The organism is Nocardia sp. NPDC020380, assembly GCF_044386975.1.
Lineage (GTDB): Bacteria > Actinomycetota > Actinomycetes > Mycobacteriales > Mycobacteriaceae > Nocardia.
This window is the reverse complement of record NZ_JBIRVQ010000001.1, coordinates 569605-682616: the sequence shown is the minus strand read 5'-3', so window position 1 is coordinate 682616 and position 113012 is coordinate 569605. Positions and strand designations below refer to the sequence as shown.

Below are 113012 nucleotides of genomic sequence, written 5' to 3'. Positions count from 1 at the left end.
TGGGAACGGGCCTACCCGGCCATGACCGAGGTGTGGCCGCTCTCGCCGCTGCAGTCCGGTCTGCTGTTCCACGCGCTGCTCACCCAGAACACGGTGGACGTCTACACCATTCAGGCCGTGCTCGACCTGAGCGGTGTGGTGGACGCCGAGCGGTTGCACGGGGCCGCGCAGGCCATCGTGGACCGGTACCCGAGCCTGCGGACCGCGTTCGTCACCGACTCCGACGGGCAGGCCCACCAGGTCGTGCTCGACAAGGTCGAGGCCCCGTGGCGGGTCGTCGATCTCACGGATCTGCCGGAGGCCGAACGCAATCCGCGCATGCGGGAACTGGTCGACGAGGATCGGGCGAACCACTTCGATCTCGCGGTCGCGCCGCTCATGCGGTTCAACCTGTTCCGCACTGCCGAGGACAAGTGGCATCTGGTCATCACGACCCACCACATCCTGGTGGACGGCTGGTCCATGCCGCTGCTCATGCGGGATCTGCTGGTGCTGTACGCGGTTCGCGGCGATATGTCCGCGCTGCCGCGCGTCGTCTCCTACCGGAACTACCTGGCCTGGCTGGCCGGGCAGAACCGGGCCGAGTCGCTGCAGGCCTGGACCCGCGCGCTGGCCGGCGTCAACGAGCCGACCCAGCTCGCGCCCGCGCCGCGGCACGACGAGCAGTACGGAATCGGCCGCTACTCACTGGAGATCGACGCCGAGCGCACCCGCCGGCTGACCAAGCGGGCTCAGGAGCTCGGGGTCACGGTGAACACGCTCATGCAGACCGCGTGGGCCATCCTCATCGGACGGCTCACCGGCCGCACCGATGTGGTGTTCGGCGCCACCGTCTCCGGGCGCCCGGCGGACCTGCCCGGCGTGGAATCCATGGTCGGCTTGTTCATCAACACGGTGCCGGTGCGCATCCAGGTCGACGACCGCTCCACCATCGAGGGGCTGCTCGGCAAGGTGCAGGGCGAGCAGGCCGACCTGCTCGACCACCACTACATCGGGCTCACCGAGATCCAGCAGTTGGTCGGCGCCGCGGCCGAATTCGACACCCTGGTGGTGTTCGAGTCGTACCCGGTGGACAAGGACGCCATCGCGGCGGCCAGCTCCATCGACGGTATGGGCGTGACCGGTGTCGGCATCAACGACGACACCCACTACCCGATGACGCTGGTGGTCATGGCCAACGAGACCATCGAGGTCTCCATGCGCTACCTGGACTCCCGCTTCACCGCCGACGAGGTCGTCACCCTCGCCGCGCGCCTGAACCGGGTGCTGGACGCGCTGCTCGGCGAACCCGCCCGCACGGTCGGCGAGATCGACATCCTCGACGAGACCGAACGTGCCCGCATCCTCGCCGAATCCGCGGTCACCACCGTGGATTCCGCCGCGGACGCGGCCCGCGTCGGCAGCCGCACCATGGCCAATGCGCTGGCCGAGGTGGTCGAGGAGGATCCGCAGGCCCCCGCCCTGCTGGCCGACGGCGAGGAACTGGCCTACCACGTCCTGGACCGCCGCAGCTCCCAGCTGGCGCGGTTGCTCATCGACCGCGGTGCGGGCCCCGGTGACGTCGTCGCCGTCGCCCTGCCGCATTCGGTGGACTCGGTCGTGGCGGTCTGGGCCATCCACAAGGCGGGCGCCGCGGCGCTCTACGCCGAGGGCCTGTCCTTCGGCGAGATCCTGGCCGCCGGAGCCAATTTCGGCATCGCCAAGGAACCCGCCGCCAGCTCCGTCCGCTGGCTCGTCCCCTCGGACCCCAAGGTCCAAGCGGATCTGGCCGCGCGCCCGGCGCACCCGGTCACCTACGCCGACCGCCTGCGCCCCCTGACCGAGGCCGACCCGGCCTTCGTCTACCGAGCCGCCGCCGGCACCTGGGCCACCCTCACCCAGGTCGAAGCCCTCGACCGCGCCAACGCCCTCCGCACCACCAACGACATCGACTACGAATCCACCACCTACACAACGGCTTCCACCGGTTCGGCCGCCGTGGACGAGTTCCTCGCCGCCACCACCGCCGGCGCCCTCTCGGTCATCCCGACCGACGCCGTCGCCGAGGACCTGGCCGACGGCGAAGTAACCCACTGGTTCGCCGCCCCCGGCGAATCCACGGACGCCGCAGAGGATGTCCGAGTCGTCAACGGCGAGTAGGTAGCTCCGCGCACACGAAAACGGGCGCTGGAACCCTTCGGTTCCAGCGCCCGTTTTCCTTTCCCCGCAACGGTTTTCGGTCGATTCGTATGTCGCCCCCGACTCCCCGTGGCGCCGCGATGATCAGGTGGTGACGTGGGTGGCTTCGGGGTTGGTGGCGTCTCGGACGACTCGGAGGGAAGCGGTGAGATCTTCGAGTTGGGCGGGGGCCAGGAGACCGGTGAACCAGCGGTCTATGCCTTCGAGGTAGGCGGGGAGGACGCGGGCTACTCGGGTGGCGCCGGCGGCGGTGAGGACGGCGTAGGAGCTGCGGCGGTCGGCGGGGTCGGGTTCGCGGCGGACGAAACCGTTGCGCTCCAGGCGATCCACCAGGCGGGTGACGCCGCTGGTGGAGAGGGCGGTCTGGGTGGCCAGGTCGGTCATGCGGAGTTTGCGGCCGGGGGAGCGGGTCAGGCGGATCAGGGCATTCAGATCGAGACCGGAGAGTCCGTTGGCCTTCCAGATCTCCTCGAGGCGGGCGATGAGGCCGTGGTGGGCCTCGAAGAGCAGGCCGGCGGCGGTGAGGCGGGGGTCGTCGAACAGATGCTTGGGATCCACAGTGACCAGCCTAAACCAGACGATTGCAGTGGGGATAGTTGACACGCGGAACATTTCGCGTAGATTGTTGCTCAAGCAATATTCCGCACTGCAACTAAATGGAGGTTCCGATGTCGACACGGCATTGGGTGGCGAGTTTCCGTGCCCCGCTGGTGAATCCGGCCGAGCAGATCCGGCTCGCCGAACCGCGCGCGTTCACCGGGGAGACGATTCGGCAGGTCGTGCGGCTCGCCGGCGGCGGGGAGCAACTGCGGGTGCGGGTCACCAATCGCTACTCCGACCAGGAGCTGGTGATCGGCGCGGCCCGCATCGCGGTGCGCAAGACGGGGAACGAGATCGTCGCCGAGACGGATACGGTGCTGCGTTTCGGCGGCGCCGAGAGCGTGCGGGTGCCGGCGGGCGGTGACCTGGTCAGCGATCCCATCGAATCGGCCACGGAGACAGGCACGGAACTCGCGGTGAGCCTGTATCTGCCCGAGTCGACCGGCTTCCCGGCCTTCGCGCAGCTGCCGGGTGATTCCGGGTGGATCGTCGCGGGCGATCGGACAGGCGACGCTGCACTGCCCGATGCCGAGGAGACCCTATCGCGGTTCTTCCTCACCGGCATCGACGTCCTTGTCGATACCGAAGTTCCCGTGCTCGTCGCCTTCGGCGATTCCTGGTTCGAAGGCGTCGGCTCCACCCACGGCGCGCATCGCCGATCGGTGGATGTGGTGAACGAGCGACTGACCACCGGATGGGCGGTGAATCAGGGCATCAGCGGAAACCGTTTGCTGACCGATCAGATCGGCGAGCACGGCCTGGCCCGGTTCGAGCGGGACGTGCTGTCGGTACCGGGAGTGGCGGCCGTGTGGGCCAACTTCGGCATCAATGATCTGATCCTGGACGGCACCGCCGCCGTGGCGGCACTGATCGCAGGTTACACCGAATTGGCGCGGCTGGCCCATGACGCGGGACTGCCCATCTACGCCGACACCATCGGACCCTTCGCCGGGGTCATCTACCCCGGGCTGAGCGTCGACACGGGACTGCCCGTGCGGCAGGAAGTCAACGAATGGCTGCGCACCACAGACGTTTTCGACGCGGTCTTCGATATCGCGACCGCGGTGGAGGATCCGGCGCGGCCGGGCTTCATCCGGCCCGAATTCGACAGTGACGGCATGCATCTCAACGACGCCGGCTATCGCGCCATGGCCGCGGCGGTGGATCTCACGGTGCTCTCGCATTTCACCCGGCTCCCCTGAGTCTCACGGCAGGCGCGGCCCGGCGGCCTGCGCCTGCCGGAGCCCGTGCGTCTGCAGATCGTCGGCCACATCCCGGCCCAGCCGCACCCCGCCGATATTCCGGGACAGGTCCATCCCGCCGTCCGCATCGACGGCGAAAGCATCGAAAGACCAGTTCACGCCGAGGAATACCCGGCTGCGACCGTTCTCCTCCATCATCTGCCACAGCCCGCCGGGAAACCGGCGCAGATGCCGGGGACGCTGCACGCCGTGCTGGTCGGTGGTCTCACCGTCCAGCTCCTCGGAGACGAAAGCCATTCCGTCGGTGAGGGTGTCGGGTCCATCGCCGGCACTGTCGTAGAAGTGGCGGATGGTCTGGAAGGCCGCGGCGCCGAGCGCGGCATGCCCGGACGGGTAGGCGGGACTGGGCGGGGTGAAGTTGCCGGCGATCTCATTGCTGCGGGGCGCGCCGTGCGGCTGCCAGAACGGATCGCAGCCCGATTCGAGGCCCTGCCCGGGTGTGGCGCCGGGGCCCATGGCGGGATCGTGTTCGCGGATGCCGAGGATCGGCCGCCAGCGATCGTGCCGGTATTTCTCGTCCCAGCACAGGATTCCGGCATCCGCCATGGCCGTGTTCACCAGCGCGAACAGCCGGGCGTTCTGCTCGATGTCATTGCCGCGGGCCTCGGCGATCTCACGGGCGATGCGGTTGTAGAACCGCGGCGGGCTGCCGATCCGGCGGCTGCCGTCGTACGCCCAATAGATGCCCGCGAGGGTTTCGGCCGGGGTGCGCGACGGATAGGCGGCCGGGATGGTCGCGATCTGCTCGGGCGCAATGCCCTTGGCCCGCGCCTCGCGCAGCGCCGTGAGATAGCGTGCGCCGTTGGTCTTGGGCGGCGGGTCCAGCGTGTAGCGATCGGTCACCGCGAAGCAGTGCGAGCGCGCGCCGTAATCCGGTGCGTAATAACCCTGTTTCGGGTTGACCGGGTCGGGCCGATGGCTGGGCGGGGTGGCGCCCGGCGTATGGCCGGAATCGTCGAGGCCCGGATCACCGCGGCGGGCGGCGAGCACGGCACGGCCGATGGCCTGCCCGTGCGAACCACCGCGGCCGGTGCCCGGACCGTGCAGGCCGGATTCCCGTAGCGCGCGATCCAGTCCCGCGGTCTGCGCCGGGTACAGGGCCGTCAGCGTGCAATGCGCGGCCACCGCGATGGCCGCGGCCGGCGCCGAACCATTGGCCGCCACCGGCGGCGTGGTCAGCCAGGTGCCGTGCGGCGCACCGAAAATACTGAAGATCGCATCGTGCATGGCGAGATGCACGATGGCCAGCGCGCGGGAACTCCCTGCCGGACCGCACGATCCCCGCTCGACGGGATTGAGGTCGGTATGCGCCAGGCGGTCCGATTCCAGCGCCACCGCGTTCCAATACAGGATTTGATCCACTTCCGCTGTCTCCCAGGACTGTTGGAGAAGTTGCGTAATCCAGGGTGACGACGCGGAGTGTGAATTGCGGCAGTAGTCCGGTACCCGACTTTCCTGGCCCGTGCCGGTCCGGTGCGAGTAGCCGTGAATCTTCTTTGTTCTAGGGGGAAATCGCAGGTCAGCGCGGCTTCACGGCGGCGAGCAGCTCCGGTCCGCGGGTCTCCAGGCGGGTGGTGGCCAGGCGGACTCCGACCATTGCAGCAAACCCGCCGAGTAGCAGACCGATCGGTAGTGCGAGCCATTCCACGAAAGCGTTGTGCATGACCGTCCCGATCGCCAGGATCGCCAATACCGGCGCCGAAACCAGCAACTGCCCGAGACCGACCGTGAACTGCAGCAGGATTTTCGCGCAGCCCGGATTACCGGAACCCGCGAACGGGTTACCGCGCTGCTGCGGCAACGGATACGCCGCATGCGTGGACAGGAAGATCGCCGCCGCCGCACCGACACCCAGCAACACCGGCAGCGTCGACAAAGCCCATGGGTACAGCCGCGCCTGCCCGAGCGCACCCGGCAGGATCAGCGCGGCCAGCAATGCCACCGGCGCCACGATGAGCGCCCACGCGATCACCCGGCCACGGACATCCGCGCCCGGCGCGCCCGGGATCACCAGCGTTTGCCAGACCCCGGTGCCATCCAGCCCGTACAGATTGGTCGCGCCCATGGCGGCCAGCCACACCACGAATGCGCCTGCCAGCGGAATGGTTCCGTGCGAACCGTTCTTCAGGGACAGGAAGATCGGCAGCACGAATCCGATGAGCAGCAGCGGCAGCAGGGTTGCGCGGCGGCGGCTGTCCCGCCACCAGGTGCGCAGCTCCTTGGTGACAACCGCGCCCACCGGGGTGGCGGGGATATAGCGTTCCAGCACAACGGCTTTCCCGTCCACGATCTGCCCGGCGGGTGCGGGCGGAAGCGTGAGGCGGCGTTCCAGCAGCAGTGCCCACATCTGCCAGAGCGCCAGCGCCAGCACGATCAGACCGAGCAACGGCAGCAGGGCGAACAGCCACCGGCCCCTGGTCGCCGACTCCACCGCGTACGGGGCCCAACCCGACGGCACGGCGCGCAGCGTGCCCGCGAGGGTGCTGTTCGAACTCTCCAGGGAGGGGCCGAGATTCGTGATGAGCAGGTTCAGCGGGTAGTAGGCGAGGCCGATCAGACCCGCGAAGAGCACGCCCAGGTCCCGGCCGCGGCGGGAGCGCATGGCGGCGCCCAGCCAGCCCATGACGACCCGCGAGAGCAGGACGACGAAGATCAATTGCAGGATCGCGCCGAGCGCCGCAATTGCCATGGCGCCCAGGCCGTACGGGGCCGCGAGCAGTATCAATCCGCCGAAGGCGATGAGGTTCACGATGGCCGACGGGCCCGCGAACGCGGCCGCGGCCAAACCGTACGCCAGCTGCCTCGGAGTCAGCGGCAGCAGCCGGAACTGTTCCGGCTGCAGGGTTTCGTCGTTGCTGCCGGTCAGCACCGGACCGCAGATCCAGCCCAGGGTCCACGCGGCGAACAGGGCCGCCGACACCGTGACGCCGCCGTGCAGGGTGTCGTGCGCGGCCGCGATGAGATAGACCGTCACCACCGCCGCGGCCAGCCCGAATGCGGTGCCCAGCCAGAAGTTGAGCGCCGCCCGGCCTTCCCGCATGGATCGGCGGGTGATCTGCACCCGCATCCGGATCAGGACGCCAACCACGACAGCCCTTCCTCGCCACCCACGTGCCCGCCCACCAGCCGCACGAACGCCTGCTCCAGCGTGCCGTCCCCGCGCACCTCGGCGAGCGTCCCGCCCGCCACCACCTGCCCGCGATTGATGACGGCGACTCGATCACACATGTTCTCCACCAACGCCATCACATGACTGGAGAGCACCACCGAACCGCCCGCGGCCACGAACCGCTGCAGGATGGTGCGAATGGTGCCCGCGGACACCGGATCCACGGCTTCGAAGGGCTCGTCCAGCACCAGCAGTTTCGGCGCGTGCAGCAGTGCGGTGGCCAGGCCGATCTTCTTCCGCATACCGGCCGAATAGTCCACCACCACAGTGTTTTCCGCGTCGGTCAGCTCCAGCACGGTCAGCAGTTCGTCGGCGCGCGCCACCACGGTGGCCTTGTCCATGCCGCGCAGCAGGCCCGTGTAGTTGAGCAGTTCGCGGCCGGTGAGGCGTTCGGGCAGGGACAGGCCGTCCGGCAGCACGCCGACCACGGTCTTGGCACGCACCGGATCGGCCCAGACATCGGTGCCGAAGATGCGGGCCGCACCCTGATCCGGCCGCAGCAGGCCGACCGCCATCGACAGAGTGGTGGTCTTACCCGCGCCGTTCGGCCCCACCAGACCGAAGAACGATCCCGCTGGCACCGCCAGACTCACCCCGTCGACCACCCAGGGCCCGCCGAACTTCTTGTACAACCCCTCCAGGCGAAGTGCCCACACCTCGTCGGAAGCCATTGCCCCTCCTCGCGGCATCACCGTGATGCTCTGACCTCACCATACGGTTCAGGCATGGGTCCCGGTTCGATCACGCGTTCGTGGCGGGAGTCGCCGGGCGCGGATAAGTTGATCTCATGCACGAAGGCATCACCGATGCGCAACTGGCGGAATCACTTTCGGGCGATTTCCGCAGCGAGTACGCCCAGGTCAACGGAACCCGGATCCACTACGTCGCGGGCGGGTCCGGAGAGCCGCTCATCCTGCTCCCCGGCTGGCCCCAAACCTGGTGGCAGGCCCGCAAGATCATGCCCCTGCTGGCCCGCCGCTACCGGGTGATCGTGGCCGAACTCCGCGGCATGGGCGCCTCGGACACCCCCGCGGACGGCTACGACAAGAAGACCATGGCCGAGGACATCGACCAGCTCATCCACCACCTCGGCCACACCTCCGCCTTCGTCGCCGGCCACGACATCGGCTCGATGGTCGCCTTCAGCCTCGCCGCCAACCACCCCGAATCCGTCCGCAAACTGGCCCTCCTCGAGGAACCCCACCCCGACGAGGCCCTCTACGACTTCCGCCTCCTCCCCACCGACGACCAACGCGCCAAACACCGCTGGTGGTTCGCCTTCAACCAGGTAGCCAACGTCCCCGAGGACCTTCTCGAAGGCCGCGGCCGAGTCCTCGTCGATTACCTCTGCCACCGCAACCTCCGCGACCCCGAAGCCATCGACGAGCAGACCCGCGAAATCTACGCCGCCGCCTACTCCCGCCGCGAGGGCATCCGCGCCGCCAACGGCTGGTACCAAGCCTTCGCCCAAGACATCGAAGACGGCAAAAAGTACGCCCCCCTCGAAATGCCCGTAGCCGCCCTCTACTTCACCGGCCACACCGACGTACTCACCAGCCTCGCCACCCGAGCCACCTCGGTAACCCCCTTCGAAATCCCCGACTCCGGCCACTACTTGGCCGAAGAACAACCCAACCTGGTAGCCACCCACCTCACCGACTTCTTCGGCTAGCGACTCATACCTGCGTGGTTCCGTGGTGGACGATCTCCAGGGCCCAGGCTTCGGGGGGTTGGCGGTGGAGGTTCCAGTAGTGCTCGGCGATGAGGGTTGGGTCGGAGTCGGTGCCGGGGACCATGTGGCAGTCGATGGTGACCGTGGCGGTGTGGAGGCCTTGGGGAGCGTAGGCCTCGTGCAGGATGGTGGTGAGGGCTCGGATGTCGGCTTTGCCGAGGGAGAGGCTGGTGTAGCGGGGGTCGGGGGCGGGCATGCCGCCGGTGAGGATGATGGTGCCGGAGCCTCGGGTGAGCATGGCGGGGGTCAGGTGGCGGGTGGTGATCAGGGCGCCCAGGACGTTGACCGACCAGGCTTGGAGATGGGCCTCCGGGGTCAGTTCGCCGGGGTTGTCGCGTTGGATTATGGCGGCGTTGTAGACGAGGGCGTCGGGGACGCCCTGGTCGGCGATGATCGCGTCCAGGGTGGTGGTGAGGGATTTCTCGTCGGTCACGTCCGCCTGATAGCCGCGGGCGGTGGGGCCGGTGCGCTCGGCCAGATCGGTGACTCCCGCGCTGCGGGCGATCAAGGCGACCGGCATTCCGGTGGTGGCGAATCGTTGGGCGATCGCGAGACCCAGACCGGGGCCGGCGCCGACGATAATCAGTCCTGACATGGAATTTTCCTGTCCCGTGGTGGTTTTCAGGTGGTGTCAGGTTAAGGGTTGACATTGGTGTCAACCGCAAGCTCCAGTGACGGAGGTCGCATGCATATCAGCGAACTCGCGGCAGCGACCGGGACGACGCCCCGGCTGCTGCGCTACTACGAGAAGTGCGGACTGCTGTCTCCGGCACGCACCTCGGGTGGATACCGCACCTACGACAGCTCGGATATCCCTCAGGTGCGCAAAATTCGGGCCTTGCTCACCGCCGGCTTCGGAACCTCCGCCATCGCAACCCTGTTGCCCTGCCTCGAAATCGAGGACGCCCAACTCACCGCCACCTGTCTGGACATGGCGACGCACCTCCGGGCCCAGCACGCCGAACTGACCGCGACCATCGAAGCCCTCGACCGCAATCGGCACGCCGTCACCGATCTGCTCCGCACCGTGCCGCTCCGATGAAGCCGCGCCGAGTGTTATCGGGTGCCGACGTCTGCTGCCACCGGTTGTTCTGCGGCGGAGACTGATTCGGGCGCTCTGGCGAACAGTGCGGCCGCGGCGGCGCCCAGCAGCAGGACCGCAGCCGGCAGGATCATGGCCTGGCCGAGCGCGGTGCTGAACCGATCCGCGATCGCAGCGGGCAGGCGCCCACCGCCGGTGGCCGCACCGCCCAGGCCCTGGGCGGCCATGCGGGCCGAAATCACCGCGGCGGCAGCGGCACTGCCGAGCACCGAGCCCAGCTGCCTGGTGGTGTTGTACACGCCGGCGCCCGCGCCCGCCTGAGCCATCGGCAGGTTACGGGTGGCGATCGCGGCGAGCGGCGCCCAAATCGCCGAATTGGCAACGCCCGCAAACACTCCGGCCAGCAGGAATATCGCGATCGGTGAATTCGGCCGCATCGCGGCGGCGATCACGAAAATCGAGGCCGCGAACAGGATGAAACCGATCGTCGGCACTACTCGCGGCGGCAGGCGGTCGGAGAGCTTCCCGATCAGCGGTCCACTCAGAGCGGTGGCCGCCGCCATGGGGGCGAAGACCAGGGCCGATTCGGTCGGCGAATAGTCACGCACGGCCTGCAGGTAGAAGTACCAGGGAGCCATCATGGCGGTGACCGCCACACCCATGGTGGTGACCGCGAGACTGGACAACGCGAAATTGCGGTCGCGGAACAAGCGCAGCGGCACCAGCGGTTCGGCGATATCGCGAGCCTGGCTGACCACGAACACGGCCAGCACCGCCAGCCCGCCGAGGATCAACGCCCAGATCTCACCGTCCCAATGATGGCCGTTGCCTTCCTGTAAACCGAAGACCAGCAAGAACATCCCGATCGCAGACAGCACCACGCCGACCCGATCGAATTGGCGCCCATGCGTTTCCAACGCGGGCACCAGCCGGTACGCCAGCACGAAGGCGATCACGCCGATCGGCACATTGATATAGAAGATCCAGTTCCAGCTCAGCTGGTCGACCAGCACACCGCCGACGATCGGGCCCACCAGCATGGCCAGACCGGCCACCGAACCCCACAGGCCCATGGCCGCGCCGCGGCGCTCGGGCGGGAATGTCCGGGTGATCACCGCCATCGTCTGCGGCGTCATCATGGACGCGCCCAGGCCCTGGACCGTGCGCGCGGCAATGAGCATTTCGATGCTGCCCGACCTGGCGCACCACAGTGAAGCCGCGGTGAAAACGCACAGCCCGGTCAGATAGACCCGCTTGGGTCCCAGGCGATCGCCCAGCCTCCCGGTCACCAGCAGCGGTATCGCGTAGGCGAGCAGGTAGGCGCTGGTCACCCAGATGACCTGCACGATGTCGGTATGCAGGTCCCGCATGATCGCCGGATTGGCCACCGAGACGATGGTCGAATCCAGCAGGATCATGAAGAACCCGACCACCAGCGCACCCAGCGCCGGCCATGGATTACGTTGCGCGGTCACGGATTTCCCCAATCCTCGAAACCGGTGAAGAACCCGGGATCGATGCCCGGGCATACGCCGATGCTAGCATGCTAGCAATACGTCTAGCTAGCATGCTAGCAATGGGGAAGCTATAGGGATCGGGACGCCGCCCGCGCGAAACGACCGGCCATATCCGCGAAGGCCGCTCGGAGTTCCTCGGGACCGACGACCTCGATATCGGCATCGAATTTGGCGAATGCGGCCGCGAGGGCGGGCCAGGACCAGGAGCCCAGCGTCACTCGACTGCGGGTCGGGCCGGCGCTTTCGAGGAGGCCGTCGCCGAGGTAGGGCGAGATGTCGGCGGCGGGGAGATCGATGATTGCTTCGCCGCGGCAAGGCCATTCGGTGGAGGTGTCCGAACCACGGAATCGGCTCAGCAGGAACGACTGCAGATCGGCAGTGGGCAACTCTCTCGGGGTGAATCGCGGCCCGGTCGGCGTGCGCGGGGTGATTCTGTCTGCGCGGAAGACACGCCAGTCGTCGCGGTCGAGATCCCAGGCGACGAGATACCAACGGCTGCGCCAGGTTACGAGATGGTGTGGCTCGACGCGCCGAGGCGGGGTGAGAGGGTCGGCTGGGGCGTAATCGAAGCGGAGCACCTCGCGGGCATGGACGGTGGCGCTCGAGGTTACAAGGGTCGTGGTGTCGATCTGCGGATTCGATTGTCCCACCGGTGTTTCCACGGCCGTGAGGTGAACAGCCTCGATGCGACGGCGGAGCCGGTCGGGCATCACCTGCCGGACGGTATGCAATGCGCGGGCCGCCGACTCCTCTATCCCCGCACCCGCGGTGGTCGCGATCTGGAGGGCAATGGCCAGCGCCACGGCCTGATCGTCGTCGAAGAGCAGCGGTGGCAGTTCCGCCCCCGCCTCGAGGCGATACCCACCATCCGGCCCCTTGTAAGCGGCAATCGGATACCCGAGTTCACGCAACCGATCGACATCCCGGCGCACGGTGCGCGGACTGATCTCGAGCCGTTCGGCCAGCAGCGCACCCGGCCAATCCCGTCGAGCCTGAAGCAGCGACAGCAATGCAAGCAGCCGTGCCGAAGTTTTCTGCACCCGATCGATCCTGCCAGGAGAAGAGGACACACCCTGTCCTCTTCCACTGGAAATCTCGGTGACGGCACAAGGCCGAGCAACGCTACGAACGCAGGAGCGACCATGACCATCGACACCGTCACCCACATCAACCTCCGCGGCAACGCCCGCGCGGCCCTGGAGTTCTACCGATCCGTCTTCGGCGGCGACCTCGCCCTGATCACCTACGCCGACGCGCACAGCGTCGAGCACCCGGCCGAAGCCGACCAGATCATGTGGGGCCAGGTCACCTCCCCTGAGGGCTTCCACATCATGGCCTACGACGTCCCCGCGTCCCGCCCCTGGAACCAGGGCACCGGCTCCTACTTCGTCTCCATCCGCGGAAAGGACGCCGAAGAAATCACCACCTACTGGCAAGCCCTCACCCCCGACTCCACCGTGATCGTCCCCCTGGCCCCGGCTGCCTGGGCCCTCCTCTACGGCATGCTCACCGACCCCTTCGGCGTCACCTGGGTACTCGACGTAGCCGCCTGACCCTCACTCGACTGCGCCGGCGGCGAGGGCGGCGCGCCAGCCGCCGTATTCGCTGATGTCCTTGGCGGTGTCGGCGGCGGCGCCGGTGCAGGCGAAACCGGTGCGCCAGGAGCCGTCTTCGAGTTCGACTGCGCCCAGTTGCATGGGGGTGGGGAGGGCGGCGAGGAAGGTGCCTAGGGCGGCGGGGGAGAGGAGCCAGCGTTCGCCCTCGACGGTGGTGCCGGATTCGGTTGGGGGGACGCGGGTTACGGCGGGTTTGGGTGGGGTCGTGTCGAGGGCCGCCAGGCGGTAGTGGGGGGAGGTGCGGACGGGGCCGTCCCAGCGGGCGCCGAGGGTTGTCAGTTGGTGCTCGAGGGGCTGGCCGCGGAGGTGGGCGCCGAAGACGATCAGTTCCTGGAACGGGGTGATTGTCAAGGGCCACACTGAATCCGGGGTGGCCGGGGTGTCGGTGAGGAGGATGGCTATGTCGAAGGCGACGGCGTCTTCGAAGGGGCGAGCGAAGACGGTCACGCCGAATTGGGCTTCGGCCGCGGTGCCCGCGGGGACGGCTACGGCGCAGAGATCGAAGAGGTTGCAGAAGTTGGTGTAGGTGCCCAGGCGGGAATTGACGGCTATCGGGTCGGCGGCCACTTCGGCGATGGTCGGGTGGCAGGGGACGGTGGGGCAGAGGAGGGCGTCGGCGCCGGACATGCTCGCCATGGCGGTTGCGCGGAGACGGGCGAGTTCGGCCTGATCGGTGGCCAGGCGGTGGGCGGGGAGGTCGCGGGCGGCGCTGATGATCGCGCCTACGGTGGGGTCCACCGCATCGGGGTGCTCGTCGACGAATTCGCCTACCGTCGAATATCTTTCGGCTACCAGAGCGCCACCGTAGAGCAGGGTGGCGGCCGCGAGGAAGGGGGCCGGGTCGATCTCGATGATGCGGGCGCCGCGGGCTCGGAGGGTGGTGACGGTGCGGTCGAATGCGCTGTGCCACTCCGGATCCAGGTCGGGGAGGTCGCGGAAGATCGCCACCGTCGGATTCGGCGGGGCGGCGAGGCGGGCGTCGGCGGGCCAGGGGCGGTCGGGGGCGCCCGCCGCCATGACTCCCATCGCGCGACCGGCCAGGTCGAGATTCGTGGCGAAGACGGTGACGCAGTCGTAGGAGCGGCAGGCGGGGACGACGCCTGCCGTGGACACCGCGCCCAGGGTCGGCTTGATGCCGACTATGCCGTGCAATGCCGCCGGAACCCGCCCGGAGCCCGCGGTATCGGTGCCGATGGCGATATCGGCCTCGCCGGCCGCGACCGCGGCCGCCGAACCGGAACTCGAACCGCCGGAGATGTATCCGGGCCGGATGGCATTCTCGACCACCCCGTACGGGGATCGGGTGCCGACCAAGCCGGTCGCGAACTGATCCATATTGGTCTTGCCCACGACCACCGCGCCCGCGGCGCGCAATGCGGCGACCGCCCCCGCATCCTGTTCCGGCACATAGGCATAGGCGGGACAGGCGGCCGTGGTCGGCAGGCCCGCCACATCGACATTGTCCTTCACCGCCAGCCGCAGCCCGGCCAGCGGACCGGTGGCGAGGGCGGCATCGGCGGCCACCTCGTCGGCGGGGCGTCGGTGGATCCACACGGTCATGCTCGGTCCTCCTGCTACGGGGTTACGGTGAGTTCGCCGGTCGCGCGCCACGAATTGCGTTCCGCGGTAAAAGCATCGGACTGGGCGGAGCGGAAATCCGCGATGGACGCCGCATTGTCGGTGAGGAAGCGGCGGTAGTCCGCGAGCCGGAACTCGCCGTCCACGGCCGAGAGTTCACCCCGGCCCGCGGCACAGTCGGCGCGCAGGTCCAGCAGCTCCTCGGCGCTGACCGGGTACCAGCTGATGCGATCGAAATACCGCAGCAGCCAAGGATCTTCATCGAGACCGGTGGAGCGATGATTCCAGACCTGGGTGGTGCGGCCCACGAACTGATAGCCGCCGGGCCCCTCCATGCCGTAGATGCACAGGTACGCGCCGCCGATGCCGACCGCGTTCTCCGGCGTCCAGGTGCGGGCCGGGTTGTATTTGGTGGTGACCAGGCGGTGGCGCGGATCGGTGGGCGTCGCGACGGGCGCGCCCAGGTAGACATCACCCAGCCCGAGCACCAGATACTCGGCCGCGTACACGATGTCGAAGACCTCCTCGACCGTGGCCAGACCATTGGCGCGGCGGATGAATTCGATATTCCACGGGCACCAGGGCGCATCCGCGCGCACCCCGTGCATGTACCGGGTGATGGCCTCGCGCGTCGACGGATCGTCCCAGGACAGCGGCAGGCGGACGGTGCGGTTGGGCACCACCAGTTCGTCGGCGGCCGGCAGTTCGGCCTCCACCTCGGCCAGCAGATCCAGCAGTCGCGCGGTCGGGAGGCGATCCGGATCATTGCGCACCTGCAGCGAGCGGACACCGGGCGTCAGCTCGGTGATGCCCGGCTCGGCGCGGTCCAGCAGCGCCCGGTGCAGGGCGTGCACGCGGGCCCGCAACTCCAGATCCAGTGTCATCTCACCGTATTCGACGAGCAGGCCGTCGTTGCCCGCGCGCCGGTAGGTCACCGAGGTGTCCGCGGTATCGCGCCGGGCCAGTACTCCGTCGTCGCCGTCACCGCCGGAGGACAGCACCACCGGCCAGGACGCCCGCCGCTCCGGCCCGAGCGCGCGCAGTGAGGCCGCGCGATCCGCCCGCACCGGCACGAAACGCACGGTATCGCCGGGGGTGAGCTGCCCCAGCTTCCAGCGATCCGCGGCCACCACCGTGACCGGGCAGACGAAACCACCCAGACTCGGGCCGTCCGGGCCGAGCAGGATCGGGGTGTCACCGGTGAAATCCAGTGCGCCGATCGAATACGCGGTGTCGTGGATATTCGACGGATGCATCCCCGCCTCCCCGCCATCCGGCCGCGCCCACTGCGGCTTCGGGCCGATGAGCCGCACACCGGTGCGATCGGAGTTGAAGTGCACCTCGTAATCGGAGCCGATGATGGTGTCGAAGTCAGTGCGGGTGAAGAACTCCGGCGCACCGTGCGGGCCCTCGGTGACGGCCAGTTCCCAGCGGCGGGTCAGCACCGGCTGATCGTCACCCGGAACACCCGCGCTCACCCGGCCGGGCGCGCCGAGTTCGAACGCGTCTCCAACGGTGAGCGCCCGCCCCGTACCGCCACCGAACTTGCCGAGCGTGAAAGTCGCACGGCTGCCCAGATATTCGGGCACATCCAAGCCGCCCGCGATCAGGATGTAGCACCGCATACCCGGCCCGCGCACCGCGCCGACATCCAGTACGCCACCGGCGGGCACCAGCGTGGTTCCCCACTGCCGCACCGGTTTCCCGTTCACGGTGACCGGGGTGGGCGCACCCGTGACGCACACCCAGGTCGCGTCGTCGAAGCGCAGCGCGGGTCCGCCGAGCGTGCATTCGAGCCCCGCCGCGCCTTCCGGATTGCCGAGCGCGCGATTCCCGAGCCGGAACGACAGATCGTCCATCGGCCCGGACGGTGGCACCCCCACATGCCAGTACCCGACGCGGGCGGGCCAATCCTGCACTGTCGTCTGCATACCCGGCCGCAGCACGTGGACCACGGGGTGGGCGGCAGGCGCGGGTAGCGTCACCGGCTGCGGCAGGACGGCGGTCATCGCGTCACCACCATGCGGACGGGGGTGGGATCGAAACCGTTGCAGGGGTTGTTGATCTGCGGGCAGTTGGAGACCAGCACCAGGGTGTCGGCCTCGGCGCGCAGAGTGATCTTCTTACCGGGCGCGGACAACCCGTCCACGATGCCCAGGGTGCCGTCGGCCTCCACCGGGACATTCATGAACCAGTTGATGTTCGAGACCAGATCCCGTTTGCCCAGCCCCCATTTCATGCCCTCGGCGAGGAAGTTCTCCACGCAGGCGTGCTGGTGCCGGGTGTGATGGCCGTAGCGCAGGGTATTGGACTCCTGCGAGCACGCGCCCGCCACGGTGTCGTGATTGCCCACCTCGTCCGCGACCACGGTCATGAGCGCCGTGCCGTTATCGGTCAGCAGGACGCTGCCGGTGGTCAGGAAGATATTGCGCTGCGCGGTCGCGGTGGCCTGGGCGCTGTAGCGGTCGGTGTGATCGGCGGCCGCGTACAGCAGGCAGTCCACGGCCTGATTGCCGTGCAGGTCGATGATCTCCAGCTGCTCCCCGGCCCGCACCACGGCCGACCAGGGCGCGCGGGCGGGAACCGTCTGATCCAGGACGACGGTGCGAGTGGTCGTGATCATGCGAAGACCTCCGGAGTGCGTGCGTGCCGATCCCGTTCGGTGTTCTCCACCGCGCGCAGGTATTCCGGATCGGTGTTGTGGGCGGCGCCGAGATCCGCGGGCGCGGACCAGGCGACCACATCGAGATCCGTTGGGGGAGTGGGGTCCAGCGGATGCGCGGCATTCGCGATGAGCAGCGTCACCGGCAGCTGGACGAGTAGATCCGCGCCCGCGCCCGCGCCCGCGCCGCCCGTCGCGGTCAGCCCACCATCGGATTCGACCCGCACCCCGCGGAAGAACGACACCGAAGGCCCGATATCGCGCGGTTCCAGCCCCTGCTTCGCGCCCGCCATCCGCAACTGGAAGCGACCGGCCGCGGACGGCCCGCACAGGGTGTCGTGATGCGCGGAGGAATCGGCCACGATGGTCGCGAGGATCCGGCCCTGATCCGACAGCAGCGGATGACCGATACCGAGATACGCCTGCCACGGCACCTTCACCGTATCGGCCACATTCAGCCGCTCCCAAGGGGATTCGGCGCGGAACAACAGCAGATGCGCACACGCCGACCCGAACGGATCGGACAACCGCACCCGGGTGCCCCGCGCGAGCACCACATTCTCGTAGCCGCCCGCCGGAATACGCTGTGCGAAGGTGATGCCCGCGGCGTCGACCCCCGCGGGCAGTTCCGGTCCGCTGACGCTCGCCGCGGCGGCCTGGGAGCGCGCGTGCGCCCGCGCGCCCGAGGTGTCTGCCGTCCTGGTCATCGATACTCCTTCCGGATGCCGCCGAGGTCGGCGGCGGATACATGGGGTTCAGGCCGGCTGGATCGCGGGTTCGGCGGCCAATGTCCGGCCGGGCGTCACCATTCGATGCACCACCACGCCCACCAGCACCGTCGCCAGGACGAAGAGCGGTGCGGCCCAGAGCATCCACCAGCCGCCACCGGTCGGGGTGTAGACGGCGGCCCGCGGCCAGGCCAGGTTGATCGCCATGGCGATGCCCCACACCACGGCCAGGGCATTGACGGGAATCCCGTAGCGGCCCAGGGCGAACAGCGGCGCGCCGGTCTCGGTGTTCGCGGCGTCGGCGGGCCAGCCCTTGATGCGGCGCAGCAGCAGCGGCACCGTCACCAGCAGGTAGGCCACGTACAGCATGACGATGCAGACGCTGGCCAGGGTGGCGAAGATGGCCGCATTGCCGAGGTTCAGCACCAGCAGCGCGATGCCCAGCGCGCCGATCGTCACCGCCGGCCACACCGGCGTGCCGAAGCGCGGGTGCACGGCCGCGAGCTGCTTCGCGAACGGCAGCCGCCGGTCCCGCGCCATGGAGAACATGAGCCGCGAGCCCGCCGTCTGGATCGCCAAGGTGCACACCGTGATCGCGCAGGCCACGCAGGCCAGCACCACCTTGCCGGCCGGACTGTCCAGTTTGGCCTCGATCACGTACGCCAGCCCGCCGCTGCTCAGCGACCCGTCGGTCAGGCTCGGGGCGGCCATGAGCGCGCCCAGCAGGATGAGCCCGCCACCCAGTCCCGACACCGTCAGGGCGGTGAGGATGGTGCGCGGCGCGACCTGCCGCGGATTCCGGGTCTCCTCGGAAAGCTCACCGGCGGAATCGAATCCGACCATCACATAGGCGGCCATCAGTCCGGAGACCAGGAAGGCGGCCCAGTACGGTCCGGGCGCCGCGCCCGCGGTGTGCAGCACCACGCCCGGCCCGCGATCGGCGTGCGTGAAGAACACCGCGATCACCGCGCACACGCCGATGATCTCGATGGTCACGCCGAGCGAGTTGATGCGTGCCATCCAGTCGATGCCGATCACATTGATGACGGTCGTGACGACCAGCAGGATGCTGCCCAGCAGCACGGCATTGGTGGCCCCGCTGCGGGAGGTGAGATCGCTGTTGCTGCCGATGAGCTGGAAGCCGGACCAGATGGTCGGCAGCACCACCTGCAGGGCGATGGCCGCGGCCGCGGCGGTGACGATCTGGGCGATGATCATCATCCAGCCCGCGAACCAGCCCACCAGTTCCCCGGCCAGCCGGCGCGACCACTGGTAGATGCAGCCCGAGATCGGATACCGCGCGGCCAGTTCGGCGAAGTTCAGCGCGACCAGGAACTGGCCCGCGAAGACCACCGGCCAGGTCCAGAAGAAGGCGGCGCCGCCGAAGGAGAAACCGAAGCCGAAGAACTGAAAAATCGTGGTCAGGATGGAGACGAAGGAGAATCCGGCCGCGAAGGAGGCGTATCGCCCGAGCTTGCGGTGCAGCACGGGCTGGTAGCCGAAGCGGGCCAGATCGGCGCCGTCGGCGGTATCGGAGATGCTCGGCGGTCGGTCGGGGGCTGAAGAGTCGGCGGTGGCAACCATGGCGAATCTTTCGGCGAGCGGCGGAATATCTATCGCTTGAAAGTTTTCCGGGCGTGATCGCTCCGCCGGTGACGCCGATGTATCGGTCCCGTGGCCGGGGGTAACTTCTGCGTTGCCGATATTTCTATCGAATGACAGAAATCTCACGGGCGGGGCCGAACAGGCACGATGTCCCGATACCCCGGGTTGCCGGGTAGGACAGAATGAAGCCCGTGACCCATGTCGGACCCGGTCGTCCCCGCCTCGAACCCCGCCGCCGCGCGGGACAGACGCCGCGCGCGGAAATCCTCGACGCCGCGGCGGAACTGTTCACCGCGAACGGTTATGGCAATACCTCCACCCGCGGCATCGCCGATGCGGTCGGCATCCGGCAGGCCTCGCTGTATCACCATTTCGCGGCCAAGGACGACATCCTCGATGCCCTGCTCGCCGAAACCGTCACCACACCATTGGAACTGGCGGAGCGACTGGAAGGCGTCGAAGCGCCCGCCGTCGTGCGGCTGTACGCGTTGATCCGGTTCGACGTCGGCCAGCTGTGCGCCTCCCGCTGGAATCTCGGTGCGCTGTACCTGCTCCCGGAGCTACGCAGCGATCGCTTCGCGGTCTTCCGGGAGCGGCGCGACAAACTGCGCCGGCACTACGAGACGCTGAGCCTCGAGCTCATGGCCGAGACCGGCGGCACCGCCGTCCCGCGGGCGGAACAGCTACCGTTCCGGCTGGTCGAATCGGTCATCAATATCCGCTCCGACGAGGGCACGGCACCCGAATACGCCGGCCAGCTCATGCCGGATGCCATCCTGCGGCTGCTCGGCTGGGACGGCGATCTCGCGGCGGCCCGCACCGCCGCCATCGCGCTGATCGACCAGCAGACCTCCGCCGGCTAGGACTTCCCCTTCGACGTACTCCACTTCAAACCCCAGCCGTAGGCCTGATCGACCGCCATCTTGCCCCAGAAGCGGCGACCGTCCGGCGGCCGGATGAAACGGCCCTCGCGGCGAACCACCAACTCGCCGTTGATGTTCTCGATGAGCGCCAGCACCATCTCGCGCGAATCATCGGTGCAGCCGCCCACTTCCATCTCGATCGGCGGCGAATTGCGCGGGTACAGGGTCGCGGTCGCCTGCACGCCGCGGAAATCCTGCGCACCCTCGTAGAGGGACGCGAACACCAGGATGCGCCGGAACCGCGCGGTGTGATCGAGATTGACCGACAGGTTCTCGCCCGCTGTGCTCGCACCCGTCCGGTCGTCCTGATCGAGCTCGATGAACGGCGGCTCGTGCAGTGCCCCGAAGGTATCCAGGGGGCTGATCGAACCCTTCGAGCCGTCGGTGAGCTCCCAGAAGCAGCACAGGTCCAGATCCAGGCCCTTGCCGCCGCGCTTGCGGCCGAACAATCCACCGGAACTCGGTGCGGTCCAGTTCAGGTTCACCCGCATGATGCCGCCGGTGGCGCCGTGCTTGGTCAGCGAGACCGCGGGCGACTCCTTGGTCAGCGAGATCTTCGCCAGATTCACCGCCGGCGGTGGCGGCGGTGCGGGCTGCGCCGCGGGTTGCGGAATCGGCTGCGGGGCAGGAGCTTCGTCGACCGAGATGCCGAAATCGGTTGCGAGACCGGCCAGGCCGGAGGCATAGCCCTGGCCGACGGCGCGGAACTTCCACGCGCCCTGGCGGCGGTAGAGCTCACCGAGCACGAACGCGGTCTCGGAGGTGGCATCGGTGCTGTCGAAGCGCGCCACCTCGGCGCCGGTGTCGGCGTCGACCAATCGCACGTGCAGCCCGGGCAATTGGGCGAAGGTGCCGCTGTCGGTGGACGCGGCGATCACGATCGTGTCGACCTGCGGTTCCACCCGTGGCAACTGCACCACGAGCGCATCGGTGACCTGTGCGCCCGACTGCTTGCCGACGTGCCGGACCGCGCCCGAGGCGTGCGCCGGCTGGTTGTAGAAGACGAAATCGCCGTCGGATCGGACCCTTCCGCCGACCAGCAACAGGGTGGAGGCGTCCGCGTCCGGTACCCCCGGCCCCGCTCGCCACCCCAGTTCGACCCGAACTGTCGCAGCCCCTACCGGTACGTTGGAACCCTTCATCATCGACACGGTTCCCAACGTAGCCGATCCGGACATTTCGGGCTCATCTCTTTCTTGCCGCAACCTTCTGGCCTGCACCCGTAACCGCTAGACTCTGTCGGGTTCCGCGTGCCTTCACCTTGTGACAGCGAATCTCGAGCACCATGGATCTACGCAGCTGTCCTCGACCAGGTTTGGAGCGATAGATGGCGGAAGTGGAGCAGGAACCCGCGATCAGCGGCCGCAAACGGTGGCTCGCCCTGGGCGTGCTGGCCCTGGGCCTGTCCATGGTGGTGCTGGACGGCACCATCGTCGCGGTCTCGCTGCCGGTGATCATCGACGACCTGCAGCTGAATTTCACTCAGGCGCAATGGATCACCAGCATCTACGCGGTCGTGCTGGCCGCCCTGCTGATCACCGCCGGCCGCCTGGGCGACCGGCTCGGACGGCGGCTGCTGTTCGTGGTCGGCGTACTCGTCTTCATCGGCGGCAGCCTGCTCTCCGCCGCGGCCACCAGCGCCTGGCCGCTCATCCTGGGCCGCATGGTGCAGGGCCTGGGCGGCGCCTGCGTGCTGCCGGGCACGCTGTCCACCGTGAACGCCCTCTTCCGGGGCCGCGACCGGGTCATCGCCTTCGCGGTGTGGGGATCGGTCATCTCCGGGGTGGCGGCCATCGGCCCGCTGGTCGGCGGCTGGCTCACCACCAGCTATACCTGGCCGTGGATCTTCCTGGTCAATGTGCCGCTGGGCATCGTGGTGCTGATCGGGCTGGTGCTCTTCGTGCCCGAGACCAAGACGGGCGTCACCGCGCCGGGCCTCGATATCGACGGATTCCTGCTCAGCGCAGCGGGTTTCGCGCTACTGGTGTTCGCGCTCATCGAAGGCCAGACCTACGGCTGGTGGAAACCGTTGCGGGAGTTCCCGTTCGCCGGTTTCACCTGGTCACGCACCGCGTGGGTCTCGCCGATCCCGGTGCTGTTGCTGCTCGGCGTGCTGGCGTTGTTCGCCTTCCTGCGCTGGGAGATACACCGGAATCTGGTGCAGCGCTCGGCGCTGATGGACCCGAAGTTGTTCGCCATCCCCGGTTTCCGCTGGGGCAATATCACCGCCTTCGCGGTCGCGCTGGGGGAGTTCGGACTGCTGTTCGTGCTGCCGCTGTTCATGGTGAACGTGCTCGGGCTGACCACACTGCGCGCGGGCGTGGTGCTGGCGGCCATGGCGCTGGGCGCCTTCCTGGCCGCCGGCCTAGCCGAGGGTCTGGTGCGGAAGATCGGCGCGGTGCGGGTGGTGCAGCTCGGACTCGCCTTCGAGGCCGTCGGCGTGGGCATCGCCGCATTGGTGCTGACACCGCACATGTCCGAATGGTGGCTGGCGCTGGTGCTGGTCTGTTACGGCATCGGACTCGGCATGGCGTCCGCGCAGCTGACCGGCACGGTGCTGGCCGATATCCCGCCCGCCCAGTCCGGGCAGGCGTCCGCGACGCAGAGCACCGTGCGGCAGGTGGGTTCGGCCTTCGGCACCGCGGTGGTCGGCGCGCTGCTGTCGGGGGCGCTGGGGCATTCGCTGCCGCACCGGCTGAACGCGGTGCGCGATCTGTCCGCGCAGAATGCCACCACCATCGCCACGGCCACCCGCGAATCCGCCGGTGGCACCATCACGGTGGTGCGCCAGCACGACGGCGCCACCGCCGTCGTGGACGCGCTCTGCCGTGGTTTCACCGACGCCACCCGGACCACGCTGCTGGCCGCCGCCATCTTCCTGTTGCTGGGTTTGGCTGCGGCGACCAGGATTCCGGTCAGCGCCGCCATTCCCGCCGACGAGTCCTGACGGTCAGTCGATCAGGCCCAGGTCCCGGACCCGCTCGAACACCATCAGCGAACCGGGGGCAACGTGCGGCATGGCCGCGTACTCGGCGAGCGTGAACCAGCGCAGTTCCGCGATCTCCCCGGAGGGACTGGGCTCGTCGGCGAGCTCGCCCAGGTAGCAGGTCATGTGCAGCCGGGTGCCCGCCGGATGCCCGTACGCCTCGGCCTCGAAGACGCCGAGTTCGGTGACGGCCGTGGCCGCGACGCCGAGCTCCTCGCGAATCTCCCTGTGCAGCGCGGTTTCCGGGGTCTCGCCCGGATCGATCTTGCCGCCCGCCATGTAGAAGACATCCTTGCCCGTGGACCGGGTCTGCAGCAGACGACGATCCCGGATATGTGCCAGAGCCGCGGTGCGAATCACCCGATCCACCCTAGCCAGACCGGCCGCTCAGCTGGTGGGCGGGGCAATGCGCCAGTGCCGCTGCAGGGCGTCGGCTATCTCCGGGAGAATGACCACCGGAATGCGCTTCTGCCGCAGCATGGTCCGGATCTCGTTGACCTGCTCGCGCTTGCGATGGTCGTAGGCATTGGCGATCGGTCGCACCACCGGCGGAATCGACAGCAGCACCAGCTCCTGATGCTGCTCGTCACCACCGTTGAGATCCAGCGCCAGCGACCAGCGCGCCTGCTCGTCCAGTGCGAACCGGCCCGCCACCACCCGATCCCAGGCGATGGTCGAGGCCGCCCACGGCGTCCGGCGCACGATCGACTGCTCCGACAGCAGCACCCCGTCCCGCCCGAACAGCACGAACATCAGCGCGATACCCGCGACCACGCCGACCGCGATGCCGGTGAAGATCCGGTTCAGCCCCCACACGCCCACGATCGCGCCGCCGAGCAGCACGGCCAGCAGTAGCCCGGCGCTGCCGTACCACGCAGCTCGCCGTCCCGGCACCACCCCTGCCCGAACCATCGTCCTCCGACCTCCACAACGCGACTGCCGGACACCGTACCCGGCGGTCGGCTACCGCGCCCGGATTGCCGCCGACCGGGCTAGGCGCGCGTGGTCCCGAACTGTTCGCGCAGCACGAAACGCTGCACCTTCCCGCTCGGCGTCTTGGGCAGCTCCGGCAGGAAATGAACCCGCCGCGGATAGACGTGCGCGGCGAGCTTCTGCTTCACCAGCTGCTGCAGATCCGCGACCAGCGCATCGTTCGGCGTCGTGTCCGGCGCGGCCACCGCGATCGCGATCAGCACCTCGCCGCGCAACTGATCCGGCACCCCGATGACCGCCGCCTCCGAGATCGAATCGTGGCTGGTGAGAACGCTTTCCACCTCGAACGGGCCGATGCGGTACCCGGCCATCAGGATCACATCGTCATCGCGGGACGCGAAGGTGAAGTAGCCCTCCGCATCCCGGGCCGCCACATCGCCGGTGACGTACCAGCGGCCGTCCGCGGTGAACCGCGCGGCACTGCGCTCGGGCGCATTGCGGTAGCCGCGGAAGGTGAGCAGCGGACTGTCCGTCGCGATCACCACCCGGCCGGATTCGCCGATCGCGGCGGGTTCGTCGGACTCCAGGCGCAGCACCTCGACCGTGTACCCGGGCATGGGCCGGCCCATCGACCCCGTCTTCAGCTCGCCGACGAGATCCGGATGCCAGGCATTGACCACCGTCATGCCGGTCTCGGTCTGCCCGTAGTGATCCCGGATCTGCACGCCCAGCACCTGTTCCGACCAGGTGATCACATCCGGCGTGAGCGGTTCACCCGCCGAGGACAGCCGCCGCAACACCAGGCCCTCGGGCTTCGGGCTGTGCCGCAGCGCGCGGAAAACCGTCGGCGCGGCAGCGAAATTGGTGACCCCGAACTCGCGCAGCACCCGCCAGGTCAGGGCCGGATCGAACGGGGCGCACAGCAGCAGACTGCGCCGGCCCTCGGCCATGGGCGCCAGAATCGCCATGTAGAGCCCGTAGGCCCAGCCGGGATCCGCGATATTCCAGAACACATCGCCGTCGGCGTAATGGATGCCGTACTCGAGATACATGACCACCCCGGCCATGCCGCCCAAACGCATGGGCACCGCCTTGGGTGTCCCGGTGGTGCCGGAGGTGAACAGCTCCACCAGTACGCCGTCCCCGCCGATGGCCACGGATTCCGGTGCGGGGCCGGTGTTTTCGAGCAGCTCGGTGAAGGCGATATCGTCGCCCTCCGCCGCGCCGGTGGTGATGACGCGCCACTCCCGGTCCTCGGGCAGGTCCGGTCCGGGGTCCAGCTTGGCCCGTTGCCCGGCATCGGTGATGACGAACTTGGTGTCGTTCCCGGTGACCCGCATGGCGATAGCGCCGGGCGCGAAGGCGGTGAACAGGGGCACATGCACCGCGCCGATCCGCCAGACGGCCAGCAGCGCCACCACCAGTTCCTGCGACTTCCCCATCAGCGTGGCGATGCGGTCTCCTTCGCGCACACCGTGTTCCACCAGGGCGGCCGCGACTCGCTCGGAGCGCTCGCGCAATTCACCGAAGGTGAGGTCCACGCTGCTCAGATCGGGCTGGATGAAGGTGAAGGCGACGGCTGCGGCCGGATGCCGGTCGCAAAGCAGCTCGGCCGCATTCGCCTCCGCCGCGCCGTACTCGGTGCGGAGTTGCTCGGCTCGCTCGATCGGGCTTGTCATAAAGAACCTCCCACTCAACCTCCGACCGACTATTGACGTGTTGTCAGTAGTGAGTCAAGAGGTTCGGAGGTCGCAATCAGTGGCCTCGGCTGAGGCGGTAGATATCCATGATCCAGCCCTTGCGCTCCCGTAGTGCGGCCCGCCGCCGCACGATTCGCTGCTCGACCACGCGCAGCGGGCCTTCGACGATCACCTCGTCGGGCATCCCGACGTAGGCGCCCCACCAGATGTAGACGTCATCGCCGGGTACTTCCGTGAACGAGCAATCCCCGTCCAGCATCACCACCGTCGACTGCCCGGCGGCCAGCCCCTCCTCGCGCAGCTTGCGGCCCGTGGTGATGTGCAGCGGCTCGCCGATCTCGTGCAGCACCATGCGATGCGCCGCGGCCAGGGCCTGCACGCTGGTGATGCCCGGAATCACCTGATAGTCGAAGACGATTCGCTCGCGTTCGAGCACGCGCTCCACCACGCGCAGCGTGCTGTCGTACAGCGCCGGATCACCCCAGACCAGCAGGCCGCCCACACCCTCGGTTCCGGCGAACGCCTGTTCCAAAAGGGCGGCGCGCCGCTCGTGCCAGTCCGCCACCACCGACCGGTACGCGGCATTCGCGTCGGTGCCCGGGACGGTCCGATCGCGCGGCGGATCGGCGATCTCCAGCACCCGGTGCGGTTGCCCGGCATGCGCGGCGAGAATCGCGGCGCGCACGTCGGCCAGTTCCTGCTTCTCGGCCCCCTTGCCGATGACGAAGAACGTGTCTACCTGCTGCAATGCCTTGACGGCCTGCAGCGTCAGCTGGTCCGGGTCCCCCGCCCCGATTCCGATCACATATAGCTTCCGCACGGTGCGTAAGCTTGCCAGGCGTGGATACGGCCCGAGATACCCAGTACGAGGACCTGCTCCGACTGGTGCTGGAGTCCGGCACGCCGAAGGCGGACCGGACGGGCACCGGCACCCGCAGCATCTTCGGTCATCAGCTGCGCTACGACCTGTCGCAAAGCTTCCCGCTGATCACCACCAAGAAGGTGCACCTCAAATCGATCGTGTACGAGCTGCTGTGGTTCCTGCGCGGCGACTCCAATGTGAAGTGGCTGCAGGACAACGGCGTCACCATCTGGGACGAATGGGCCGACGCCAATGGTGAGCTGGGACCGGTCTACGGCGTGCAGTGGCGGTCCTGGCCGACCCCCGACGGCACGCACATCGATCAGATCGCGCAGGTGCTGCAGACGCTGCGCACCAACCCGGATTCGCGCCGCATGATCGTGTCGGCCTGGAACGTGGCCGATCTCGACAAGATGGCGCTGGCCCCCTGCCATGCCTTCTTCCAGTTCTATGTGGCCGACGGCAAGCTGTCCTGCCAGCTCTACCAGCGCAGCGCGGACCTGTTCCTGGGCGTGCCGTTCAATATCGCCAGCTATGCGCTGCTCACCCTGATGGTGGCGCAGCAGACCGAGCTACAGCCCGGCGAATTCATCTGGACCGGCGGCGATGTGCACATCTACGACAACCACGTGCAGCAGGTCCGCGAGCAGCTGAGCCGCGAGCCGTACCCGTTCCCGCAGGTGCATCTGCGGCCCGCGCCCACGCTCTTCGACTACGCGTACGAGGACGTGGAACTCGGTGGGTACCAGCATCATCCGGCGATCAAGGCTCCGGTGGCCGTGTGAGCCGTACCGTGGGGCTGGTCTGGGCGCAGACGCCGGACGGAATCATCGGGCGGGACAACACCATTCCGTGGCGGGTGCCCGAGGACATGGCGCACTTCAAGGACGTCACCTGGGGTTACCCGGTGATCATGGGCCGCCGGACGTGGGATTCGCTGCCGCCGCGGTTCCGGCCGCTGGAGGGGCGCCGCAATATCGTCGTGACCCGGCAAGCCGACTGGTCCGCCGACGGGGCGGAACGGGCGGGCTCGCTGGAAGAGGCGCTGCGGCTCAGTGGCGACGGGACGGTGTGGGTCGCCGGTGGCGGTGAAATCTACAAGGCCGCAATGGCTTTCGCCACCGAGCTGATGGTCACCGAGGTGGACGCCGAAGTCGACGGTGACTGCCACGCGCCGGCCATCGGCCCGGAGTGGCAGGCCGATGAGGATCCGTGGCGGGAGTCCGCCAAGGGCATCCGCTACCGCTTTCTTCGTTATACGAGGTAAGGGCGATAACGCGGACATTCCGCAACCAGTAAATCCTGCACACACGCACCCGAAACGGCCGATCCGCCGGGAGGTGTCCGGCATACTCACGGATACCCCGGCGAAAGGCAGTCCATGGACAAGAAATCGCTGACCGCGGTTGCTCGCCAGCAACTGAAGCAAGCGTCGACCGCCTCGAGCGGGCGCAGTTCGTTGACCATCTACGGGGGTCACACGCACAGCCTGCGGCAGACCGTGATCGCGCTGACCGCGGGTCAGACGCTGGCCGAGCACGAGAATCCGGGCGAGGCGACCGTGTTGGTGCTCAGCGGTGTGCTCGTGCTGATCAGCGGCACCAACGAGTGGAAGGGCTCGGCGGGCGACCTGATCGTGATCCCCAATGCCCGGCACAGTGTGAAAGCCATCGATGACGTGGCGTTCCTGCTGACGGTTGCCAAGTAGTTCCCCGGCGATGACGGCGGACACGGGGCGACCGGGCGTCCAGTCCACTTGCGTCGCACTCTAGGCTGGAGCCCATGGGTGAGCCGCAGCCGATCCTCGAGCCCCTCACGCCGGCCGCGATATTTCTCGTCGCCACCATCGACGAGGGCGGTGAGGCAGCCGTCCGCGACCTGCTGGCCGAACTGCCGGGCCTGCGCCGCTCGGTCGGATTCCGGGTCCCCGGTTCCGGACTGGTCTGTATCACCAGCATCGGCGCCACGGCCTGGGACCGCCTCTTCACCGGCGCCAAACCGGCTGAACTCCAGGAGTTTCCGGGCTATCGGGGGGCGAAGCATCAGGCGCCGGTCACACTCGGCGACCTGCTGTTCCACATCAAGGCCGAAACCCAGGACGCCTGCTTCGAACTCGCCATGACCATCGGCGACCGGCTGGCCGGGGCGGCGACCATCGTCGACCAGACGGTCGGCTTCCGCTACTTCGAACAGCGCGACCTGCTCGGCTTCGTGGACGGCACCGAGAATCCGGAGGGGCAGCTCGCCGTCACCTCGGGGCTGATCGGTGACGAGGATGCCGAATTCGCCGGTGGCAGTTACGTGGTCGTGCAGAAGTACCTGCACAATCTCGGCGACTGGCGCGGCATCTCGGTGGAGGAACAGCAGCGCGTCATCGGCCGCACCAAACTCGAGGACTACGAACTCTCCGACGCGGACAAGCCCGCGAATTCACATGTCGCGGTGAACGATCAGGACGACAACGGCACCATCGTGCGCGCCAATATGCCCTTCGGCAGCGTCGCGGACCAGGAATTCGGCACCTACTACATCGCCTACGCGGCCAGCCCGTCCATCCCGGATCTGATGCTGCGGCGCATGTTCCTCGGCACCGACGAGGCCGACTACGACCGCATCCTCGACTTCTCCACCGCCGTCACCGGCACCCAGTTCTTCACCCCGCCCGCGGGATTCTTCGACGCACTGCCGGCCGCGCCCGCGCCGGCGGCGCAGGAATCCGTGTCCACGAACGGCACTGCGTCCACCAACGGCGCAGGGTCCCCGAACGGCCTCGTGTCCGGGGACGGTTCGCTCGGCATCGGCACGTTGAAAAGGAGCTAACGCATGAACAACCTCCATCGCGAACTCGCGCCGATCACCTCCGAGGCGTGGTCGGCCATCGAAGAGGAAGCCACCCGAACCTTCAAGCGGCACATCGCAGGACGCCGCGTGGTCGACCTGAACGGGCCGCACGGCACCGACTACTCCGCGGTCGGCACCGGCCGCCAGCAGAGCATCGCCGCACCCGGCGAGGGCGTGCAGGCGCGGCAGCGTGTGGTGGTACCGCTGGTGGAGTTGCGTGTGCCCTTCACCCTCTCCCGCGATGAGCTGGACAATATCGAGCGCGGCGCGCAGGACGCGGACCTGGAGGCGGTGAAGGACGCGGCCAAGAAGATCGCGTTCGCCGAGGACCGCGCCATCTTCGAAGGCTATGCGGCGGCGGGCATCGCGGGTATCCGCAGCAGCAGCTCCAACCAGCCGATCAAACAGCCCGGCGACCCGCGCCTCGCCCCCGAGGCCGTCGCCCAGGCCCTCTCCGAACTGCGCCTGGCCGGCGTCGACGGCCCCTACTCGGTCCTGCTCTCCGCCGACCTCTACACCGCGGTGAGCGAGACCTCCGATCACGGCCACCCGATCCGCACCCACATCGAACGCCTCATCCCCGACGGCGAGATCATCTGGGCCCCGGCCATCGACGCCGCCTTCGTACTCTCCACCCGCGGCGGCGATTTCGATCTCCAGCTCGGCCAGGACCTCTCCATCGGCTACCTCTCGCACGACGCCGAATCCGTCCAGCTCTACTTCCAGGAGAGCCTGACCTTCCTCGTCTACACCGCCGAAGCCGCGGTAGCGCTGGAGGTCTGAGCCGTTCCGCCAGGCCCGGTACGGTGGCCTGGTGGAAGTCGTGGTCGGAGAGTCGTTCGCCGGGTACCTGATCGAGGATGTACTGGGCCGGGGCGGCATGGGCACCGTGTACCTCGCCCGGCATCCGCGGTTGCCGCGACAGGTGGCGATCAAACTGCTCAACCGGGAAGTGTCGGCCGATCCGGAGCTACGGGCGCGCTTCGAACGGGAGGCGACGGTCATTGCCCGCCTGGACCATCCGTGCATCGTGGCGGTGCAGGACCGGGGCATCGACAATGGGCAGCTGTGGCTCGCCATGCAGTACATCCACGGCACCGATCTGAGCCGCCTGGACTTCCGGACCCTCGCCGTGGAGCGGGCGCTGCGCATCATCGGCGAGATCGCCGCCGCGCTCGACTACGCACACAGCCGGGGCGTCCTGCACCGCGATGTGAAGCCGGCGAACATCCTGCTCGCCGCCCCGGAAGCGGGCCGCGCCGAACGTGCGGTCCTCACCGACTTCGGCATCGCCCGGCTGCTCGCCTCCACCACCCACCTGACATCCACCGGAACCTTCGCCGCCACACTGGCTTACGCCTCACCCGAACAACTCTCCGGCGAACAGGTCGACCACCGCTCCGACCAATACTCCCTGGCCTGCACCCTGTACACACTCCTCGCCGGCCACCCGCCCTTCGATGCCCCCGACCCCGGCCGCGTGGTCGCAGGCCACCTCACCAAACCCGTTCCGCCCCTGCAACGTCCGGACATACCCTCGAAATTCGAGGCGGCGCTCGTCCGGGCAATGGCCAAGCAGCCGGGCGAAAGATTCGCCGGCTGCGGAGAATTCGCCGCGGCCGCCCTGACCGCTCTCCACCAGCCGGCCCAAACCTCCCTCGCCGGTCCGCCGGAACCGCCCACCCGCGCCCTGATTCCCCGACCCGGCACGACACGGGTCGCGCGGCCGGAGAACATGCCGCCGAACAAGCCGGATTCGGTGCGGCGTAACCGATCCGACGGCTCCGTTCCGGGCATGACGAACGCGGCCTGGTCAACTCGGGCCGACAGTTCCACGCCCGCCGGACCGGATACGCACGGCAGTACCGCGACACCCGGTAGACAGCCCGCGCAGGGTGCTGTCTCCCAGTCCGGTGCAGGTCAGCCGACGCGAGGTGGCGGGCCGTGGCAGGGCGCGGGCGGCCGGCCCGGTGATGCGGCGCGGACCGCCATGAACAGCGGCTTCGCGGAGCCGAATTCGGGCCGGCAGCGTGAGTGGCCGACGGCCGAACCGGTCCGGAAACCGGCCGGAGCCGGCGCTGCCATCGTGGCCGGCCTGTTGTCCTTGTCACTCGGTGCGTATTTCGCCTATCGGGCGCGGCAACCGCTCAACGAGGTGCGCTGGTTCGTGCAGAACCATGCCGCGCGCCTCATCGATCCGCCCGTTTCGACCCATCTGCTGACGCCCACCTTGCTGCTGGCGTTCACGGCGGCCCTGCTGATCCTGGGTTCGGTGCTGCTCTTGGCGCGGCGCCGGATGGGCCGGTGGCTGACCATCTTCGGATCGCTGTCGGCGCTGACGTTCTGCTCGGTCGGCATATTCCTCTTCCCGCAGTGGCGCGATGCCGAGTACGAGGGCGTCTTCGTCGCCGCGCTGGTGGTGCTCGGCGCGGCCTCCGCCACCCCGGTCATTCGCTGGCTCGCGGCGGGCCGCGCCCCGCGTCGTAGGTGAATCGTCCAGCTCGCGGCGTTCGGAGCCAGCGGGTGTCGGCGGGCCAGGCTAGGGTGGGGGTTGTGAGATCCGCCCTGGTCAGAGGGTATGGGGTGGACGACTCGGGAACCGGGAGGAGATCCCCTTGCCTGAATTGCCGGAGATCGTGGCGCTCGAGCAGTTCCTGGCCGAGCATGCGGTGGGTGCCGTGGTGGGGCGGGTGGATGTCGCGGCGCTGAGTGTGCTGAAGACATTCGATCCGCCGGTCACCGCACTGTCGGGGCGGGATGTGACCGGGGCGGGGCATTGGGGGAAGCATCTCGGGCTGGAATGCGATGGGCTCTGGCTCATTACGCACCTGTCCCGGGGCGGGTGGCTGCGGTGGATCGACGAACCGGGGGCGGCGCCGCCCAAACCGGGGAAGGGGCCGCTGGCCCTGCGGGTGCATTTCTTCACGCCGGAAGGGGCCACGCCGGCCTTCGATCTGACCGAGGCGGGGACCAAGAAGCGGCTGGCGGTGTGGGTGGTGACGGATCCGCTGACCGTGCCCGGCATCGCGCGCCTGGGGCCCGACGCCATGGCGGTGAGCGAACCCGAGTTCGCGGAACTGATGGGCGGCACCTCGCAGCGGGTCAAGAACGCGCTCACCGATCAGACGGTGCTTGCGGGCATCGGGAACGCCTACTCCGACGAGATCCTGCACACGGCCAAGATGTCGCCGTTCGCCACCGCGTCGAGCCTGGACGCCACACAGCTCGCGCGGCTGTATTCGGCCATGCGGGCGACGCTCTCGGACGCCATCCAGCGGTCGGTGGGGCAGGATGCCGCCCGGCTCAAGGGGGAGAAGCGTTCCGGTATGCAGGTGCACGCCCGCACCGGGCTACCCTGCCCCGTCTGCGGGGATACGGTGCGCGAGGTCTCCTTCGCGGACAAGTCCTTCCAGTACTGCGCCACCTGCCAGACCGGCGGCAAGATCCTGGCCGACCGGCGCATGTCGCGCCTGCTCAAGTAGCGCGCGGACATACGTCGGCCACTGCGCTAATCACTCAGGGCGGCAACCAGATCCTTGAACACCGGTGACTTGTACAACGTGGTCAGTGGCATGGTCACGGCGTTCTTGGTGAGTTCGTTGCTCAAATGGATGGCTGCCAGCGAATTACCGCCGGACAGGAAGAAGTTGTCCTCCGGCTGCGGATCGTTGCCCAGCACCTCGCTCCAGGCGGCGGCCAGGATCGACTGGGTCGCGGACACTTCGGCGGCTTCGGGTTCGTCGGCCGGGCCGGGGTCCGCGGGACTCTCACCGAGGTGCGGGTCCGGCAGCCGCGCGACATCGACCTTGCCATTGGTGGTGAGCGGAATCGACTCCACCACCGTGTAACTCGCGGGATGCATGTACGAGGGCAGCACCCGGGAGATGGCGGCGCGCAACTCGGCCGTATTCGCTTCGGCGCCCACCACATAGGCGACCAGCCGGAGAGTGCCGAACCGCCCGCTCGCCGCGCACACCACGGCCGCGTCCCGGATGCCCGGGTAGCGCATGATGCTGTTGCGGATCTCGTCCAACTCGATGCGATAGCCGTTGATCTTGACCTGGTGATCGATGCGCCCGAGATGTTCCAGGGTGCCGTCGGCGCGAATCCGGCCCAGATCGCCGCTGCGATACCAGCGCCGCCCGTCGCTCCCGGCCACGAACTTCGTCGCCGTCAAGGCCGGCTTGTCCGAGTAGTAGAGCGCGAGACCGGCTCCGGCGACATGGATCTCGCCCGGGAAGCCCGGCGGGGCGGGCCGCAGATCGGGGCCCATGACCGCGTAGTGCCAGCCCGGGATGGCCCGGCCGACCGCGCGCGGGGCATGCAGCGCAATGTGTTTGCTCACCATCTGGACGGTCACGTGCACCGTCGTCTCGGTGATGCCGTACATGTTCACCAGCCGACAGCGCCGCTCGGGATAGCGGTCCAGCCAGGCGGACGCACCGGCCGCCTGCAGCGCCTCACCACCCAGGATCACCAGCCGGAGCTCGTTCAGCAGCGGCGCCGACGCATCGTAATCGACCAGATGCGTGAACGCCGAAGGCGTCTGGCTGAGCACGGTCACGCCCGCACTGCGCAGCAGCGCATGGAATCGGGCGGGATCCCGCGCCGTATCCTTGGCCACCACCGCGGCCGTGCCACCGGTGATGAGCGCGCCCCAGATCTCCCACACCGAGAAATCGAATGCGGGCGAATGGAATACGCTCCACACATCGTTCTCGGTGAGCGCGCATTCGACGGCGAGCGCATCGATCAGCGCGAGCACGCTGCTGTGCGCGATCACGGTGCCCTTGGGACGGCCGGTGGTACCCGAGGTGTAGATGGCGTAGGCCGGCGCCTGCCCGGACAGATCCCGGGGCAGAGCGACCGCCGGGGCCTCGGCGTCGATCAGTACCGAGAGCGCGACCGCGTGCACCGAATCCGGCAGTGAATCCAGCAGTTTCGCGTCGACGACGGCCACCCGCGCGCGGGAATCCTCGATGATGTACGTCAGGCGGTCGATCGGAAACTCGATATCGACCGGCACATACGCGCCGCCGCACTTCCAGATGCCGAGCATCAGCGCGAACAGGCCGGCGGACTTCTGGGCCGCCGTGACCACGAAATCACCCGGGCGCACACCGAGTGTCAGCAATCCCGCCGCGATGCGATCGGACAGCTCATCCAGTGCCCGGAACGTGGTGGCGGCGCTGCCGTGCAGTACGGCGATCGATTCCGGGTGGGCGGCGGCGTGCGCGGCGACGCGCTGTTCTATCCGGCCGGATGCCGTGGCGTGCTGTCCGGCCTCCAGCGGAATCGTCGCGGAGTCAGTCGAATACGTGATATCCCGAATGGCCAGTTCCAGCCCGGCATCTCGAATCTGCCGGTACACGAGTCCGGTCACCTCGGCGAGCTGATCGAGGTAATCGCCTGCCCTGCCGCGCACCTCGATCCGGGCGGTTGCCGGCGTCACCGGCCGAATCGCGATATCGAAATCGTATGCGGAATTCGATTCGGGGAGAAACGTTCCCGGTGCGCCGGTGTAATCGACGACCCGGACGGCCCGCAATTCGCGATCGCCGTCCGATGCCGCCGCCGCAACGGAATTCAGCTGCGATACCACCGATTTCACGGAACCCCGGGAATCGACTTCGCATTTCACGGACAGCAATTGCAGCGCACTGTCCGCCGCGACCAGATCGACCGACAATGCGGCGGTATCCAGGAAACGTGCCAGAGTGATAACTACGGCGGCGGTGAATTCATCATTCCGCAGCCGCTCGGCGAGTTCGATATCGCTGATTCCCGCAGGCTCACCAGGACTTTCGGAAAGCCGGGTGAGCGGCCGCGCCCCGAGCCGGTCGAATTCGGCGACCATCGTGCCCAATCCGGCGGCGGCCGACAACACCACATCCGCGACCCCGTCGGAATACCGCGTGCAGGTCAGCCGGACGCGCGAATCCGCGTCGAGGGAATGCCCCAGTTGCTGCCGGACAATGCGCGCGGCGGCGGCCGAGGACGCCGCGAAAGGCACGCTCCGCGACCAGATTCCGATGGCCGCCGGATCGAGGCCGAGTGCCGTGGCGACCAGTTCGGCGAGGTCGCCGGCACTGGGCGCCGGCGCGTCGAAACGAACCGCAACGGCGGCGGGGAGCGCGGTGACGACCGGCGCGAGCGCGGTGTCCTGGGTCATTGTCATATACCGGGGCCTCTGTGGTGATGCGATTATCGAGAAGTGAATCCGCCGTCGACCGTCACGACGGCGCCGACCACACTGCGGCTCCGGCCCGACGCCAGCCAAGCCACCGTTTCGGCGATATCCTCTGCGGCGACAAGGGCATTCGAGGGCTGATCGCGCAGGAACAACTGCTCGTGATCGCCCTCCAGATCGAGGGCATTAGCGACCTCGCGGAGCATGCGGCCCTCGAGTTCGGGTGCGTCGTGAATGGATCCGGGGCAGATCGCATTCACGCGAATACCGTGCGGGGCCAGATCCAGGGCGGCGGCCTTCGTCAGGCCGACCAGTCCGTGCTTGGAGGCCACATAACCGGCGAAGTTCCGATAGCCCACCAGCCCGGCCGTCGACGCGATATTGACGATGCTGCCCGAACCCTGCTCCTTCATGATCCGCGCGGCCGCGGACATGATCCGGAACGGCCCGGTCAGATTGATATCGAGCATGGTCGCCCAGTCCGCTTCCGAGACCCGGTCGATGCTCTCCCCGGACGGCGCGACGATACCGGCGCAGTTGACCACGACATCCAGCCGGCCGAACCGTGCCACGGCCAGCTTCACGACGGCGTCGACATCATCCCGCTCGCGCACGTCACCGAGGAAGGCCTCGGTATCGGCGCCGGCCTTCAGGCACAAGCGCCGGGTCTGCTCGAGCTGGCTCTCCGAACCCAGCGGGTAGGGCACCTCGGGGGTGTCCCGCCCGATATCCATCAGCACCAGCGAGGAATTCGCCTCCGCCAGCCGGACCGCGCACGCCCGGCCCACGCCCCGGGCGGCGCCGGTCACCAGCGCGACGAGATTCTCGTTATTCGGCATCGGCGGTGTTCGCCAGGGACGCAACGAGTTCCAGGGTCTCGGTCAGCCGATCGGTGAGGTACATGTGCCCACCCGGCACCGTCTGCAGCGAGAACTTGCTGGTGGTCGCCTTGCTCCAGCCCAGCACATCCTGCTCGGAGACCAGCACGTCGTCGCTGCCGCGCAGCGCGGTGATCGGCGCGTCGATGACCGCCGACGCCTCGGCCGTATACGACTCGTGCATCGTCACATCGCCGCGCAGCGTCGGCAGAATGATGGTGCGCAACTCCGTATGCGCAAGCGCCGGATGGGAATACCCGGCGAAGGTCTCCACCTGCGCTATGAATTCCTCGTCGGTGAGGCCTGTCGCACGCTCGGCGCGCGGATTCCACGGATCCGGCGAACCACTCACGAATACATGGTCCACGACGTCCCCGAGCGTCCGCGCCAGCTCGAAAGCGAGAATTGCGCCGAAGCTGTGCCCGAAGAGCAGGACCCTGGTTTCCGGGGCATTCTCTTCGCGGACCTGACGTGCTATATCGCCCACCGTCGCACGGAGATCCGCCGAGGGCGCATCGCCGAATCGTTCCTCGCGGCCGGGCAGTTGAATCGGCAGGATGTCGATTCCGGCGGGCGATTGTGCATTTCGAAAAAACGAAGCGCCAGAACCGGCGAACGGAAGGCATACGAGTTTGTGGTTCGGCATACCGGAGATAATCGCACGGTCGCGAGTTGGGCCGAGTCGATCGAAGTTGCGATTGCCCGCCACCGGACGCGGCCGCGCGGACCGCCGCGGGGCGATGGGTCAGCCTGATCTGTTGTGATAGGCAGCACGAATTACCCGAATGGTGACGTATATCACGTTTCGGTGGATCGCCCGGCTCAGGTCAGCGCGGGAATGCGCACCCCCTGCCAGGCGAGACGCTTGGTCTTGTCGGGGTCGTACGCCACATGCGGCGGGTAGTCGATGATCAGGGTCGCCCGGCGGTCCTCGGTATAGGCGGGCCAGGACGGGAGCGGGCTGCCCGTGCGCGCGAACGCCAGCCAGTTGTCCATGAACTGCCTGGTCACCGAGCGCAGGCCGCGCTGGCCACCGGCGATGGTCATGGCGCGCCCGAGGGAGGTATCGGTGGCGCCGAAGACCGGCAGCAGATCCAGGGCATGGGTGGCGCCGAAACCCGCCAATTGGATTGCGCGCGGGGCGAAGTCGAACCGGTAGGCGTAGGTGGGTGCATACCGGCTGTGTGATTCCATGACCCGCAGCGACGGCCGCCAGAAGGTGAAGTCACCGCCTACACGGACCGCCGCCTTGGGACTCGGATAGCCGGGATAGGCGGCGGTGACCCGGGATTCGGCCTCCGCGTCCGACTGCCGCAGCAGCCAATGAATCCGCTCGGGCGTGGTCGGGAGGGTGTCGTCGAAGCGGGTGAAGAGGGTCGCCTCGTCCTGATTGGTGCCGATGATGAGCGGCACCCGATGCGCGGCCCCGCTCGCGAACGCGTCGAGGGGAGACAACGGCAGATACTCGCCGTCCACCAGCGGTGCGCCCGGGAACAGGCCGGGCTGATCGTGCAGGATCCGGTTGATGGCGCGATCCACCGCTCGGCGAATGTCATTGGCGGAGGCCGTGCGCAGCCGCTCGGCCGCGGTTTCGGCGGTCGCGCCCAGCTCGGCCACACAGCGCTGCGCGAAAAGTTTCGCATCGGCGGGGGAGGAGGCCCAGTCGGCGGGCGGGCTCTGCGAGATGCCGCGATGGAACAATCCCGCCGCCGCGGGCGTCGCGAACAGGGCGAGAACGGCATGCGCACCGGCGGATTCGCCGAAGATGGTGACATTGCCCGGATCGCCACCGAAGGCGGCGATATTGCGCTGCACCCACTCCAGGGCCGCCACCTGATCGCGCAGGCCGAGGTTGGAGTCGAAAGTGTTTGCGGGCGTGGAGTATTCGCTGAAATCGACATAGCCGAAGGCGCCCAGCCGGTAGTTGATCGACACCACGATCACATCGCCGCGCACCGCCAGCCGGGATCCGGCATACAGTCCCAGCGCGGAGGTTCCGATGAAGTAGCCACCACCGTGAATGAACACCATCACCGGGCGCGGGCCCGCCGCCGGTTCGTTCGGGACCGTGACATTCAGGGTCAGGCAATCCTCGCCGGTCGGCTGCTGGGTGCGCGGGCCGATGCGGGCGCCATTGCGATGCTGCATTGCGGCGAAACCGAATTGGGTCGCATCCCGCACCCCGTGCCACGGCTGCACGGGTTGCGGCGCCCGGAATCTCAGCTCGCCGACCGGAGGCGCAGCAAAAGGAATGGACCGCCAGCGAGATACGCGGCGGCCCCGGAGACCGCGAACCGTACCGTCAGCGGTCGTGATGTCTGTCGTTGCCACCATTCAAAGAGAGTAGCGGCGTTGGCCGTCTCCAAGGCAGACCGAGACGGCCAATCGGCTACTGCAGGTAGCCCTCGACCTGGCGGGCGGAGGAGGCTTCGGCCTCTTCGGGGTTGCGGCCCTGGTCGATGCGGGCGCGGCGCTGGCGCAGCAGGTCCCAGCACTGGTCCAGCATGACCTCGAGTTCGGCGAGCTGGCGGCGCTCGGTCTCCGGGTCGACCTCGCCCTTGGTGGCCTGGGAGCGGAGTTCGTGCTCGCGATCCACCAGGTCCTTGATGCGGCCGAGGATGTCCTGTTCGCTCATGGAATCTCCACTCTCGTAGTCGGAGCGGGCCGGTTGCCGGCCCGCATTCCTCACCGGGTCCACTCTACGACCCTGCCCGGTTTGTGCCGTGGTTTGTCCTGCCGGTTCAGCCGCCGGCGAACGCCGTCGCCCGGGCGAGGATCGGGCCCGCCAACGAGAGGGCTCGCGGCAGGTCGGCGCGGGAAAGTGCCGCGTAGCCGATGGCGATGCCGAAGGTGTGGCGCGGGCCCAGGTGATAGCGGCCCAGACCGTCCAGTCGCAGGCCTACCGCGCGTGCCTCGGCGACCACCCGATCCTCCGCGGCGGCGGAGGCCAGTGGGACCACCACATGCGAGCCGGCGTCGTCGCCGAGCACGGTCAGCCCGTGGCCGTGCAGTTCCGCCATCACCAGCGCGCGGCGGGACGGCATCTCGCGGCGCAGCCGGCGCAGATGCCGGGACAGGTCACCGTGCCGGGCCAGCTCCGACACCACCTGCTGCCCGGCGGGCGCGGGACCGGTGCCGGTCAGTTCCCGATAGGCGAGTACGGACTCGGCCACGGCGGGCGCGGCGACCAGCCAGCCCACGCCGAGGCTGGGGGACAGGATCTTGCTGGTGGTGCCCAGATGCACCACCAGATCCGGCGCGAGCGTGGCGAGCAGTGGCAAAGGCGCGGTGTCGTAACGCAATTCGCCGTCGTAGTCGTCCTCGAGAATGAGCGCGCCGGTCCGCCGCGCGAATTCCACCAGCGCCACCCGCCGGGCCGCGGGCAGTCGCGCACCCAGCGGAAACTGGTGCGCGGGCGTGCAATACACGGCCTTCGCCAGCTCCGGAATCAGCTCCACCCGCAGCCCCTCGGCATCGACCGGGACCGGCACCAACTCCACCCGGGCGGCCTGCAGTGCACCCATGGCTCGCGCATAACCGGGATCCTCGATGGCCACCACATCCCCCGGCGCGAACAGCGCCGCCGCGAGTTCCGCCACGGCCGAACTGGTTCCGGCGGTCGCCAGCACCACACTCGAACTGCTCGCCCCGAGCCCGCGATGCCGCAGCAGATGCTCGGCCACCGCCGCCCGATAATCCGGCTCCCCGCGACGATCCTTGCGCACCAGCGGAATCCGATCGGACGCCGCGCGCCACGCCCGCCGCCACGCCGCCGGATCCAGCGCCTCGATCGAGGGCGCGCCGGCGGCCAGGTCCAGCAGGCCGTCCGCCGGATCGCCGCGTTCATCCGTGGTCGCCTGCTCGGCCACCGGCTGCGGCGAAGCGGTCAGATAGGTGCCCGATCCGTGCTTTCCGCTCAGCCACCCTTCGGCATGCAACTGGTCATAGGCGGCGGTGACGACGGTCCGGCTGACTCCGAGCCGATTCGCCAGTTCCCGCGAGGACGGCAGCCGATCCCCGCCGCGCAAGGCGCCCGCCGTGGCCGCACTCCGCAATCCGTCCGCCAATTGCACGGCCAGGGGCACCCCGGCCGCCCGATCGAGACTCAGCGGCAGATCCTCGACCGCGACATGCTGCCCCGCCGCCGGGCGAGGTGCGGTGCCGGGTGCGGCGGGTCGGGTTGGTCGTCGCAATCGAAGTGGACCTTCCTCGGTGGGTGGCATCGGTCTTGTCAGCATGCCACTTCGGCTGCATAGGTTCCCGGAAGTGGTCCTTCGATCTTGCGTGGAATTGGCTATTCAGGAATGCCATTTCTGCCGCGAAGCTGGTCTCATGAGCGAGGCAGTATCGAACCGGACCCCCTTGTCACCCACTCCGCGCAGCACCGTGACCCGTTCCAAGGAGCGGGCGCAGGCCGATCGCGCGGAGCTGGATGCCGTGCTGGACAGCGGGATGATCTGCCACCTGGGCGTGGTGCTGGGGGGTGCGCCGGTGGTCATTCCGACCACGTACGGACGCGAGGGCGACACGCTGTATCTGCACGGTTCGACGGGTGCGGGAAACCTGCGGGCCGCCATGACGAGTCCGGTGTCGGTGGCGGTGACGCACGTGGACGGCATCGTGTACGCGCGGTCGGCCATGCACTTCTCCATGAACTACCGGTCGGCCGTGATCCACGCGCGCCCGGTGGAACTCACCGATGAGGCCGAGCGCATGCACGGGCTGCGGGTGATCGTGGAACACCTCGCGCCCGGCGCCTGGGATGCGGTGCGCTCGCCCAGCAAGAAGGAGATGGCGGCGACCATGGTGCTGGCGCTGGATCTCACCGAGGCCTCGGTGAAGGTGCGCACCGGCGATCCCCGGGACGACGAATCCGATCTCACCGCGCCCGGGGTATGGGCGGGCGTCCTGCCGCTGCGGCAATCCTTCGAGGCCGCAATCTCGTCCGCGGATCTCGCGCCGGGAATCGAAGTGCCCGAACACGTCCGGGCGCGCTTCGAGACGCCCGCGACGGTGCGCTAGCCGGTCACCAGGCCGTCGCGGTCAGGCCGATCCGGGTCATCGCCCCGGTCGCCAGTTCGATGAGGGCGGCGGAACTCGGGATGGTGTCCGGGTCCAGGCCGACCAGCGAGAGCGTATAGCTGTCGGCGATGCGGGCCAGATAAGCGGACAGGCGGGTGCGGGGCAGGCGGTCCGGGCGCAGGCCCGGATGGATGGCGCGGGCCGCCACCCCGGTGCACGGATGCGGGCCGATGGTGAGCAGCGAATCGGGCAGCGTTCCGATATTGGAGCACAGGATGTCTCGTTCGCCCGCGCCCTTGGCGAGCGCGAAGGCCAGCCGATCCGGGATCACCTGCAGCAGTTCCTCCGGGATGCCGCCCGGACTGGTCATGCGGTGTTCGTAGGCCTTACGCGCCTTGCGGCGGATGGTGGCCGGATCGTCGTCGCGGGCGATGGCGATCTCGGTCATGGCCATATCGTTGTCCACGCGCGGTTCGTCGCGGGTGTCGACGGGCAGGCTGGCGGCAATGGTGTCGGCGCGGAAACCGCTGTCCCACAGCATGGTCGCGACCAGATGCACGAAAAGGCTGTTGGCCGTGCCGCCGTGCTCGACGGCCACCCGATTCCATTCGCGGGCCGGGAACTGCAGCACCGCGCCGGGGGTGAGGGTGTCCGGTCTGCGCTTGACCGTCTTCTGATCCGTCTTCGCAGCTCCCGGACCGATGGGGGAGGGCACGAAGACGGGGACGGCGCGGGTGATGGTCGCCGACAGCGCTTTCCGATCCGCCGGGCGTTCCGGGCGGCGCGGGATGCCGCGGCGCAGCGCGCGGGCGGTGCCGCCGAGCACGGTGCCCCACTGTTTGCGGGCGTCGGCCCAATCCGATTGTTCCGCAATGGGCGCCGCCAGCGGCGTACCGGTGAGGGCGTGATCGACGGCCAGGGTCAGGGCGCGCCCGTCGGCGAGGGCGTGCGAGCAGGTCAGCGTCACCACACAGCCGCCGTCGTCGAGCCGGGCGGCGGACAGTCGCCAGCCGGGGCCCTCTTCCGGATTCAGGTCCGCGCCCTGCCGGTCGGCCCAATCCAGCAGGGTGGCAGTCGGAATGGGCTGATCGGTCATGGTGAAGGGGTGGGCCTGCGCGTTCGGCTGCCAGCGCGGCCGGGCGCCGGGCACGTGCGAGCGCACCACGCGGCGGCCGAGCGGTCCCGTGCGCAATTCCTCGTGGACACGCCAGAGCAGCGCCGGATGCACCGGTTCGGCGGTACGCCAGAGTCCCTGCAGGGCGATCGGGGTGCCCAAGCCCCGGTGCGCCCGCAGGAAGATCTCATCCACCACGCTGAGCCGATTCATCGAACGGCTAGCGTACCGAGCGGTACCGACATCTGTTGCCGGATATCCGGACGGCTTCGCCCGCTCCGTCATCGGCGCGCGGGGGACTCGCGCATATCAGGCACGGGTGCCGTGGCGGCCGGCTCCGGAGGCGAAGCGCTGCGCCCCGTCGAGGGCCCCGTCCAGGAGCGCCTTCATGCCGTGCTGGAGTTCATTGGCGAGAGCGGCGGTTTCGTCCATTCCATCCTGTTCCAGCACCGACATGCGATCGGAGCGCAGGCAGGTTTGCGGCAGAGCGGACAATTCGCGCGCGAGTTCCTCTGCGGCGCGCCGGGATTCACCGGGCGGGACCACCCGGTTCACCAGGCCGATCTGCAGCGCCTCGGCCGCGCCCACCGCACGCCCGGTGAGAATCAGATCCATGGCGCGCCCGGTGCCGATGATGCGCGGCAGCCGCAGCGTGCCGCCGTCGATGAGCGGGACGCCCCAGCGCCGGCAGAAGACGCCGAAGGTGCTGTCCTGCTCGGCGACTCGCAGATCACACCACAGCGCGAGCTCCAGGCCGCCCGCCACGGCATAGCCGGAGACGGCGGCGATCACCGGTTTGGACAGGCGCATGCGGGTGGGGCCCATGGGGCCGTCGCCCTCTTCGGTGACCTTGTTGGAGCGTTCGGTGCCAAGGGCTTTCAGGTCGGCGCCGGCGCAGAAGGTGCCGCCGTCGCCCCACAGCACGGCGACCGAGGCGGTGGGGTCGGCGTCGAATTCGCGGAAGGCGGCGGCCAGTTCGGCGGCGGTGGGGCCGTCGACCGCATTGCGTGCCTCTGGGCGGTGGAGGATCACGGTGGTCACTGGGCCGTTGCGTTCGACTCTGACGGTCACGGCACAGACCATACGCCGTAAATGGAATAGGGGAAGCGACTCGAAGAGTCTCCGTTGAGGGTGGTGGTGGGCGACGGGTGGGCTTGCGTCAAGAAATGAATGAGTGGTTCACTTCTTGGGTGGCATACCGCCGAACCCCCGCCGTGCAAGCCCGCCTGGACGCCCAGGCGGGATCGATCGTGCGGGCCGCCATGACCGTACTTTCCCGCGACGGCTTCTCCGGACTGTCCATGGCCGCCGTCGCCGCCGAGGCCGGCGTAGCCACCGGCACCGTCTACAAGAGCTTCAGCGGCAAATCCGAACTGGTGGCCGCTGTTTTTCGGGAGGTTGTCACCCGCGAGGTCGCGGCCGTCGCAGAGGCCGGAGAAGCCGCCGGCTCGGCCAGACTCGCCAGGGAACGCGTCACCGCCGCCGTCGAAACCTTCGCCGGGCGCGCGCTCAAGAATCCGAAACTCGCGTACGTGCTGCTGGCCGAACCGGTGGATACCGCCGTTGACGCCGAACGCCTGCGCTTCCGGCGGGCCTTCGCCGAAACCTTCGAGGCCGCGGTGGCCGAGGGCGTCGCCACCGGGCAACTGCCGCCGCAGGATCCGCGCACCTCCGCCACCGCCCTGGTCGGGGCCATCGGCGAGGTGCTGGTCGGACCGCTCGCCGAGGAGCTGGAGAGCGAATCGGTCATGCCCGAACTCGTCGCATTCGCACTGCGGGCGCTCGGTGTCCCCCAGGACCACCAGGGCCGACCGCAGGAACCGCAGGGCCAGGAATAGGAGTCCCCTCAAATGCCCACGCATGAAGTGTTCAACCAGGTCCCGGACATCGTGCCCTTCGACAATTCCCGCAACCCCGCGCTGATCGAGGGCCTGCATCGCGAGGGCGCCGGCTGGGCCGAGGCCGAGGTGCGCGAACTCGGCGTGCTCGCAGGCGGTTTCGCGGCGCAGGAATGGGGCCGGGTGGCCAATGAGAACCCGCCCGTCCTGCACACCCACGACCGCTACGGCAATCGCATCGACGAGGTCGAATTCCACCCGTACTGGCACGATCTCATGACCGTGGCGGTCGAGCACGGCCTGCACGGCTCGCCCTGGACCGACGACCGCCCGGGCGCGCACACCGCCCGCGCCGCCAAGTTCTACACCTGGGGCATCGCCGACGCCGGGCACATGTGCCCGATCTCCATGACCTACGCGGTGGTGCCCGCGCTGCGCCACAATCCGGAACTGTCCGCGCGTTTCGAGCCGCTGCTGGCCTCCCGCGTCTACGACTACGGGCTGCGCGAACCGTCCTCGAAGTCCGGTCTCATCGCGGGCATGTCCATGACCGAGAAGCAGGGCGGCTCCGACGTCCGCGCCAATACCACCACGGCCACACCGCAATCCGACGGCACGTACCGCATCGTGGGCCACAAGTGGTTCACTTCCGCGCCCATGTCGGACATGTTCCTCACGCTGGCGCAGGCGCCCGGCGGCCTGTCCTGTTTCCTGCTGCCGCGGGTACTGCCCGACGGCTCCCGCAACCCGCTGCGGCTGCAGCGGCTGAAGGACAAGCTGGGCAACAAGTCCAATGCCTCCTCCGAGATCGAGTACGAGAACGCCACCGGCTGGCTGGTCGGCGTGGAGGGCGCGGGCGTGAAGACCATCATCGAGATGGTCAATATGACCCGCCTGGACTGTGTGATCGGCTCGGCCACCGGCATGCGGGCGGGCGTCGTGTTCGCCACCCACCACGCCCGGCATCGATCGGTGTTCGGCAAGCACCTGATCGACCAGCCCGCCATGCGGAATGTGCTGGCGGACCTGGTGATCGAATCCGATGCCGCCACTACCGTCATGATGCGGCTGGCGGGCGCCACCGATCGCGCCGGCACCGATCCCGCCGAGGCGGCGCTGCGCCGCATCGCGCTGGCCGTCACCAAGTACTGGGTGTGCAAGCGGGCGCCCGCGCACGCGGCCGAGGCGCTGGAATGCCTGGGCGGCAACGGTTATGTCGAGGAGTCGGGCATGCCGCGGCTGTACCGGGAGGCGCCGCTCATGTCCATCTGGGAAGGCTCCGGCAATGTGGCGGCGCTGGACGCGTTGCGCGCCATGGGCCGTCAGCCCGAGACGGTGGAGGCGTTCTTCAACGAGGTGTCCCTCGCGCGTGGCGGGAACAATCACCTCGATACCGCCATCGATCGCCTCGGCAAGGAACTCACCGACCTGTCCGATATCGAATACCGGACGCGGCGCGTGGTGGAACTGATGGCGCTGGTGCTGCAGGGCGCGCAACTGGTGCGCCACGGTCACCCGGCCATCGCGGATGCCTTCTGCGCCACCCGCTTCGGCGGCGACTGGGGCATCGCCTTCGGCACCCTGCCGGCCGGCGTCGACACCGAGGCCATCCTGCGGCGCGCGTACGTGCACTGAATTCCGGCCCGATCCGGCTGCCCCGCCGCGGTGCGGGTCAGCCGAGGTCGAGGCCCTGGGCGGTGAGGGCCTGGCGGAGGATGCCGATTGCCTTGGGGCCCAGCCCGTGCAGGGCCAGGAGTTCGTGCTCGGGCACCCCGGCGAGCTGCTCGAGGTGGCGGTAGCCCGCGGCGGCGAGGGCCCGGGTGGCGGGCGCTCCGATCCGCGGCAGCGTCGTTTCGGCCATGTGCACAGCCTAGGTGGGCAGTCCGCGCAACGGGTGGCAGCGAAATCTGGAACATGTTTCACTCTTGGTTATCCGCCCGATAACCGAAGGGGTGCACGTGACTGGCAAGGGTCCGCTGGACGGGGTCCGGATCATCGAACTGGCGAGCATCGGCCCCGGGCCGCATGCGGGCATGATGCTCGCCGACCTGGGCGCCGACGTGGTGCGCGTGCAACGCGCGGGCGACGGGTCCGCGATCGGGCCGATGGCGCCGCAACTGCGCGGGCGCACCATCGTGCAGGCCGACTTCAAGAATCCGGACGACGTGACCGCGGTGCTCGCACTGGTCGAGAAGGCGGATGTCCTCATCGAGGGCTTCCGGCCGGGTGTCGCCGAACGCCTCGGGCTCGGACCCGATGCGGCACAGGCGCGCAATCCGCGCCTCATCTACGGGCGCATGACCGGCTGGGGTCAGGACGGGCCGCGCGCACAGCAGGCCGGCCACGACATCAACTACATCGGGCTCACCGGCGCGCTCAACGGCATCGGGCGCAAGGGCGAACGGCCACTGCCGCCCATCAACCTGCTCGGCGACTACGGCGGCGGTTCGGTCTTCCTGGTGCTCGGCATCCTCGCGGCCCTGTACGAGCGGGAACGCTCCGGCGCGGGCCAGATCGTGGACGCCGCCATGGTGGACGGCGCACTGACACTGGCACATTCGATCTGGAGCCTGCACCAGGCCGGCGTCTGGTCCGACGAGCGCGGCACCAACCTGCTCGACACCGGAATGGCCTGGTACGACACCTACCGCACGGCCGACGACAAGTTCCTCGCCGTCGGCGCCTTCGAACCGCAGTTCTACGCCGAACTGCTGCGCGTACTGGAACTCGACCCGGAAAGCCTTCCGCACCAAATGGATCGGGCCGGACAGGACGTGCTGCGCAAGACCTTCACCGCACGCTTCGCCACGAAGACGCAGGACGAATGGGCCGCCCTGTTCGACGGCGTGGACGCGTGCGTGACGCCCATCCGGACCTGGACCGACGCCGCCACCGACGAGCACCTGCTCGCCCGTGGCTCACTGGTGGAAGTGGGCGGCGTGCTCCAGCCCGCGCCCGCACCGCGCTTCTCGCGGAGTACGCCGCCGGTACCGGAACCCGCCCCCACCACACTCACGCCGATCGGCGAGATCTGGGCCTAGCGCTGCCTAGAAGGCGGTACCGCCATTGACCCGGATGTTCTGGGCCGTAACCCAATTGGCCGCAGCACTGGCGAGAAACGCCACGACGGCGGCGATCTCGCTGGGCCGGCCCAGTCGCCCGAAGGCGCTCAGGGCCTCCAGGCCGGCGAGGAACTCCGGGCTCTTGCCGATGCGGTAGGTCTCGGTCTCGGTGGCGCCCGGACTCACCGCGTTCACGGTGATGCCGCGCGGGCCGAACTCCTTGGCCAGGATGTGGGTGAACTGCTCCACCGCGCCCTTGCCGGTGCCGGCCGGTATCACTCGAACCAGTATTCGAGCCAGATCTCCGCGTTCTCACCGAGATTCGCGCGGAAGCCGCCCGTGCCGCGCAGTCCGGCCAGGTCGGCCGTGCCCGAACCCGGCACCACGAACCACTCACCGGTGACGATCTTGTCGGCCACACTGCCCTGATCCTGCAGCAGGAAGGTGCCGGTCTTGCCGCCCAGCGTGCCGTTGACGCGCTCGATACCGACGAAGCTCGCGCTGCCGTCCGCGCTCGACGACTGCAGGAATTCGACGACGCCCTCGCCCTCGATACCGCCGGAGAAGCTCTCCTCCACATGAATTCGGGTCAGCACCGGGCCCTCGGCCGGTTCCTCGTAGGCGACGGGTTCGTACTTGTGCACCGTGATGGTGCCTTCTACACGGATCTTCTCGGACATGTCGTGCTCTCTTCTGTGGAACTCACCGGACGGCGACATCGATATCGCGCTCCCCCAAGGGAATCCTCGCGTGGAAGTCGGAGCGGGATCAATGCGAGATTCACCCGGGATCGAGAAGCGGGACTGATCGAAGGCCGGGTGCCTCGCGTGCGATCAAGGCCACGTTTCCCGCCCCTACCTCGCAGGCATAGCGTCTGGGTATGCCTCGTACAACGACGTACACCCAGTGGATCGCACTACCGCCGCACCAGGTGTGGAGCGTCCTCGGCGATCCGCGGCGCTGGCCGGAATGGAACCCGGCCGTCACCTCGGTCATCCTGCACGACGCGCCCGCCGTAGGCGTGACCGGCGACTATATGCCGCGCGGACGAGCCAACGAGGCGGTGCACGGGCGGTTCGCGAAACCGTTCGTGCTCGCCACCTTCGTGCCGGACCGCGAACTCACCATCGAACAGCCCGAACCCGTGGGCACCATGCGTATGCGGTGGACCCTCACCCCGCGCGACGGCGGCACCGAACTCGCGCAGAGCCTCACCTTCAGCGGCGCGTCGGCTCCGGCCATGCGCAAGGTGGTGGGGGATCTGCTGCTCACGGACACCAGGACCGCGTTCGCGCGGCTGGCGCTGCTGGCCGGATTGCGACCGGCGGAGGATGCGCTCACCGCCGTGATCGCCGGTGGCACAGGCGCGCTCGGCCGCAATATCGCCGCCGATCTGACCTGCCGCGGGCATCTGGTGCGCGTCATCACCCGACGCAAGGCAGCCGAACTGCCCTACGAACAATACGAATGGGACGGCCGCACCGTCGGGGAGTGGGTTGCGGCGCTACGGAATCCGGGTCGTACCGCGCTGATCAATCTGGCGGGCAAGCTGGTCGACTGCCGGCCCACCGACCGCAATGTCGCCGAATTGCGGCGCAGCCGCGTCGATTCCACCCGCGCGCTCGTCGAAGCGTCGAAGACCCTGGACCGGCCCATCGACTACTGGGTGCAGGCCAGCACCACCGCCATCTGGGCCGACGCGGGCGAAATCCGTTGCACCGAAACCACTCCGCTGCCCGAACCGGGCCTGCCGCAGATGACCGGGGTGGCCGCGCCCTGGGAGCGGGCGTTCGAAGGCGCCAATGCCGCGCACCGGACCATCCTGCGCACCTCCATAGTGCTCGATCGGGACGCGCCGGCCATGAAACGGCTGGCCGGACTGACCAAGGCCGGGCTGGGCGGCAGCGTCGGCAACGGCCGCCAGTGGTTCAGCTGGATCCACCTCGACGACTGGCTGGCCATCGTCCGCGCCGCGCTCGGCCTGGACGCCACCGTGACGCTGCCGGACGGAATCATTGTCGCGGCAACCGATTTCCCGGTCCGCAACCGCGACCTCATGGCCGGACTGCGCCGGCAGCTGCATCGGCCGTGGGCGCCGCCCACACCCGCACCGGCGCTCACCATCGGCGCCGTCTTCCTGCGCACCGATCCGGCGCTGGGCCTGACCGGGCGGCACGCCACCTCGGAGGTGCTGCGGGCGGCCGGATTCCGGTTCCGCTACCCGACCCTCGACGAGGCACTCAGCGACCTGTTGCCATAACCATCGGTTATGACAGCAGGTATTGGCCACCTGATTCCGATTCGACGAGCCTGAACTCAGCGGCGGCACCGCCGCGCAGCAACGGATCGGAGTCGGGCAGATGTACGTCGCCTTCATCGTCGTCACCGCGATCACCATCGCGGCCAATGTCTTCGAGGCGGTGGCCAATCTGGTGCGCGCGAAGTTCGTGCGGCAGAATATCGGCGCCATGGGCCTGCCCGAATCCATGCTGCCGTTCCTCGGCGTGTGCAAGGGGGCGGGCGCGCTGGGACTGATCGCCGGACTCGCGGGCTGGCGGCCGCTCGGCATTGCCGCGGCCGCCGGGCTCACCCTCTTCTTCGTGCTCGCCGTCGCGTTCCACATCCGCAAGCGGGTGCTGTTCAATATCGCGTTCCCGCTCGCCTTCCTCGGCTTCGCCATCGCCTCGCTGGGCCTGGTCATCGCCCACTAGCGCCGGTCACCGCGATGCGACGTGGATCACTCCGCCGGGACGTCACAATCCGGCCCGCTACCGCGTCTCATGGGCAGCGGGCCCACGACGGCTCCGGATCGACAGGAGGATCACCATGTTCCGCTATCCGATTCGATGCACCGGCGGCGCCAGATGAGCACGGTCGCCGCCCAGGCCGACGCCGCCGACGAGCGGTATCAGGCGGCGGCCTTCATCAAACGCTCCATCAACAAGGTCTTCCCGACGCACTGGTCGTTCCTGCTCGGTGAGATCGCGCTGTACAGCTTCGTCATCCTGCTGCTGTCCGGTGTCTACCTGACCCTGTACTACGACCCGTCCATGACCGAGGTCACCTACAACGGCGCGTATCAGCCGCTGCGCGGTGTGCAGATGTCCGCGGCCTACCGCAGCTCGCTCGACATCTCCTTCGAAGTGCGCGGCGGACTGTTCGTGCGGCAGGTACACCATTGGGCCGCACTGCTTTTCATGGCGTCGATGATCGTGCACATGTGCCGGGTGTTCTTCACCGGCGCCTTCCGCCGGCCCCGCGAGGGCACCTGGGTGGTCGGCTCGCTCATGTTCATCCTGTCCATGTTCGAGGGCTTCTTCGGGTACTCGCTGCCCGACGACCTGCTCTCCGGCACCGGACTGCGAGCCGCGTTCAACGGCATCACCCTGTCGGTTCCGGTCATCGGCACCTGGCTGGACTGGCTGATGTTCGGCGGCGACTTCCCCGGCAACGCGATCATCCCGCGGTTCTTCATCGCCCACGTGCTGCTGATCCCCGGCATTCTGATCGCGTTGGTGGCCACGCACATCGCGCAGGTCTGGTACCAGAAGCACACCCAGTACCCGGGTCCCGCCCGCACCGAGAAGAATGTGGTGGGGGCGCGCATCATTCCGGTGTTCTCCCTGGACCAGGGGGCGTTCTTCGCCTTCACCCTGGCCGTGATCGCGCTCATGGGCGGGCTGTTCCAGATCAATCCCATCTGGAACCTGGGGCCCTACAACCCGGCCCAGATCTCGGCCGGCTCACAGCCCGACTTCTACATGATGTGGACCGACGGACTGGCCCGGCTCATGCCGCCCTGGGAGCTCTACCTCGGCAACTACACCATTCCCGCACCCTTCTGGGTGGCCGTGGTGATGGGGCTGGTGCTGGTGGTGATCCCCGTCTACCCGTGGATCGAGAAGCGGCTCACCAAGGATCACGCCCACCACAATCTGCTGCAACGGCCGCGGGACGTGCCGGTGCGCACCGCCCTCGGGGCCATGGCCATCATGTTCTTCCTGGTGCTGACCGCGGCCTGCCTGAACGACATCATCGCCTTGAAGTTCGATGTCTCGCTCAACGCCACCACCTGGCTGTTCCGCATCGCCGCGCTGCTCGCGCCGCCGCTGGCCTACTTCGTGACCTACCGGTTCTGCCTCGGCCTGCAGCGCAGTGACCGGGCGGTGCTGGAGCACGGCATCGAAACCGGGATCATCAAGCGGCTGCCGCACGGCGAATACATCGAGGTGCACCAGCTGCTCGGCTCCTCGGAATACCAAGGGGCGCCGGTACCGAAGAAGATGAGCAAGCTCGGCGCGGCCGGTAAACCGGGGCTCGGCAGCTTCCTGCGCGCCGATCCCGAGGCCGAACGTGACATGCTTGCCGCACAGCATCATCACGAGGAGCAGGCGCAGCTCGAGATGTTGAAGGACCGGCAGGACACGGGGAGCCGCTCATGAAAGTCGCGACACGGCACGAGGACGACTTCGGCCTACTGGTGGCGGCCGCCACCGTCTATGACGCGCGTTCGGCTCGCGAAGTGCGAAATCTGCTGCGCACGTACGGTGTCCGGGCCACCATGGGTCGCGTGCGTATCCATCGCTGGCGCAATCTCCGGGACAGCTTCAAGATCCTGGTCTTCCCCGAGGACGCCATCCGTGCGTACGAGGCGCTGTCACGGCACACCCGGTGAAAGACGAGCCGCCGCACCCTGAACGGGTGCGGCGGCATGAGTTCGGGCGTGCCGCTCAGCGGCGGTTGCCGCGGTACCAGCGGATCAAGGCGTCGGTGGAGGAATCCGACTGCGGGGCCGGATCTTCCGCCGACGTCAGCAGCGGCGCCAAAGCCAGAGCCTGCTGCTTGCCGAGCTCCACACCCCACTGGTCGAAACTGTCGATGCCCCAGATCGCGCCTTCGGTGAAGACGATGTGCTCGTACAGGGCGATCAGCTGACCCAGCACCGACGGCGTCAGCTGCTGCGCCAGGATCGCCGTGGTCGGCCGGTTGCCCGGCATCACCTTGTGCGGCACCACCTTCGGGTCCGTGCCCTCCGCCGCGATCTCCTCGGCGGTCTTGCCGAACGCCAGCACCTTGGTCTGCGCGAACAGGTTCGACATCAGGATGTCGTGCATGCTGCCGGTGCCGTCGATGGTGGGCAGATCGTCGGTGGGCCGGGCGAATCCGATGAAATCCGCCGGCACCAGCCGGGTGCCCTGATGCAGCAGCTGATAGAAGGCGTGCTGGCCGTTCGTGCCCGGCTCGCCCCAGAAGATCTCACCCGTGCTGGTCGACACCGGGGTGCCGTCCGCGCGCACGGATTTCCCGTTCGACTCCATGGTCAGCTGCTGCAGGTACGCCGGAAAACGCGCCAGGTCATTGGAATACGGCAGCACCGCCCGCGACTGCGCGCCGAAGAAGTTCGAGTACCAGACGCCCAGCAGGCCCAGCAGTGCCGGACCGTTCTCACTCAGCGGCGTCGACTTGAAATGCTCGTCCACCCGGTGCATTCCATCCAGGAACTCGGCGAAACCGGCCTTGCCGATCACCGCCATCACCGACAGGCCGATGGCCGAATCCACCGAGTAGCGGCCGCCCACCCAATCCCAGAAGCCGAACATGTTCGCGGTATCGATCCCGAAGTCCGACACCCGCTGCGCGTTCGTGGACACCGCCACGAAATGCTTTGCGACAGCGTCCTCGCCGAGCGCGGCCACCAGCCAGCGCCGGGCCGCCGTCGCATTGGTCAGGGTCTCCAGCGTGGAGAAGGTCTTGGAGGCGACGATGAACAGCGTCGACGCCGGATCCAGGCCGTCCAGCTTCGAAACCAGGTCCGCCGGATCGACATTCGACACGAAGCGTGCCGAGATCCCCGCATCCGCGTAATGCCGCAGCGCCAGCGTCACCATGGCCGGACCCAGATCCGAACCGCCGATGCCGATGTTCACCACCGTCGTGATGCGCTCACCCGTCGCACCGCGCCAGGCACCCGAGCGCAGCGCATCGGTGAACTCGCCCATGCGGCGCAACACCTCGTGCACATCGGTGTCCACGGCCTGACCGTCCACGGTCAGACTGCCGCCCGCGGGCAGGCGCAGCCACGGATGGCCGACCGCCCGATCCTCGGAGGTATTGATGTGCTCGCCCGCGAACATGGCGTCGCGGCGCTGCTCGACCTCGGCCGTATGCGCCAATTCGACCAGCAGATCGAGGGTCTCGCGCGTCACCCGATGCTTCGAGTAGTCGATGTGCAGATCTGCCACCTGAACCGTCAGCTCGCGTCCGCGCTCGGGATCCTCCGCGAAGAACTCGCGCAAGTGGCGTCCCGCCAGGGACGCATGGTGGTCGTGCAGTTTCCGCCAGGCCGCCGTCGCGGTGATGTCGCTGCTCACGAAAACCGAGGTTACTGTCTTTTTCTGCCCTCCGCTTCGCTCCGGGCGGGTTCGCGGCCCTGAAGTCTCGATTCTTCCCTCCTTCCGCTCCTCCGCTTCGCTCCCCCGCTCCACTCAGTCCAGAATCGAGACGGCCGCGAACCTTTCATGTGGATCTAGGCTGATGGCATGGTGTCCGAAGCCCAATTACTGACGTCCATTCCCACGCAACTATGGATCGGCGGACCGGTCGACGCGAGCGGCCGCAAGACCTTCCCGGTGCTCAATCCGGCCAATGGGGAGACCCTGGCCAATGTCGCCGACGCCAGTCCGGAGGACGCGGTTCGCGCCCTCGACGCCGCCGCGGCGGCACAGGCCGGCTGGGCCGCGACCCCCGCCCGGCAGCGCGGCGAGATCCTGCGCGCCGTCTTCGAGGCCATCACCGCGCGGACCGAGGAGTTCGCGCTGCTCATGACCCTCGAAATGGGTAAGGCCCTGCCCGAATCCCGCAACGAGGTGCGGTACGGCGCCGAGTTCTTCCGCTGGTTCAGCGAGGAAGCCGTCCGCATCCACGGCCGCTACCAGCCCGCGCCCGCCGGCACCGGGCGCATCCTCGTGCACAAGCAGCCCGTCGGCCCCTGCCTGGCCATCACCCCGTGGAACTTCCCGCTGGCCATGGGAACTCGCAAGATCGGGCCCGCGCTCGCCGCCGGCTGCACCATGATCGTGAAGCCCGCCGGCGAAACCCCGCTCACCATGCTGCTGCTCGCCCAGCTGTGCAGCGAGGCCGGACTCCCGGACGGCGTGCTGTCGGTCATCACCACCAGCCGGTCCGGCGCCGTCACCGCGCCGCTGCTGAACGATCCGCGGCTGCGCAAGCTCACCTTCACCGGGTCCACCCCGGTCGGTAAGAAGCTGGTCGAGCAGTCCGCGCACGGCCTGCTGCGCACCTCCATGGAACTCGGCGGCAATGCGCCCTTCGTGGTCTTCGACGACGCCGATATCGACGCCGCCGTGCAGGGCGCGGTGCTGGCCAAGCTGCGCAACGGCGGCGAGGCGTGCACCGCGGCCAACCGCTTCCATGTGCAGAACTCGGTTCGCCAGGAATTCACCGACAAGCTCACCGCGGCCATGGCCGAGTACAAGCTCGGTCCCGGCACCGACTCGGACACCACGCTCGGGCCGCTCATCAACGAGAACCAGCTCGATACCGTCAGTGAACTCGTCGAGGACGCCGTCTCCGCGGGCGCACAGGTGAAGCTGGGCGGCAAGGCGCCCGGCGGACCAGGCTGGTTCTACCCGGCCACCGTCCTCACCGAGATCCCCGCGCACGCCCGCATCCTGCGCGAGGAGGTCTTCGGGCCGGTTGCCCCGATCGTCGGATTCGAGACCGAGGAAGAGGGCCTGGCGGCCGCGAACGACACCGAATTCGGGCTCGTCGCATACGTTTACACGCAGAGCCTGGACCGGGCGCTGCGAGTTGCCGAGGGACTGGAAACCGGCATGGTCGGCGTCAACCGCGGCGTCATCTCCGATCCCGCAGCGCCTTTCGGCGGCGTGAAGGAGTCCGGCTTCGGTCGCGAGGGCGGCTTCGAGGGCATCGAGGAGTACCTGAACACCAAGTACATCGCCCTGCCCTGACCTGCGCGGATCCGTCAGAAATGAAAGAACCGCCCCGGGGGTATAAGACACCCGGGGCGGCCTGGGGGAAGGACATCATGCCGGCTCGTCGTCCACCCGTTTTGGTCACGGGCTTTCCACGGTCGTACAGATGTCACTTGGTCTGAGTGGGCCGCGTTTCACGGCACCGCCCGGTCTATCGCACCGAGCGGGCCTGCGCGTTAACTACTACTGAACTTCACGAACCTGAGTGTTTCGGGGGTGTGCCCCTGAGAGTTGTCAGAGTTGTCGGAATCCGCGTGCGGGATCCGCGCTGTCGTCAGTGTCCGAGACGCCCGCGGCCGAGACGCAGCAGGAGCATGGCGAGGGTGTGACCCTCCTGACCCAGCTCACTGAATCGCTCCAGCACCTTCATCTCGCGGGAGTGCACCAGCTTGGGTCCGCCATTGGCCATTCGGGTCCGGCCGATCATTCGCGAAACCTCGGTGCGGCGCTTGATCGCGGCGAGGATCTCGGCATCGAGCTTGTCGATCTCCTTACGCAGCTTCTCGATCTCCGCCTCCGAGGGGAGGGCGGCGTCCGGCCCGGTCACCGGCTCTGTTTGTCCCGTCGTCGAGATGCTCATACTTTTTCTCCTCGTGGTCCCGAACATCGATCGGCAGGCGAACCCGACTCGTTACCGATCGGTTCCTAACCAAGAAAATAAGGCCATGCCGGCTCGTGGACCACATGTGTTGGTCACGGGCTTCCAATGCTTCAGCTATACATTGTCCCCCCACAGGAGCCGTCAGGTGCAGAGTGTTACCTGAAAGCCGGTCATGGGCCCAGTTTGCCATGCAGGGTGCACCGAGCAAAACAAGATCGTTTGAGAATTTCCTGAGCTTCGCGGGTCACACTCGTTCACCGGAGGTTCGCCGGATCGGTGCTTATCGGACACCTGAGCGGCCGGGCTGCGACTTGTCGGTGCTCGCCGGTAGCGTAGATGGGCGATGAATACGACGGTGGCGCGGGACGGGCAGAAGACCGAGCGGTTGCTCGAGGGGTTGAATCCACAACAGCGCGCCGCGGTGGTGCACACGGGCTCTCCGCTGCTGATCGTGGCCGGTGCGGGCTCCGGAAAGACGGCCGTACTGACCCGCCGCATCGCGTATCTACTCGACGCCCGCGGCGTCCGCCCCGGCGAAATCCTCGCCATCACCTTCACCAACAAGGCCGCCGCCGAAATGCGCGAGCGGGTTGCCGGACTCGTCGGCCCGCGCGCCGCCGGCATGTGGGTGTCCACCTTCCACTCCAGTTGTGTGCGAATCTTGCGAACCCAGGCCTCCCTGGTGCGCGGACTCAATACCAACTTCTCCATCTACGACGCCGACGACTCCCGCCGCCTGCTCGCCATGATCGGGCGCGATCTCGACATCGACGCCAAGAAGTACACGCCGCGGCTGCTCGCCACCGCCATCTCGAACCTCAAGAACGAACTCATTGATCCGGACCAGGCCGCCACCGACGCCGCGACCGAGGACGCCGAAATGCCGCGCCTGGTCGCCAAGGTCTACGACGAGTACCAGCGCCGGCTGCGCGCGGCCAATGCCCTCGACTTCGACGACCTCATCGGCGAAACCGTTGCGCTGCTGCAGAACCACCCGGCGGTGGCCGAGTACTACCGGCGCCGCTTCCGGCACGTGCTGGTCGACGAATACCAGGACACCAACCACGCGCAGTACACCCTGGTGCGTGAACTGGTCGGCCATCATCGGGGTGGGTGGGACGAGAACGACACCGCCGTCCAGGACCGGGTGCCGCCGTCCGAACTCTGCGTCGTCGGCGACGCCGACCAGTCCATCTACGCCTTCCGCGGCGCCACCATCCGCAATATCGAGGAATTCGAACGCGACTTCCCCGACGCGGAAACCATTCTGCTGGAACAGAACTACCGCTCCACCCAGCACATCCTGGCCGCCGCCAATGCCGTCATCGCGCGCAACGAGAACCGCCGCGACAAGAAGCTGTGGACCGATCAGGGCGACGGTGAACTCATCGTCGGCTACGTCGCCGACAACGAGCACGACGAAGCCTCCTTCGTGGCCAAGGAGATCGACCGGCTGATCGACGGCGGCGACTTCAACTACAACGACGTCGCCGTCTTCTACCGCACCAACAACAACTCCCGGGCGCTGGAAGAGATCTTCATCCGGATGGGGTTGCCCTACAAGGTGGTCGGCGGCGTCCGCTTCTACGAGCGCAAGGAAGTCCGCGACATCGTCGCCTACCTGCGCGTCCTGGAGAACCCGGACGACGCGGTGAGCCTGCGCCGCGTCCTCAACACCCCGCGCCGCGGCATCGGCGACCGCGCCGAAGCCTGCGTCGCCGTGCACGCCGACCAGCGGAATGTCGGCTTCGCGCAAGCGCTCCGGGATGCCGCCGCCGGCAAGGTGGCGCTGCTCAATACTCGTGCTCAACGTGCCATCGCCGGATTCCTGGAGCTGCTCGAGGAGATCCGCGCGGCCGGGGCGCAGGAGGATCTCGACTTTCCTGACGTGGGCAGTGTCGTCGAAGCCGTGCTCGACCGCACCGGCTACCGCACCGAACTCGAGATGTCCGACGACCCGCAGGACGGGGCGCGGCTCGACAACCTCAACGAATTGGTCAGCGTCGCACGGGAATTCAGCTCCGAGGCGCGCAACAATGTGGAGGCCGCCCGCGCCGAGGGGCTCGTCCCCGAGGCCGCCGAGGGGGAACCGGAACCGGGCTCACTGGCCGCGTTCCTCGAACGCGTCTCGCTCGTCGCTGATACCGATCAGATTCCGGACGAGGGGTCCGGGGTGGTCACCCTGATGACCCTGCACACGGCCAAGGGGCTGGAATTCCCCGTCGTGTTCGTCACCGGCTGGGAGGACGGGCAGTTCCCGCACATGCGTGCCCTCGGTGATCCCACCGAACTGGCCGAGGAACGCCGGCTCGCCTACGTGGGCATCACCCGCGCGCGCAAGCGGCTCTACCTCACCCGCGCGGTGGTGCGCTCCGGCTGGGGACAGCCGGTGTCCAACCCGGAATCCCGCTTCCTGCAGGAGATTCCGGGCCACCTCATGGACTGGCGGCGGCTCGAACCGGCGCCCTCGCAGCTGCAGCGCGGCATGCGGCGGCGCGGCGAGAACGACGGCCTGGAACGGGATTGGACGCGCGGCGACGGCTGGAACGAACAGCGGCCCGGTCTGCGTGATCGTGGTGAGCGGCGGCCCGCACCCGGTGCGAGCGGCGGCGGCAAGCGCAACAACAGCGGGCTGGTGCTCGCGGTGGGCGACCGGGTCAGCGATGACAAGTACGGGCTGGGCCGGGTGGTCGCCGCCGAGGGTTTCGGCGCATTGGCCACGGTCACAATCGATTTCGGTACCGCGGGCAAGATCCGGCTCATCCCGCAGTACAGCCGTACCTTGATGAAGCTCTGACGAGGCGGCACCGACCCGAAGGTGCTGCTTTCGATCATTCGGACCGATGAGTTTCCGGAACGGAAGGAGTCAATACCGATATGACTACACACACGCTCCGGAAACCCGAAGTCGATCTCGTCTACGACGTGCTGGGCCCGCTGCCCACCGCCGACGGCCGCCCACCGCTGCTCATGGTGGGCCAGCCCATGTGCGCCGACGGCTTCGGCGACCTGGCCTCGCACTTCCCCGACCGCACCGTGGTCACCTACGACCCGCGCGGGCTCGGGCGCAGTGTGCGCAAGGACGGCCGGAGCGATAACAACCCCGAGGTGCAGGCCGGGGATCTGCACGACCTCATCGCCGAACTCGGCGCCGGAGCGGTCGAGATCTTCGCCAGCAGCGGCGGCGCGGTCACCTCGCTGGCGCTGGTCACCGCGCATCCGGAGGATGTCACCACGCTGGTGGCGCACGAGCCGCCGCTGTTCGAACTGCTGCCCGACGCCGCCGCCCACGAGCATGCGCGCGCCGCGGTGCGAGACGCGTACCAGGCCAAGGGGTCCGGTGCGGGTATGGCGGCCTTCATCGTCTGGTCGTCCGCGCAGGGTGAGATCACCGACGAGCTCTTCGCGCAGGGCACGCCCGATCCCGCCATGTTCGGCATGCCCGGCGAGGACGACGGGACCCGCGACGATCCGCTGCTCTCCGAGCTCTCCTGGGCCGTCACCGACTATCGCCCCGACGCGGCCGCGCTGACCGCCGCGCCGACGCGCATCGTGATCGGGGTCGGCGAGGAGTCGACCGGCGTCCTCACCGGCCGAACCTCGATCGCCACCGCGGCGTTGCTCGGCGCCGAACCGGTGGTCTTCCCGAGTCATCACGGTGGATTCGTCGGCGGTGATAATCCCTATGCGGGTAAGCCGGCGGAATTCGCGCAGCGGCTGCACGCGGTGCTCGACGGCGGAAAATAAATCGAGCAGATCGATCAAATCGATAATTCCCGTGCGCGAATGAGGCGAAATTCGTGGGCTGGGTAACAGTGAGCGGTATCACGAAGTCTGCCCAGGTAGGGGACTTGTGACCGCGCTGTGACCCGGCCCAGGTGCGCGTTTACGAATTGATTACGGGCTCGTGTGGCGTTCGAGTAACGCAAAATACAAACCTCCCGTCCGGTTTCGTGTCGAAATTTCGGAAATCGTGTTCTAGATTCGGAAGCCTGCGCCGGATTCAGTGTCGATCGGACGCATTCGAACATTCCCTCCCGAATGTCTCTCCCGAATGCTGTGGAAGGCTTTGCCATGCACGCTTTTCCGAATTCACTCACCAACCCTGTTCCCGCAGCGGCGATTTCGTCCCCGAATTCCCGACGGCTCGGCGTGGGCACGCTGACCGGGTTGCCGCACACCGTCACCCGGCCCGCCTTCACCCCGCGCAACCTCGGCACCGGCATCGTGCACCTCGGTTGCGGCGCCTTCCACCGCGCCCACCAGGCCCTCGTCACCCAGCACACCATCGCCGCCACCGGCGATCGGCGCTGGGGCATCGCGGCCGTCGCCATGTCCCGGCCCGACATCGTGCACAGCCTGCGCGCGCAGGACAACCTCTACACCACCCTGCTGCGCGACGGCGGCGAGATCCGGGCCGAGGTGGTCGGCACCATCACCGCGGCCGTGCACGCACCCACCGACCGGATCGGAGTGATGCGGCGCATCGCCGATCCGCGGGTGCGCATCGTCACCCTCACCGTCACCACCGGCGGCTACTGCGTCTCACCCGACACCGGGCGGCTCGACGCGGGCAGCGACCCGGTCCGGCACGACCTGCGCTGCGCCGCCAAACCCTGCACCGCCATCGGCATGCTGGTGGGCGCGCTCGCGGCCGTGCGCCGCCGCGGCGGCAACCCGCCCGTCGTGATCAGCTGTGACAACCTCTCCGCCAACGGCCGCCAATTACGCGGCGCGGTAATCGATTTCGCCGCACTGCGGGACGACCGGCTGGCCGACTGGATCGCCCGCAATGTGCAGTTCCCGTGCAGCGTCGTAGACCGCATCGTGGCGCCCGCCACCGCCATCGACGAGGCGGCCGCCCGCAACTCGCTCGGCGGCATCGACGACCGCGCGCCCGTCTCGGCCGAACCGTTCCTCACCTGGACCATCGAGGATTTCGAGGGTGAGCGCCCGCGCTGGGACCTGGCCGGCGCCCGCTTCGTCGCCGACGTCACCGACCACGAACTCGCGAAACTGCGGCTGCTCAACGGAACCCACATGCTGCTCGCCTACCTCGGCGCGCTCGCCGGGCACGCCACCGTCGCCGAGGCCAGCGCGGATCCGGAACTGGCCGCCCTCGCCCGGCAGTTCATGCTGCACGAGCAGGGGCCCACGCTGACCCTGCCGGAGCCCGAATTGCGGCGCACCGTGGACGATCTGCTGCACCGCTTCCGCAACCCCGCCATCCGGCACGATATGACCCGCGTCGGCCGCAACGGCTCCGGCAAGATGATGCCGCGGGTCACCGACGCCATGCGCGAGAACCTCGCCGCGGGCCGGGCGACACCGGGCGCGGTACTGCTCATCGCCGCCTGGATCCGCTGGTTCGACCTGTGCGGAACCCGCGGCGCCACCATGGAAGTCATCGACTCCCGGGTGGAGGAGCTGGCGGCGCTCGCCGCCATTCCGGACCCCTACCGGCGCGCCCGCGCCTTCCTGCAGCGCACCGAGATCTTCGGCCGGCTGCCGCAGCTGGACCGGTTGCAGCAGGAAGTCGGCGCGGCACTGGTAGAACTCAGCCAGGACGATGTCGCCGACGTGATCCGCCGGCGACTGCTCGAACACCCCACCGGGAAGGCCGCATGACACTCACCGAAACCCCCGTGCGCGCAGTCGTTTTCGATATGGACGGGCTGCTGCTCGACTCCGAGCGCCTGGCCGTCGAATCGCTGGCGCTGTCCGGCGCCGAACTCGGGTACGAGCTGCCGGAGGAGTTCCGCCACAGCCTGATCGGCATGCCCGCCGACCGTTGCCGGGAACTCGCTGTCGCCGCCTTCGGACCGGAATTCCCGCTCGACGAGTTCTACGCGCGCCACGAGGCCACCATCGCCCGGCTCGTCGACGCCGGCCGCCTCACCACCAAACCCGGTGTCACCGAACTCCTCGACGACCTCGACCGCCGCGGCATCCCGCACGCCATCGCCACCTCCTCCGGCCGCGACCGCACCCGCCACCACCTGCGCGCCGCCGGCCTGCTGGACCGCTTCGACGTGATCGTCACCCGCCAGGACGTCCGCCACGGCAAACCCCACCCCGAGCCCTACCGCACCGCGACCGCCGCCCTCGGCGCCGCCCCCAAATACACTCTCGCCTGCGAAGACTCACCCAACGGCCTGCGCGCCGCGCACGCCGCCAACCTCCGCTGCCTCCTCATCCCCGACCTCGTCCCCGCCACCCCCGAAACCACCCGCCTCGCCCACCGCGTCCTCCCCGACCTCCACCACGTCCGCGACTACCTCACCACCGCCAACGGCCCCGCCCGCCGGCTCGCCCCCGAACCCACCGCGTGACCACGCGCCGATCGCACCGACCACCGGCGCTGTGAAAAGCCGAGGGGCGCACCGTGAAAACGGTGCGCCCCTCGAATGTTGCTGTGGTCCGGCGTCAGTCGCGTTCGGGGCCGAGGGAGATGCCGCGGGAGGCGAGCCAGGGGAGGGGGTCGATCTTGTCGACGCCGTGCTGCCAGACCTCGAAATGGCAGTGCGGGCCGGTGGAGAAGCCGCGGTTGCCGATGGTGGCGATCTGGTCGCCGGCCAGGACGCGCTGGCCCGCGGAGACCGTTGCGGTGTCGATGTGGCCGTAGATGGTGACCGTGCCGTCGTCGTGCAGCAGGCGCACCCACATGCCGAAACCCGAAGCGGGACCGGCCTCCAGCACGGTGCCGTCCGCCACCGCGACGATCGGGGTGCCGATCGGGCCCGCGATATCGACGCCCTGATGCGCGACGCCCCAGCGGATACCGAAACCGGAGGTGAAGGTGCCCTGTGCGAACTTCGTCCACATCGGGCGCATCTTCGAGGCCTCGGCATTGGCCAGATCGGCCGCGAACTTCTGGCCCTTCTGCAGGATGTCGCTGAACTGATCCAGCGTCGTCGGGGAGCCGGAATTCACCAATTGCGGTGCGCCGGAAGAGGTGTCGGCGGCGCCGACCTGTTGTGTGGCGGCCACCTCCCGCACCTGATTGGAAGCCTGGTATTCGGTGCCGTCGGCATGCCCGGACGCCTCGATGGTGGCCTGCCCGGCCGCCACCACCGCGCCCGCGGCGACCGCCACCACGGCGGCGCGGCCCTTCAGCGCGGAGGGCGGAGCCGGTAGTCGGTGCGTGCCACCCGCGCGGCGTTTGCCGCCGGCACGCGCCGGAGTCTGAACCGCGGGGCCGGGCGTCGCCGCGCGATCCGGTTCCGCCGCACGATGATCCACGCGCGCGCCGTCACCGGAGAACTGGATGCGATCGCCGTCCGCGGTGCGGAAGCTGTAGACCGGCGTGTAATCGCCGGAGGGGGTGGGGTCGGCGGTGCTGTCCCAGTTGGAGCGGGACTGCGCTGCCCAGACGTCCGGATTCGGTGCGGCCCAGCCGTTCACGGTCGTGGTGGCGGCGGACCAGACGTCATCGGGCGTGCTCGTACCGGACCACTGCGGTCCGGGAGCGGCCTCGTCGGACCACTGCGGCTCGGGCTGCCACTGGGTGGTGGCATTCCAGTCGGCGGTGGCGCCCCACTGCTCGGCGTCCTCGCGATAGCGGTGGCCGTGCCGGGCGCGGTGACCGGTGGGAAGCGGGCCGTCGCTCATCGGCGCCGGCCGCACGAGTGTCGGCGGGTCGGCAAGTGTCCTGCGGAGCAGCTTTCTACCTGCGTAGTGATGTGCTGCGTCAAGCTCGCCGTCCTCCTGCCGTGACCGGGTTGTGACATCGAACGCAACGACGGTAACGAAACGATTGCAGGTCAGCAAGCGACAGACATGGTTCGCCGCACGGGTGTGATATTCATCACGTTAGGTACGGGAATCCGCTCACTGTGCTTCGGGTGATCGGGTGAGCTTTCTCGACGACAGAGTGTAGTAACCGCAGCACTCTCCGGCCTTCGCGCGCCCTACCTGGCACGTGGTCAACAAACTACCCGCGAGTAGCATTGACAAGGGCTTTCGGGAGCTCAGAGACAGTACCGTGACCTGCGCCACTTAGGCTGTATGCGGCTGATTTCCGCTCCATGTGACTGATTAGAGTCCGATCCGACCCACAGACCCTTTCGAGTGACCTGCAAGCAGTCACTACGGGCCAACAACGGGCCGCCAACCAAGACGTTGTCACAACAACGCAGACGAGACGGTGAGTACATGGATCTCTTCGAATATCAGGCGAAGGAACTCTTCGTGAAGCACGGAGTGCCCTCGTCGGAGGGCCGCGTCACTGATACGGCCGAGGAAGCTCGTGCGATCGCGGAAGAAATCGGCAAGCCGGTCATGGTCAAGGCCCAGGTCAAGGCCGGTGGCCGTGGCAAGGCCGGTGGCGTGAAGTACGCCGCGACCCCGGAGGATGCCTTCACTCACGCCCAGAACATCCTGGGGCTGGACATCAAGGGCCACATCACCAAGAAGGTCCTGGTCGCCGAGGCCAAGGACATCGCGTCGGAGTACTACATCTCCTTCCTGCTGGATCGTTCCAACCGCACCTACCTGGCCATGTGCTCGGTCGAGGGTGGCATGGAGATCGAAGAGGTCGCCGCCACCAAGCCGGATCGCCTCGCCAAGGTTCCCGTCGACGCCGTCAAGGGTGTCGACCTCGCGTTCGCCCGCTCGATCGCCGAGCAGGGCCACCTGCCCGCCGACATCCTCGACGCCGCCGCGGTGACCATCCAGAAGCTGTGGGAGGTCTTCATTCAGGAAGACGCCACCCTGGTCGAGGTCAACCCGCTGGTGCGCACCCCCAACGACGAGATCCTGGCCCTCGACGGCAAGGTCACCCTGGACGAGAACGCCGAGTTCCGCCACCCCGATCACGCGGCCTTCGCCGATATCGATGCGACCGACCCGCTCGAGCTCAAGGCCAAGGAGAACGACCTCAACTACGTCAAGCTCGACGGTGAGGTCGGCATCATCGGCAACGGCGCGGGTCTGGTCATGTCGACCCTGGACGTCGTCGCCTACGCCGGTGAGAACCACAACGGCGTGAAGCCCGCAAACTTCCTCGACATCGGTGGCGGCGCCTCGGCGTCCGTCATGGCCGCCGGCCTGGATGTCATCCTGGGCGATGCCCAGGTCAAGTCCGTGTTCGTGAATGTCTTCGGTGGCATCACCGCGTGTGACGCGGTCGCGAACGGCATTGTCGGCGCGCTGAACACCCTGGGCGCCGAGGCCAACAAGCCGCTGGTCGTGCGCCTGGACGGCAACAAGGTCGAGGAGGGTCGCAAGATCCTCGCCGACTTCAACCACCCGCTGGTGACTCTCGCTCAGACCATGGACGAAGGCGCAGATAAAGCGGCCGAACTGGCAGCTTCTTCCAACGGCACCGCCAAGTAAGGACACGAACCCACATGTCTATCTTCCTGAACAAGGACAACAAGGTCATCGTCCAGGGCATCACCGGCGGTGAGGGCACCAAGCACACCGCGCTGATGCTGAAGGCAGGCACCAACGTCGTCGGCGGCGTGAACGCGCGCAAGGCCGGCACCACCGTCAAGCACGTCGACAAGGACGGCAACGAGGTCGAGTTGCCGGTCTTCGCGACCGTCGCCGAGGCCATCGAGAAGACCGGCGCGGACACCTCCATCGCCTTCGTGCCGCCGGCCTTCTCCAAGGACGCCATCATCGAGGCCATCGACGCGGAGATCCCGCTGCTCGTGGTCATCACCGAGGGCATCCCGGTGCAGGACTCCGCCTACGCGTGGGCCTACAACGTGGACAAGGGCAACAAGACCCGCATCATCGGCCCGAACTGCCCGGGCATCATCACCCCGGGTGAGTCGCTGGTGGGCATCACCCCGGCCAACATCGCGGGCAAGGGCCCGATCGGTCTCGTGTCGAAGTCGGGCACCCTGACCTACCAGATGATGTACGAGCTGCGGGACTTCGGTTTCTCCACCGCCATCGGCATCGGCGGCGACCCGGTCATCGGCACCACCCACATCGACGCCATCGAGGCGTTCGAGAAGGACCCCGAGACCAAGCTCATCGTCATGATCGGCGAGATCGGCGGCGACGCCGAGGAGCGGGCCGCGGCCTACATCCAGGCCAACGTCACCAAGCCGGTCGTCGGCTACGTCGCGGGCTTCACCGCGCCGGAGGGCAAGACCATGGGCCACGCCGGCGCCATCGTGTCCAGCGGCGGCGGTACCGCCCAGGCCAAGAAGGACGCCCTCGAGGCCGCGGGCGTGAAGGTCGGCAAGACCCCGTCCGAGACCGCCGCCCTCGCGCGCGAGATCCTCGAGAAGGCCGCCGTCAACGCTTGACGGTTCGCGTGCCCCGCTGCCCGACGGTAGCGGGGCACCGGCCGGAGCGTGGTCGGGCCATTCGCGAATCCTGAAGGCCGCCTTCCGATTTCGGAAGGCGGCCTTCGCCGTTTCCGGGGCCGGGGCGGTCAGGCGATCTTGGGCTGATCGATGATCCAGCGCCAGGTGCCGTCGGTTTGCCGATGCGCGACTTCGGCCGTCACATCGCCGTTGGCCAGCCGCGTGGAGGTCACGGCCAGGTCTCCATTGCGCAACGTGGGTTGCTGGATACCGGGGGTGAAAGTCGGCCGGGAAGCCAATAGTTCGGTGTAGACCGCGCGGATCCGGTCGTGGCCGACAGTGATGGTTCCGGGCGGAAAGGCAAGTGTCGCTTCGGGTTCGTACAGTGCGACCAGGCCTTCGACATCACCGTCGTTCGCCCGTTCGACGAAAAACACTGCCAGCTCCTCGGGCTGCCGGGCCGGTTCGCGGAAGTCGTTGCCGCTCATGAATCGACGATCCCACAAGGGTCCGACATTCCCCGGTCAAGCCCCGATTCGCTATTGCGCCAGGGGCGTCGCCGGTGGTACATGGTGCTCGCGGCGGTCTGTTGCAGTAGCGTCGGTGGCAGTTCGTGAACGACTCGATAGGAGACGACGACATGTCATACCCGACCGGGGGCTCGGGATACAACGGGCCCACGCCGACGCCTTCCAACGCACCCGGCTACGGCTCGCAGCCTACGGGCAGTCCCGCTGGGTCGAGTACGACGCCCGAAGCGGGCAAGGGCCTGCCTTTCTTCCTCACCGTCGGCGTCGCCGCCCTCGGTGTCATCACCTTCCTGCTCGGTTTCGCGCCCTACCTCGGGTCCAAGCCGGTGCAGATCGGCGGCCAGACGGTCGGCCCGACGATCACCTCGAGTCTGTTCGAGTCGCCCGGCGGCGCCGCGCTGATCACCATCGTGCTGTTCGCGGGCATCCTGGCGGGACTGTCGCTGCTGCCCAAGCAGAACTGGACCGGTGTGGTGGCCGCGTCGTCGTTCGCCGCGTTCCTGGCGATCCTGTTCACCTCCTTCGACCTCGATGACAATGTGTCGCTGAAGTGGGGCGGCTGGGTCATCCTGTTCTTCTCGTTCGTGCAGGCCGTGCTCGCCGTGCTGGCCGTGCTGTTCGAGGCGGGCATCGTCAAGCCGCCGGCGCCCAAGCCGGCCACGCCGCAGGGCTACGGCCAGCAGCCGTTCAGCTCGACCGGCTCGCAGTTCCAGCAGCCGGGCTACGGTCAGCAGGCCGGTTACGGTCAGCAGCAGCCGGCGTCCTACGGCCAGCAGGGCGGTTACGGTCAGCAGCCGCAGCAGCCTTCGTACGGTCAGCAGGGCTACGGCCAGTCGGGCCAGCAGCCGCAGCAGCCGGCCGGATACGGCACCGGCTCGCAGCCGCAGCCGGGTTACGGCCAGCAGCAGCCGTCCTACGGTCAGCAGCCGGGCGGTTTCGGTCAGCAGTCCTACGGCGCGCCGCAGCAGCCGGCGAGCGCGGATCCGGCGACGCAGCACTTCGCCGCCGGTCAGCGCCCGGGCCAGCCGTTCGGTGGCGAGCAGGCCGCCGACCCGGCCGCCGATGCCACCCGCGCCTTCCGCCCCGGTCAGGACGACGCCAAGTAGCCCGCCGCGCCTTCGGAGCAGAACATGAACGGCCCCTGGGCTTTCCGCCCGGGGGCCGTTCGCTTGCCCGCATGCCGCGTCGCGGCCGGCGCCGGCGCCGCCGAGCCCCCGGCCAGATCCCCCGAGCCTTCGCGCAAGCCCGCATGCCCGCTGTTCAGGGGTGTGCGGCGCGCCTGACCCTCAGGTTTTCATGAAGCTGTCACGCTGGTTGTCCATGAGTGCCCCGAAGACCGCCCTGGCTCGTCTGGGCGACCGCGCGCCGCGGCAGATGTCGCCGCGGGAACCGCTGCCGCCGCGCGAACCGGTGCGCGGCGGAGGCGGTGGCGGCGGATTCGGGTCGCTGACGCCGGAGCGGGCGCGCGTGCTGATGCTGGTGGCGGCGCGGCCCGCGGCCATCGTGCTGCTGGTGATCTTCGTGCTGGTGTTCGGCACCCTGTTCGCCGCGCACAGCGGGACCTCGGGAGCGTCCGGGGCCATCGCCGCGAGCTGGCTTGCGGTGCATCAGGTTCCGCTGGTGATCGGTAAGACCGGGATCGGGCTGTGGCCGCTGGTGCCGACCGCGGTGATGCTGTGGCTGGTCGCCCGCGAATGCGATCTGGCCGCCGAACCCGGTTGCACGCGAGTCGATCTCGCCTGGATCGTGGGCGCGGCGGTGGGCGGTCCGCTGCTCATCACCGCGGTCTGCCTGGCGGTCGCCGACGACGCGTCCGCGACCATGCCGCTGCAACCGCCGCAGACCCTGGTCGCCTTCGCCTGGGTGATCGGGCTGAACCTGGTGGCCGCGATCGCCGGCATCGGCGCGCGGAACTGGCGCGAGTTCACCGATCTGCTGCCGATTCCCTTGCCGCACTGGGTCGTTCCCGGCGTGCGGACCGGTCTGCTGTCGGTGTGGCGGCTGCTGCTGGTGGCCGCGGCGGTCACCGTGGTGTCGTTCCTCGGGCACTGGTCGCGGATCGGCGACACCTATCACACCGCCGGAAACATCTTCGGCGGACTGGGTTTGACCGTGCTGTCGCTGGCCTACCTGCCGAACGTGCTCATCGACGCGGTGGGCCTGCTGCTCGGCGGGCAGGTGCACATCGGCGCGGGCTCGCTCAGCCTGTTCGGCATCGAGGGCGCGCCGCTGCCCGCGGTGCCGCTGGCGGCGGCCGTGCCGTCCGGGCCGGTGGCGGCCTGGTGGATGGCCTTGCTGGTGGCGCCGGCGGCGGTCGGCGTGCTCGGCGGCCTGGACTGCGGGCGCACCTCGCGCGACCGCCCGGCCGCGCCCTGGGCGACGCTCACCTCGGCCGCCGTGGCGGCGGTGGCCATCACTCTGCTCGGTGTCGTGGCGGGCGGCGAACTCGGCACCTTCGGCCGCATCGGCCCGAACCTCCTCCTATCCGCGGCCCTCGCCTTCATCTGGCTGGCGGTGGCCGGTTACGTCGGCATGCTCGGCGCTCGCTGGTTCACCCCGGCCGGAGCGGCGACCGCGGCCGCCGCCGGATACGCCGGAACCGTCGCCGACGACGAATACGACGACTACGACCTCGAATACGAGGACGATTACGACCCGGCCTACGAGTCCGACTACGAGGACCCCGACGCCGACTACGACGAATACGACGACTACGACGAAGAATTCGACGACGACTACGCGGACGACTACGAACCCGCCCCCGCCGCCGACGACACCGTCGACGGCGAACTCCTCGAAGAGGACGAACCCGTCTTCACCGCCCGCATCCGCCAGGAACCTGCCGCCCCCGACGACATAGTCGACGCCGAGATAGTGGAGGGAACGGAAGTCGACAACTGATTTCGCAAGGATCGGGGTAACTCGTCGGGTACGTCCAGAATTGGTTCGGCAGCTGACCGCCGGCACGGATGCGGGGCGGACAACGGCTCTTGGTCGGCCGCTGAAGTTCCGGGGAGGCGGGACAGTTAGGCTCTAGGCGGCGGTCTTACCGGCCGTACCCCTCTTCCCGCTCCGAGACACAGGGAGTAGAGCGCTGACGTCCTCGCCCACCCGGCTGTTGCCGCCGACCGCGCCCGCGACCGTCGTCGTGCTGGCTTCCGGTACCGGTTCCCTGCTGCGTTCGCTGCTCGAAGCGACCCGGGAGCCGGGGTATCCGGCTCAGGTGGTCGCGGTGGGCACGGATCGTGACTGTCCCGCGCTCACCCATGCGGAGGACTTCGATATCTCCTCGTTCCAGGTCCCGCTGTCGGACTTCGAGAATCGGGCGGATTGGGATCGCGCGCTGACCGAGACCGTCGCCGTGTTCCAGCCGGATCTGGTGGTGTCCGCCGGATTCATGAAGATCCTGGGTCCCGCGTTCATGGATCGGTTCCGTGGCCGCATCATCAATACCCATCCCGCGCTGCTGCCGGCCTTCCCGGGCGCGCACGGGGTGCGGGACGCGCTCGCCTACGGCGTGCGGGTGACGGGTTCGACCGTGCACCTGGTCGATTCGGGTGTCGATACCGGTCCGATCCTCGCGCAGGAGCCGGTCGCGGTGCTCCCCGGCGATGACGAGGACTCCCTGCACGAGCGCATCAAGGTCGTGGAGCGCCGGCTGTTGGCGGAAGTCGTCGCGGCCGTCGCGACCCGAGGCATTGTCTCCGATGGACGAAAGGCAGTTATCCCAGATGAGCGAGTTCTCCGGTGAGTGAGCGCAGCGAACGACAGTCCGGCGCAGCTGAACGCAAGCCGATCAAGCGGGCCCTGGTAAGCGTGTACGACAAGACCGGCCTGATCGAACTGGCCACCGGTCTGCACCAGGCGGGCGTGGAGCTGGTCTCGACCGGCTCGACCGCCAACAAGATCGCCGACGCCGGCATCCCGGTCACCAAGGTCGAGGACCTGACCGGTTTCCCGGAGACCCTGGACGGTCGCGTCAAGACCCTGCACCCGCGCGTGCACGCCGGCATCCTCGCCGACACCCGCAAGGAAGAGCACGTCGACCAGCTCGTCGAGCTGGGTGTCGAGGCCTTCCAGCTGGTCGTGGTGAACCTCTACCCGTTCACGCAGACCGTGGCCTCCGGCGCGAGCATCGACGAATGCGTCGAGCAGATCGACATCGGCGGGCCGTCCATGGTGCGCGCCGCCGCCAAGAACCACCCGTCGGTCGCCGTGGTCGTCAACACCGGTGACTACGACAGCGCGCTCGCGGCCGTGCAGCAGGGCGGCTTCACGCTGCCCGAGCGGACCGCCTTGGCCGCCAAGGCTTTCCAGCACACCGCCACCTACGATGTGGCCGTCGCCGGCTGGATGACCAATGTCGCCGTTCCGGCCGTGGAGCCGGAAACCGAAGGCGCGCAGCGCTTCCCGGCGTGGATCGGCGCGACCTGGAACCGTGAGAACGTGCTCCGCTACGGCGAGAACCCGCATCAGGGCGCCGCGCTGTACACCGCCGAGGCCGGCGCCGCGGGTCTGGCGCAGGCGCGGCAGCTGCACGGCAAGGAAATGTCGTACAACAACTACACCGACGCCGACGCCGCCTGGCGCGCCGCCTACGACTTCGACGCCCCCGCGGTCGCTGTGATCAAGCACGCGAACCCGTGCGGCATCGCGATCGGCGCGGATATCGCCGAGGCGCACCGCAAGGCGCACGCCACCGACCCGGTGTCCGCGTACGGCGGCGTGATCGCCGCCAACCGTGAGGTGTCGGTCGAGATGGCCGAGCAGGTCGCGGAGATCTTCACCGAGGTCGTCGTGGCGCCCTCGTACGCCAACGGCGCGGTGGAAGTGTTGCAGCGCAAGAAGAACGTGCGCGTGCTGGTGGCCGAGCCGGCCCAGCGCCGCGGCGTGGAGCTGCGCCCGGTGAGCGGCGGCGCGCTGCTGCAGGACCGCGACATCCTGCAGGCCGACGGCGACGACGCCGCCAACTGGACCCTCGCCGCCGGTGAACCGGCCGACGAGGCGACGCTGCGGGATCTCGAATTCGCCTGGCGGGCCTGCCGTTCGGTGAAGTCCAACGCCATCCTGCTGGCCGATGACGGCGCCGCCACCGGCGTCGGCATGGGGCAGGTCAACCGGGTCGACTCCTGCAAGCTGGCGGTCGAGCGGGCCGGCGAGCGGGCCAAGGGTTCGGTGGCCGCGTCCGATGCGTTCTTCCCGTTCTCGGACGGGCCGGAGGTGCTGGTGGCCGCCGGGGTGCGGGCGATCGTGCATCCGGGCGGGTCGATCCGCGACAAGGACACCATCGAGCTGTGCAAGGAAGCGGGCGTCACGCTCTATCTGACGGGTGCGCGTCACTTCACCCACTGACGTAGGCGCGAAGTACGGGCCGGTGCGCGGAATGCGCACCGGCCCTTACTGTTTCGTTGTTCAGCTGGTCGCGGCCATGACGACCTTGCGGTCGCCGAGCGGGGCCTTCAGCTGGATGTCGAGGGTGCCGAAGACGGCGATCATGGTGCACATCTTGCCGACCGCGGCGGGCAGGGTGCCGGACTTCAATTCGACGGTGACCGCGGAGTCGGTTTCGGTGGCGGTGTAGTCGATGCCGTAGCAGTCGGGGGAGCCGGTCTGGAAGTTGATCGCGATCTTGTCGGGGGCGATGCGGGTCCAGCTGTCGAACGGGATCGGGTGCGGGCTGACGATGCTGGGGTCGGCGGTGAAGGCGCGGCCGAACTGGCCCTGCGGCGCTTCGGTGGGGGTGGGTTGGGTGGTGGTGGCGGGCGTGGTGGTGGTGGATTTCGCGCTACTGGATTCCGTGCTCCCGCAGGCGGTCACGGCCAGCCCGATGAGTGCGACGCCGACGGCAGCGATCATGCGGCGTCCTCGAGTCCCGTACATGGGCAACACCCTAGTGGCAGCGACCGTACGGCCGGTTCTGATGGCCCGATCCGTTACTTCGGCGAACTTCTGGCGACGACACGCCAAAGAATTCGCGTCATGCGGCGCGTAACCCTGCGGTGACCGGCGCGGTGTCGGTAATGTCGGATCAGATGTGCGAATGCAGTTCCGCGCCATCGGCTTCCCCCTGATCACCCCTCCCGAAAGGACGCACCGTGGGCGACTCGTTGAAGGTCGGCGAAGAACTCGGTCGTGGAGAGTCGCTGCAAGGCGGCGCTTACACACTCACTCTGCAAAATGATGGCAACCTGGTGCTGTCCGAACCCAGCGGCAATGTCGTGTGGGCGTCCGGCACCAACGACAAGGGCGTCGAGCGCGCGGTACTGCAGCCCGACGGCAACTTCGTGCTCTACAAGGGTGACGGTGGCGCCGAATGGTCCACCGAGACCAGCGGCAAGTCCGCCGACCGCCTGGTCGTGCAGGCCGACCGCAACGTCGTGCTCTACGGCGGCGACGGCAGCGCGCTCTGGAACTCCGAAACCAACACCGACAACCCGCTCCCCGCACCGGAGCCGGCCGCCGCCGCCCCGGTTGCCGAGGAGGTGCCGCCGCCCCCGCCGCCGGCCGCCCAGACCTACACGGTCGAGCCCGGCGACACCCTCTGGGCCATCGCCGAGCGCTTCTACGGCGACGGCAACCGCTACCAGGACATCGCCAACGCCAACGGCATCCCCAACCCGGACGCCATCAACGTCGGCCAGGTCCTGACCATCCCGTAAATAGACAACTCTCGTGACTCTCAGGGGCCGACGCCCCTGAAGCCCCACGAAAAACCCGGCCCCCGAGCGCAATTGCACTCGGGGGCCGGGTTCGTTATAGGAGGGCCGCGGTCTTTTGGTGTGGTTGCTTGCGCAACAACTGATTTCGTGAGTCGGGGGTAACTCACCGGGGACGGGCTGACCCGGCCACTGCATTGGGTGAGTCGGCGACGAAATCGATGTACCGCCTAACCGGTCCGCAAAAGTCGCGGGGAGGCGGGGGAGCTAGCGGCTGGTGAAGGGGAGCAGCGCCATTTCTCGGGCGTTTTTCACCGCGACGGCGACCTGGCGCTGTTGCTGCGGGGTCAAGCCGGTGACGCGGCGGCTGCGGATCTTGCCGCGGTCGGAGATGAACGTGCGGAGCAGGTTCACGTCCTTGTAGTCGACGGTCTCGATACCGGCGGCGATCAGGGGGTTCTTCTTCGGGCGGCGGGCCTGCTCGGCGCGGACCTTCTTCGACGGTGCTCGCTTCACTGCCATGTCTGCGGTTCCTTACTCACGAGATCTGTGGATGCTTACCAGCTCGATTTGCGTACGCCGGGCAACTCTCCGCGGTGAGCCATCTCGCGAACCCGTACTCGCGAAAGGCCGAATTTCCGTAGATGACCTCGCGGGCGTCCGTCCGCGGCGTCCCGATTGCGCAATCGTACCGGACTGGCATCGCGCGGGAGTTTCTGCAGGGCGCTCTGCGCGGCCTCTCGATCGGCATCGGAGGTGGTCGGTTTGCGGATGAGTTCCTTGAGTTCAGCGCGTCGTTCGGCATAGCGGGCGACGATGATTTTGCGTGCTTCGTTCTTTTCGATCTTCGACTTCTTGGCCATTTCAGCGGTCCTCGCGGAAGTCGACGTGCTTGCGTACGACGGGATCGTATTTACGCAGAACCATCCGGTCGGGATCGTTGCGCCGGTTCTTCCGCGTCACGTACGTGTACCCCGTGCCCGCGGTGGACTTCAGTTTGATGATCGGCCGGATGTCGGTGGACTTGGATGCCATCGGTGGCAGCTCCTTCAGATTTTCTCGCCGCGGGCGCGCAGGCGGGCGACGACCGCCTCGATGCCGTCGCGGTCGATGGTCTTGATGCCCTTGGCGGAGACGTTCAGCGTGATGCGCCGGTCCTCGCTGGGCAGGTAGTAGGTCTTGCGCTGGATGTTGGGGTCCCAGCGCCGATTGGTCCGCTTGTGCGAGTGCGACACGGACTTACCGAATCCGGGTTTACGTCCGGTGACCTGGCAGATCGCTGACATGGGCACTCCCTTCCAGCCTCGATGTACATGACAATCATTTTCGACAACGTCGGGATGGGAGTGTACTGTTCCCGATCGTTAAATGAAAATCATTGTCGAAAGGGGTGACGGTGGTGACCGATCGCCGCAAACCCGTCCTGGTCGTCGCGGGTCTGCCGGGCCGCGCCGCGGACGGTGTGGACCGAGCCGCGCGCATCCTGGGCACGGAACCGGGCACCGCCGTGGTCCGGCACGAGCTGAGCGAGCTGGGACAGGGCGTGGTGCGCCGCATCGTGTACCTGGACGGCCGCGAGACGACCACCGTGCTCGAGCTCGCGCACGGCTGTGTCTCCTGCACCTTGCGCGCCGACCTGCTGCCCTACCTGTGCCTGCTCGCGGTGCGGGACTCGGTGCGGCACATCGTGCTCGCGCTGGACCCGGCCTTCGAGGCCGAGGCCGTCTGCCAGGCCATCGAGCACACCGTGGTCGCGAATGTGGTGGGCCGCGTGGACGGTCCGGCGAGCCGCAGCGTCCGCATCGGCGCCGTGCTCACCTGCCTGGACGCCCGGGACTGGCTGGCCGACGCGACCGGTGACGAGACCCTCGCCGAGCGCGGGCACGCCACCGCCGAGGACGACCGCACCATCGCGCAGCTGGCCGTCGGGCAGGTCGAATTCGCCGACGCCCTCATCGCTTTCGACGGCGGCGCCGATCTGCTGGACCGCGAGCGCACGGCCGCCGTGCTGGGCCGGCTGGCCCCCGCCGCCCCGGTGGCCTGGGTGAGCGAACCGGGCGCGCTCGCCGCCGACGACCTCACCTGGCTCCGGCGGCGGGTCCCCGCCGACGCCCGCCGCGGCGCGCCCTTTGATCCGCACGCGCCCCTGCTGCGCGGCATGCCGCCGCTGCAACCGGATTGCGGTGTGGCCCTGGTGGAATTCGCGACCGAACGGCCTTTCCATCCGGAGCGCCTGCACTCGGCCATCGATGTCCTGCTGGACGGCGTGGTGAGCGCGCGCGGCCGGGTATGGCTCGCCACCCAGCCGGACGAGGTGGTGTGGCTGGAGTCGGCCGGCGGCGGGCTGCGGGTCGGCGGCGCCGGGAAGTGGCTGGCCGCAATGACTCCCGAGGAGCTGGCCACGGTCGCGGAGACCGACCCGGAGCGGCATGCCATGGCCACCTTGCGCTGGGACGAGACCTCCGGCGACCGCCACACCTCGATGGTGATCCTGGTGGCGGACGCCGATGCCGAGGAGATCCGGCACGCCCTGCACTGGGCCCTGGTCGACGAGGACGAATTCCGGCAGGTGCGCTTCGCGCCCGAGCGGGTCGCGCTGTGGGCGGACCCCTTCGGTGACCAGCACGAGGAGCCCTGCGACACAACCCGATCCACGCCGGTGGCCGGGGACGGCACCAACCGGCAGAACGAAAGGTGAAGCAATGAAACCGGGAATCCATCCTGATTACCATCCGGTAGTTTTCGAAGACGTCGGTACCGGAAAGCGTTTTCTGACCCGCTCGACCGCGGTCTCCTTGCGCACCGTGGAGTGGACGGACGGGAATACCTACCCATTGCTCGTGGTCGATGTAACTTCCGACTCGCATCCCTTCTGGACCGGTTCCCAGCGGGTATTGGATACCGCGGGCCGAGTCGAGAAGTTCGAGCGCCGCTACGGAAAGCGTGTTCGCGGCGGTAGCAATTCCGCTGCGCGAGAGGAGGACTGAAGAATGGCTGTTCCAAAGCGCAGGATGTCGCGGGCCAACACCCACAGCCGGCGTTCCCAGTGGAAGGCGACCCCGCCCGACCTGGTGCCCGTCAAGGTGAGCGGGGTCGTGCACCAGGTCCCGCGGCGGCTGGCCCGCGCGGTGGAGCGGGGTCTGATCGATCCGGCGAAGCTCTGATCAGTGGGCTGGAAAGCGCTGACCAGGGGCCTCGAAAAAGTCTTCTCAAAGTTGTGAATTCGTTGCCTGGGGGCGCTATCCTCATGCGTTGAGGGCGGGTTCTTCTGACAACAGAAGAACCCGCTCATCGCCACTTCCGAGGCCGGTTCGCGGCTCACTCTCCAGCTCACTTATCGGTGCACTTCCGGGGCGAGTTTCGAGCCCAATTCGGCTGATTCGTACGGTAATACGGCGCATTATTCGGGACTTTGTCCGCTTTGAGCGGCTTTTGCCGTATGTCCGTTCGGTCCGATTCCCCAGCCGGGCAGCGGCACCGAGCCCACCAACTGCTCGAGGCGCGCCAGCCGCTCGGCGAAGGCCGACGCCGGCCCCTCGATCAAGGAGAACGGGAAGGGCCAGGTCGGCCCGGACAGCCGGTCCACCTCCTGGGAGAGTTCGGCGGTCGTGGCCTCCAGATCGCTGACCTCCGTGCGCAGTTCGTCCAGTTCGGTGAGCGCGGCGGCCACCGCGTCCACCAGCGTCCGGTTCTGGCCCTGCGCGTCGGTGCCGAGCTGGGGCCAGCCGGTCAGGCCGGGCCCGCGCAGCTGGGTCTGGATGTCCCGCAGTATCTGGTCTTGTTCGGGTGTCAAGTCCGGTTCCTCCGCTTCCGCATCCCATTGTCCGAAATCGGTTCGGTCGGTTTGATTTACATCGCAGGTGACGCCGTCCACGGTGACTTGGGCGCCGGTCTGCAGGACCGCGATGCGCGGGTCCAGATTCCCGCCCGACCAGGCGATCGTCTGCCACGCCCAGGTCGCGGTGCCGCCGTCGAGGGCGCGGCTCACCGGCCAATACCCGCCGTAGATACCGACATTCGCGGCGCCGAGCACGGTGGCGGCGCCGTTCAGGTAGGCGTCGATGGCGGTCTGCTGTGGCGCGGTGGCATCGAAGTCGGCGGCGAAGTAAATAGGCCGGTCGGTTCTTCCACCGCAGCGCAGCACCTGCGCCAGCGCGGCATGCGCGTCGGTGACGCCCGCCCCGAAGCCGTCCAGCATGCGAGTCGCCGTGGTCTCCCAGGTCGACACGATCGAAATGTCCTGTGCGCGCAGATCGTCCGCTTCAGCGGGTGTGAGCAGCTTGCCGGGAAGCGTGGGCCCGCCATCGGACAGGTAGCGGATCACGAAGTCGTACCCGGCCGTCCGGATGGCGCTCGCGGCGGGCCGACCTGCGGCGTAATCCAGCCCGAAACGCATGCCTGTCACTGTAATTCGCCCGACACGCCCGGTGTGCCCCAATCCCGGAGACTCCTCCATCCGCTCTCCGAAGTTCGGTTTTTTGTCAGCCGGTAGTGGTTGACTGGACGCGATTGTGTGATCGGCGTCACTTGCGCTAGAACCGAAACGGAGAAACCGATGCCCGTACGCAACGAAGCCTGGCCCCCTGGAACACCGTGCTGGGTCGATTGTCAGGTCGACGATCCCGCCAAGGCCGGGGAGTTCTACTCGGAACTGTTCGGCTGGGACGTGCAAGGCGGCGGGGAAGAATCCGGGGGCTACCTGATGGCGCTACGCGACGGCGAGGCCGTCGCCGGCATCGGACCCAAACCCGAGACGGGCGTGCCGTCGGTGTGGACCACCTACTTCGCGGTCACCGATGCCGACGCCTGCGCCGGACAGGTCGCGGCGGCCGGGGGCCGCATGCTGGTGCCGCCCTTCGACGTCATGGAGTTCGGCCGCATGTTCGTGGCCGCGGACGCCGCCGGCGCGCCCTTCGCGGTCTGGGAAGCGCGGGCGCACAACGGCGCCGCGGTACACAACGAGCACGGCGGCTACGTCTGGAACGATCTGCACACCGGGGAGTTCGAGGCCGCGAAGACGTTCTACGGCGACGTATTCGGCTTCACCTTCACCGAATTCGGCACCGACGGCATGCGCTACGCCAGCTTCACCCCGCCGGGACAACGGGATTCGGTCGGCGGCATCAACGACGACAGCGCCAACGGTCACGCGCCGGACCGGCCGTACTGGCTGACCTGGTTCCAATTCGACGGTATAGACGGCGGTCTCACCCGCGCCGCGGAGCTCGGCGCGACCGTGCTGATGGAGGCCCAGGACAGTCCGTTCGGGCGCATGGCCATCCTGGCCGCACCCCAGGGCGAACTGTTCGGCCTACTCGATCCGGATACCACGGACTGACGAACCGACCGGCCGCTCAGCGACCCGAGACCGACTCGCGCGCAGCCCTTCCCGACGCGACGGCCAGGGAGGGACTGTGCGCCGCGGACGGCTGCACCGGCATGACCCGCGCCTCCCGGCGATCCGGCGCCACCAGGATGGCGGTGATCGGCACCGTGAGCGAGAGCGTGCTCACGATGAAGAACGGCACGAAGAAGTCGAACAGCACATCACCCGCGGGCCGCTTGGCGGCGGGATCCACACGCACCTGCAACCCGGTCAGACCGGCGTAGTGCATGCCCAGCACCAGAATCGCGTACACCAGCGAACCGACCAGCACCAGCGGCACCGTCCGCGCCCAGTAGCTGAACCAGATCAGCAGCCCCGACAGCACGGCCGCGATCAGATACACCGCGACGATCGACACCAGGCCACGCTCCACGCTGCCCTGCACCCGGATCGCCGACAACAGCAGCAGATGGATGGTGCCGATGCCGGCCGCCATGATCACCGTGCCGATTCCCAGCCGCACCCAGTTCAGCTTCTTGCCCGCGACGATCAGCGCCACCAGCACGGTGACCGCCGACAGCACGGCGCACAGGGGAGTCAGGGTGGTGTCGTAGCGCAACTGGCTGCCGGTCACATCGAGGCCGAGCATGGAGACGAAGATCGGCATGGACACGCCGACACCGCCGATCGAGCAAGCCGCCACGAACAACCAGATCAGCCGGAACCGCGCGGTGACCGACTTCGTCGACTGCCGGATGCACTGCAACCCGCACGCTGCCCCCGAGAACGATGCGATCAATGCGAGTCCGAGGACCCAGTAGCCCATCGAAAAGTAGATCACCAGAACCCCTTTGCCTTGCTGTCCAGCCGTCGACCCGAAGGTCTAGACGCGCGGCGCGTCCTCGCGCTGCGCGGCCATCAGACGTTCGATCGCGTACTCGGTCACCGCCGCCAGCGAACGTCGCACCTCGACCGGATCGCGGGCATCGATATCCACGATCGGCACGCTGTCCCGCACGCTCAGCGCCTCCCGCAGTTCGGCCACCGGGAACCGCGGCGCGTCCGGGAAACGGTTCACCGCGATGAGGAACGGCAGCGACTTGGACTCGAAGAAGTCCACGGCCGCGAAGCTGTCCTCGATACGCCGGGTGTCGACCAGCACCACCGCGCCGATGGCGCCGCGGATCAGGTCGTCCCACATGAACCAGAACCGCCGCTGCCCGGGCGTGCCGAACAGGTACAGCACCAGGTTCCCGGGCAGGATGATGCGCCCGAAATCCATGGCCACCGTGGTGGTTTCCTTACCGGGCGTGGCCGCGAGATCGTCGACGCCGTCCGAGTACCCGGTCACCATGGCCTCGGTGCGCAACGGGACGATCTCCGAGACCGCGCCGACGAAGGTGGTCTTGCCGGCGCCGAAACCGCCCGCTACCACGATCTTTGTCGACGCCGTGCGGAAATCCTCACCCGGCAACTGGAACTGGCCGGTCGTATAGGCGCCGATCTGGAATTGACCGGTGGTGTACACGGCGCTCCCCGGTTTGGGGAACTGACCCGTGCTGTATCCGCCGCCGGCGAACTGTGGTGCGCCCGCGGGAGACTGGGGCGCGCCCGCGGACTGCTGCGGCGCACCCGGGTAGCCTCCGCCGTCAAAGCGCGCGGAGTCCATGCAGAGTCCTCTCCATCAAAGAGCGGCGCTCGTCGAAGCTCGCCTGGTCGCTCAGGGTCGAATGCACGCGCAGAGTTCCGGCGACGACGAGATCGCCGATCACGACCCGGATCATGCCCAGCGGACGCTGGAGATGGGCCGCGATCTCCGCGACCGACAGCCGGGACGTGCCCAGCCGCAGGATCTCGGTGCGGACGTCACCGGCCGGCCAATCGAAATGGGCGGTATAGGACAGGGTTTCGACGACCGCCTCGAGCGGCAGATCGACCGCCGGTTCGGTGCGGCCGGAAGTCAGTGCGTAGGGACGAACACGAGTAGTCGGTGGACGGTTGCCGCCACCATGTGCATTGGTCATCGGCGACTCATCATGCAGTGCGTGCGGTGGCGGAGACCACGGATCCGACGCGGTCCACCAATAGGGCCATTTCGTAACCGATGCGGCCGATGTCGTGCTGCTTGTTGGCCAGCACCGCGAGATGCGAGCCGTTGCCGACACTCATCACGAGCAGATACCCGCGCTGCATCTCGACGATGGACTGCATCACCTTGCCGCCCTCGAACAACTGCGCGGCGCCCGCGGAGAGGCTCGCCAGGCCCGCGGTCACCGCGGCCAGCTGCTCGGCGCGATCGGACGGCAGATGCGGGCTGGTGGCTTGCAGCAGACCATCGGCGGAAACCAGAACGGCGTGCGAGACACCCGGAACCTCCCGGGTGAATCGGGTGACCAACCAGTTCAGATTCTCGTCGGTGGTGGTGCGCTGTGTGTCGGTCATACATGCCCTCCGTCGTTGTACTGGGAGTCGGCCCGCCCGGAGCGGACACCGCTCAGGTGCCTGGTGAGGCTGCTGCGAATCTCGTCCGGATTGCGGGCGCCGCCCTCGTCTTCCTGGGCCACGGCGCCGGGGACCAATTGGGCGCCCGGCCGCCGGATCGGCAGCCCGCCCTGCGTGCGGCCGCTGTTGCTGGGATTGGCGGCTTCCTCCGCAGCCGCCCAGCCCGCATCCGAGCTGGATGTCCATTCGTCGTCCGGCTCTTCGGCGGCGGCGGGTTCCACCAGCCACTCCGAAACCATCCGCTGGAAGATCGGGGTCGGGGCCTCGCCGACCGGGCGCAGGCCGGTCTGCGTCGGGGCCGAACGCTGCGGCTCGGCGGGCTCGGGCTCGGCCGGGGCACTGCTGCTGCCCAGATCGACCCTGCCGAAATCGACGGTGTCATTGCCGAATTCCGGGGTGCGGCCGCTGAATCCGGTGCGCTCGGTGTATCCCGGGGTGCGCTCGGTGAATTGCGGAGCCGGCTGCTCGATGTACGCGGCGGGTTCGGTGTACGTGGCGGCCGGTTCGGTGAATTCCGCTGCCGGTTCGGTGAATGCGGCGGTCGGCTCGGCGAAGCCGGGGGCGTGCTCCGCGTAGGCGCCGGTCCGGTCGCCGAATTCGGCCGAGCGGTCGGAGAATCCGGCGGAACGATCGGCGAACCGGCTGGTGCGGTCGTCATATCCGCCGGACTGCGGCTCGAATCGGGTGGTCCGGTGCTCGAATTCGACATTGCTGTCGTCGAAGCCGTCGCCGCGTTCGTCGAAGCCGCCGCGGTTGTCGGCGTAATCGCCGTAGCCGCCGTCGTGTTCGCCGGTGGCGCCGAGGTCGGTGAAGTCCCCGGCATTGTCGTCGAAGCGGCCGGTCGCGCTGTCGTCGTAGCCGCCGGTTTCGGCGTAGTCCGGTTCGGTGTCGTCACGCTTGGCGGCCGCGGCGCTGGAGTGATCGCCGAAGGCGCTGTAGCCGTTGCCGAAGTAGGTGCCGGTGTCCGGGCCGTTGTCGCCCTCGCCGCGATGGCTGCTCGGGGCGGGTGCGCCCGTCTCGGTGCGGTGGCCCCACGGACTCGCGGGCGGCTGCGGCGCAACCGGTTCCGGGCGGGGACCGCTCACGCTGTAGGCGCGGGCGTCGGCGGGCTCGGTGAAGGCGTCGGTGAAACCGTCCGAGAAGCGGTCTGCCTGCGGGTTCGCCGCGACGATGGGCTGTTCGCCGGTATCGCCCGGCGCCTTGCGCTGCGGCAGACCGGAATTGGTGACGAAGCGGCCGGTGGCGTTCGCGGGCTCCGGCGGATTGGGTACCGGGATCAGCCGCGGCGGCGTGACGACCGGGGTGGACACCAGGCTCTGCGGCCCGGTGAGCGGGGCGGCCGGCAGCGGTCCGCTGAGCGGGTACTGACCGGTGGGTTCGCCGCTGCGTTCCGTCGACGGCGAGACCAGGCTGCCCGGCAGATGCACGCTCGAGGTGATGCCCGGCTGCTGCACCATCGCCGAGGTGCGGCGCAGGCTGACCGTGATGTGGTGCCGCTTGGCCAGCCGGCCGACGACGAAAAGACCCATGCGGCGGGCGGTCTCGACATTGACCTCACCACCGGAGGCGAGACGGTCGTTGATGCCCTGCAGGTCCTCGGCGTTCATGCCCAGGCCACGGTCGGTGATCTCGATCAGATAGCCGCCGTCCACGGCCCGCGCGACCGATACCGCCACCGGGGTGGACGGCGGCGAATAGCGCAGCGCGTTGTCGATCAGCTCGGCCAGCAGATGCTCGATATCGACGGCGGGCTCACCCGAGACGATGCCGTCGGGCACGGTGCCGATCTCGACGCGCTGATAGTCCTCCACCTGCGACACCGAGGACCACAGCATGTCCGACAGCGGCACCGGCGCGAGATGGCCACGCCGCAAGGCGGTTCCGGCCAGCACCAGCAGGTTGTCGCCGTTGCGGCGCATGCGGGTGGCGAGGTGGTCGAGGCGGAACAGCGACTGCAGGCGTTCCGAGTCGTCCTCGTCGCGTTCCAGTTCCTCGATGAGCGACAGCTGCTGCTCGACGAGGGATTGGCTACGGCGGGACAGGGTCTCGAACATATTGCCGATCTGCAGGCGCAGACGCGCCTGGTCGGCGGCGAGGTGCAGCGCCTGCGCGTGGATATCGTCGACGGCGCGGGCCAGCTGGCCGATCTCCTCGGTGGTGTGCACGTCGACCGGGCTGATCTCGGGGGTCGCGCCGCCGGTGCGCACCACCTCGAGTTCCTGCGGCAAGTCGATGTGGGCCACCTGCAACGCGTCTCGCCGCAGCCGCCGGACGGGGACGACCAGCGAACGCGCGACCATCAGCGCGATGGCCAGACCGGCCAGCAGCATGCCGATGACGATCGAGGTATCGCGGAGCACGTTGTTGCGGGCGTCGGTGGTCAGCTTCGACAGTGCGGAATCCATGGAGCCCGCGACGGTCACGACCTCCTTCTGGTACGCCTGCATGCTGTTGTTCAGCGAGTCCTGCATGGCCGGCAGGTTGCCCGGATCGGGCATGTTCTGCATCAGGATGCCGATGCGGGCCTGGGCGTTGTCGCGCAGCGTATTGGCGTTCACCGCCTGCGCGGGCGACAGTCCGCGGTACACCTCGATCATGGTGGCCTCGGCGCCGATCGCGGTGAGCAGTCGCGTGCGCATGCCGGGGTTGTTGGCCACCGCCGGCACCGCGAGCATGATGCGTTCCTGGGTGAGCAGGCGGTAGCAGGTCAGGATCGAGCCGAACTGCAGGAAGGACTGCTGTGCGCCCTGCTCGCTGATGGTGGGAGCGTTGGCGAGGGCGTTCTGCACGCGGGTCTGGATCTCACCGGCCTGATCGCCGAGGCTCTCGGGGGAGCTGGAACGCAGGCTGTTCTTCATGGATCGGGCGGCGTCGACGGCTTGCGCCATCTCCTTGGTGACCGCCGGTTCGGCGCTACTGGATTTGAGCGCGGCGTCCATTTCCGCGACCGCTTGATCGAACTGCGTTGTCGCGGTGTCGAGTGCGGGGTCCGAGTCCTGATTACCGGCGGCGGCCGCCTGCACGGCGAGTTCGTCGGCGGCGATGACGAATTTGACGGTCGGGCGCAGCACATCGCTCTGCTCCGTGGCCGCGCTCAACTTTGCGATGGTCTGCAATTCGCTGTTGATGCGCAGTACCGCGAAGGTCGCGGCGAGCAGCACCGGGAGCACCAGCACGATGCCGACCTTGCGGGTTACGGGCCAGTTGGACAGGCTGAATTGCCAGGACCGGGGTGCTGCTTCCATCCCGCTGCCGTCGCCTCCGCTTCGCGTATTGGACCCCCGGGTACGTATGCGGTTGTACGGCTTTGGGGTTGAGCCCGCGCGGAACCAACTAGAGGTCTTCTTTTACCGGCTGCAACATACCGTGTGGGCTGAGTAACGGCAATTCGGGCGACTTCATGTACAAGACCCCGAATGCGGCCTTGCCACAACATGTTTCGACCCGGAATAGGTGACAGCGCAACCACTTTCCGTAAGCGGCTCGTAAAAGGCGCAGGTCACACGTCCATCACTACTCGGCGTGTCTAACAGGGCCTTCTCAGTCACCTCTCAGTCGATATGGGCAGACTTGGACCCATGCGCATTCTGGTAGTCGACGACGACCGGGCGGTCCGTGAATCGCTCCGCCGGTCGCTGACCTTCAACGGCTACACCGTCGACCTCGCCGTCGACGGTCTCGACGCACTCGAGAAGACCGCCAGCCAGCGACCCGACGCCCTCGTCCTCGACGTCATGATGCCCCGCCTGGACGGCCTCGAAGTGTGCCGCCGCCTCCGCAGCACCGGCGACGATCTGCCCATTCTGGTACTCACCGCGCGGGATTCGGTCTCCGAACGCGTCGCCGGCCTCGACGCCGGCGCCGACGACTACCTACCCAAACCCTTCGCGCTCGAGGAATTGCTCGCCCGCCTGCGCGCCCTGCTGCGCCGCACCACGCCCGACTCCGCCGACAATTCCGAGACCATGAAATTCGCGGACCTGTCGCTGGACCCGGTCACCCGCGAGGTCTGGCGCGGCGAACGCCAGATCAGCCTCACCCGCACCGAGTTCTCGCTGCTGGAAATGCTGATGGCCAACCCGCGCCGGGTGCTCACCCGCAGCCGGATCCTGGAGGAGGTGTGGGGCTATGACTTCCCGACCTCCGGCAACGCGCTCGAGGTGTACATCGGCTACCTACGCCGCAAGACCGAAGCCGACGGTGAGCCCCGGCTCATCCATACCGTGCGCGGCGTCGGCTACGTGCTGCGCGAAACACCTCCGTAGGAGTCGAGCTCGTGGGTAGAACCGTTCCACGGCGGCCGGTGGTCGCCGGTCTCGCACCGACTCCCCAGGTCCGGTCCGAGCCGGCCGAACTGCGCCCGCCGACCCCTCTCACCCGGTCGGTATCACTGCGCTGGCGGGTGACGCTGCTGGCCGCCTCGGTGGTGGCCGTGGCCGTCGCCTTCACCTCCATCGCCGCCTACGCCATGGTGGCGCGCTCGCTGTACGCGGACGTGGATTCGCAGCTGCGCGCACGCGCTTCGCTGATGATCGACAACAACTTCGACAGCCTCGGCTTCCAGTCCATCGTGCTGGCGGGGCTGTACTCGAACGATGTCGGCGTGGCGCTGATCTTCCCGGACCTCACCCAGTACGTGGTCCCGCAGAGCACCAACCCGCCCATCGGCACCCAGGAACTCGCGGTGGCGCGCGGCGAGATCGGCTTCTCGCTGCGCACCGTCGACAATCAGCGAGTACTGGCCCGGCGCACCCACTCCGGCTCCACCCTGGTCGTCTCGCAGCGCCTGCAACCCACCCGCGACGTGCTGGACCGGCTGGCCTGGCTGCTGTTCGTGGTCGGCGGCTGCGGGGTGATGCTGGCCGCCGCGGCCGGAACCGCGGTGGGCCGCACCGGTTTGCGCCCCATCGCGCGCCTGACCGCCGCCACCGAACGCGTGGCCCGCACCGACGACCTCACCCCGATCCCGGTCACCGGCGACGACGAGCTGGCAAGACTGACAGACAGTTTCAACACCATGCTGCGCGCCCTCGCCGAATCCCGGGAACGGCAGCGCCGATTGGTGGCCGACGCCGGCCATGAGCTGAAGACGCCACTGACCTCTTTGCGCACCAATATGGAACTGCTCATCGCCTCCTCCCGGCCCGGCGCGCCGCGCATCCCGGACGAGGACATGGCCGAGCTACGCGCCGACGTCATGGCCCAGATCGAGGAATTGTCCACGCTGGTGGGCGATCTGGTGGACCTGGCCCGCGAGGACGCGCCCGAGACGGTGTACGAACAGGTCGACATCGCCGACGTGGCCGAACGCGCGCTGGAACGAGTCCGCCGCCGCCGCACCGGCATCGAATTCGCGGCCACCCTGCACCCCTGGTTCGTCTACGGCGACGAGGCGGGCTTGGAACGCGCGCTGCTGAATGTGCTGGACAATGCCGCGAAATGGAGCCCGGCGGGTGCGAAGGTATTCGTGACCATGCGCGAGACCGGCCGCGGGCTGCTCGAATTCCAGGTCGACGACGCCGGGCCCGGTATCCCGCCCGCCGAACGCGAGCTGGTGTTCGAACGCTTCTACCGGACCACCGCCTCCCGGTCCATGCCCGGCTCCGGCCTGGGTCTGGCGATCGTGAAACAGGTGGTCACGAAGCACGGCGGCACCATCACCATCGACGGTTCCGAACGCGGCGGCACTTTGATCCGTATCGTCTTGCCGGGAGAGGGTGCACCGCCCGCCGTCACCGAGAACTGAATACGGATCGCGGAAAAGTTCGGCGAAACGCAAGCACGGTCTCAGTCAGCTCTCAGTCGTCACCGCCAGGATGGCCAGGAGACTCGAGGAGAAAACGAGATATGACCGAGGATTCGAAGGACAAGCCGGGCACCGAACCCGAAGGCGTCACCGGCGGCCCTGCCGCGCGCCCCGAGAACGGCGCTCCGATCGGGTCCCCCGAGCAACCCGGCGCCACCGCCGGCGCGTCCCAGCCGCAGAGCGGCACCCCGGACCGCCCCTTCAGCGATCCGGCCGCGGGTGCAGCCCAGCCTGTCTCCGGCGCGGCCCAGCCTGCCGGCGGCGCGGCACAACCTTTCGGGGCGGGTGCGGCAGCACAGTCCGCGGGGGAGGCCGGTGCGGCCGCGTCCTCCGGTGAGCCCGCGGCGCAGTCCTACGGCGGCCCGGTGCGGCGCCCCGGCGCGGCCGAGGGTCCCGCGGGCCAGCCGGGCGAGAACTACGCCACCGGCGCGACGGCCATGGGCGCCTTCGACGGCTTCTCCGAATCGGCTGCGGCACAGCAGCATCCGGGCGCCCAGCCGACGGCCCCGGTGCCGCCGCAGACCGCCCCGGTGGCGCCACAGACCGCTCCGATCCCGCCGCAGGCCGCGCCCTACGGCGCCCCGGCCGCATCGGTCTGGGGCCGGCCGCCACAGCAGCCGCAGCCGTACGGCGCCCCGCAGCAGCCCTACGGCGCGCCCGCGGGTTACGGCCCCGGCGCGGGCGATCCCACGGGAATCCATGCGACCCAACAGTTTCCGCCCGTCGGGGCGGAGCACACGGGGGCATACGGGCAGGCGTATTCGGCGTCGGGGGCCGGGTACGCCCCCGGGGTGCCCGGCCGTAATCCGACCGAGCCGATCTACGGCATGCCCGCTGGCCCGGGTGGTCCCGGTATGCCCGGCGGTCCGGGAATGCCGTACGCGGCGGCCCCGGCCCCGGCCCCGGCCCCGAAGCGCCCGATCCGCACCGGCCTGATCGCGGGTGCGGTGGCGCTCATGCTGGTGAGCGGCGGCATCGGCGGCGCGGTCGGCGCGCTGGTCTACAAGTCGGATACCGACAACTCGGTCACCAATTCCCTCGACCAGCCGGTACAGAACGGTAAATCGGGTCCGGCTCCGGCGGGTTCGGTACAGGCGGTGGCGCAGAAGGTGCTGCCGAGCGTGGTCATGATCAAGGTGGCCGGCGCGAAGGCGGAGGGGGAGGGGTCCGGTGTGATCCTGTCCACCGACGGGCTCATCCTCACCAACAATCACGTGGTCAGCGGCGCGGGCCCGAACGCCAAGATGGACGTCGTCTTCAGTGACGGTTCCGATGTCCCCGCCACGGTGGTGGGCGCGGATTCGGTCTCCGATATCGCGGTCGTCAGGGTGCAGAACAAATCCGGTCTGAAGCCGATCGACATGGGTTCCTCCGCGGGCCTGGCGGTCGGTCAGCCGGTGGTGGCGATCGGCTCGCCGCTGGGTCTGGCCGGCACCGTCACCAGCGGCATCGTCTCCTCGCTGAACCGCCCGGTGTCGACGAGTGGCGAGCCCGGCTCGCAGGGCACGGTCATCGACGCGATCCAGACCGACGCCGCCATCAACCCGGGTAACTCCGGTGGTGCGCTGGTGAACATGGACGGCAAGCTGATCGGCATCAATACCGCGATCGCGACCCTGGGCGTGGCGGAGTCGGCTGGTGCGCAGAGTGGTTCCATCGGCTTGGGCTTCGCGATCCCGATCGACACCGCCCGCCGGGTGGCCGACGAGCTGATCAAGAACGGCAAGGCGACCTACGCTCAGATCGGCATCACGGTCAAGGGCCAGGACGATGTGAACGGCGCGAAGGTGCTGGATGTCAGCCCGGACGGCCCGGCCGCCAAGGCGGGCATTCCGAAGAACGCGATCATCACGAAAATCGATGATCAGACGGTGGATTCGGGCAATTCGTTGATTGCGGCGGTGCGTTCGCACCGGCCCGGAGACAAGGTCCAGGTGACCTTCACCGACGATCAGCGCAACAACCCCAAGACCGTCGAGGTGACCCTCGGCGAAGCAGCTGTGGAGGGCGGCCGATGATGAAACAGGACACCGAGGGAAGCGGTTCACCGCATCTGGTATCACTGCCGGATCTCCAGGTCACCGAGGACGGGGGCTGGGAGCTGTTGGCGGACAAGGACGCTACGGTGAGCACCATGGAAATCGATGCCGCTGTGGCGGGCCGTGCTCTTGTCGTGGTCGTCGACGATCGAACCGCCCACGGCGGTCAGGACTCGACGGGTCCGCTGGTCACCGAACTACTCACCGAGGCCGGCTTCCTGGTGGACGCCGTGGTGTCGGTCTCCGCCGACGAGGTGGAGATCCGCAATGCGCTGAACACCGCGGTGATCGGTGGCGTGGACCTGGTGATCTCGGTGGGCGGCACCGGCATGTCGCCGCGCGATGTGACGGCCGAGGCCACCGAGGAGGTGCTGGATCGGGTGCTTCCGGGCATCAGTGAGGCGCTGCGCGCGTCCGGGCTGTCGGCCGGTTCGCTGGACGCGGGCCTGTCCAGGGGCCTTGCCGGTATTTCGGGCAGCACGCTGGTGGTGAACCTGCCGGGTTCGCGGGCCGCGATCCGGGACGGCATGGCCACCCTGGGCCCACTGGCCAGCAAGGTCATCGATGAACTCTCCGGCCTGGCGGAATGACGTCCGACCACGGTATTTCCGATGAACAGCCCCGTCCGGCCGAGCGCCGGGCGGGGTCTCGTCGTTTGACGCCCGCCGAGCGGGCGCGACTCGCCGCCGTCTTCGGCGACGAACTGCCGTCCACCACGAAGGACGAGCGCACTCCCGAACCCGCCGACGATCGGTCCTCCGACGAGTGGCTGCGTTCGCAGGTTCCCCCGCATCACGGCTGAGCGTACTCAGTTTTCTTTCGGCGCAGCCGGATTCATTGATTGCTATGTATTCGCCTATTGCTTTGACGATGGGTTATGCGCGCCCTGGGTGGGAGTGTTGCCAAATCGTTGCCGTTGTGGCTAATGTCTCCCGCGGGTCAATAAAACTACGGCTCTAAATCGGTTTGAGTGGTGTGCTTGCGCATTGCTTGTGCGGGAGTTCGAGCCCGTAGTGGCCCCTTTCAACCTCGGTGTTCGGGGTTGTCCGCAAAAAAACTGATGAGGGATACATGAGCGAGAACCGCACTGCCGGTTTGCGTCGCGCCGCCCGTTTCGCGGGCGTCGGCGCGGCTGCCTCCGTGGCCTTGGGCCTACTGTCGACCGGCGCCGCCAACGCCGACACCTTCGTACCGTTGCCGGATGGTCAGAAGGCCGGACCGGGCGTCACCATCACCCACAACGGCGAGCACGCCGTCGTCTCCCCGTCTCTCGCAGCGAACGGTGCCGGCCGTGTCGTGTGGGTCTCGGGCAATGCGATCGCCGATGTCACCGACACTCCCGCGGGCGCCGTCGGCCCGAACAACGGCCCGAACAACGCCCCCGGTTCGAACAACTCCTCCACGCACGGCGCCTCCAGCATCACCACCGGCTATATCGTCGGTTGTCAGGTGAGCATCGCCGGGAACGCCATCTCGGCGGGTGTGTCCGGCGGTATCAACCTGTCCGGCGGAAATGTCGGCGGTTCGGTCGGTCTCAACCTGGGCCCTGGCCAGGTCGCGTTCGTCCAGATCGACAACAAGGACATCACCAAGCCCGGCACCTACTCGGTCGAGTATCAGGATGCCGAGATCCAGCTTCAGGGTTGTGGCGGTTACGCGCAGGCGCGTTCCTACACCGTCGTCGAGATCATCGGCGATCACTACTCGAAGACCACCCTCTATGGGCAGCCCTTCAGCATCGGCTGACGTGCGGCCGCAACCGTTAATTCACTTCTCGCATAAGCGAATTCGACCTGAGGGATTCAGTCATGAACATTCGTAAGACTGTGGCGCGGGTGGCCGGTGTGGCCGCCGTCGGCACTTGCGCGCTGGGCTTGTTCTCCACCGGTGCCGCCAACGCCGATACCTTCGTGCCGCTGCCGGGCGGCACCCTGACCAAGACCCTGTCCGACGGGACCGTGGTCACCGTCACGATGACCGGTGAGTCGGCCAACATCAACCCGTCCCTGGGCGACACTCCGCTGCACCGCAACGTCTGGGTCTCCGGCACCGCGTCCGTCCAGCTCTCCGGCAACAACAGCACCGCCGGCGGCAAGATCTACCCGGGTTACGTGGTGGGTTGCCAGGTCAACATCTCCGGTGGCGGCGCCAACGGCGGGGCGACCGGCGGGGCCAACTTCGATCCGAGCGGCGGTGTCTCCCTCAATAACGGCGGTACCGGTGTGACCAGCGGCGGCAATCTGACGCTCGGACCGGGCCAAGCGCAGTCCTTCTATGTGCTGGACCTGGAGCAGCCGGACGACTTCGGCACCGATACCCACTACACCCGTAACAAGTTCTCGGGTAGCAGCGGCTCGGTGGCGTGGGCCGACGAGACCATCGGCCTGAACGGTTGCGCGGGATACGCTCAGGCGCGCTCGTTCGTGAACGTCGAGGTGTCGACGGACAATGTGACCAGCTGGATCACGTTGTGGGGGCAGCCGTTCAGTATCGGCTGATAGCGGAACTGCAAGGGCCCCGGTGCTATTGGCACCGGGGCCCTTTTGCTATCGATAGCATTCCCTACATAGGTGCCGGTTGCAGACCGAGTTCTGGTGATTCCGTTCTCTCACGTCTCAAACATCACACCTGTGATGTAAAGTGCCCTGCGTCGCTCCACATTAAGAAATTGTCCTCAGTAACACCGGGGCAACAATGTGTCGACAAACTTACCGGGGCCTTGCCAGGGCCCTTTTCAGCCTCGGTGGTCGAGGCTGACCGCAAGAAACCTGATGAGGGGAAGTATGAGCGAGAACCGGACCAACGGTCTGCGCACCGGAGCCCGTATTGCGGGCATCGGCGCTGCCGCGGCCGTGGCCATCGGCCTTTTTTCCACTGGCGCCGCGAATGCCGATGCCTTCGTACAGTTGCCGGACGGTACGAAGACCGGACCGGGCGTGACCATCACCCGCACCGGTGAGCATGCCGTCGTCTCGCCGTCCATGGCGGACAACGGTCTCGGCCGCGTCGTGTGGGTGAGCGGCAATGCCAGCGCCGACGTCACCGATACACCGATCGGGGCTGTCGGGCCCAACAACGGTCAGAACAACGCTGCCGGCACCAACAATTCGTCCACCCACGGCGCATCGCAGATCAACACCGGCTACATCGTCGGGTGTCAGATCGGAATCTCCGACGGCGCGCTCACTGCCGGACTATCGGGCGGAGTCAGCCTGAGCAGCGCGAACATCGGTGGTTCCGTCAGCCTGAACATCGGCCCCGGCCAGGTGAAGTTCGTCCAGATCGACTCGAAGGACATCACCGCGCCCGGCACCTACTCGGTCGAGTATCAGGATACCGAGATGCAGATCCAGGGTTGTGGGGGTTACGCGCAGGCGCGGGCCTACACCGTCGTCGAGATCATCGGCAACAACTACTCGAAGACCACCCTCTACGGGCAGCCCTTCAGCATCGGCTGATCGCCGGTTCGATCCGCTAAATCCTTTCTCGCGTAAGCGAATACAACCCTTGAGGGAAACAAGATATGAACATCCGTAAGACTGTGGCGCGGGTGGCCGGTGTGGGCGCCGTCGCCACCTGCGCGCTGGGCCTGTTCTCCACCGGTGCCGCCAACGCCGACGCTTTCGTGCCGCTGCCGGGTGGCACTCTGACCAAGACTCTGTCCGACGGGACCGTGGTCACCGTCACGATGACCGGTGAGTCGGCCAACATCAACCCGTCCCTGGGTGATACCCCGTTGCACCGCAACGCCTGGGTGTCCGGCACCGCGAGCGTGCACCTGGACGGCAACAACAACACCTCCGGCGGCAAGATCTACCCGGGTTATGTGGTCGGCTGCCAGGTCGCGATCGACTCCGCCAACGCCAACGGCGGCCCCAGCGTGGGTGCCAGCTGGGACAGCTCGGGCAATGTCACGCCGCAGGCCGGCATCACCGGTGGCGGTGGCCTGACGCTGGGCCCCGGCCAGGCCACGTCGTTCTACATCCTCGACCGTGAGGTGCCGGACGACTTCGGCCAGGATGCGCACAAGAACTACAACCCGTTCACGGGCAGCGACGGCTCGGTGAACTGGTCGGACGAGACCATCGGCCTGAACGGCTGTGGCGGCTACGCCCAGGCGCGGTCGTTCATCAATGTCGAGGTGAACACTCCCAACGTGGTCACCTGGGTCACTCTGTGGGGCCAGCCCTTCAGCATCGGCTGATGCTGCTCGCTGATCTCGTTCGCTAGGGCGTGAAGGAGCCCGGTATCCCTTGGATGCCGGGCTCTTTCGTATGCCGATCAGCCGATGCCCGGGCCATCAGATTTCGTGCCTACCGCCGGGGCTGGCGCCGCGGTCCTCGGCGAGCAGGTCCCGGATCTCCTGCAGCAGTTCGACTTCGGTGGCGGCGGCCGCCGTCTTGCCGAACCGCTGCCTGGCCTTGTTGGTCGGCAGTACCAGCACGAAGTACAGGAGCGCGGCAATGATCACGAAGTTGATCGCGGCGGTGATGATCGGGCCGATGGCGACGAAGGTCGCGGGTTTGTCGTCCACCATCTGGAATCCGAGCCCGAGTTTGTTGGTGCCGCCGAACAGCGCCAATAGCGGTGTGATGATGCCATCGCTGAATGCCGTGACAATGGCGACGAATGCGGTACCCATGACGACGGCGACGGCCAGATCGACCACATTGCCGCGAAGCAGGAAATCCTTGAAACCCTTGAGCATTGCCGAAAACTCCTCTGCGTCTTGACCGCGGGGGCGGCCGGAAAGCGAGTCGGACAGTTCACGCACTGCTGCGGTCTTGCAACGCGACCGGTGCCTCAATGGAACACCACGGTGAGGGCGGTGCGTAGCGACGCGGCCGCGACGGCGGTGGCGCGCCGGGAATCCAAGGCCACCAGCACCACTCGATCGCCCTTGCCGCGCGGGCCGTCCGCGCCGGATACCAGCACGACCGTCGCGTCGGAAGCCGGCAGCCGCGCGGGCCGCCCGTCCGCGCCGGATTCCGCACCGGCCACCACGTCCACTCGATCGCCGGCGCGCAGGATGTCGGCAACGGCATTGTCCGCCAAGCGGATCGGGACGATCCGGGCATCCGGCGCATGCGCGGCCACGGCCGCCAGCCGCGGGCCCACTACCCGCAACTCGGTCAGAATCTCGCCCTGCGCGACCGCGCCCGTCAAAGTGGCTCCGCGCAAGGGATCGCCCTCCCGGATCGCTCCGGCGGGCAATGAGGCGGTTTCCCGGGGTGCGCGGCGCAGATCGCCGTCCCCGATCACGTGTCCCGGCCCCAGGTCCCGGGCCGCCACCAGCACCGCCGTATGCCCGCCCGCCGGATCCGCCCGCAGGGCCAGCGCCCCCGCGACCACCACCAGCACCGCCGCGAGCACCCGCCGGATCAGTACGCCGTCCGCCCAGGACGGCCGCGATCCGGCGAGCACCTCGAAACGAGTACGGAGTCGGTCCATGTCGGCAGCCTAGGGCTGACCGCACATGTCCCGACCCCGGAAAAGGCCTGGCTGTGGATAACGAAGAAGCTGTGGATAACCGCGTCGACCTGGGGTTTCCGGGGGCTGTGCCCCGTCTCACCCCGTTCGCGCCGGAGGCGCGGGCGTCAGGCGGCGGAAGTGCTCGAGGTGCTCGGCGCGCTGGACGCGGCGGGCGTGGCCGAGCTGCTGCTCGAAGCCGTGCTGGAGCTGCTCTCCGAGGTGGAGGCTCCGGACTTGGCCGGCTCCGAGGAGGTGGACCCGTTGCGGCTGTCGGTGCGGTAGAAGCCGCTGCCCTTGAAGACGATGCCGACCGAGTTGAAGAGCTTGCGCAGCTTGCCCGAGCATTCGGGGCAGGTGGTCAGTGCGTCATCGGAGAAAGACTGCACGATGTCGAACTTGTTGTCGCACTCGGTGCATGCATACGAGTAAGTAGGCATCGGTAACCCTCCACGCTCTTCGTCGGTTTAGCACTCTACAGCTGGCAGTGCCAACGCTGCCAATCGGGTGTCAATTCCCGGCGCGTTCGCCCAGCCGCTGCCAGCCGCCGAAGGGCGTCAGCGCCCACCCCATTCGGTGGTCGTGCGGCTCCTCCGGCAAATGGTCCACGAGTTCATCGTCCCGCACGATGGCTGTCAATCGCGCATCGGTCCGGCATCCTCCCAGACTCCGGTCGTAATAACCCGCACCGCGCCCCAATCGCACCCCGCGCCGATCGACCGCGAGCGCCGGGATCAGCAGGACCCCGGCCCGTTCGAGGGCATACCGCAACGGTTCCCCATCGGGTTCGCGCAACCCGAACCGCCCGCGCCGCAACCGATCCGGCCCCAGGTATTCGCCCCAGGTCAGCGGCCCCGGCTCCCCGGTCAGCGGCAGCAGCACCCGCGACCCGGTGGCGCGCAACGCATCGAGCATGGCGACCGACCCGGGCTCCCGCCCGACAGGCACATACGCGCACACCCAGGCGACGTCCCCGAGCTTCGTGACCTGCTCGGCCAGCGCCGCCGCCTCCCGCTCGCGGACGTCCTCGGCCAGGGCCTTCCGGCGGGCGAGAATCTCCGCCCGCCATCCCTGTTTGGTCCGCTCGCCGTCCATGCGCTCACCCTAAGGCGGATCCGGGCCAGACGGGGTTTCAGGGGTTTACCCCGGCGCAGGGAGGTGGAGCCGCGAGTTACGAGAGTTGTCTGACACTTATTTGTCCGAGCGCGGTCGGGTGAGCGTGAACTTGTCGACGGCTTTCAGCTCGCTGGTAGGCCCTTCGAGAGCCCAATAGGTGCCGGTAATGGTGGTGTTTCCGCCGGGCTGCCCGGGATCGACGTCGAAAGAGCAGAAGCCGTATGGGTGTTCGGCGTCCTTGAACGCGGACCAGGGCGCGTCCTCCATGACGTAGACCGGCGCTTTCTTCCCGGTGGCCGGATCGACCGGCCCGACCGAGGTCAGCACCCGGCAGTGATTCCCCGGAAAGAACAGCTGATTGGACGGCGCCGAGGTCCCCCCGCCACCGATGACGAGATGCACCGTCCCCTTGCTGGTGTCGACCACATCGGTCCGCGTATCCACCGGATTCGGCGTGAGCGTGGCCGACCCGCCGACCACCCCGCGCACCGGATGCGAACGCTCGTAATGATGTTCGTGCCCGCACAACACCAGATCGACCTGGTATTTGTCGAACAGCGGCAGCCATTCCTGCCGGATGCCGAGATCGGCTCCGTTGAACTTGTCGGCGGAGGAAATGGCGGTCTGGTGCATGAACACCACGATCCAGTCGATCCCCTTGTCGCCGCGCGCCTTGGCCAATTCGCTTTCCAGCCAGCGTTTCTGTGCCCCGCCGGAGTAACCCTTCACGTAGCTGTTGCCGGCGTCCTGGTAGCAGATGTCGTCGTTGGCGACGGCGAGTACGCGTACGCCGCCGACGGTGAAGCCGTACCAGAGGCCCTTGGCGAAGTCCTCGCTGCCGGAGTCGGGCACGGTGAAATACGTTTGGAAGGCCTGATATCCGGTGGGCCCGTTGCCGAGTTCGTTCTCGTGATTGCCGGGTGCGGGCATCCAGGGCCGGTAGCGGGCCGAGCGAGAGTTGTTGGCCCACCAGTCGTTCCAGGTGCGTACGCGGTCGGTGGACAGGTTGGCGTAGCAGAGATCGCCGTTGACCAGGTTGAACAGCGGCGCGAGGGATTCGACGGCGGCGGTGACGTCGCCGGCGTATTGCGAGCCGAGATTGTCGTTGAGGGCCTGCCCGTTCACCATTTTGCCGAGGGTGGGGGTGCCCTGGTCGCCGAAGCTGGTGAACCGGAATTTGGCGCGCCCGCCGGGTGCGGTGCGGATGGTGCCGAGTTCCGGTGGGGCGCCGTCGTGCCCGGCGGCGTACACGTAGTCGGTGTCGGCGCTCAGGCCGGTGAGGCGGGCGTGGTGGACCTGAATCTCGGTGCCGGACTTGGCGTCCCGGTAGGTGCGGGTCTCGGCCTGCGCGGTCTTGCCGAAGCCGTCGGTGGCGGTGCCGTAGCGCACGACGGGCTTGGTGACGGATCCGACGGTGTGCCAGGTGACGACCACTTCGCTGGTGGGGTCGGCCCCGAATTGCAGGTGCACGCCCGAAACCCGCGGCGCCGCAGCCCGATCCGCCATGGTGACGAGTTCCGTGGAGCGGGGCCAGGCCGCGGCGCCGGAGGAGGTGCTGCCGCGCAGTGCGACCGCGCCGCCCGCGCCGACGGCGAGCCCGGCGAGCGCGGTGGCGGCGGACACACCGAACAGTCCACGCCGGCTCACGCCACTTTTCTCGGGTGCCGGGGTAGCGGGGGCCGGATCGTTGCTGTGGGAATCCTCACGGTCGCTCATAGCCCCAGCTAAGCGCCGTCAGGTGCTGCGAGCGCCACGACACGGCGAACTCCAGTTGAACAACCACGGGGGCGTGACGGGCGTCATTGCCGGTAAAAGGTTTGCGCGCGAGCGTGTCGGGAAACGACCCCACAGTGTTGTGTAGTTGTGCAGGCACAGCGCGGTGCCGCGTTTTCCGTTAGCTGACGGTATTCAGCTCACCCGGTCTTCCTTGGGTTTCAGGGGTTTAGCCCTGAGTGGATCGAGAGTTGCCTTTAGGCTCTCGTGGATATCGGGGCGGTCGTGCGGGCCGCTCTCGTGCAATAGACGGATGGATAGGGTGAATTCATGACAGCAAATGGCGTGGGAGCCGAATCGTGCTTCCGCACCGCGGTCGTGCCCGCGGCGGGACTCGGTACGAGATTCCTGCCGGCGACCAAGACGGTGCCCAAGGAGCTGCTGCCGGTCGTGGACACCCCCGGTATCGAGTTGGTGGCCGCCGAGGCCGCCGATTCGGGCGCCACTCGGCTGGTGATCGTGACCTCGCCCGGAAAAGACGGTGTGGTCGCGCATTTCGTCGAGGATCTGGTGCTGGAGGGCACGCTGGCGGAACGCGGCAAATTCCATCTGCTGGAGAAGGTGCGCAAGGCGCCGGCTCTGCTGGATGTGACGTCGGTGGTGCAGGACGAGCCGCTGGGTCTGGGTCATGCGGTGGCGCAGGCGGAATCGGCGCTGGATCCGGACGAGCACGCGGTCGCGGTGCTGTTGCCGGACGATCTGGTGCTGCCCAGCGGTGTGCTGTCGGTGATGGCGAAGGTGCGTGAGACCTACGGCGGTTCGGTGCTGTGCGCCATCGATGTGCCGAAGGATCAGGTGAGCGCGTACGGCGTGTTCGATGTCGAGGTGGAGCCGGGCGCGTCCGCGGATGTGCTGAAGGTCAACGGCATGGTGGAGAAGCCGGCGCTGGCCGATGCGCCGTCCACCTACGCGGCTGCGGGCCGATACCTGCTGGACCGCGCCATCTTCGACGCGCTGCGCCGGATCACCCCGGGCGCGGGTGGTGAGCTGCAGTTGACCGATGCCATCGCGCTGCTGATCACGGAGGGTCACCCGGTCCACGTGGTGGTACATCGTGGGTCGCGCCACGATCTCGGTAACCCGGGCGGCTATCTTCGTGCTGCGGTCGATTTCGCTTTGGAACGAGAGGAATACGGCCCCGCCCTGCGCGAGTGGCTCGAGCAGCGGCTCGGGCCAGGCTGGCGGTTTGGTTTGACTGAGCCGCAGCTCACCTCGTACGAGTGACGGATCAGCCCGCACCGTAGGTGAGTACTGCGCGAGACCAGGGAAGGGCTGAATGCGCTCGGTTGAGGATCAGCAGATCAAGGTGACCGCTGCGGCAGTGGCGCCGCGGCCGGTTCGGGTCGCGATTTCGGAGGCCCAGGGACTGCTGTGCGCCGAGGATGTCGTCACCGAGCGGCCGTTGCCGGGTTTCGACCAGGCGGCGATCGACGGTTATGCCGTCCGCAGCGTGGACGTTTCGGGTGCGGGCGCCGACATCCGCGACGAAGAAGGTAATGCGGTCGACCTGAGCCTGCCGGTGGTGGGCGAGGTGGCGGCCGGGTCCCGGCAGCCGATTCGCTTGCAGCCCAGGCAAACCGTGCGGGTGGACACGGGCGCCCCGTTGCCGACGCTCGCGGATGCGGTGCTGCCGCTGGAGTACACGGACGGCGGCCGGGCGCGGGTGAAGGTGTTCGAGCCGGTGCGTTCCGGCGATTACGTGCGCCGCATCGGCGACGATGTGCAGCCGGGTGATCTGGCGGTGCGGGCGGGCACGATCATCGGCCCCGCGCAGGTGGGCCTGCTGGCGGCGGTGGGCCGGGACAAGGTGCTGGTGCATCCGCGGCCGCGATTGTCGGTGCTGTCGGTGGGCGGTGAGCTGGTCGATATCGATCGCACGCCGGGTCCGGGTCAGGTGTACGACGTGAACTCCTACTCGCTGGCCGCGGCCGCGCGGGATGCGGGCGCGGATGTGAACCGGGTCGGCATCGTGAGCGCGGATCCGAAGCGTCTGCGGGATGTGGTGGAGGGGCAGCTGGTTCGCTCCGAGGTCGTGGTGATCGCGGGTGCGGTGGGCGGCTGGGCGTCCGAGCAGGTGCGGGAGGCGCTGGAGGGTCTCGGCGAGCTGGAGATCACCCGGGTCGGCATGCATCCGGGTTCGGTGCAGGGTTTCGGCCTGCTGGGCCGGGACGAGGTGCCGACGTTCCTGTTGCCGTCGAATCCGGTTGGCGCCCTGGTGGTTTTCGAGGTGATGGTGCGGCCGTTGATCCGGATCGCGCTGGGCCGGCGGCATCCCATGCGGCGCATGGTGCGGGCGCGCACGATCCTGCCGATCGCGTCGATTCCGGGGCGTCGCGGTTATCTGCGCGCGCAGCTCATGCGGGACGAGCAGACCGGTGACTATCTGGTGCAGCCGCTGGGCGGGCCCAATGGTTCTTCTTCGCATCTGCTGGCGACCATGGCGGAGGCCAACAGTCTCATCGTGATCGATCCGGATGTCACCGAGGTGCGTACGGGTGACGAGGTGCGGGTCGCCTTCCTTGCACAGCGCGGGTGAGGCGTGGACATGAATGTCTTCCGGGCCGCTCAGCATCCGGGCTGGCCCGCGCATCTGGGTCCGGTGCGGGTCGCCGCGGGCACGGTGACGTTGCGGCCGATCCGGTTGCGGGACGCGTCGGCGTGGAGCCGGATTCGCACCCGGGACCGGGATTATCTGGAGAAGTGGGAGCCGACCGGGCGGGGGTCGTGGGAGGCGCGTAATCACGCCGGGAACTGGCCGTCGCTGTGGTCGTCGCTGAAGGCGGAGGCGCGGCGGGGCGCGATGATTCCGCTGGTGATCGAGGTGGACGGGACGTTCAGCGGTCAGCTCACGGTGGGCAATATCGTGCGGGGCGCGCTGCGTTCGGCCTGGATCGGCTACTGGGTGTCGAAGGAGCTGAGCGGTCAGGGGGTGGCGACCGCGGCGCTGGCGCTGGGCCTGGATCACTGCTTCACCGAGGTGGGGTTGCATCGGGTGGAGGCCACGGTGCGGCCGGAAAACCTTGCGAGTCAAGCGGTTCTGCGCAATGTGGGGTTCCGTGAGGAGGGTCTGCTGCAGCGCTATCTGGATGTGGATGGTGCGTGGCGGGACCACTTGCTGGTGGCGATGACGGTGGAAGAGGTCTCGGGGACGGTGGTGGATCGCCTGATTCGTGCAGGTCGCGCTGCCAAAGCCTGATAACTGGCTGTGTACTGGCGTACTGGGCGTTCGTTACGGGAATTGTGTGACTACTGTGGCGGGTGAGGTCGGCGCGCCTTCGGGGGATTCCTGTGGTGTGGAATTAGCCTACGGACGTCGGTGGTGCGTCCATAGCATCGTCGAGCCAGTGGGATGTTCACGGTTGAAAGCCCGTGAGCAGAACATATGGTCGACGAGCCGGCATGAAGGGAACTGAGCCGGGTCGGGATGGAGGTGTGAGTGCGATGCCGAATTCGATCTTGTGGATCGGCCTGGTCGTGCTCTGGGTCTTCGTGCTCTTTCCGATGCTCGCCAACCGGCACCCGCGGATCCGTCAGCACACGGACGCCGCGCTGGCCACCCGGGTACTGCACCGCGGAGATGCCGAGCGACGCAAGAAGGGTCCGGCCTCCGGACACGACACCGACCCGGACTACGTACCGGTTCGCAGGAAGCATCACCACAGCGATGATCCGGAGGATCGGATGACCAGATCGGACGACAGCACCACAGCTGGATCGGACGACGAGGATTTCGACACCACCGCCACCACCACCGAAGTGCCCGAACCCGAGACCGTTTCGGCCCACAATGATGCGGTGGATGATGCCGCCGGCGAATCCGAGCGTGAGACAGCGGAATCCGAGACCGATCCCGCACCTGCCATGGCCGACAACAGCACCGCGGACGACCCCGTCGACGAGACGGAAGCGGACGAGGAGCCCCTGGCCGCGACCGCCGCACCGCGGCGCAAGCGACCCGAGCCCCCGGTGCGCGCGCGGGTTCCGGCCCTGCGCGAGCCGGAACCCGAACCCGAATCACCGTCCGATGATGAGGATTTCGTGCCCTCCCGCCGCGGCCGCGGCGGCTACGACCCCGAGGCCGACGCGGTCGCCCGCAAAGCCCGTTACTCCTTCCGGCAGCGCGCCGTCCTGGGCGGCATCCTCAGCACCCTGATCCTCGCCGGCGCCGGCTTCGCCATCGCCTCGATCCTCTGGTGGCTGTGCGCGCTCTCCGGCACGGTGCTGGTCGCCTACCTGGCTTACCTACGCCGGCAGGTGCGGTTGGAGGAGGACATCCGCCGCCGCCGCATCGCTCGTCACCAGCGTTCCCACGAGGAGTCGGACGAGGATGCGGATTCGAGCGAGGACGACCGTCCCCGTCCGGATCTGGTGGAGACGAGAACGCAACTCCGCCGTGCCGTTCTGGTGGAACCCGATGACGAGGACCCGATGTTCGAGCATCTGGAGCTCTTCGATGCGGCCACCGCCCGCGCCACCCGGCAGCGGGTCGCGGGGACCAGGGATCGTCGCGCTGTAGGCGAATAACGGTCATCTGACAGGAATGTGACGGGCGCCCTGGCGAAAGCCAAGGCGCCCGTTCCGTTTACCGCTCGGCACGAAGAAGGGGCCCGGCGGCTGCCGGGCCCCCTGCTTCGTGGAGTGATCGATCAGGCGATGCGGGTGGGGATCTGGTTCTCGATGAGTTCCGCGAGAGTGCGGAGTTTGGCGGCGAATTCGCGGGCCGCGACGGGATCGTCGGTGGAGCCCTTGACGACTCGCTGCGTCAGCGCCGTCAGCCGGGATTCCGCCGTGGTGAACAGATCCGCGGCGCGCGGATTGTCCTCGGGCAGATCGCCGCGCAGCCAGGCCTGTAGCCGGGCCACCGCTTCGGTCTCGTCGTAGGCGGCGGGCAGCACCGCGATCGCCTCCCGCAGCTTGCCCGCGGTGACCTTCACATCGGCGGCGAGGGTGGTGTACACGGTGACTGCCGCCTCCTCCCCGTGCGCCGCGGCGACGGGGAGGAGTTCGCGGATCTGGCCTTCGTTGATCGACGAGGCGAAGGGATGCAGCCGGGCGGCGAGCGGCCAGGCGCGGATCAGCTTGTGCGCGTAGGACCGCTGCATGTCCCACCGCTTCTCCACGTAGTCGTCGAAGGTGGCGTGGTCGGCCCGGTAGAGGCGGCCGTCGCGCACGATCTGCAGGGCCCGTCCCGCCGTCCAGAACGCGACACGCAGCGCGTCGACGGCGGATTCGCACAGATCCAGCTGTTCCTGCTCACGGGGACTCAGCGGCCCTTCGCCGCCCGCCGTCGGCAGCGGCATACCCAGCACCACCGCCGCCGTATCGAGTTGCGGGACTTCCATCTTCGCGGGAGGGGCGTCGATCGGTTCCGGGGCGGGCGCCGGTGGGTCCGGTTCCTCGGTGGCGGCGCCGTGCCATTCGGCGTCGCGGAGCGGGGAGACCGGGGGCGTGTGCTCGGCGTCGTCGGCGAGCGGGTTGCGGGGGAGGGGGTTGCTCCCGCCGATGGAGCCTTTGCGGCGCTGGGGTGGCATCAGGCCGGCACCTCCAGCGGAATCCGCGGGGCGAGTGCGGCGTCCAGGTAGGGCTGGATGAGTTCCTCGCCGACCTGGCGGTATTCGCCGAGGTCTTCGAGGGGGTTCTCGGCGCCGTCGCCGACTTCGCCGTCGGCGGCTTCCCGGTACCACTTCCAGGCGCTGACGTAGGCCTCGAAGACGTCGTAGCCGGCGTCTTCGAGATTGCCCCGCTGGGAACGGTATTCGGTGGAGACATTGACGCCGTTCTTCATGGTGACCGGCACCTTGGTCATGAGTACGCGGACGCGGATGGCCTTGTCGCTCTCGGCGGCGGCTTCCTCGGCGGCGCGGTAGGTACTGGGGACGCGTTTGACCTCGGAGGGGCTGACGCTGGTGACGAGCAGCAGTTCGTCGCTGCTGGGCACCGCGGCCTTGAAGATGTCGGCGGATTCGCCGCCGGCGTCGACGATGATGACGTCGTATTTCCCGGCGTTGTCGGTGATGCAGTCGTTCACGTGCCGGGAGGGGAAGGCGATGAGTTCGAAGGGCACGGTGACGTTCGCCTTGAGCAGCCGCCGGTACCAGGAGTAGCCGGTCTGGCTGAGCGGGTCGGCGTCGATGACGAGTACTCGAAGGTCGTGCACGGTGGTGAAATACGAGGCGAGGAAGAAGGCGGACGTCGTCTTGCCGACTCCGCCTTTGAGATTCCCCAGCGTGACGACCAGTGGTTCGGGAAGATTTGCCGACGCAACAGATTTGGTCATGGACATCCTCCGTTGATTGGGGAGGGCACTTTCACTGCCGCCCAGTCTCACATGCGGGGCGAAAATCGCCTGTGTCCAATTGGACACAGTCGCGGATGTTTACAATTCCGTTATGAATAACACGCATGTCATTCCTTGCGCCACAGCCTGATCGGGCGAACTATGCATTCTTGGATCTGCTGGCAATACCGAAATGTTCGAGTGTGATGGACGGAAACCGGATAGCTTTCACGGCTTGATCGGAGGACGACCGCAACATGGATAGCATCGGTGATAGACAGAAGGTCAGGCTCTTCTCCCGCGTGAATTGGCGGGCGGTGACCACGGGCGTGCTGGGTGCAGCCGCCGTCGGCGCGGCCCTGCTCTTCACCGCAGGTGAGGCCCATGCCGCCCCGGTGAGTGTGCCCGGCATCGGAGAATTCGACATTCCCAACGAGATCGCGGCGCAGCTCGGAATTCCGGTGGTTACACCGGGCTCCGCGCCAGCGGAAAATGTCACTGCCGCGCCTGCGGAAAATCTCACTGCTGTGCCCGCGGATGATTCCGCCGCGGCTTCCACGGCGGTGGCGGAATTCGAATTCCATCCCGTGACGATTCCCGGCGCGGAGGTCATGCCTTCGGTGAATCGGGAAGCGATTCCGGTCACCGCGCACGGCACCGTTCCGGCGCAGGCGGCTTCCCCCGATACGGCTCCGGCGGGTGTCCTCCCGGAATCGCGGTCGGTGACGATCGCCGGTCTCGGTAGTTTCGCGATCCCCGCGGGATTGCCGACGCTGACCGGAATTCCGGGCGTGATCGACAGCGCCGCACTACCCGAGGTGCTGCCGACGGCCACGCCGAAGAAGTCCGCCGGCGCGCGGGCACTGGAGGCGGCCGAGTCTCAGCTCGGCGCGGCGTACCGGTCGGGTGGCACGAACCCGGACGGGTTCGACTGCTCGGGTCTGGTGCAGTGGTCCTACGCCCAGGCGGGTGTCGAGGTGCCGCGCACGAGCTACTCGCAGCTGGCCGCCGGCACCGAGGTGCCGCTGGACGAATTGCAGCCCGGCGATCTGGTGTCGTTCTACGGCGGCGGGCACTCGGCGCTGTACGCCGGTGACGGCAAGGTGATTCACGCGTCGACCTACGGCACGGGCGTCACGGTCTCCTCGATGGACCGCATGCCGGTGACGGGTGCACGCCGCTTCTGATTCCCGCTCGAAGCGTCACGGCCAGCCGACAGCTCCTGTGCGCGACCGGAAGTCGGGATAGGAGATGCCGCCGGTGCCGGACCACAACTGCTGGGCCATGATCGGCAGCCGCTCCCGGACGGGGGCCACGATCTGCTCCGGCGACAAGGCATTCGGATCATCGCACCAGAGGAACAGCATGGAACCGCGCAACAGGGAACGCTCGGCCTCGGGCAGTCGCTGCCCGTCGACGAAGAGCCCCGGATCCCAGGCCCACAAGAGTTCGGGCGGTGCGTTCAGGGCCGCCGACGGACCGCCGGTGGTGAAGTACGTGGGTGTGAAGGCCGCGTTGAGCAGCGGATGGCCGGCCGCGGCGAAGTCCGCCGGGGTGCGACCGCCGGGCAGCCAGGGCAGCCCGCCCGCACTGGCGGACCAGTACCCCACCACGAGTTCGGGTTTCGGGCTCAGCACGCCGGGATGGTCGAACCCGTCGTTCCAGACCCGCGGTGTCTTGCCGAAGGATTCGACGATGTCCGCGGCCCAGTTGGCGAAGCCGATGATGACGTCGCCGGGCGCCGCCCCGGGTCCGTAGGTGCGCACGGCATAGTCGGCCAGTTGCGGATATCGGGAGTAGTCGGAGACGTATTCGTCGCATCCGATATGCCAGTAGCGGCCGGGGAACTGTGGCAGGAACTCGTGCAGGATGTCGCTGATCAGCCGGTAGGCAGCGGGATCGGTGAGATCGATCTTGCCGCCGTTGCTGCCGCCGACCAGATCGGCCTGGACGGCATCCAGGGGTGTGGTGCGCTCGGGCCGCAGGACCAGGTCCGGATGCTGCGCGAGGATGGCGTTCATATGGCCCGGCATATCGATCTCGGGAATGATCTCGACGCCGTAGGACCGTGCGTAGTCCAGGATTTCGCGCAGATCCGCGGCGCTGTAGTGCTGCGGTGAGGTGATCTCCGGGTGGGTGCGGCTCTCCAGCCGGAAGCCCTGCACGTCGGAGAGATGCAGCTGCACCAGGTTCATGCGCAGGTAGGCGGCATCGCGAATGCGTGCCTCGACCCAGTCGACGGGGAGGAACTCGCGGCCGGTGTCGAGCATGAGCCCGCGTTCGGAGTAGTCGGGCCAGTCGTCGGCGGTGCCTGCGGGCAGGGTGGTGCGCTGCCGCAGCCATTGCAGGACGGTCTGGGTGCCGTGCAGGATTCCGGCGGTGTCGTGTGCGGTGATGGTGAGCCGGTCGCCGCTGGTGATGCGGTACGACTCGGAAGGCGCGGGGGCCGCGGCGTTTTCCTCGAGCACGATGTCCCCGGCGGCCGCCGCATCGGAGGTCACGCTGACCGGCCGGCCCGCCCGGGTGAGGTCCTCGGCCAGGAGTGCCGCGGGTTCCCGCAGTGCGCCGCCGGCGACGATCCGGGCGCCGTCCCGCAGCGCGAACTCGCCGTCCCCGCCCGGTTGCCACTGTTTGATGCTCGGGACGGATACCGGAAGTTGTTGTGCTGCAACAGGATTCGCCTCCGCGACCGGTGCGGACAAGAAGGCGCAAGCCAGGGCGGCCGTGAGGCACCCCGTGATGGTCCCGGCTGAGTTCACCCGGTCAACGTACCCAATTCAACATTCGGACCAGTACGTTCCGGCGTGGAATGTCACCGTTCAACCGATCCGCGTGGTGCGGTACTCGCCCGGGGTCTGGCCGGTCTCGGCCCGGAAGGCGCGATAGAACTGGCGATCCGTGGTGAACCCGCATTCCACCGCGATGGCCGCGATGGAGCGGGTGCGCCCGGTGGTCAGCAGCCGCCGGGCATGCGCGATTCTCATGCGGCGCAGGAGCGCGCCGACACCTCCGTCGGTTTCCATGAGCCGATAGAGGGTGCTGCGCGAGATGGCGCAGGACCGCGCGACCCGTTCCACGGTGAGCGTGGGGTCGGTGAAGTTGTGATTCAGGAAGGTGAGCACCCGTTCTCGCGCGTGCAGCGAGGCGATGCCGTCCAGGCCGTGCTTGCCGGAGGCCAGGCTGAGCACGGTGGCGAGCAGGTCGACGGCGTGCACGGTGAGTGCGGCGGCGTCGATCGGATGCTCGTGCTGGATGGCGGCGATGGCCCGGAAGAACTGTGCCACAACGGCAGCCGCGCCGTTCTCGGCGAGTACCAGGGGCGTGCGGGACAGTCGGTGGAAGCTGTCCTCGTCGAGTCCGCTGCGTTCCCGGAGCATGTCACGATCGACCTGCATGATGACCGGTTCGGCGCTGTTGTCGTGGATGACGACCCTCGAGGCGGCGATGGTGATGGTCGCGGACATGTCCCCTCGGGCTCGGGAATCGGCTTGCCGGGGCGAAGGTCTCGCCCTCGTCGGGCTGACCACCCCTCGAACGAGACCTTCGCACCGCATCGGCGGAGAGCGTGTGTCCACCCAGTGCCGACTCCAACAACGGTAGCGACCGTTTCGCCGGTGCGCGGCCAACTCGTGGCTATTGCAGCGAATTGTCAGACATCTGAGACTTCGTGTCATAACAAATGGTGCATTTGCGTGATTTGCACGCGAAAGACCCTGTCTTGACCGGGGTTTGGCGCGGAATCGGCCGAATCCGCCCGCTGCGCCGGGGCAACGGACGGGCGCAACGCTCAGCAAACCAGCAAATCGCCAGCATAATTTCTGTGGGTGGCGCGCACGATGTCCGCGCCGCGGGTTGTCCCGCCGGCCTATCCGCCGCGCCGCCCCTCCGTCCGGGCCGGCACCGGCTCGCTGAGCAGTCCGACCAGCATGGCAATGATGTTGTCCTGCACCTGGATTCGATCGTCCTCAGCCTGGAACTCGGTGCGCTCGTAGTCGGCGAGCAGTGCGAACATGACGGTGCTCATGGACCGCAGCCGGTAGCGGCGCAGCGCGGCGGACAGCTCCGGCATGGCCCGGTACAACCGCGTGATCAGGATCCGGGTGGTGTGCCAGCGCTGCTCGTGCAGATCGGGCCCGGTGACGGCGGGATGCGCCCGCGCCTGCTCCAGGAACCTGGCGTAATGCGTGGATCCCTCGGTATAGGGCACATCGAACATGGGGCGCACCAGGATTCCGATCAGCGCCGCCACACTGTCCGGCCGGCCGCTCGCCTCGTGCTCGGCGAGCAGGGCGGTGCGCTGCGATTCCAGGGCGGGCTGATGGCGTTCGAGAATGGCGGCGATGAGCCCGTCGCGAGATCCGAAGTGGTAGTGCACGGCCGAGTTGTTGCGCTGCCCGGCGGCCACCGCGATATCCCGGAGGGCCACGTCCGGGCCGCGCTCGGCGATGGCGCGCTCGCCGGCGAGCAGGATGAGTTCCCGGGCATCAGGGCTGGTCACCGGGTCACTATAGTTCGCGCCCGGACCGGTCGTTCGAATGATGGCGAACGCTACGTTGCGTTCACATTCTTGGAAATCGGCGAACGCATTCGAGGCAGTAATATTTCCAGGTGAATCCGTAATTCTTCCGTGCAACGACTGTGCAGCCTAATGCAATTGCGCAGGTGGTGTGTTGCAATAAGTGGGCCGGTTGCGAATCCACGCCCACACCGTGACGACCTCGCGGCCCCGCCGCGAACGAGGGAGATGCGCCTGATGCCGGGAGGAAGACTCACGCCGGATGATCGGCGGTTCATAGCCTCGGGTCTGGCCCGGGGGCTCGGGTACGCGGAGATCGCCCGGCAGCTGGGGCGTCCCACCTCCACGGTGAGCCGGGAGGTCACCCGCAACGGCGGGCCGGGACGCTATCGCGCCGATCTCGCCCAGGCGGCCACCGCGGTGCGCTCCCGCCGCCGCCAGACCCGGCCCAAGCGCATCGAAAGGCCCTCCGGCGCCGACGAATACGGCCGTACCCCGCAGCAGGTCGCCGAGTTCGGCGCGCATTTCGCGGACCTCCTCACCCAGACCGGCCTGCCCCGCATGGCCGCCGCCGTCCTGGCCCACCTCTACGCCGCCGACTCCGGCAGCGTCACCGCCGCCGAACTCGTTGCCCGCCTGCGGGTCAGCCCCGCCACCGTCTCCGCGGCCGTCGCCACCCTGGAGAGCCGCGAACTCATCCGCCGCGGCCGCGAACCCGGCACCCGCCGCGACCGCTACTTCATCGACGAATTCGCCTGGTACCGAGCCACTCTGGCGACCGCCCACGCCAATGAGATACTGGCCGCACGTGCCCGGGACGCCGCGGACTCCCTGGGCCCCGCCACACCCGCCGGTACCCGGCTCCTCGGGATGAGCGAATACCTCGACAAGGTGGGCCTCGATCTGGTCCGCTCGGCCGAGCGCTGGAAGCTGCAACTCGCCTCCTCCTGACCCACAGGTCCACGCCGACCGGCGCTTTCGCGTCGGTCGGCGTCCTCGTCTTCTAATAAGAGTATTTACATACATCCCGTATGTATGTAAGAGTGTTCTCGCATCACCGATACAGGGGAGACACGATGGCAATCAGCACATCACTCGGCCACGCACACGAGGTGGATCTGCCCGGCGGCCGCATCAGGTACTACGAATCGGGGGAGGGTTCGCCGGTCGTGTTCCTGCACGGCCTGCTCGTCAACGCGGATCTGTGGCGAAAGGTGGTGCCCGGCATAGCCGCCGCCGGCTATCGCTGCATCGCACCCGACCTGCCGCTCGGATCCCACGAAATCCCGGTCCCCACCGCCGATCTGACGCCCACCGGCGTGGCCGACCTCATCGCGGCCTTCCTGGACCGCCTCGATCTCGAGGACGTCACCCTCGTCGCCAATGACACCGGTGGCGCGATCACCCAGGTGTTGCTGGCACGCAATCGCGCTCGCATCGGCCGCGTGGTGCTGACCTCCTGCGACTCCTACGCCGACTTCCTGCCCAAGCCCTTGTCGGTGCTGCCCGTGCTGGCGAAGGTGCCCGGCATCGTGCGCCCGATCGTCGACGCCATGCGGATTCGCGCGCTGCAGCGTTCGCCCCTCGGTTTCGGCCTGGTCGCCAAGCATCCGATCCCGCCGCAGATCGCGGACTCGTATCTGCTGCCCACCCGGCATTCCGGCGCCATCCGCAAGGACCTGCGCCGGGTCCTGCTCACCCTGAAGCGGGAGTACACGCTGGAGGCGGCGAAGCATTTCGCGGAGATCGAGCTGCCGATCCATATCGTCTGGGCCGCCGAGGACCAGATCTTCGCGCTCGACAATGCGCGCCGGCTGACCGCGGACCTCCCGAATGCCACGCTGCGGCTCATCGACGATTCCTACGCCTTCCTCTCCGAGGATCAGCCCGAGTTGCTCACCAGCGCGATCCTGGAGTTCACTCGGCTGCATGCCACGCCGTAGCCAGGAGGATCGTTCGCGCAGCACCCGGACCGCGCTCGAGGACGCCGGACGCCGGCTGTTCACCGAGCGCGGTTTCGCCGGTACCTCGGCCGAGGATCTGGTCGCCGCCGCCGGGGTGACCCGCGGCGCGTTGCATCATCATTACGCCGACAAGCGCGGTCTCTTCCTGGCGGTGCTGGAGCAGATCGAGACCGAGATCACCACGGAGATCGAAAATGCCATTGCGACAGTGGATCCCGAGGAACTGCTGACGGTGATGGCGGTGGGTCTGAATGTCTTCATGGAGATCTGCCGCCGCCCCGACGTGCTGCGCATCATGCTGACGGATGCGCCCGCGGTGCTCGGCTGGAGTGCCTGGCGTGAATTCGAGACCGCGCACAGCCTCGGTCTCATCACCGCGCAGCTGGAAAGTGTCCGGGCCGCCGGTTTGATCCCGGATGTCGCAATTCCGGTGCTGGCGCAATTATTGATCAGCGCGATCAGCGAGGCCGCGCTCATCGTCGCGCACGCCGAGGATCCGGAAGCCGCCGGGGCCGAGGCTCAGCAGGCCCTGCTGGTGCTCGTCGGGGGCATGCTGAAGTCCTGAGCAGGCCGTTTCAGAGCGCGGAGGCGCCGGGCGGACTGCCCCGGAACGGATGGGCCGGAGCGATTCCCGGAAATCTGTGGTGGAGGCGATCGACGTAACGCCGCACCGCGGAGAGTTCGGCGCCGATCGTCTGCCGGGCTTCGGGGGTGGGCGCGGTCTGCAACCGCCGGGTCAGCTTGACGACATGTTTTTCCAACTCATCCAGGAAGATGCGAGCCTGGGCTAACTCTGGATCATCATCGGCGGCGGGATTGTCGAATCCCCTGTACTGCATATCGCGGAAGTATTCCACGCACACGTCAATCCCGTGTCGCAATTGGATTGCGTCCAGCCGTAATTCGCCGATCGCAGGAATGCGTGCGCCGCATTGAATACTGCGGTCCCGGGCCCGCGCGGTCCACCGCCTGCGCGCACCCCCTGCGCGGATCGAGTAGCCTCGCCAATCGAGCAAGCTCCGACCCTCGACAGGAAAGCGCATGGCAATCACCTATCTGGAATCGATCGTCGTCGGGGCACTGCAAGGGGTGAGCGAGCTGTTCCCCGTGTCCAGTCTCGGTCACAGCATCCTGCTGCCCGCCTGGATCGGCGGGCAGTGGGGCAAGGACCTCGACATGTCCGCCAAGGACTCGCCCTACCTGGCGCTGCTGGTGGCGATGCACGTCGCCACCGCGCTCGCGCTGGTCATCTTCTTCTGGCGGGACTGGGTGCGCATTCTGCGCGGCCTCTGGGAGGTCGTGACCACCCGTGAGATCCGCACGCCCGAAGCGCGATTGGGGGTGCTGCTGGTCCTCGCCACGATTCCGGTCGGCCTGGCCGGTCTGGTGCTCGAGAAGGTGGTCCGCAACTATCTGGGGACTCCGATCCCGACCTCGATCTTCCTGGCGCTCAACGGTTTCGTGCTCTTGTCGGCCGAACTGCTGCGCAATCGCGAGGAGAAGCGGGAATTCGTGCGCACGCCGTCCGGGCGCGCCGCCGACCTCTCCGCGCAGGACACCGTGGTGCTGCCCGTCGTCGACTTCGACTACGACCGCGCCTCGGATGTGCGGCTGTCGCGGCTGAGCATCAAGGACGCGTTGATCATCGGATCCGCTCAGATCGCAGCGCTCTTCCCGGGTATCAGTCGCTCCGGCAGCACCATCGTGGCAGGCCTGTTCAAGGGCATGAAGCACGAGGACTCCGCGCGCTTCGCCTTCCTGCTCGCCACCCCGGTCATCCTCGCGGCCGGCGTGCTCAAGACGCCCGAGCTGCTGAAGCCGGAGAACCACGACATCCTCGGTCCCGCGCTCGCCGGATCCGTGGCGGCGGGCGTGCTGGCCTACATCTCGGTCCGGTTCCTGGTGAAGTACTTCGAGACCAAGACGCTGACGCCGTTCGCCATCTACTGCCTGGTGGCCGGAATCGGCAGCCTCGCCTTCTTCACGATCAAGGGCTGAAGTTCAACGAACGAGAGCGGCTCCCGGCGTAGATCGCCGGGAGCCGCTCTCGTTTCGTATGGGGGGCTAGGCGCCGATGGGCTTGCCGAAGAACGACGCCAGGGTCTCACCCAGCGTGTCC

General features: G+C 68.1%; 111 protein-coding genes (2 of these 111 only partly in view). 56 read left to right on the top strand and 55 right to left on the bottom strand.

The genetic code is table 11. The annotated features are described in order from the left end of the window. Positions 1–2139 carry the final stretch of a non-ribosomal peptide synthase/polyketide synthase gene (locus tag ACH438_RS03210; RefSeq protein ID WP_397000565.1) on the top strand. The gene continues 42657 nt to the left of window position 1, outside the view, so 2139 of the gene's 44796 nt are visible here — the last part of the coding sequence; its start codon lies beyond the left edge, outside the window; it ends in the stop codon at positions 2137–2139. A gap of 123 nt (positions 2140–2262) precedes the next feature. Here the strand turns inward: ACH438_RS03210 and ACH438_RS03205 are convergent, their stop codons facing one another. Beyond that, complete coding sequence (locus ACH438_RS03205; RefSeq protein WP_397000563.1) at positions 2263–2736, bottom strand: MarR family winged helix-turn-helix transcriptional regulator; 474 nt, start codon at positions 2734–2736, stop codon at positions 2263–2265. Between the two features lie 110 nt (positions 2737–2846). Here ACH438_RS03205 and ACH438_RS03200 point away from each other — a divergent pair, with 110 nt between their 5' ends. Further along, positions 2847–3980, top strand: a complete 1134-nt coding sequence (locus tag ACH438_RS03200; protein ID WP_397000561.1) for a GDSL-type esterase/lipase family protein — start codon at positions 2847–2849, stop codon at positions 3978–3980. 3 nt (positions 3981–3983) lie between these two features. Here ACH438_RS03200 and ACH438_RS03195 read toward each other — a convergent pair whose 3' ends face one another. The 3 genes from ACH438_RS03195 to ACH438_RS03185 form a co-directional block, all read right to left on the bottom strand. Next, positions 3984–5402, bottom strand: a complete 1419-nt coding sequence (locus tag ACH438_RS03195) for a hypothetical protein (protein WP_397000559.1) — start codon at positions 5400–5402, stop codon at positions 3984–3986. Between the two features lie 157 nt (positions 5403–5559). After that, positions 5560–7128: a hypothetical protein gene (locus ACH438_RS03190; RefSeq protein WP_397000557.1), complete on the bottom strand. Its 1569-nt coding sequence runs from the start codon at positions 7126–7128 to the stop codon at positions 5560–5562. Further along, positions 7113–7880: an ABC transporter ATP-binding protein gene (locus ACH438_RS03185; protein WP_397000555.1), complete on the bottom strand. Its 768-nt coding sequence runs from the start codon at positions 7878–7880 to the stop codon at positions 7113–7115. The genes ACH438_RS03190 and ACH438_RS03185 overlap by 16 nt, the downstream gene beginning before the upstream one ends. A gap of 116 nt (positions 7881–7996) precedes the next feature. Here ACH438_RS03185 and ACH438_RS03180 point away from each other — a divergent pair, with 116 nt between their 5' ends. Then, positions 7997–8881: an alpha/beta fold hydrolase gene (locus ACH438_RS03180; RefSeq protein ID WP_397000553.1), complete on the top strand. Its 885-nt coding sequence runs from the start codon at positions 7997–7999 to the stop codon at positions 8879–8881. A 4-nt stretch (positions 8882–8885) separates the two neighbouring features. On the opposite strand, the gene ACH438_RS03175 is transcribed toward ACH438_RS03180, so the two are convergent. Continuing rightward, a complete protein-coding gene (locus ACH438_RS03175; RefSeq protein ID WP_397000551.1) occupies positions 8886–9536 on the bottom strand; it encodes an SDR family NAD(P)-dependent oxidoreductase in 651 nt (216 codons plus the stop codon). 90 nt (positions 9537–9626) lie between these two features. Here ACH438_RS03175 and ACH438_RS03170 point away from each other — a divergent pair, with 90 nt between their 5' ends. Continuing rightward, complete coding sequence (locus tag ACH438_RS03170) at positions 9627–9983, top strand: MerR family transcriptional regulator (protein WP_397000549.1); 357 nt, start codon at positions 9627–9629, stop codon at positions 9981–9983. Between the two features lie 14 nt (positions 9984–9997). Here ACH438_RS03170 and ACH438_RS03165 read toward each other — a convergent pair whose 3' ends face one another. Continuing rightward, the gene (locus tag ACH438_RS03165; RefSeq protein ID WP_397000547.1) at positions 9998–11458 is read right to left on the bottom strand and encodes a DHA2 family efflux MFS transporter permease subunit; all 1461 of its coding nucleotides are present in this window, start codon (positions 11456–11458) and stop codon (positions 9998–10000) included. 110 nt (positions 11459–11568) lie between these two features. Further along, entirely contained in the window at positions 11569–12540 is a 972-nt protein-coding gene (locus ACH438_RS03160; protein WP_397000545.1) for a helix-turn-helix transcriptional regulator, read from the bottom strand. Positions 12541–12642: 102 nt separating this feature from the next. Between ACH438_RS03160 and ACH438_RS03155 the strand changes: the two genes are divergently transcribed. Next, a complete protein-coding gene (locus ACH438_RS03155) occupies positions 12643–13053 on the top strand; it encodes a VOC family protein (RefSeq protein WP_397000543.1) in 411 nt (136 codons plus the stop codon). Positions 13054–13056: 3 nt separating this feature from the next. On the opposite strand, the gene atzF is transcribed toward ACH438_RS03155, so the two are convergent. The 5 genes from atzF to ACH438_RS03130 all read right to left on the bottom strand — a co-directional run bounded on the left by atzF (position 13057) and on the right by ACH438_RS03130 (position 19668). Further along, positions 13057–14676, bottom strand: coding sequence for an allophanate hydrolase (atzF, locus tag ACH438_RS03150; RefSeq protein WP_397000541.1), 1620 nt, complete (start codon positions 14674–14676; stop codon positions 13057–13059). A 14-nt stretch (positions 14677–14690) separates the two neighbouring features. Continuing rightward, positions 14691–16625: a 5-oxoprolinase/urea amidolyase family protein gene (locus tag ACH438_RS03145; RefSeq protein ID WP_397000763.1), complete on the bottom strand. Its 1935-nt coding sequence runs from the start codon at positions 16623–16625 to the stop codon at positions 14691–14693. A gap of 74 nt (positions 16626–16699) precedes the next feature. After that, complete coding sequence (locus ACH438_RS03140; RefSeq protein ID WP_397000539.1) at positions 16700–17317, bottom strand: urea amidolyase associated protein UAAP2; 618 nt, start codon at positions 17315–17317, stop codon at positions 16700–16702. Further along, complete coding sequence (locus ACH438_RS03135; protein WP_397000537.1) at positions 17314–18063, bottom strand: DUF1989 domain-containing protein; 750 nt, start codon at positions 18061–18063, stop codon at positions 17314–17316. The genes ACH438_RS03140 and ACH438_RS03135 overlap by 4 nt, the downstream gene beginning before the upstream one ends. Before the next feature lie 48 nt (positions 18064–18111). Then, positions 18112–19668, bottom strand: coding sequence for an amino acid permease (locus ACH438_RS03130; RefSeq protein WP_397000535.1), 1557 nt, complete (start codon positions 19666–19668; stop codon positions 18112–18114). A gap of 203 nt (positions 19669–19871) precedes the next feature. Here ACH438_RS03130 and ACH438_RS03125 point away from each other — a divergent pair, with 203 nt between their 5' ends. Continuing rightward, positions 19872–20552 (top strand): TetR/AcrR family transcriptional regulator, encoded by a 681-nt coding sequence (locus ACH438_RS03125; RefSeq protein ID WP_397000533.1) that lies wholly within the window; start codon positions 19872–19874, stop codon positions 20550–20552. Here the strand turns inward: ACH438_RS03125 and ACH438_RS03120 are convergent. Then, positions 20549–21757: a TerD family protein gene (locus tag ACH438_RS03120; protein WP_397000761.1), complete on the bottom strand. Its 1209-nt coding sequence runs from the start codon at positions 21755–21757 to the stop codon at positions 20549–20551. The two genes, ACH438_RS03125 and ACH438_RS03120, sit on opposite strands and share 4 nt — an antisense overlap. Before the next feature lie 182 nt (positions 21758–21939). Here ACH438_RS03120 and ACH438_RS03115 point away from each other — a divergent pair, with 182 nt between their 5' ends. Beyond that, positions 21940–23559, top strand: a complete 1620-nt coding sequence (locus tag ACH438_RS03115) for an MFS transporter (protein ID WP_397000531.1) — start codon at positions 21940–21942, stop codon at positions 23557–23559. A 3-nt stretch (positions 23560–23562) separates the two neighbouring features. Here the strand turns inward: ACH438_RS03115 and ACH438_RS03110 are convergent, their stop codons facing one another. The 4 genes from ACH438_RS03110 to cobF form a co-directional block, all read right to left on the bottom strand. After that, positions 23563–23958 (bottom strand): NUDIX domain-containing protein, encoded by a 396-nt coding sequence (locus ACH438_RS03110; protein WP_397000529.1) that lies wholly within the window; start codon positions 23956–23958, stop codon positions 23563–23565. 27 nt (positions 23959–23985) lie between these two features. Continuing rightward, positions 23986–24510, bottom strand: a complete 525-nt coding sequence (locus ACH438_RS03105) for a hypothetical protein (RefSeq protein ID WP_397000527.1) — start codon at positions 24508–24510, stop codon at positions 23986–23988. 80 nt (positions 24511–24590) lie between these two features. After that, positions 24591–26210, bottom strand: coding sequence for an AMP-binding protein (locus ACH438_RS03100; RefSeq protein WP_397000525.1), 1620 nt, complete (start codon positions 26208–26210; stop codon positions 24591–24593). 76 nt (positions 26211–26286) lie between these two features. Next, positions 26287–27051: a precorrin-6A synthase (deacetylating) gene (gene cobF, locus ACH438_RS03095; RefSeq protein WP_397000523.1), complete on the bottom strand. Its 765-nt coding sequence runs from the start codon at positions 27049–27051 to the stop codon at positions 26287–26289. Positions 27052–27071: 20 nt separating this feature from the next. On the opposite strand from cobF, the gene ACH438_RS03090 reads away from it, so the two are divergent. The 7 genes from ACH438_RS03090 to ACH438_RS03060 all read left to right on the top strand — a co-directional run bounded on the left by ACH438_RS03090 (position 27072) and on the right by ACH438_RS03060 (position 33416). Beyond that, positions 27072–27878, top strand: a complete 807-nt coding sequence (locus ACH438_RS03090; protein ID WP_397000521.1) for a thymidylate synthase — start codon at positions 27072–27074, stop codon at positions 27876–27878. Then, positions 27875–28360, top strand: coding sequence for a dihydrofolate reductase (locus ACH438_RS03085; protein ID WP_397000519.1), 486 nt, complete (start codon positions 27875–27877; stop codon positions 28358–28360). The genes ACH438_RS03090 and ACH438_RS03085 overlap by 4 nt, the downstream gene beginning before the upstream one ends. A 114-nt stretch (positions 28361–28474) precedes the next feature. Further along, on the top strand, positions 28475–28801 hold the full coding sequence (locus ACH438_RS03080; protein ID WP_397000517.1) for a cupin domain-containing protein: 327 nt from the start codon (positions 28475–28477) through the stop codon (positions 28799–28801). 74 nt (positions 28802–28875) lie between these two features. Beyond that, positions 28876–29913, top strand: coding sequence for a Dyp-type peroxidase (locus tag ACH438_RS03075; RefSeq protein ID WP_397000515.1), 1038 nt, complete (start codon positions 28876–28878; stop codon positions 29911–29913). 3 nt (positions 29914–29916) lie between these two features. Then, entirely contained in the window at positions 29917–30717 is an 801-nt protein-coding gene (locus ACH438_RS03070) for a family 1 encapsulin nanocompartment shell protein (protein ID WP_397000513.1), read from the top strand. Positions 30718–30748: 31 nt separating this feature from the next. Then, the gene (locus tag ACH438_RS03065; protein WP_397000511.1) at positions 30749–32425 is read left to right on the top strand and encodes a protein kinase; all 1677 of its coding nucleotides are present in this window, start codon (positions 30749–30751) and stop codon (positions 32423–32425) included. Positions 32426–32549: 124 nt separating this feature from the next. Next, a complete protein-coding gene (locus ACH438_RS03060) occupies positions 32550–33416 on the top strand; it encodes an Fpg/Nei family DNA glycosylase (RefSeq protein ID WP_397000509.1) in 867 nt (288 codons plus the stop codon). 26 nt (positions 33417–33442) lie between these two features. On the opposite strand, the gene ACH438_RS03055 is transcribed toward ACH438_RS03060, so the two are convergent. The 6 genes from ACH438_RS03055 to ACH438_RS03030 form a co-directional block, all read right to left on the bottom strand. Then, positions 33443–36112 (bottom strand): non-ribosomal peptide synthetase, encoded by a 2670-nt coding sequence (locus ACH438_RS03055; RefSeq protein WP_397000507.1) that lies wholly within the window; start codon positions 36110–36112, stop codon positions 33443–33445. Positions 36113–36138: 26 nt separating this feature from the next. Continuing rightward, entirely contained in the window at positions 36139–36963 is an 825-nt protein-coding gene (locus ACH438_RS03050; protein WP_397000505.1) for an SDR family oxidoreductase, read from the bottom strand. Next, complete coding sequence (locus tag ACH438_RS03045) at positions 36953–37648, bottom strand: thioesterase II family protein (protein ID WP_397000503.1); 696 nt, start codon at positions 37646–37648, stop codon at positions 36953–36955. Before ACH438_RS03045 ends, ACH438_RS03050 begins: the two co-directional genes overlap by 11 nt. Before the next feature lie 176 nt (positions 37649–37824). Next, positions 37825–39336 carry a carboxylesterase/lipase family protein gene (locus ACH438_RS03040; protein ID WP_397000501.1) on the bottom strand — a complete coding sequence of 504 codons (1512 nt, stop codon included), beginning with the start codon at positions 39334–39336 and terminating at the stop codon, positions 37825–37827. Between the two features lie 55 nt (positions 39337–39391). Further along, the gene (locus ACH438_RS03035) at positions 39392–39637 is read right to left on the bottom strand and encodes a DUF2630 family protein (RefSeq protein WP_397000759.1); all 246 of its coding nucleotides are present in this window, start codon (positions 39635–39637) and stop codon (positions 39392–39394) included. A gap of 106 nt (positions 39638–39743) precedes the next feature. Continuing rightward, entirely contained in the window at positions 39744–41195 is a 1452-nt protein-coding gene (locus tag ACH438_RS03030; RefSeq protein WP_397000499.1) for a PLP-dependent aminotransferase family protein, read from the bottom strand. 139 nt (positions 41196–41334) lie between these two features. Between ACH438_RS03030 and ACH438_RS03025 the strand changes: the two genes are divergently transcribed. Continuing rightward, positions 41335–42024, top strand: a complete 690-nt coding sequence (locus ACH438_RS03025) for a pyridoxamine 5'-phosphate oxidase family protein (RefSeq protein WP_397000497.1) — start codon at positions 41335–41337, stop codon at positions 42022–42024. A gap of 4 nt (positions 42025–42028) precedes the next feature. Here ACH438_RS03025 and ACH438_RS03020 read toward each other — a convergent pair whose 3' ends face one another. Together ACH438_RS03020 and ACH438_RS03015 are read right to left on the bottom strand one after the other, a co-directional pair. Beyond that, positions 42029–43351, bottom strand: coding sequence for a hypothetical protein (locus ACH438_RS03020; RefSeq protein ID WP_397000495.1), 1323 nt, complete (start codon positions 43349–43351; stop codon positions 42029–42031). 96 nt (positions 43352–43447) lie between these two features. Then, complete coding sequence (locus ACH438_RS03015) at positions 43448–44221, bottom strand: crotonase/enoyl-CoA hydratase family protein (protein WP_397000493.1); 774 nt, start codon at positions 44219–44221, stop codon at positions 43448–43450. A gap of 107 nt (positions 44222–44328) precedes the next feature. Between ACH438_RS03015 and ACH438_RS03010 the strand changes: the two genes are divergently transcribed. Then, complete coding sequence (locus ACH438_RS03010; RefSeq protein ID WP_397000491.1) at positions 44329–44976, top strand: TetR/AcrR family transcriptional regulator; 648 nt, start codon at positions 44329–44331, stop codon at positions 44974–44976. A 12-nt stretch (positions 44977–44988) separates the two neighbouring features. Then, on the top strand, positions 44989–46611 hold the full coding sequence (locus ACH438_RS03005; protein WP_397000489.1) for an acyl-CoA dehydrogenase family protein: 1623 nt from the start codon (positions 44989–44991) through the stop codon (positions 46609–46611). A gap of 37 nt (positions 46612–46648) precedes the next feature. Here ACH438_RS03005 and ACH438_RS03000 read toward each other — a convergent pair whose 3' ends face one another. Continuing rightward, the gene (locus ACH438_RS03000) at positions 46649–46837 is read right to left on the bottom strand and encodes a DNA-binding protein (RefSeq protein ID WP_397000487.1); all 189 of its coding nucleotides are present in this window, start codon (positions 46835–46837) and stop codon (positions 46649–46651) included. A 97-nt stretch (positions 46838–46934) separates the two neighbouring features. On the opposite strand from ACH438_RS03000, the gene ACH438_RS02995 reads away from it, so the two are divergent. Continuing rightward, a complete protein-coding gene (locus ACH438_RS02995) occupies positions 46935–48017 on the top strand; it encodes a CaiB/BaiF CoA transferase family protein (protein WP_397000485.1) in 1083 nt (360 codons plus the stop codon). A 6-nt stretch (positions 48018–48023) separates the two neighbouring features. Here the strand turns inward: ACH438_RS02995 and ACH438_RS02990 are convergent, their stop codons facing one another. Both ACH438_RS02990 and ACH438_RS02985 read right to left on the bottom strand, forming a co-directional pair. Beyond that, positions 48024–48317 carry an SDR family oxidoreductase gene (locus ACH438_RS02990; RefSeq protein ID WP_397000483.1) on the bottom strand — a complete coding sequence of 98 codons (294 nt, stop codon included), beginning with the start codon at positions 48315–48317 and terminating at the stop codon, positions 48024–48026. Continuing rightward, positions 48314–48718, bottom strand: a complete 405-nt coding sequence (locus tag ACH438_RS02985) for a DUF3224 domain-containing protein (RefSeq protein WP_397000481.1) — start codon at positions 48716–48718, stop codon at positions 48314–48316. Before ACH438_RS02985 ends, ACH438_RS02990 begins: the two co-directional genes overlap by 4 nt. A 200-nt stretch (positions 48719–48918) precedes the next feature. Here ACH438_RS02985 and ACH438_RS02980 point away from each other — a divergent pair, with 200 nt between their 5' ends. The 4 genes from ACH438_RS02980 (at position 48919) to ACH438_RS02965 (ending at position 52713) form a co-directional block, all read left to right on the top strand. Beyond that, positions 48919–50298 carry a DUF1731 domain-containing protein gene (locus ACH438_RS02980; RefSeq protein WP_397000479.1) on the top strand — a complete coding sequence of 460 codons (1380 nt, stop codon included), beginning with the start codon at positions 48919–48921 and terminating at the stop codon, positions 50296–50298. 100 nt (positions 50299–50398) lie between these two features. After that, a complete protein-coding gene (locus ACH438_RS02975) occupies positions 50399–50749 on the top strand; it encodes a DoxX family protein (protein WP_397000477.1) in 351 nt (116 codons plus the stop codon). A 153-nt stretch (positions 50750–50902) separates the two neighbouring features. Continuing rightward, positions 50903–52480: a cytochrome bc complex cytochrome b subunit gene (locus tag ACH438_RS02970; protein ID WP_397000475.1), complete on the top strand. Its 1578-nt coding sequence runs from the start codon at positions 50903–50905 to the stop codon at positions 52478–52480. Beyond that, entirely contained in the window at positions 52477–52713 is a 237-nt protein-coding gene (locus tag ACH438_RS02965; protein ID WP_397000473.1) for a hypothetical protein, read from the top strand. Before ACH438_RS02970 ends, ACH438_RS02965 begins: the two co-directional genes overlap by 4 nt. A gap of 55 nt (positions 52714–52768) precedes the next feature. Here the strand turns inward: ACH438_RS02965 and pgi are convergent, their stop codons facing one another. After that, positions 52769–54409, bottom strand: a complete 1641-nt coding sequence (gene pgi / locus ACH438_RS02960; RefSeq protein ID WP_397000471.1) for a glucose-6-phosphate isomerase — start codon at positions 54407–54409, stop codon at positions 52769–52771. Positions 54410–54577: 168 nt separating this feature from the next. Here pgi and ACH438_RS02955 point away from each other — a divergent pair, with 168 nt between their 5' ends. After that, complete coding sequence (locus ACH438_RS02955; RefSeq protein ID WP_397000469.1) at positions 54578–56029, top strand: NAD-dependent succinate-semialdehyde dehydrogenase; 1452 nt, start codon at positions 54578–54580, stop codon at positions 56027–56029. A 298-nt stretch (positions 56030–56327) separates the two neighbouring features. Here ACH438_RS02955 and ACH438_RS02950 read toward each other — a convergent pair whose 3' ends face one another. After that, positions 56328–56633 (bottom strand): chorismate mutase, encoded by a 306-nt coding sequence (locus ACH438_RS02950; RefSeq protein WP_397000467.1) that lies wholly within the window; start codon positions 56631–56633, stop codon positions 56328–56330. A gap of 364 nt (positions 56634–56997) precedes the next feature. Between ACH438_RS02950 and pcrA the strand changes: the two genes are divergently transcribed. The 4 genes from pcrA (at position 56998) to ACH438_RS02930 (ending at position 62986) form a co-directional block, all read left to right on the top strand. Next, positions 56998–59451, top strand: coding sequence for a DNA helicase PcrA (gene pcrA / locus ACH438_RS02945; protein ID WP_397000465.1), 2454 nt, complete (start codon positions 56998–57000; stop codon positions 59449–59451). An 80-nt stretch (positions 59452–59531) separates the two neighbouring features. Beyond that, entirely contained in the window at positions 59532–60401 is an 870-nt protein-coding gene (locus ACH438_RS02940) for an alpha/beta fold hydrolase (protein ID WP_397000463.1), read from the top strand. 327 nt (positions 60402–60728) lie between these two features. Beyond that, positions 60729–62282 (top strand): mannitol dehydrogenase family protein, encoded by a 1554-nt coding sequence (locus ACH438_RS02935; RefSeq protein WP_397000461.1) that lies wholly within the window; start codon positions 60729–60731, stop codon positions 62280–62282. Next, positions 62279–62986, top strand: coding sequence for an HAD family hydrolase (locus ACH438_RS02930; protein ID WP_397000459.1), 708 nt, complete (start codon positions 62279–62281; stop codon positions 62984–62986). The genes ACH438_RS02935 and ACH438_RS02930 overlap by 4 nt, the downstream gene beginning before the upstream one ends. A gap of 94 nt (positions 62987–63080) precedes the next feature. On the opposite strand, the gene ACH438_RS02925 is transcribed toward ACH438_RS02930, so the two are convergent. Continuing rightward, positions 63081–64265, bottom strand: coding sequence for a M23 family metallopeptidase (locus ACH438_RS02925; RefSeq protein WP_397000457.1), 1185 nt, complete (start codon positions 64263–64265; stop codon positions 63081–63083). Positions 64266–64808: 543 nt separating this feature from the next. On the opposite strand from ACH438_RS02925, the gene sucC reads away from it, so the two are divergent. Both sucC and sucD read left to right on the top strand, forming a co-directional pair. Further along, positions 64809–65990 (top strand): ADP-forming succinate--CoA ligase subunit beta, encoded by a 1182-nt coding sequence (sucC, locus tag ACH438_RS02920; protein ID WP_397000455.1) that lies wholly within the window; start codon positions 64809–64811, stop codon positions 65988–65990. Between the two features lie 14 nt (positions 65991–66004). Further along, positions 66005–66919 carry a succinate--CoA ligase subunit alpha gene (sucD, locus tag ACH438_RS02915; protein ID WP_397000453.1) on the top strand — a complete coding sequence of 305 codons (915 nt, stop codon included), beginning with the start codon at positions 66005–66007 and terminating at the stop codon, positions 66917–66919. A gap of 128 nt (positions 66920–67047) precedes the next feature. Here the strand turns inward: sucD and ACH438_RS02910 are convergent, their stop codons facing one another. Continuing rightward, positions 67048–67407: a YybH family protein gene (locus ACH438_RS02910; protein WP_397000451.1), complete on the bottom strand. Its 360-nt coding sequence runs from the start codon at positions 67405–67407 to the stop codon at positions 67048–67050. Between the two features lie 152 nt (positions 67408–67559). Between ACH438_RS02910 and ACH438_RS02905 the strand changes: the two genes are divergently transcribed. From ACH438_RS02905 to purH, 4 genes are all read left to right on the top strand, one after another. Then, on the top strand, positions 67560–68555 hold the full coding sequence (locus ACH438_RS02905; protein ID WP_397000449.1) for a DUF5336 domain-containing protein: 996 nt from the start codon (positions 67560–67562) through the stop codon (positions 68553–68555). 214 nt (positions 68556–68769) lie between these two features. Next, positions 68770–70350 (top strand): DUF6350 family protein, encoded by a 1581-nt coding sequence (locus ACH438_RS02900; protein ID WP_397000447.1) that lies wholly within the window; start codon positions 68770–68772, stop codon positions 70348–70350. Between the two features lie 217 nt (positions 70351–70567). Next, complete coding sequence (purN, locus tag ACH438_RS02895; protein WP_397000445.1) at positions 70568–71200, top strand: phosphoribosylglycinamide formyltransferase; 633 nt, start codon at positions 70568–70570, stop codon at positions 71198–71200. Next, complete coding sequence (purH, locus tag ACH438_RS02890; RefSeq protein WP_397000443.1) at positions 71197–72801, top strand: bifunctional phosphoribosylaminoimidazolecarboxamide formyltransferase/IMP cyclohydrolase; 1605 nt, start codon at positions 71197–71199, stop codon at positions 72799–72801. The genes purN and purH overlap by 4 nt, the downstream gene beginning before the upstream one ends. 60 nt (positions 72802–72861) lie before the next feature. Here purH and ACH438_RS02885 read toward each other — a convergent pair whose 3' ends face one another. Continuing rightward, the gene (locus tag ACH438_RS02885) at positions 72862–73329 is read right to left on the bottom strand and encodes a hypothetical protein (protein ID WP_397000441.1); all 468 of its coding nucleotides are present in this window, start codon (positions 73327–73329) and stop codon (positions 72862–72864) included. 215 nt (positions 73330–73544) lie between these two features. Between ACH438_RS02885 and ACH438_RS02880 the strand changes: the two genes are divergently transcribed. Then, positions 73545–74108, top strand: coding sequence for a LysM peptidoglycan-binding domain-containing protein (locus tag ACH438_RS02880; RefSeq protein WP_397000439.1), 564 nt, complete (start codon positions 73545–73547; stop codon positions 74106–74108). A 264-nt stretch (positions 74109–74372) separates the two neighbouring features. Here ACH438_RS02880 and rpsR read toward each other — a convergent pair whose 3' ends face one another. The 4 genes from rpsR to rpmB are packed head-to-tail and all read right to left on the bottom strand — an operon-like array spanning position 74373 to position 75391. Next, positions 74373–74627 (bottom strand): 30S ribosomal protein S18, encoded by a 255-nt coding sequence (gene rpsR / locus ACH438_RS02875; protein ID WP_011211513.1) that lies wholly within the window; start codon positions 74625–74627, stop codon positions 74373–74375. A 35-nt stretch (positions 74628–74662) separates the two neighbouring features. Beyond that, the gene (gene rpsN, locus ACH438_RS02870; RefSeq protein WP_397000437.1) at positions 74663–74968 is read right to left on the bottom strand and encodes a 30S ribosomal protein S14; all 306 of its coding nucleotides are present in this window, start codon (positions 74966–74968) and stop codon (positions 74663–74665) included. Position 74969: 1 nt separating this feature from the next. Beyond that, a complete protein-coding gene (gene rpmG, locus ACH438_RS02865) occupies positions 74970–75140 on the bottom strand; it encodes a 50S ribosomal protein L33 (RefSeq protein WP_067533445.1) in 171 nt (56 codons plus the stop codon). A 14-nt stretch (positions 75141–75154) separates the two neighbouring features. Next, a complete protein-coding gene (gene rpmB / locus ACH438_RS02860; RefSeq protein WP_397000434.1) occupies positions 75155–75391 on the bottom strand; it encodes a 50S ribosomal protein L28 in 237 nt (78 codons plus the stop codon). 110 nt (positions 75392–75501) lie between these two features. Here rpmB and mrf point away from each other — a divergent pair, with 110 nt between their 5' ends. Genes mrf through rpmF form a run of 3 tightly spaced genes read left to right on the top strand, consistent with a single transcriptional unit; the run spans position 75502 to position 77269 of the window. Beyond that, entirely contained in the window at positions 75502–76803 is a 1302-nt protein-coding gene (gene mrf / locus ACH438_RS02855; protein WP_397000757.1) for a ribosome hibernation factor-recruiting GTPase MRF, read from the top strand. 4 nt (positions 76804–76807) lie between these two features. Beyond that, positions 76808–77092: a type B 50S ribosomal protein L31 gene (locus ACH438_RS02850; protein WP_397000432.1), complete on the top strand. Its 285-nt coding sequence runs from the start codon at positions 76808–76810 to the stop codon at positions 77090–77092. A 3-nt stretch (positions 77093–77095) separates the two neighbouring features. Further along, entirely contained in the window at positions 77096–77269 is a 174-nt protein-coding gene (gene rpmF / locus ACH438_RS02845; RefSeq protein ID WP_397000430.1) for a 50S ribosomal protein L32, read from the top strand. Positions 77270–77505: 236 nt separating this feature from the next. On the opposite strand, the gene ACH438_RS02840 is transcribed toward rpmF, so the two are convergent. Then, on the bottom strand, positions 77506–78501 hold the full coding sequence (locus ACH438_RS02840) for a DUF1906 domain-containing protein (protein WP_397000428.1): 996 nt from the start codon (positions 78499–78501) through the stop codon (positions 77506–77508). A 159-nt stretch (positions 78502–78660) separates the two neighbouring features. Here ACH438_RS02840 and ACH438_RS02835 point away from each other — a divergent pair, with 159 nt between their 5' ends. Beyond that, positions 78661–79443: a VOC family protein gene (locus ACH438_RS02835; protein WP_397000426.1), complete on the top strand. Its 783-nt coding sequence runs from the start codon at positions 78661–78663 to the stop codon at positions 79441–79443. 16 nt (positions 79444–79459) lie between these two features. Here ACH438_RS02835 and ACH438_RS02830 read toward each other — a convergent pair whose 3' ends face one another. The 5 genes from ACH438_RS02830 to ACH438_RS02810 form a co-directional block, all read right to left on the bottom strand. Continuing rightward, positions 79460–80272 (bottom strand): hypothetical protein, encoded by an 813-nt coding sequence (locus tag ACH438_RS02830; RefSeq protein WP_397000424.1) that lies wholly within the window; start codon positions 80270–80272, stop codon positions 79460–79462. 42 nt (positions 80273–80314) lie between these two features. After that, positions 80315–80935, bottom strand: a complete 621-nt coding sequence (locus tag ACH438_RS02825) for a GTP-binding protein (RefSeq protein ID WP_397000755.1) — start codon at positions 80933–80935, stop codon at positions 80315–80317. A 145-nt stretch (positions 80936–81080) separates the two neighbouring features. After that, a complete protein-coding gene (locus ACH438_RS02820) occupies positions 81081–81455 on the bottom strand; it encodes a DUF742 domain-containing protein (protein ID WP_397000422.1) in 375 nt (124 codons plus the stop codon). A 10-nt stretch (positions 81456–81465) separates the two neighbouring features. Next, the gene (locus ACH438_RS02815) at positions 81466–81873 is read right to left on the bottom strand and encodes a roadblock/LC7 domain-containing protein (RefSeq protein WP_397000420.1); all 408 of its coding nucleotides are present in this window, start codon (positions 81871–81873) and stop codon (positions 81466–81468) included. Continuing rightward, a complete protein-coding gene (locus tag ACH438_RS02810; protein WP_397000418.1) occupies positions 81870–85178 on the bottom strand; it encodes an ATP-binding protein in 3309 nt (1102 codons plus the stop codon). The genes ACH438_RS02815 and ACH438_RS02810 overlap by 4 nt, the downstream gene beginning before the upstream one ends. A 333-nt stretch (positions 85179–85511) precedes the next feature. Here ACH438_RS02810 and ACH438_RS02805 point away from each other — a divergent pair, with 333 nt between their 5' ends. The 9 genes from ACH438_RS02805 to ACH438_RS02765 all read left to right on the top strand — a co-directional run bounded on the left by ACH438_RS02805 (position 85512) and on the right by ACH438_RS02765 (position 93982). After that, positions 85512–86198 (top strand): response regulator transcription factor, encoded by a 687-nt coding sequence (locus ACH438_RS02805; RefSeq protein WP_397000416.1) that lies wholly within the window; start codon positions 85512–85514, stop codon positions 86196–86198. A 38-nt stretch (positions 86199–86236) separates the two neighbouring features. Beyond that, entirely contained in the window at positions 86237–87679 is a 1443-nt protein-coding gene (locus ACH438_RS02800; protein ID WP_397000753.1) for an ATP-binding protein, read from the top strand. Positions 87680–88176: 497 nt separating this feature from the next. Next, the gene (locus ACH438_RS02795) at positions 88177–89757 is read left to right on the top strand and encodes a trypsin-like peptidase domain-containing protein (protein WP_397000751.1); all 1581 of its coding nucleotides are present in this window, start codon (positions 88177–88179) and stop codon (positions 89755–89757) included. Positions 89758–89873: 116 nt separating this feature from the next. After that, positions 89874–90368, top strand: coding sequence for a molybdenum cofactor biosynthesis protein B (locus ACH438_RS02790; RefSeq protein WP_397000749.1), 495 nt, complete (start codon positions 89874–89876; stop codon positions 90366–90368). Further along, complete coding sequence (locus ACH438_RS02785; RefSeq protein ID WP_397000415.1) at positions 90365–90580, top strand: hypothetical protein; 216 nt, start codon at positions 90365–90367, stop codon at positions 90578–90580. Before ACH438_RS02790 ends, ACH438_RS02785 begins: the two co-directional genes overlap by 4 nt. Before the next feature lie 269 nt (positions 90581–90849). Continuing rightward, entirely contained in the window at positions 90850–91524 is a 675-nt protein-coding gene (locus tag ACH438_RS02780; protein WP_397000413.1) for an MspA family porin, read from the top strand. A 62-nt stretch (positions 91525–91586) separates the two neighbouring features. Next, on the top strand, positions 91587–92276 hold the full coding sequence (locus tag ACH438_RS02775; protein WP_397000411.1) for an MspA family porin: 690 nt from the start codon (positions 91587–91589) through the stop codon (positions 92274–92276). A 285-nt stretch (positions 92277–92561) separates the two neighbouring features. Then, entirely contained in the window at positions 92562–93236 is a 675-nt protein-coding gene (locus tag ACH438_RS02770) for an MspA family porin (RefSeq protein WP_397000409.1), read from the top strand. A gap of 65 nt (positions 93237–93301) precedes the next feature. Next, positions 93302–93982 carry an MspA family porin gene (locus ACH438_RS02765; protein ID WP_397000407.1) on the top strand — a complete coding sequence of 227 codons (681 nt, stop codon included), beginning with the start codon at positions 93302–93304 and terminating at the stop codon, positions 93980–93982. 96 nt (positions 93983–94078) lie between these two features. Here ACH438_RS02765 and mscL read toward each other — a convergent pair whose 3' ends face one another. The 5 genes from mscL to ACH438_RS02740 form a co-directional block, all read right to left on the bottom strand. Next, positions 94079–94486: a large conductance mechanosensitive channel protein MscL gene (gene mscL / locus ACH438_RS02760; protein ID WP_397000405.1), complete on the bottom strand. Its 408-nt coding sequence runs from the start codon at positions 94484–94486 to the stop codon at positions 94079–94081. 95 nt (positions 94487–94581) lie between these two features. Beyond that, positions 94582–95229, bottom strand: coding sequence for an SAF domain-containing protein (locus tag ACH438_RS02755; protein WP_397000403.1), 648 nt, complete (start codon positions 95227–95229; stop codon positions 94582–94584). 146 nt (positions 95230–95375) lie between these two features. Further along, a complete protein-coding gene (locus tag ACH438_RS02750; RefSeq protein ID WP_397000401.1) occupies positions 95376–95687 on the bottom strand; it encodes an FmdB family zinc ribbon protein in 312 nt (103 codons plus the stop codon). 70 nt (positions 95688–95757) lie between these two features. After that, entirely contained in the window at positions 95758–96342 is a 585-nt protein-coding gene (locus ACH438_RS02745) for a 5-formyltetrahydrofolate cyclo-ligase (RefSeq protein WP_397000399.1), read from the bottom strand. Positions 96343–96438: 96 nt separating this feature from the next. Further along, entirely contained in the window at positions 96439–98079 is a 1641-nt protein-coding gene (locus tag ACH438_RS02740) for a purple acid phosphatase family protein (protein WP_397000397.1), read from the bottom strand. Between the two features lie 327 nt (positions 98080–98406). Here ACH438_RS02740 and ACH438_RS02735 point away from each other — a divergent pair, with 327 nt between their 5' ends. From ACH438_RS02735 to glpR, 4 genes are all read left to right on the top strand, one after another. Then, the gene (locus ACH438_RS02735) at positions 98407–99360 is read left to right on the top strand and encodes a UTP--glucose-1-phosphate uridylyltransferase (protein ID WP_397000395.1); all 954 of its coding nucleotides are present in this window, start codon (positions 98407–98409) and stop codon (positions 99358–99360) included. A gap of 52 nt (positions 99361–99412) precedes the next feature. Further along, positions 99413–100672, top strand: a complete 1260-nt coding sequence (gene glp / locus ACH438_RS02730) for a gephyrin-like molybdotransferase Glp (protein ID WP_397000393.1) — start codon at positions 99413–99415, stop codon at positions 100670–100672. Between the two features lie 9 nt (positions 100673–100681). Further along, positions 100682–101332 carry a GNAT family N-acetyltransferase gene (locus ACH438_RS02725; RefSeq protein ID WP_397000391.1) on the top strand — a complete coding sequence of 217 codons (651 nt, stop codon included), beginning with the start codon at positions 100682–100684 and terminating at the stop codon, positions 101330–101332. A gap of 245 nt (positions 101333–101577) precedes the next feature. Continuing rightward, entirely contained in the window at positions 101578–102660 is a 1083-nt protein-coding gene (gene glpR, locus ACH438_RS02720; RefSeq protein WP_397000389.1) for a gephyrin-like molybdotransferase receptor GlpR, read from the top strand. A gap of 122 nt (positions 102661–102782) precedes the next feature. Here glpR and ACH438_RS02715 read toward each other — a convergent pair whose 3' ends face one another. Next, positions 102783–103667, bottom strand: coding sequence for a hypothetical protein (locus ACH438_RS02715; protein ID WP_397000387.1), 885 nt, complete (start codon positions 103665–103667; stop codon positions 102783–102785). Beyond that, positions 103667–104413: a ParA family protein gene (locus ACH438_RS02710; protein WP_397000385.1), complete on the bottom strand. Its 747-nt coding sequence runs from the start codon at positions 104411–104413 to the stop codon at positions 103667–103669. Before ACH438_RS02710 ends, ACH438_RS02715 begins: the two co-directional genes overlap by 1 nt. A gap of 257 nt (positions 104414–104670) precedes the next feature. On the opposite strand from ACH438_RS02710, the gene ACH438_RS02705 reads away from it, so the two are divergent. Next, positions 104671–105600: a C40 family peptidase gene (locus ACH438_RS02705; RefSeq protein ID WP_397000383.1), complete on the top strand. Its 930-nt coding sequence runs from the start codon at positions 104671–104673 to the stop codon at positions 105598–105600. A gap of 15 nt (positions 105601–105615) precedes the next feature. Here ACH438_RS02705 and ACH438_RS02700 read toward each other — a convergent pair whose 3' ends face one another. From ACH438_RS02700 to ACH438_RS02690, 3 genes are all read right to left on the bottom strand, one after another. Then, the gene (locus ACH438_RS02700) at positions 105616–107172 is read right to left on the bottom strand and encodes a family 20 glycosylhydrolase (RefSeq protein WP_397000381.1); all 1557 of its coding nucleotides are present in this window, start codon (positions 107170–107172) and stop codon (positions 105616–105618) included. Positions 107173–107232: 60 nt separating this feature from the next. Further along, positions 107233–107877: a helix-turn-helix transcriptional regulator gene (locus ACH438_RS02695; protein ID WP_397000379.1), complete on the bottom strand. Its 645-nt coding sequence runs from the start codon at positions 107875–107877 to the stop codon at positions 107233–107235. Positions 107878–108278: 401 nt separating this feature from the next. Beyond that, positions 108279–108911 carry a TetR family transcriptional regulator gene (locus ACH438_RS02690; RefSeq protein WP_397000377.1) on the bottom strand — a complete coding sequence of 211 codons (633 nt, stop codon included), beginning with the start codon at positions 108909–108911 and terminating at the stop codon, positions 108279–108281. Between the two features lie 255 nt (positions 108912–109166). On the opposite strand from ACH438_RS02690, the gene ACH438_RS02685 reads away from it, so the two are divergent. From ACH438_RS02685 to ACH438_RS02675, 3 genes are all read left to right on the top strand, one after another. Next, a complete protein-coding gene (locus ACH438_RS02685; protein WP_397000375.1) occupies positions 109167–109880 on the top strand; it encodes a MarR family transcriptional regulator in 714 nt (237 codons plus the stop codon). Positions 109881–110005: 125 nt separating this feature from the next. After that, positions 110006–110872, top strand: coding sequence for an alpha/beta fold hydrolase (locus ACH438_RS02680; protein WP_397000373.1), 867 nt, complete (start codon positions 110006–110008; stop codon positions 110870–110872). Next, positions 110859–111458, top strand: a complete 600-nt coding sequence (locus ACH438_RS02675; RefSeq protein ID WP_397000371.1) for a TetR/AcrR family transcriptional regulator — start codon at positions 110859–110861, stop codon at positions 111456–111458. Before ACH438_RS02680 ends, ACH438_RS02675 begins: the two co-directional genes overlap by 14 nt. Before the next feature lie 10 nt (positions 111459–111468). Here ACH438_RS02675 and ACH438_RS02670 read toward each other — a convergent pair whose 3' ends face one another. After that, positions 111469–111936 (bottom strand): hypothetical protein, encoded by a 468-nt coding sequence (locus ACH438_RS02670; protein WP_397000369.1) that lies wholly within the window; start codon positions 111934–111936, stop codon positions 111469–111471. On the opposite strand from ACH438_RS02670, the gene ACH438_RS02665 reads away from it, so the two are divergent. Next, positions 111935–112891: an undecaprenyl-diphosphate phosphatase gene (locus ACH438_RS02665; protein WP_397000367.1), complete on the top strand. Its 957-nt coding sequence runs from the start codon at positions 111935–111937 to the stop codon at positions 112889–112891. The genes ACH438_RS02670 and ACH438_RS02665 overlap by 2 nt on opposite strands. A gap of 66 nt (positions 112892–112957) precedes the next feature. Here ACH438_RS02665 and ACH438_RS02660 read toward each other — a convergent pair whose 3' ends face one another. Continuing rightward, a protein-coding gene (locus ACH438_RS02660) for a lipase family protein (RefSeq protein WP_397000365.1) crosses the window boundary here: on the bottom strand, positions 112958–113012 show its end. The gene runs 1349 nt beyond the window's last position; only the last 55 of its 1404 coding nucleotides appear in the window; its start codon lies off the right edge, out of view; the stop codon is at positions 112958–112960.

Bases quoted from the DNA above. Each gene is read 5' to 3' on its own strand.
- ACH438_RS03200 (WP_397000561.1), top strand. From the start codon at position 2,847: ATGTCGACACGGCATTGGGTGGCGAGTTTCCGTGCCCCGCTGGTGAAT.
- ACH438_RS03185 (WP_397000555.1), bottom strand. From the start codon at position 7,880: ATGGCTTCCGACGAGGTGTGGGCACTTCGCCTGGAGGGGTTGTACAAG.
- ACH438_RS03180 (WP_397000553.1), top strand. From the start codon at position 7,997: ATGCACGAAGGCATCACCGATGCGCAACTGGCGGAATCACTTTCGGGC.
- ACH438_RS03175 (WP_397000551.1), bottom strand. From the start codon at position 9,536: ATGTCAGGACTGATTATCGTCGGCGCCGGCCCCGGTCTGGGTCTCGCG.
- ACH438_RS03170 (WP_397000549.1), top strand. From the start codon at position 9,627: ATGCATATCAGCGAACTCGCGGCAGCGACCGGGACGACGCCCCGGCTG.
- ACH438_RS03155 (WP_397000543.1), top strand. From the start codon at position 12,643: ATGACCATCGACACCGTCACCCACATCAACCTCCGCGGCAACGCCCGC.
- atzF (WP_397000541.1), bottom strand. From the start codon at position 14,676: ATGACCGTGTGGATCCACCGACGCCCCGCCGACGAGGTGGCCGCCGAT.
- ACH438_RS03145 (WP_397000763.1), bottom strand. From the start codon at position 16,625: ATGCAGACGACAGTGCAGGATTGGCCCGCCCGCGTCGGGTACTGGCAT.
- ACH438_RS03140 (WP_397000539.1), bottom strand. From the start codon at position 17,317: ATGATCACGACCACTCGCACCGTCGTCCTGGATCAGACGGTTCCCGCC.
- ACH438_RS03135 (WP_397000537.1), bottom strand. From the start codon at position 18,063: ATGACCAGGACGGCAGACACCTCGGGCGCGCGGGCGCACGCGCGCTCC.
- ACH438_RS03130 (WP_397000535.1), bottom strand. From the start codon at position 19,668: ATGGTTGCCACCGCCGACTCTTCAGCCCCCGACCGACCGCCGAGCATC.
- ACH438_RS03125 (WP_397000533.1), top strand. From the start codon at position 19,872: ATGAAGCCCGTGACCCATGTCGGACCCGGTCGTCCCCGCCTCGAACCC.
- ACH438_RS03120 (WP_397000761.1), bottom strand. From the start codon at position 21,757: ATGATGAAGGGTTCCAACGTACCGGTAGGGGCTGCGACAGTTCGGGTC.
- ACH438_RS03115 (WP_397000531.1), top strand. From the start codon at position 21,940: ATGGCGGAAGTGGAGCAGGAACCCGCGATCAGCGGCCGCAAACGGTGG.
- ACH438_RS03105 (WP_397000527.1), bottom strand. From the start codon at position 24,510: ATGGTTCGGGCAGGGGTGGTGCCGGGACGGCGAGCTGCGTGGTACGGC.
- ACH438_RS03100 (WP_397000525.1), bottom strand. From the start codon at position 26,210: ATGACAAGCCCGATCGAGCGAGCCGAGCAACTCCGCACCGAGTACGGC.
- ACH438_RS03080 (WP_397000517.1), top strand. From the start codon at position 28,475: ATGGACAAGAAATCGCTGACCGCGGTTGCTCGCCAGCAACTGAAGCAA.
- ACH438_RS03075 (WP_397000515.1), top strand. From the start codon at position 28,876: ATGGGTGAGCCGCAGCCGATCCTCGAGCCCCTCACGCCGGCCGCGATA.
- ACH438_RS03070 (WP_397000513.1), top strand. From the start codon at position 29,917: ATGAACAACCTCCATCGCGAACTCGCGCCGATCACCTCCGAGGCGTGG.
- ACH438_RS03055 (WP_397000507.1), bottom strand. From the start codon at position 36,112: ATGACAATGACCCAGGACACCGCGCTCGCGCCGGTCGTCACCGCGCTC.
- ACH438_RS03050 (WP_397000505.1), bottom strand. From the start codon at position 36,963: ATGCCGAATAACGAGAATCTCGTCGCGCTGGTGACCGGCGCCGCCCGG.
- ACH438_RS03045 (WP_397000503.1), bottom strand. From the start codon at position 37,648: ATGCCGAACCACAAACTCGTATGCCTTCCGTTCGCCGGTTCTGGCGCT.
- ACH438_RS03040 (WP_397000501.1), bottom strand. From the start codon at position 39,336: ATGGTGGCAACGACAGACATCACGACCGCTGACGGTACGGTTCGCGGT.
- ACH438_RS03035 (WP_397000759.1), bottom strand. From the start codon at position 39,637: ATGAGCGAACAGGACATCCTCGGCCGCATCAAGGACCTGGTGGATCGC.
- ACH438_RS03025 (WP_397000497.1), top strand. From the start codon at position 41,335: ATGAGCGAGGCAGTATCGAACCGGACCCCCTTGTCACCCACTCCGCGC.
- ACH438_RS03020 (WP_397000495.1), bottom strand. From the start codon at position 43,351: ATGAATCGGCTCAGCGTGGTGGATGAGATCTTCCTGCGGGCGCACCGG.
- ACH438_RS03015 (WP_397000493.1), bottom strand. From the start codon at position 44,221: ATGGTCTGTGCCGTGACCGTCAGAGTCGAACGCAACGGCCCAGTGACC.
- ACH438_RS03005 (WP_397000489.1), top strand. From the start codon at position 44,989: ATGCCCACGCATGAAGTGTTCAACCAGGTCCCGGACATCGTGCCCTTC.
- ACH438_RS03000 (WP_397000487.1), bottom strand. From the start codon at position 46,837: ATGGCCGAAACGACGCTGCCGCGGATCGGAGCGCCCGCCACCCGGGCC.
- ACH438_RS02985 (WP_397000481.1), bottom strand. From the start codon at position 48,718: ATGTCCGAGAAGATCCGTGTAGAAGGCACCATCACGGTGCACAAGTAC.
- ACH438_RS02980 (WP_397000479.1), top strand. From the start codon at position 48,919: ATGCCTCGTACAACGACGTACACCCAGTGGATCGCACTACCGCCGCAC.
- ACH438_RS02975 (WP_397000477.1), top strand. From the start codon at position 50,399: ATGTACGTCGCCTTCATCGTCGTCACCGCGATCACCATCGCGGCCAAT.
- ACH438_RS02970 (WP_397000475.1), top strand. From the start codon at position 50,903: ATGAGCACGGTCGCCGCCCAGGCCGACGCCGCCGACGAGCGGTATCAG.
- ACH438_RS02965 (WP_397000473.1), top strand. From the start codon at position 52,477: ATGAAAGTCGCGACACGGCACGAGGACGACTTCGGCCTACTGGTGGCG.
- ACH438_RS02955 (WP_397000469.1), top strand. From the start codon at position 54,578: ATGGTGTCCGAAGCCCAATTACTGACGTCCATTCCCACGCAACTATGG.
- ACH438_RS02950 (WP_397000467.1), bottom strand. From the start codon at position 56,633: ATGAGCATCTCGACGACGGGACAAACAGAGCCGGTGACCGGGCCGGAC.
- pcrA (WP_397000465.1), top strand. From the start codon at position 56,998: ATGAATACGACGGTGGCGCGGGACGGGCAGAAGACCGAGCGGTTGCTC.
- ACH438_RS02940 (WP_397000463.1), top strand. From the start codon at position 59,532: ATGACTACACACACGCTCCGGAAACCCGAAGTCGATCTCGTCTACGAC.
- ACH438_RS02935 (WP_397000461.1), top strand. From the start codon at position 60,729: ATGCACGCTTTTCCGAATTCACTCACCAACCCTGTTCCCGCAGCGGCG.
- ACH438_RS02930 (WP_397000459.1), top strand. From the start codon at position 62,279: ATGACACTCACCGAAACCCCCGTGCGCGCAGTCGTTTTCGATATGGAC.
- ACH438_RS02925 (WP_397000457.1), bottom strand. From the start codon at position 64,265: ATGAGCGACGGCCCGCTTCCCACCGGTCACCGCGCCCGGCACGGCCAC.
- sucC (WP_397000455.1), top strand. From the start codon at position 64,809: ATGGATCTCTTCGAATATCAGGCGAAGGAACTCTTCGTGAAGCACGGA.
- sucD (WP_397000453.1), top strand. From the start codon at position 66,005: ATGTCTATCTTCCTGAACAAGGACAACAAGGTCATCGTCCAGGGCATC.
- ACH438_RS02910 (WP_397000451.1), bottom strand. From the start codon at position 67,407: ATGAGCGGCAACGACTTCCGCGAACCGGCCCGGCAGCCCGAGGAGCTG.
- ACH438_RS02905 (WP_397000449.1), top strand. From the start codon at position 67,560: ATGTCATACCCGACCGGGGGCTCGGGATACAACGGGCCCACGCCGACG.
- ACH438_RS02900 (WP_397000447.1), top strand. From the start codon at position 68,770: ATGAGTGCCCCGAAGACCGCCCTGGCTCGTCTGGGCGACCGCGCGCCG.
- ACH438_RS02885 (WP_397000441.1), bottom strand. From the start codon at position 73,329: ATGTACGGGACTCGAGGACGCCGCATGATCGCTGCCGTCGGCGTCGCA.
- rpsR (WP_011211513.1), bottom strand. From the start codon at position 74,627: ATGGCAGTGAAGCGAGCACCGTCGAAGAAGGTCCGCGCCGAGCAGGCC.
- rpsN (WP_397000437.1), bottom strand. From the start codon at position 74,968: ATGGCCAAGAAGTCGAAGATCGAAAAGAACGAAGCACGCAAAATCATC.
- rpmG (WP_067533445.1), bottom strand. From the start codon at position 75,140: ATGGCATCCAAGTCCACCGACATCCGGCCGATCATCAAACTGAAGTCC.
- rpmB (WP_397000434.1), bottom strand. From the start codon at position 75,391: ATGTCAGCGATCTGCCAGGTCACCGGACGTAAACCCGGATTCGGTAAG.
- ACH438_RS02850 (WP_397000432.1), top strand. From the start codon at position 76,808: ATGAAACCGGGAATCCATCCTGATTACCATCCGGTAGTTTTCGAAGAC.
- rpmF (WP_397000430.1), top strand. From the start codon at position 77,096: ATGGCTGTTCCAAAGCGCAGGATGTCGCGGGCCAACACCCACAGCCGG.
- ACH438_RS02840 (WP_397000428.1), bottom strand. From the start codon at position 78,501: ATGCGTTTCGGGCTGGATTACGCCGCAGGTCGGCCCGCCGCGAGCGCC.
- ACH438_RS02835 (WP_397000426.1), top strand. From the start codon at position 78,661: ATGCCCGTACGCAACGAAGCCTGGCCCCCTGGAACACCGTGCTGGGTC.
- ACH438_RS02820 (WP_397000422.1), bottom strand. From the start codon at position 81,455: ATGACCAATGCACATGGTGGCGGCAACCGTCCACCGACTACTCGTGTT.
- ACH438_RS02815 (WP_397000420.1), bottom strand. From the start codon at position 81,873: ATGACCGACACACAGCGCACCACCACCGACGAGAATCTGAACTGGTTG.
- ACH438_RS02810 (WP_397000418.1), bottom strand. From the start codon at position 85,178: ATGGAAGCAGCACCCCGGTCCTGGCAATTCAGCCTGTCCAACTGGCCC.
- ACH438_RS02805 (WP_397000416.1), top strand. From the start codon at position 85,512: ATGCGCATTCTGGTAGTCGACGACGACCGGGCGGTCCGTGAATCGCTC.
- ACH438_RS02795 (WP_397000751.1), top strand. From the start codon at position 88,177: ATGGGCGCCTTCGACGGCTTCTCCGAATCGGCTGCGGCACAGCAGCAT.
- ACH438_RS02790 (WP_397000749.1), top strand. From the start codon at position 89,874: ATGGAAATCGATGCCGCTGTGGCGGGCCGTGCTCTTGTCGTGGTCGTC.
- ACH438_RS02785 (WP_397000415.1), top strand. From the start codon at position 90,365: ATGACGTCCGACCACGGTATTTCCGATGAACAGCCCCGTCCGGCCGAG.
- ACH438_RS02780 (WP_397000413.1), top strand. From the start codon at position 90,850: ATGAGCGAGAACCGCACTGCCGGTTTGCGTCGCGCCGCCCGTTTCGCG.
- ACH438_RS02775 (WP_397000411.1), top strand. From the start codon at position 91,587: ATGAACATTCGTAAGACTGTGGCGCGGGTGGCCGGTGTGGCCGCCGTC.
- ACH438_RS02770 (WP_397000409.1), top strand. From the start codon at position 92,562: ATGAGCGAGAACCGGACCAACGGTCTGCGCACCGGAGCCCGTATTGCG.
- ACH438_RS02765 (WP_397000407.1), top strand. From the start codon at position 93,302: ATGAACATCCGTAAGACTGTGGCGCGGGTGGCCGGTGTGGGCGCCGTC.
- mscL (WP_397000405.1), bottom strand. From the start codon at position 94,486: ATGCTCAAGGGTTTCAAGGATTTCCTGCTTCGCGGCAATGTGGTCGAT.
- ACH438_RS02755 (WP_397000403.1), bottom strand. From the start codon at position 95,229: ATGGACCGACTCCGTACTCGTTTCGAGGTGCTCGCCGGATCGCGGCCG.
- ACH438_RS02750 (WP_397000401.1), bottom strand. From the start codon at position 95,687: ATGCCTACTTACTCGTATGCATGCACCGAGTGCGACAACAAGTTCGAC.
- ACH438_RS02745 (WP_397000399.1), bottom strand. From the start codon at position 96,342: ATGGACGGCGAGCGGACCAAACAGGGATGGCGGGCGGAGATTCTCGCC.
- ACH438_RS02740 (WP_397000397.1), bottom strand. From the start codon at position 98,079: ATGAGCGACCGTGAGGATTCCCACAGCAACGATCCGGCCCCCGCTACC.
- ACH438_RS02735 (WP_397000395.1), top strand. From the start codon at position 98,407: ATGACAGCAAATGGCGTGGGAGCCGAATCGTGCTTCCGCACCGCGGTC.
- glp (WP_397000393.1), top strand. From the start codon at position 99,413: ATGCGCTCGGTTGAGGATCAGCAGATCAAGGTGACCGCTGCGGCAGTG.
- ACH438_RS02725 (WP_397000391.1), top strand. From the start codon at position 100,682: ATGAATGTCTTCCGGGCCGCTCAGCATCCGGGCTGGCCCGCGCATCTG.
- glpR (WP_397000389.1), top strand. From the start codon at position 101,578: ATGCCGAATTCGATCTTGTGGATCGGCCTGGTCGTGCTCTGGGTCTTC.
- ACH438_RS02715 (WP_397000387.1), bottom strand. From the start codon at position 103,667: ATGCCACCCCAGCGCCGCAAAGGCTCCATCGGCGGGAGCAACCCCCTC.
- ACH438_RS02710 (WP_397000385.1), bottom strand. From the start codon at position 104,413: ATGACCAAATCTGTTGCGTCGGCAAATCTTCCCGAACCACTGGTCGTC.
- ACH438_RS02705 (WP_397000383.1), top strand. From the start codon at position 104,671: ATGGATAGCATCGGTGATAGACAGAAGGTCAGGCTCTTCTCCCGCGTG.
- ACH438_RS02695 (WP_397000379.1), bottom strand. From the start codon at position 107,877: ATGTCCGCGACCATCACCATCGCCGCCTCGAGGGTCGTCATCCACGAC.
- ACH438_RS02685 (WP_397000375.1), top strand. From the start codon at position 109,167: ATGCCGGGAGGAAGACTCACGCCGGATGATCGGCGGTTCATAGCCTCG.
- ACH438_RS02680 (WP_397000373.1), top strand. From the start codon at position 110,006: ATGGCAATCAGCACATCACTCGGCCACGCACACGAGGTGGATCTGCCC.
- ACH438_RS02675 (WP_397000371.1), top strand. From the start codon at position 110,859: ATGCCACGCCGTAGCCAGGAGGATCGTTCGCGCAGCACCCGGACCGCG.
- ACH438_RS02665 (WP_397000367.1), top strand. From the start codon at position 111,935: ATGGCAATCACCTATCTGGAATCGATCGTCGTCGGGGCACTGCAAGGG.
- ACH438_RS02670 (WP_397000369.1), bottom strand. From the start codon at position 111,936: ATGCGCTTTCCTGTCGAGGGTCGGAGCTTGCTCGATTGGCGAGGCTAC.